The sequence below is a fragment of the Psychromarinibacter sp. S121 genome, assembly GCF_049801035.1.
In the GTDB taxonomy this organism is placed as follows: domain Bacteria; phylum Pseudomonadota; class Alphaproteobacteria; order Rhodobacterales; family Rhodobacteraceae; genus Psychromarinibacter.
Genome location: NZ_JBNAGE010000003.1, coordinates 446046 through 559461 on the forward strand (window position 1 = coordinate 446046; position 113416 = coordinate 559461).

The following is a 113416-nucleotide window of genomic DNA, read 5'->3' on the forward strand; positions in this document are numbered from 1 at the left end:
TCTCGATGGCGGACGACGTGCTGTACCAGGGCGTCAAGGGCGTGACCGACCTGATGGTCCGCCCGGGTCTCATCAACCTCGACTTTGCCGACGTTCGGGCCGTGATGGACGAAATGGGCAAGGCGATGATGGGGACCGGCGAGGCTGAGGGCGAGGATCGCGCGATCCAGGCCGCCGAGAAGGCCATCGCGAACCCGCTGCTTGACGAGATCTCGCTTCGCGGTGCCCGCGGCGTGCTGATCAACATCACCGGCGGCCACGACCTGACCCTGTTCGAGCTCGACGAAGCCGCGAACCGCATCCGCGAGGAAGTGGACGCCGAGGCCAACATCATCGTCGGCTCGACGCTGGAGGACCAGATGGAAGGCCGCATGCGCGTCTCCGTCGTCGCCACCGGCATCGACGCCTCCGAGAATGTCGCCGAGATCCCGGTTCCGCGCCGCCGTCTCTCCGAACCGCTCCATACGGCAGAGGAGGTCGAAGAAAAGTTCGAGGCCGGGTTTCCTGCGGCCCAGAAGATAGCCGCCGAGGACCAGCACGTCCCGGCTGCTGCCGCCGCGGCCAAGGTTGCGACGTTCGAGGCCGAACAGCCGACCTTTGAAGGTATGGACACCCACGGTGCCGAGGACGAGACGGGAAACCTCTTCGACGACGCTGATGATCTGCCGCCGCCGGCGTACCAGCCGCAAGCTGTGGCTGCCGCGCCGACCGCCGTTGCGGAAGATCACTACTACGAAGAACCCCAGCCGGCCGAGTTCGTGGCGCCGAAGTCGAGCGCTCCGTCGCCCGAGATGCTGACGCGTCTGCAGAACGCCGTGAAGAACAGCCCGCGTCCGCGTCCGCAAGCGGTGGCCGAGCCTCAGCCCGCTGCCGCAGAGCAGCCGGCAGAGAAGCCGCGCTTCGGGATCAACACCCTGATCGGCCGCATGACAGGGCATTCCGGAGAGGCCGCAACCGCCGCGAAACCGCAGCCGTCGGTCCGCCGGCAGCCCCCGGTGACGGCTCCGGAAGAAGAGATGGAACTGGATCCGGAACAGGAGCGGATCGAGATTCCGGCCTTCCTGCGGCGTCAGGCCAACTGATAGCGGTCACATAACTGGCCCTGAAAAGACCGGCATCGTCCGGTCTTTTCTGTTTTGAAGTCAGTCACTTGGCAGTCACTCTTTGCACTTTGCGCATATTTTCGCTTACATGCGAATCGCATATTTCAGAGCGTTGCAAAGAGTGAATTGTAGTGAAGTTTTGCGTTCCTTAACTGATGCTTGCCGGGATCCTTCTGCCCGGCTTGGTGTGAGGCATACAGTGCAAACGACAATCAAGAACGCCGTGACTTTCACAGGCGTCGGTCTTCATGGCGGCGCCCCCGCCCGCGTGACCATCCTGCCGGCATCCGCCGAGACCGGGATCTGGTTCCGTCGGGTGGATGTGACCGACAAGGACGCGCTGGTCCCCGCCCGCTGGGATGCGGTCGAGGCTGCGCCTTTGTGCACCCGTCTTTTCAACCACGAAGGCGTCTCCGTCTCGACGGTGGAACACCTGATGGCGGCTCTCGCCGGTTGCGGCGTGCACAACGCCATGATCGAGATCGACGGCCCCGAGGTTCCGATCCTCGACGGCAGCTCTGCGCCCTTCGTGCAGGGTATCCTTGCCAAGGGTATCCGCCGCCTGCGCGCGCCGCTGCGCGCCATCCGGGTGCTGAAGCCGGTCGAAGTCCGCAACGGCGACGCCATCGCCCGGCTCGAGCCTGCGGACGCGCTGGAGATCGATTTCAGCATCGACTTCGTGGACGCGGCCATCGGTCACCAGGAAAAACGCCTGCACATGGCGAATGGCGCTTTTGTGCATGAACTCTGCGACAGCCGTACCTTCTGCCGCCGCGCCGATGTCGAAATGATGCAAGCCAACGGGCTGGCCCTTGGCGGTGTGCCGGGCGAGAACGCGGTGGTGTTCGACGGTGACGACGTGCTGTCTCCGGGCGGGCTGCGCCATTCGGACGAACCGGTGCGCCACAAGATGCTGGACGCGCTTGGCGATCTGGCGCTTGCAAGCTGCCCGATCCTTGGCCGCTACACCGGCATCCGCGCCGGTCACGCGCTGACCAACCAGCTTCTGCGGGCGCTGTTCGCCGATCCGCGCGCTTATCGTGTCGTCCAGTGCGACGCGGACACGGTGGCGCGTCTTCCGGGCGCCGGCGTGAAGCGCGGCGACCTGGCCGGGTTGGCCTACGCCGCTTGAATCAAGGCTGAAACGGGCGGTTTCGCGCCGCCCGCAGCCACCCGCCGCACGCGCCCGAAAGGGCTGTTGGCTCCCTGCATTTCTGTGCTAGACCAACGCGCAACAGGGCCGTCCGGCCGCGGCGGGCCGAAAAAGAGCGGATAGGGTAAGGCAACTCCATGAAGCTGCGGGCGACGCGTAAGGGTGCAATCGTTTCGGTCCTGGCACTGGCCTTGGTGGCTTCGTGCGGCGGCCGTCGGGATCGTACCCCGATCGAAGACCAGACCGCCGAACAGATCTATCGCAACGCCGAATACCAGCTTGAGGTGAACCGCGCGGACGACGCGGCCGAGCTGTTTTCCGAGATCGAGCGTCTGTATCCCTATTCCGAGCTCGCCAAGCGCGCTCTGATCATGCAGGCCTATGCCTGGCACCAGGACAAGAAGTACGAAGAAACCCGCGCCGCCGCGCAGCGCTATATCGACTTCTACCCGGCGGACGAGGATGCGGCCTATGCGCAGTATCTTCTTGCGCTCAGCTATTATGACCAGATCGACGAAGTCGGCCGCGATCAGGGCCTGACGTTCCAGGCTTTGCAGGCGCTGCGGGTGGTGATCGAGAATTACCCGGACAGCGAATACGCAGACTCGGCGATCCTGAAGTTCGACCTTGCCTTCAACCATCTCGCGGCCAAAGAGATGGAAATCGGCCGCTACTATCACCGCCGCAAGCATTACACTGCGTCGATCAACCGGTTCCGCGCCGTGGTCGAACAGTTCCAGACCACCACGCACACGCCCGAGGCGCTGTATCGCCTTGTCGAGGCCTACGTGGCGCTTGGCCTGTTCAGCGAGGCGCAGACTGCCGGCGCCATCCTCGGCTACAACTACCAGTCGACCGCATGGTATGACGACGCCTACACCCTGCTGACCGGCAAGGGGCTGCGGCCCGAGTTGGCGGGCGACAACTGGCTGTCGCAGATCTATCGTCAGATGGTGCGGGGCGAATGGCTCTGACACGCTGCGCCGCCCACGGGCTGTCCGGTCGCGCCGCGGCGTCCTTCGGGGGGCTTCGATAGCGCCATGCTGCGCAGTCTCGACATCCGGGACATCCTGATCATCGACCGGCTGGAGCTTGATTTCCAGCCCGGGCTCAACGTGCTGACCGGCGAGACCGGGGCGGGCAAGTCGATCCTGCTGGACAGTCTTGGCTTCGTGCTGGGCTGGCGGGGCAGGGCGGAACTGGTCCGTACCGGGGCCGAGCAGGGCGAGGTCACAGCGGTCTTCGACCTGCGCGACGGGCATCCGGCGCACGAGGTGCTGGCCGAAGCCGGGTTCCCCGAAACCGACGAACTGATCCTGCGCCGCGTGAACAGCGCGGACGGCCGCAAGACGGCCTTCGTCAACGACCGCCGGACGTCGGGCGAGATCCTGCGCCGTCTGTCGGACACGCTGGTGGAACTGCATGGCCAGCAAGACGACCGGGGTCTGCTGAACACACGAGGCCATCGCCTTTTGCTGGACGACTATGCCGGTGCCGCGGCGCTGTTGTCGTCGACCCGTGCAGCGTGGCGGGCGGTTGGGGCGGCCCGCAAGGCGCTGCAAGAAGCGGAAGCCGCGCTTGCGTCGATCCGCGAGGAAGAAGACTTTTTGCGCCATGCGACCACCGAACTCGATGCGCTGGACCCACAGCCGGGCGAAGAGGCGCAACTGGACGAACGCCGCCGCCTGATGCAGGCCGCCGGGCGCATCCGCGAGGACGTCTCGCGCGCCCACGCTGCGCTCGGGTACGACGGCGCCGAAGGCATGATCTCGGATGCGATGCGCTGGCTTGACGGTGCTGCGGATCAGGCCGAGGGGCGGCTGGATGCTCCGGTTGCCGCCCTTGGCCGGGCGCTGACCGAGCTGGGTGAAGCCGAGCAGGCCGTGGCCGACGCGCTGGAGGCGATGGACATCGACCCGCGCGAGCTTGAGCGCGTGGAGGAGCGGCTGTTCGCGATCCGGGGGCTGGCGCGCAAGCATGGCGTCGCGCCGGACGAGTTGGGGGATTTCGCGGCCAAGCTGCGGACGCAGCTTGCGGCGCTGGACAGTGGCGCGGCGGATCTGAAGTCGCTTCAGGCGGCTTTGGCGGAGGCAGAGCGCGCCTATGATGCCGAGGCCGGCAAGCTGTCCGACCTGCGCCAGAAGGCGGCGGGCAAGCTGGACCGTGCGATGTCCAAGGAACTTGCGCCGCTGAAGATGGAACGCGCGGCCTTCGCCACCGAGATCACCGCCGCCGACCCCGGCCCGGAAGGCCGGGACGCGGTGGCCTTCACCGTGGCCACCAATCCGGGCGCGCCTGCCGGGCCGCTGAACAAGATCGCCTCGGGCGGCGAACTCAGCCGTTTCCTATTGGCGTTGAAAGTCTGCCTGACAGGCACCGACAGCGGCGTGACGCTGATCTTCGACGAGATCGACCGTGGCGTGGGCGGAGCGACCGCCGACGCCGTGGGGCGGCGGCTTGAGAGCCTCGCGCACAAGGGGCAGGTCCTTGTCGTCACCCACTCGCCGCAGGTTGCGGCGCGCGGGGCGCATCACTGGCAGGTGGCCAAGCGTGTCTCGAAGGGCGCGACGCTGTCGCAGGTTACGCCGCTGGAGGGCACCGGCCGCGTCGACGAGATTGCCCGGATGCTGGCCGGGGACACCATCACCGAGGAAGCGCGAGGCGCCGCGCGGGCGTTGCTGGACGGCTAGGCGCGCGAACTCAGCCCCACAGCCGCATCGCGCCGGCCCAGACCAGCCGCAACGACAGCAGGATCAGGATCGCGTTCAGCACTTTCTTGAACAGCGCCTCGTTGATCCGGGCGAGCATGTGCTTGCCCAGCCAAGTGCCGACGAAGCCAGCCAGAACGAGGGCTAGGATGAACAGCGCCCACTCCGAGAACGCGAAGCCAAGGAAGCCGAACATCAACACCTTCAGTCCGTGCTGCACCGTCATCAGCGTGGCGTGCGTGCCGACATAGGCGTGCCGTTCGTAGCCCTGCGCCCGCACATAGGCGGCGACGAAAGGCCCGGTGCCGCCGATGAACATCGACAGAAAGCTAGAGAATGCGCCCGACACCGCGCCCCAGCGGCGCAGGAAGGCGGGAGGCTTGCCGACCACGGTCCACAGGATGAACACGCCGACCGCGATCTGAAGCCAGCCGGGGTGCAGTTGCACCACAGTCATCCCGCCGATCAGCACGCCGATCACCGAGCCGATCAGGAACGGCCAGAACACCTGCCACTGGGTGTAGCGCACAAACAGCGCCGCGCGCCCGGTGTTCGATCCAAGCTGCACCACGCCATGCACCGGGATGATCGCCGCCGGCGGCAGAAGCGAGGCGAGCACGGCCAGCATGACCCCGCCACCGCCGATCCCGAAGGACGCGGTGATGAAGGACGAGAACGCACTGACGACCAGCAGAAGCGCCGCGACCAGCGGATCCAGCCCGCCCGTGAACAGATCGAGCATTCTCAACCTCCCATTTGTATACCGAAGTATACCTTTCCGCGAAGGATGGGAAGATCAGACGAGATCCATCTCGTCGGCCAGCACCATCGCGGTGATGCCGCCGTCCACCGGCAACGCCTGTCCCCGCATCCACTCGCTGTCAGGTCCGGCGAGGAAGGTGATGACAGCGGCGATTTCGTCTGCCGTTCCGGCGCGCCCGACACGGGCCAGGGAGTTCGCTGCCCGGTCGCCAAGAGCGGCTTTGAAGTCCGGCAGGATCGGCGTGTCGACCGCCGAGGGGCACACGCAATTGGCCCGAAGGCCCTTTGCCAGCAGGCGTTCGGTCTGGCGGATGGTCCAGACGATCACCGCCTCTTTCGACAGACAATAGGCGCGCAGCGGGTCGATGTGGTTGGCCGCGACGAAGTCGGGCAGGCTTTCGGGGCCGGGCAGCCCCAGCAGCGCCTTCACCTGCGGCAGGTTCTCGCGCCAGTGCTCGCCCGCCCGCGACGCGGTCGCGACGATCGAACCGCCGGGCGCCAGTTTCGGCTCCAGCGCCGTGGCGGTCGCCATCAGGCCGAACACGTTCACGGCCAGCAGTTCGGCAGCGTTTCCGTCCCGCGGCGGCATGCCCGCGTTGAGGATCAGGGCGTCGAACGGACCCTCTGCCTGCGCCGTGGCTTCGGCGATCGCGTCCATGTCGGACATGTCCACGGGAAGCCAGCGATCGACGCCTTCCGGCCTCGCGATATCGAAGGCGGTGATTCGGTTTTCGGCTTGTTTCAAGCGCCGGACCACGGCCGCCCCGATCCCCGAGGCCGCACCGGTGAGGGCTATATGCATGGGTTGATCTCCGTTTCGGCGACACTGAACCGGTTTCGGATGGTTGGCCAGTGCCAGATGACAGCGCTGTTACAGCAATTCACTTGACGCAACGGCGTCTGAAGCCCGACCATGCGCCATGACGTGCCGCATCCGCCTGTTGGGCCCCGTCCTCGCCGTGCTTGCGCTAACTCCGGTCGCTGTCCCGGCGCAGCAAGGCGGGGACGAGGGTTACGAGGCGCTTCTGGCCGCGCTGGCGGACGCCGGCACGCCGGCCGAAGCGCAGACGATTGTGCCTCTGATCTGGGATGTATGGCTTACCGCACCCGATGACGCCGCGCAGGAAGTGCTGGACGCGGCCATGGCGCGACGGTCCGCCTATGACTTCGCCGGCGCACTCAAGCACCTGAATATCCTAATCGAAACCTATCCCGACTATGCCGAGGGCTGGAACCAGCGGGCGACGGTTTTGTTTCTGGTTGGCGACTACGAAGGCTCGCTGGCCGACGTGGACGAGGTGCTGAAACGCGAGCCGCGCCATTTCGGTGCGCTGGCCGGTCGGGCGATGATCTATTTTCAGCAGGGGCGGTTGCCGCTGGCGCAATTGTCGGTCCGCAAGGCTTTGACCGTCCATCCATTCCTGGCCGAACGCGCGATTTTGGACATTCCGGCCGGCCAGGAACTGTGACGACCCGGCCCGATGCTTCACTCGATGGTGGATTTTTCGTCATCCGGGCCCAGCTTTGCGCGTTGAAGGCCGGAAAATCCATCGAAAGGACGGATATGCGGCACGGTGTGTCGCAGGCTGTGCGGCGATCCGGTTGCGCATCTTTTAGACATTTGTTTGGATGCTGAGCGAAACGGGGGCGATCAACGCCTCGGAAAAACGGGGAGAACTGGCTTGGACGGAAGCGCCGCCAACGACGCATTTGTCGAATTCGACCGAGTGCAAAAAAGCTACGATGGCGAAACGCTCGTCGTTAAAGACCTGAACCTCTCGATCGGCAGGGGCGAGTTCCTGACCATGCTCGGGCCCTCGGGGTCCGGCAAGACCACCTGCCTGATGATGCTGGCCGGTTTCGAGACCGCGACGCACGGAGAGATCCGGCTGGGCGGGCAAGAGATCAACAACATCCCGCCGCACAAGCGCGGCATCGGGATGGTGTTCCAGAACTACGCCCTGTTCCCGCACATGACCGTGGCCGAGAACCTCGCCTTCCCGCTGGAAGTCCGCAAGATGGGCAAGTCCGAGCGGGAAGAGAAGGTGAAGCGCGCGCTGGACATGGTGCAGATGGGCAGCTTCGGCGGTCGTCGCCCGGCCCAGCTTTCGGGCGGCCAGCAGCAGCGGATCGCACTGGCCCGCGCGCTGGTGTTCGAGGCCGAGCTGGTCCTGATGGACGAACCGCTTGGCGCGCTCGACAAACAGCTGCGCGAACACATGCAGTTCGAGATCAAGCACATCGCCGACAACCTCGGGATCACCGTGGTCTACGTGACCCACGACCAGACCGAGGCTTTGACGATGTCGGACCGCGTCGCGGTGTTCCAGGATGGCCGCATCCAGCAGCTCGATCCGCCCGATGTCCTGTACGAAGAACCGCAGAACAGCTTCGTCGCGCAGTTCATCGGCGAGAACAACACGCTGAACGGCACCGTCAAAAGCATGACCGCCGACAAGGCGGTGGTGGAACTCGACAATGGCGAGATGATCGACACCGTGCCGGTGAACGTGAACGCCGTCGGCGACCGCACGCTGGTCTCGATCCGGCCCGAGCGGGTCGAGTTCAACAAGGACCGTCTTGCGCCCGACGCGCACACGCTGAAGGCGGAAGTTCTGGAATTCATCTACATGGGCGATATCTATCGCACCAGGCTGCGGGTTGCGGGCAACGACGATTTCATCGTCAAAACCCGGAACGCGCCCGACCAGCGCCGGCTGAAGGCCGGTGAGATGCTGGAAATCGGCTGGCGCCCGCAGGACTGCAGGGCGCTGGACGCCTGATCAAGTTTCCCCCCTGAATAGCGCCTGCCCGGGGCCAAGGGGGGAGAGGGAGAAACGGGAAAACGACAACAGGAGAGATTTCGTATGAAACTCAAGTCACTGATGCTGATGACCGGCGCCGCCGTCGCGGCTGCGCCGATGGCGTTCGCACAGGATATGGCCGACAGCATGACGCTCGTCAGCTGGGGCGGCGCGTACCAGAACAGCCAGGTCAAGGCGTACGCGGACCCCTACAAGGAGATGCACCCCGAGGTCGAGATCGTCTGGGACGAAAGCTCGAACGAGGCCGTGGCCAAGCTGCGCGCGATGAACGAAGCCGGCAACATCACCTGGGACCTCGTCGACGTTGTGGCCTCTGACGCCATCCGTCTGTGCGACGAAGGCCTCGCGATGGAATACGACCCGGACGAACTGCTGGCGGAAGCGCCGGACGGCACCTCGGCGTCGGATGACTTCGGCGACCTGATCGTCAGCGACTGCTTCATTCCGCAGATCGTGTACTCGACTACCTTCGGTTACCGCACCGACATGGTGCCGGAAGGCGTCGAGCCGCCGTCGGAAATCTGCGACGTGTTCGACCTGGAAACCTATCCGGGCAAGCGCGCGCTGGAAAAGCGTCCGATCAACAACATGGAATGGGCGCTGCTGTGTGACGGCGTCGCCAAGGAAGACGTCTACGACGTGCTCGAGACCGAAGAAGGTCAGGCTCAGGCCCTGGCCAAGCTCGACACCATCAAGGACGAAGTGATCTGGTGGTCGGCCGGCGCCGACACGCCGCAGCTGCTGGCTGATGGCGAAGTGTTCATGGGCTCGACCTACAACGGTCGTCTGTTCTCGGTCATCGAAGAGCAGGACCAGCCGGTCGCCATGATGTGGGACGCCCAGGTGTTCGACCTTGACGGCTGGATCATCCCGGCCGGTCTTCCGGAAGATCGTCTGGCCCGCGTGATGGACTTCGTGAAGTTCGCCACCGACACCCAGCGTCTTGCCGACCAGGCCAAGTACATCTCGTACGGCCCGGCACGTGAAAGCTCGGCTCCGCTTGTCTCGACCCACGCCGACCTCGGCATCGAGATGGCGCCGCACATGCCGACCGATCCGAACAACGCCACCAACACGTTCCTGTACAACTACGAATGGTGGGCTGACTACCGCGACGACCTGGACGCCAAGTTCCAGGCGTGGCTGGCTCAGTAAGATAGCCTGACCGGCGCGTCCCATCCGGGGCGCGCCGTTTCGCTATCGCATGAACAAGGAGTGGCCCGGATCGTCGGGCCGCTTCCCAAAAAACAAAGAACGACAACGGGGATGAGAACGACGATGCCCAAGGGCTATATCATTGCGCATATCAAGGTGACCGATCCGGAACTGTACCCGGAGTACGTCCGCCTCGACACGCCGATCCTGCAGAAGATGGGGGCGAACTTCATCGTCCGCGGCGGTCGCAACGAAGTGGTCGAGGGCACCTGCGGTGACCGCCACGTCGTCATGGAATTCCCCAGCTACGAAGAGGCGCTCGCGGCGTACAACGATCCCGACTACCAGGAAGTCGCCGAGATCCGCCGCAAGTCCGCCGATAGCCTGATCCTGGTCGTCGAGGGGACCTGACATGACCGACGCCACCTCAGGTCCGGACGTCAATAGCGGACCGACACCCGACAACGCCCTGCGCGAGGCTGACGCGGCCGAGAAGAAGGGCCCGATGCTGGCCGCCGACGGCACGCCGCTGAAGAAGTCGCTGATGCGCGCGCTGCGCCGCGAGAAGTTGCGGGCGCTGATGCTGATCGCACCGCTGCTGATCTTCGTGCTGGTGACCTTCATCGCACCGATCGCCGACATGCTGTTCCGCTCAGTCGAGAACGAAATCGTCGCCGAAACTCTGCCGCGCACCGTCGTGGCGCTGGAAGACTGGGACTATGCCTCTGGCGAGGCTCCGGGCGAGGACGTCTTCGCCGCCTTCTATGTCGACATGGTCGAGGCGGAAGAGTTCAAGGTCCACACCCGGCTGGGCAGCCGCCTGAACTATGAAACCACCGGCATCTCGTCGCTGTTCCGCAAGTCGGGCAGGGGCGTCGGCCGGATGGACACGGACGAATACACCGACGCCTTCATCGACCTCGACCCCGCTTGGGAAGACCCGGCGGTCTGGATGGAACTGATGGCGGCGGACACCACGACCGAGATCCTGCCCGAGACCAACTCGGCCTGGGACTCGTGGCTGCGCATCCTCAAGGAAAACGACGACAACGTTGCCGAGGAAGAGCCGGAAGACTTCCTGTACGCGATGCTGTACCGCGACCTGACGCGGAACTCGGACGCGGTCGCCGCCTATGACGGACCGCAGGCCGCGTTGCTTCAGGCCGCAGCCGAGGCGACGGCGGATATCCCCGAGGTCTCGATCAAGGAACAGTTCCTCGACATCGACGACGACTGGGGCGACACCGAGGTCTGGGGCACGATCAAGGCGTTCTCGCCCAAGTACACCTCGGGCTATTTCCTGTCCTCGGTCGACCTGAAGCTGACGCCCGACGGGGTCGAACAGCAGCCCGACAACCAGAAGATCTACCTGCTGCTGTTCAAGCGGACGATGTTCATGTCGCTGACCATCATGGTGTCGTGCATCCTGCTTGGCTATCCGGTGGCCTACCTGCTGTCGAACCTGCCGATGCGGGTCTCGTCGCTGCTGATGATCCTTGTCCTGCTGCCGTTCTGGACCTCGCTTCTGGTGCGGACCTCGGCGTGGAAGGTGCTGCTGCAGCAGCAGGGGGTGATCAACGACATCCTCGTGTGGGTCGGCCTTGTCGCGGACAACAACCGATTGGTGATGATCAACAACCAGTTCGGCACCATCGTCGCGATGACGCACATCCTGCTGCCGTTCATGATCCTGCCGCTGTACTCGGTGATGAAAACGATCCCGCCATCCTATGTGCGCGCGGCCAAGTCGCTGGGCGCGACACCGTGGACGGCGTTCTGGCGGGTCTACTTCCCGCAGTCGGTGCCGGGTATCGGCGCGGGCTCGATCCTCGTGTTCATCCTTGCCATCGGCTACTACATCACGCCGGAACTGGTGGGCGGCACGACCGGTACCTTCATCAGTAACCGGATCGCCTATCACATCTCGTCGTCGCTCAACTGGGGCCTTGCCGCCGCACTCGGGACCATCCTGCTGGTGGTCGTGCTGCTGCTGTACTGGGTCTACGACAAGATCGTCGGCATCGACAACGTGAGCCTGGGGTAATCGACATGGCACTTATCCAACCCATCAAGACCCCGCCGCTCACTACCTTCACGGTGCCCTTCGTGGCGGCGCTGGCGGGCTTCTTCGGACTGTTCGTCGGCATCGCCAACGGCTCTGGGATCCTTGGCCTGCTGGTCGGCGCCGTGGTCGGCGCGGTGCTGGCCTATGCGCTGGTCAGCTTCGTGCCGGACAAGCGTACCGGCACGTTGATCTCGCTTGCGATCTTTGCGGTCGTGGGGCTGCTGCTGGCGGGGCTCTCGGGCCTTGTCGGTGGCGCGATCATCGGCTTCATCCTCGGCTGGTTCACCTACTGGCTGCATTCGGGCAAGTACCGGATGGGGGTGCCGATCTATTCCACCCCGCGCGAGGTTCTCTGGCACAACAGCTACAAGTTCATCTGCGGCCTGATCTTCTTCTTCCTGATCGCGCCGATCATCACGGTGATGCCGCTGTCGTTCAACGCCGAGAACTTCTTCACCTTCACGCCGGGCATGCTGGCGCTGGACCCGGAAGCCTATTCGCTGAAGCACTACCGCGACTTCTTCGGCAACCCGGACTGGCAGCAGGCGCTGCGGAACTCGGTGCAGATCGCACCCGCCGCAACGCTTCTGTCGGTGACGCTGGGCACGCTGGCGGCCATCGGCCTAAGCCAGCCGCACGTGCCGTTCCGCCGGGCGATCATGGCAATCCTGATCTCGCCGATGATCGTGCCGCTGATCATCTCGGCGGCGGGGATGTACTTCTTCTACTCGCGGATCGGCCTGCAGGGCACCTACGTCGGCGTCGTGCTGGCGCACGCGGCCCTTGGCATCCCGTTCGTCATCATCACCGTGACGGCGACGCTGGTGGGCTTCGACGACAGCCTGACGCGGGCGGCGGCGAACATGGGGGCGAACCCAGTGACCACCTTCTTCAAGGTGCAGATGCCGCTGATCCTGCCGGGCGTGATCTCGGGCGGCCTGTTCGCCTTCATCACCTCGTTCGACGAGGTCGTGGTGGTGCTGTTCGTGGGCTCGGCCGGTCAGAAGACGCTGCCGTGGCAGATGTTCACCGGCCTGCGGGAACAGATCTCGCCCACGATCCTTGCGGTGGCGACGATCCTTGTGGGGATCTCGATCCTGCTGCTGACAACGGTGGAGCTTCTGCGCCGCCGGTCCGAGCGGCTGCGGGGGATGTCGCCGGGCTGATCCAAAACGCCAGCGCCACGCAACGGCCAGAACAAAGGCCCCGGACATCGCTGTCCGGGGCCTTTCTCTATGGCAGGATCGCCAGCCAGACCCAGATCGTCACGATCGACAGCGCCGTTGCCATCAGAAGGGCCGAGGCCGCCACGCGGCGGGCGACGCCGTACATGTTGGCGAAGATATAGGTGTTCACCCCAGGTGCCATCGACGCGGTCAGCACCGCCGAGCGCAGCTGTCCGGTCGTCAGGCCCGTCATCTTGCCCAGCGTGTAGGTCACCAGCGGGTGCAGGATCAGCGAGATGCAGCAGACCATCGCAATGGTCGCCATGTCGCCCTCGGGCCGGTAGCGGTACAGGATGCCGCCAAGCGCGAACAGCGCCGCGGGAAGCGCCGCGCGGCTGACAAGGTCCAGCGCGCCGCCGACAACTTCGGGCACCGGGAAGCCGGTGAAGTTGGCGATGAAGCCCAGCACGATGCCAAGGATCAGGCCGTTGCGGAACACCGCGGTCAGGATCGCTTTGGCCTTGGCCATTGCGCCCGCCCCTTGGGCGCGGGTCAGTTCCATGATCGTCAGGCCGATGCCGTACAACATCGGCGCGTGGATCGAGATGATCGCGAAGTTCGGTTGCAGCGCATCGGCGCCATAGGCGCGTTCGGTGATCGGAACGCCCAGCAGCAACGAGTTCGAGAACATGCCGCAAAAGCCGATGGCGATACTGTCCTGCCACGGCCGCCGGAAGATCAGCCGCGCACCCAGAAGCCCTGCCGCGAAGCCTGCGAAAGCTCCTGTGTAGAAGCTCACGAACAGCGACAGCGACAGCGCGTCGTCGAGGTTCAGTTGCGAGATCGCGCGGAACAGAAGGCAGGGGAAGGCGAAGTTCTGGGCGAAGCCCATCAGCCCGTCCACCGCCGCGTCCGAGAACATCTTTCGCCACACGACGAGATACCCCGCGCCGATGACGATGAACACGGGAAGGATGACGTCTAGAAGCGCTTGCATGGGCGTGCCTTGCGAGGGGAGGAGGGCAGGGCGCCCTCCGGGGCGGAAAATGTAGGGCCGTAGAGGCAGAGACCGCTGCGCCTAAAGCGCATAGCGGATCACCATTCCGTCGTAGGCCGGGGTAATATGGTCAGCCGTTTCGGCCTCGACCGTGTCGTAGTCGAGATCCAGATGCATGTTCGTCAGAACCGCCCGCTTCGGCGCCGCCCGTTCGATCCATTCCAGCGACTGCGCAAGGTGCGAATGCGTCGGGTGCGGGTCGCGGCGCAGCGCGTCGAGGACCCAGCAATCAAGATCGGTCACGGCTTCCCATGCCTCGTCGGACATATGGGCCACGTCGGGCAGATAGGCGAGGTCGCCGATCCGGAAGCCAAGCGCGTCGATCGAGCCGTGGTTGACCTCGAACGGGGTCAGGATGATCGCGCCGCCCGCGCCGGTCACGGTGATCGGCCCCTCGATGGTGTTCATCTCGAGGATCGGCGGGTAGGGCGAGGTCTTCGGCTGGATGAAGGCGTAGGCGAAGCGCGAGTACAGGTCGTCCTGCGTCGCGCCGTCGGCCCAGACCTGCAACCGCTGGCGGGTGTTGAACACCACCTGACGCAGGTCGTCGAGCCCGTGGGTATGGTCCGCATGGCTGTGGGTGAAGACCACCGCGTCCAGCGCGCCGACCCCGGCGTCCAGCAGCTGCGCCCGCATATCGGGCGTGGTGTCGATCAGGACGCGGGTAATGCCCTCGGCCGTCTCGCGCTCGACCAGCATGGAACAGCGGCGGCGGGTGTTCTTCGGGTTCTCCGGATCGCACAGGCCCCAGTGGCCGCCCAGCCGCGGCACGCCGCCGGACGAGCCGCATCCGAGGATGGTGAACCGCAGTTCGGCACTCACGCGGCGGCCTCGTATGCGGCGACGCGCGTGAACAGGCGCTCGAAGTTGGCCTGCGTCCGCGCGGCGAAGTCGGCGTAGTCGAGGCCGTAAACCTCGGCGCCGACACGGGCGGTGTGCGCCGTGTAGGCGGGCTCGTTGCGCTTGCCGCGGTGGGGCGGCGGCGCAAGGTAGGGGCTGTCCGTCTCGACCAGAACCCGGTCGACCGGCGCGTCCGCGAAGATCTCGCGCAGTTCGGTGGACCGCGGGAAGGCCGCGATGCCGGACATCGACAGGTAGAAGCCAAGCCCCAGCGCAGCCTCGGCCAGCGCGCGGCCGGAAGAGAAACAGTGCATGACGCAGCTATAGGCCCCGGCCGCGTGTTCTTCGGACAGGATGCGGGCCATGTCCTCGTCCGCGTCGCGCGAATGGATGATCAGGGGCAGGCCGGTCCGGCGGCAGGCCTCGATATGGATGCGCAGCGACTCTTGCTGGATGTCCTTCGACTCTGCCGTGTAGTGGTAATCCAGCCCGGTCTCGCCGATGCCGACGAATTTCGGATGCTCGGCCAGCTTCACCAGTTCCTCGACGGTCGCCAGCGGCTCTTCGGCGGCGCTCATCGGGTGGGTGCCGGCGGCGTAGAAGACCGGTGCATGCGCTTCGGCCAGCGCGCGCACCTGCGGTTCCTGCCGCAGACGGGTGCAGATCGTGACCATGCGCGTCACGCCGGCCTCGGCGGCGCGCGCCAGCAAGGCTTCGTGTTCGCCCTCGAACTGCGGGAAGTCGAGGTGGCAGTGGCTGTCGGTGATCTGAGGGGTGTCGGCGGGCATGGAAAAGCGGTCTTCGGTCGAAGGATGTACGTGCAAGGCGGATGGGAGTCAGGCGGGCAGCTTGGCCGCCGTTTCGTGAACCTTGAGAACCATATCAAGGATGAGCGAGGCAGGGTCAAGGTTGACCGCCCGCCCGTGACGGGCGCGGGCGCCCAGCGACTGCGACAGGTCGGCCCATTGGCGGGATGCGTAGGGATGCGGCGACAGGCGGGCCAGCAGGCGCGCCTCGCCCTCGACCGCTTCGGGCAGCGGCGGTCCCGCGATACCGGCGCGGGCGGCGCGGGCAAGGAACAGGTCGAACAGGTCCAGCAGCAGCGCGAAGCGGTCGGCGTTGGTGCGCCCGGTGGCGCTGTCGGCCAGCGCCAGCGCGCGGGGGCGGGCGTTCGGGTCGCCCAGAACTTGGACCAGTTCGAGGTACAGCTTCAGCCCGTCCATGGTCAGCAGCCTGAGCGCGGTGCCGACCGAGCCCTCGGCCAGCGCCGCAAGCCCGTCCGCATCCTCGCCGGGCTCGACACCCGCCTGTGCCAGCGCCTGCGCGATCTCGGGCGCGTCCAGCGTGCGGCACCGCAGGCGGCGGCAACGCGACAGGATGGTGGGCAGAATGCGCGAGGGCTGGTGCGCGATCAGCAGCAGCGTGGTGTTCGCGGGCGGTTCCTCCAGCACCTTCAGCAGGGCGTTCGCGGCAGAGACGTTCATCTCGTCGGCGGCGTCCACGATCACGACCCTGCGGCCACCATCGGCGGCTGAGAGTTCAAAGAACCGCTTGAGCCGGCGGATCTCTTCGACGGTGATCTCCTGCCGCAGGCGTTCGGTCTTCTCGTCCCACGGTCGGCGCACAAGCGACAGGCCGGGATCGGACAGCGCGGCGACCCGGTGGGCAACGGGGTGGTCCTCGGAGATGTCCAGCGTCGTGGGTGGGGGAGGAGCGCCGAACAGTCCGTCATCCTGCTGCACCGGAGTGGCCAGCAGGAACCGTGCGATCCGCCAGGCCAGCGTCGCCTTGCCGACGCCGCGCGGGCCGGTGATCAGCCAGGCGTGGTGCATCCGGCCCGAGGTGAAGGCGTCGAGAAACGAGGCCTCTGCGGCCTCTTGTCCGATCAGCCGCCGCGTCTCGCGCGGGTGCGGTGCGCCGTGGGCGCGGTCGGCCTCGGGCACTGGGTCGGTCACGCCAGCGCCTCCTGTACCGCGGCGCGCACGTCCGCCGCCACGGCATCCACCGGGCGGTCACCGTCGATGATGCGGAAGCGAGAGGCGAATTCTTCGGCCAGCGCAAGGAAACCGGCGCGCATCTTGGCCTGAAGGTCGAGGCCGAAATCCTCGAACCGTTCTTCCGTGCCGTTGCGCCCTTTCGCGCGGGCGAGGCCGGTGGCGGGGTCCATGTCGATCAGGATCGTCAGGTCCGGCTCGCGGCCGATCATCAGCGAATGCAGCGCGTCCACCTTGGCGCGCAGGTTGCCGCGCGACAGGCCCTGATACATCCGCGTGGAATCCGCGAACCGGTCGCAGACCACGACCTTGCCGGCGGCAAGCGAGGGCTCGATCAGCCGTTCCAGATGGTCGCGGCGGGCCGCGGTGAACAGCAGGATCTCGGTCTCGGCGGACCAGCGGTCGGGATCGCCTTCCAGCACCAGCCGCCGGATCTCATCCGCGCCCGGAGAGCCGCCGGGTTCGCGGGTCAGCACGGTGTCGTGGCCCTCGGCCCGCAAGGCATCCGCCAGCAGCCGCGCCTGCGTCGACTTGCCAGAGCCGTCGATGCCTTCGAAGGTGATGAAACGTCCTGTCATGAAAGCGGCGTAGCGGCCCGTCCGCGCGGGGTCAACGGGCCAGCTTCGGGCTTACAGCAGGTCCGCGGCCTGACCGGCGAAGCGCGTGATCAGGATGCGTGCGGCGGTGCGGATCCGGGGCATGAACCCGCCACGCTCTACAGAACGGTCGGCGACCAGCGGAACGCGGGTTTCTGGCATGTCCGGCAGCGTGATGATCAACTCGCCCAGCTGCTGGCCTTCCTCGATGGGCGCCTGCACCGGGCCGCGATAACGGATCTCGCCCTCGATGTTGCCCTGAACCAGCGCAGGGATCAGAAGTTCCACATCTTGCTCAACGGCCAGACCGACCTGATCGATGTTGCCCAGCCAGACCGGGGCGGACGCCAGAACCTTGCCTTCTTCGACAACTGTTTTCTGGACGAACTGGCGGAAGGCCCAGTTCACGATCCGCTCGGATTCCTCAGCGCGCTCTTCCTCGGTGTTGAGACCCGCGATGACGAAGACGATGCGGCGGTTGCCCTGCACGGCAGACCCAACAAGACCATAGCCCGCTTCCTGCGTGTGGCCGGTTTTCAGGCCGTCCGCGCCGATGCCAAGCGTCAGCAGCGGGTTGCGGTTGAACCGGTTTTGCGGCGCGCGGTCGTCAAAGGGAAACTCGGTCATGCCGAAGTAGCCGTAGTACTCGGGGAATTCCGAGATCAGGCGCACGGCGAGCGTGCCCAGGTCGTGCATCGACATCCGCTGGTTCGGAGCGGGCCAGCCGCTGGCGTTGGCGAAGGTCGAATTGGACATGCCAAGCGCGCGGGCCCGGTCGTTCATCATTCGGGCGAAGGCTTCCTCGGTTCCGGCAAGGCCCTCGGCCACCACGACGCAGGCGTCGTTGCCGGACAGCACGATGATGCCCTTGATCAGCTGTTCAACGGTCGGGCGGTCGGTCTCGTTCAGGAACATGGTCGAGCCGCCCATGTTCTTGGCCTTGGTCGAGACGCGGAACTCTGTGTCCAGCGTCACGCGGCCGTCGCGCAGCGCCTCGAACAGCATGTTCAGCGTCATCAGCTTCGACATCGAGGCCGGCGGATAGGGCAGGTCGGCCTCTTTCGACATCAGGACCGTACCGGTGGTCATGTCGTAGACCCAGGCCGCGCGCGCCCGCGTGTCGAACGCGCGGGCGGGCAGGGCGGTCAGCAGGATCAGGGCGAGCGTCGCGAGCAGAGGGGCAAAACGCATGGGCCTTGAGAGTCCTTTCTATGGCAGCGCTAGTTCTTCACGAAATATGCGTCCGCATATCCGAGCTTCTTCACCTTAGCCAGCAGGGCGTCGCGTTCCGAGCCATTCGGCACCGGTCCGGCGAGAACGCGCCAATAGGTCTTGCCGCTGCTGGTCTCTTCCTTGACCGTCGGCATGATCCCGGCGTTCCGAAGCGCGATGCCGTTGCGGTTGGCGTTGTCCTCGACGCTGAACAGGCCGATCTGGATGAAGGGCTTTTCAAGCGACGAAACCGGCGCGGGGGCGGGCGCCGGCCGCGACACCGGGGCCGGGGGCGTGGCGTTGACCGGGGCCGAGGTCGGTTCGACATTGGTCAGCGTGCCGGGAAGGGGGCGTGCCGTCGGCGCAGTGTCGGCGGCGGCGCTTGCCACCATTTCGGGCGTGACGGTCGGCGCGGGCGCGGAGGAAGGCGCAGGCGTGTCCAAAGCCGACAGCGCGGCGTCGGCCAGATCCACCGGGTCGTCAAGCGTGGTCGTCTCGATGCCTTCGGGCGTCTCGAGGTTGGCCACCTGAACCTCTTCCGGCAGGCTGGCGGGACCCGCCTCGGGGACCTCTTCGCGGCGAAGCGCGGTCACGTTCAGCGCGCCGGGCGATCCGGCCAGCATGCCAAGCGCCGCGGCCGCGTCCGACGAGACCTGGAAGATCGGGCCGGGGTTCTCGCGCTCGCGCTTGAACAGGGCGCCGATCACGAACTTCCCGGTTTCGTTGTTGCGGATGATCACGCGCTCGGGCTCCGTCACATCGGGATGCGCGACCCAGACGCCACCAAGCGAGGGGCGGCCGTCCCACAGGCCGTTGTCCGAGACCTGGAAGACCTCGGGAACCTCGACATCGCGTTCCACCAGTTTCGTCGTACCGGGCGTGTCCACGCCCGATGTCACCGCGGCCTCGTCGCCGGGTGTCGTATTCTTGAACAGGTCACTGTTCTCACCGCAGCCCGCCAGAACGGCGGCGCTACACAGCATCAAGGCGATACGCCCCGTCCGCGTCCTTGCCATACCTTGCCCCTTTTCCCGCGAACTTTGCCGCGTTTGTTCTGCTCGTCCCCCATTGCGGGCATGCAATACGGGTGTCGGCAGAGTAACCCCGACCGCCGCGCTTGGGAAGTGGCAAGGTTGTGAGCGTCCCATTTGGGTCCCGCGCTGTGGCGAAGCGGCCGGTCTTGCCTTTCCCGCCTGCGCCGGGCTAGTGCTGTCCTCCACGGAGAAGTGGCAGAGCGGTCGAATGCGGCGGTCTTGAAAACCGTTGAGGTGCAAGCCTCCGGGGGTTCGAATCCCTCCTTCTCCGCCACCTCCCCCTATACGTCGCGAAACGCCCGCAACTGCCCCCCGGGCCCCGGCAAAGAAACAGGGGAGCCGAAGCTCCCCTGTTTCAGTGTTACGCGAAAGGTTCGGCTTTAGCCGCCGAAGTCGTCCAGCATGATGTCTTCGCGGTCGACACCCAGATCCAGCAGCATGTTGATCACCGACTGGTTCATGATGGGCGGGCCGCACATGTAGTACTCGCAGTCCTCGGGGGCCGGGTGGTTCTTGAGGTATTCCTCGTACAGCACGTTGTGGATGAAGCCGGTGTAGCCGGTCCACTCGTCCTCGGGCAGGGCGTCCGACAGGGCGACGTGCCATTCGAAGTTCGGGAATTCCGCCGCCAGTTCGTCGAAGTCCTCGACGAAGAACATCTCGCGCTTGGACCGCGCGCCGTACCAGAAGGTGATCTTCCGGTCCTTGTTCTTCAGCCGCTTCAACTGGTCGAAGATATGCGAGCGCATCGGCGCCATGCCGGCGCCGCCGCCGATGAACACCATCTCCTTGTCGGTGTCGCGGGCGAAGAACTCGCCGAACGGACCCGAGATGGTGACCTTGTCGCCGGGCTTCAGGTTGAAGATGTAGGACGACATCAGCCCCGGCGGGATGCCGGTAGAGCCGGGCGGGGGAGAGGCGACGCGGACGTTGAGCATGATGATGCCCTTCTCGTCCGGGTAGTTGGCCATCGAGTAAGCGCGCTCGATCGGCTCATCCACGGTGGATTCGTACTGCCAAAGATTGAACCGGTCCCAATCCGGGCGGTATTCCTCGGCCACGTCGAAATCCTTGTAGGACAGCTTGTGCGCGGGCGCTTCGATCTGGATGTAGCCACCGGCGCGGAAGTTCACGTCCTCGCCCTCGGGCAGCTCCAGAACGAGGTTCTTGATGAAGGTCGCGACGTTGTCGTTGGAGCGCACGGTGCACTCCCACTTCTTAACGCCGAAGACCTCTTCGGGAACCTCGATGTCCATGTCCTGCTTGACCGCGACCTGACAGGACAGGCGGTCGCCGCGGGCGGCTTCGCGCTTGGTGATGTGCGATTCCTCGGTCGGCAGGATCGACCCGCCGCCAGAGTGGATGCGCACGCGGCACTGGGCGCAGGTGCCACCGCCGCCGCAGGCGGAGGGAACGAACATCTTCTCGGCCGCCAGTGTCTGCAGCAGCTTGCCGCCGGACGGGACAGAGATCGTCTTTTCGCCGTTGATGGTGATGTTGACGTTGCCCGAGCTTACCAGCTTGGAGCGCGCCGCAAGGATGACCGTCACCAGCACGATGACGATCAGGGTGAACAGCAGGACGCCAAGTCCGAAAGTCGTCACGGATCGCGCTCCTTACAGTTTGACGCCGCTGAAGGACATGAAGGCCATCGCCATCAGTCCCGCGGTGATGAAGGTGATGCCCAGGCCCTGCAGGCCATCGGGAATGTCCGAGTACTTCAGCTTCTCGCGCACACCGGCCATCGCGGTGATCGCCAGCGCCCAGCCGAAGCCCGACGAGATGCCGTAGGTCGCGGCTTCGGCGAAGTCGTAGCTGCGTTCCACCATGAACAGCGAACCGCCGAGGATCGCGCAGTTCACGGTGATCAGCGGCAGGTACACGCCCAGCGCGTTGTAGAGCGGCGGGAAGTACTTATCGAGGATCATCTCGAGGATCTGCACCAGCGCTGCGATGACCCCGATGTACGAGATCAGACCAAGGAAGGTCAGGTCCACGTCCGGAAAGCCCGCCCAAGCCAGCGCGCCCGGCGCCAGAAGCTTGGTCAGCAGCAGGTTGTTGGCCGGAACGGTGATCGCCTGAACGACCATGACCGAGATACCAAGGCCCATGGCGGTCGAGATCTTCTTCGACACGGCAAGGAAGGTACACATGCCAAGGAAGAAGGACAGGGCGAGGTTCTCGACGAAGACCGCCTTGACCGCGAGAGAGACGAGACCTTCCATCAGTGCGCCTCCACCGTCTGGATCTTGTACTCGCGCTCTTCGACCTGTCCCGGCTTCCACGTGCGGACGGCCCAGATCAGCAGGCCGATCACGAAGAAGGCCGAGGGCGGCAGCAGCAGCATGCCGTTCGGGACGTACCAGCCGCCGTTGTTCACGGTGGGCAGGATGGTGATGCCGAACAGCGAGCCCGAGCCGAACAGTTCACGGAACACCGACACGACCATCAGCAGCAGGCCATAGCCCAGACCGTTGCCAACCCCGTCGATGAAGCTTGCCACCGGGGGGTTCTTCATCGCGAAGGCCTCGGCGCGGCCCATGACGATGCAGTTGGTGATGATCAGGCCGACGAAGACCGACAGGGTCTTCGAAATCTCGTAGGCGTAGGCTTTCAGGATCTGGTCCACCAGGATCACCAGCGATGCGATCACGACCATCTGCACGATGATCCGGATCGAGTTCGGGATCTGGTTGCGCAGCATCGAGATGAACATCGAGCTGAAGCCGGTAACCAGCGTCACCGCGATCGACATCACCAGCGCCACCTGCATCGACGAGGTCACGGCCAGCGCCGAACAGATCCCCAGCACCTGCAGGGTGATCGGGTTGTTGTCGATCAGCGGATCGACCAGTTGCGAACGGTAGGTCTGTGCCATCAGTCGATCTCTCCTGCCTGCAGGCGTTCCAGGAAGGTGCCGTAGCCGGCCTCGCCCATCCAGAAACGCACCAGGTTGTCCACGCCGCGCGACGTCAGCGTCGCCCCGGCGAGTGCGTCAACGTAGTATTCCTGCCCCTGCGGGGGCGGGGACTTGGCGACGGTGATCGCCAGGGTGCCATCGTCGGTGAACAGCTTCTTGCCGTTCCACAGGGCCTTCCAGCGGGGGTTGTCGACCTCGGCGCCTAGGCCGGGGGTCTCGCCGTGCTGGTAGAACTGCAGGCCGTAGATGTCGTTGCCGTTCTCTTCCAGCGCGATGAACCCGTACAGCGTCGACCACAGGCCGTAGCCTTCGATCGGAAGCACGACCTTGTCGATCGCACCGGCCTCGTCCCGCAGGAAGTAGATCATGCGGTAGGCCTGCATCGTCCCGCCAAGACCCGCCGGATCCTCGTCCAGCGCGCGGATGATTGCGGGGTCGTCGCTGGCGGCCAACTGGTCGAAGGTGTCGATCTCGAACTGGTCCGAGAATTCGCCCGTGGACAGGTCCAGCACGTGCGGTTCGAAATCCGCAAAAGCCTCGTTCACCGGGACCGTCTCGTCATAGACGCCCGCGACCTGAAGGATGTTCACCCGCTTGTCGTTAAGCTGGTTCGCCTCTTGCACCGGGCGCAGGGCCACGGCGGCGGCAGAGACGACCATGGACGCGACAAGGCACAGCCCCACGGCGACGACAACGGTTTTGGAGACGGAGTCGGGCGGCAGATCCAGAAAGCGGCGGATCGGGCCCTTCTGCTGCTGAGCGTCAGGCATTGCGCTTTGCCCTCCGTTTGATGTTGGCCTGAACGACGAAGTAGTCGATCAGCGGCGCAAAGACATTGCCGAACAGGATCGCAAGCATCATGCCCTCGGGGAAGGCCGGGTTGATGACCCGGATCATCACGACCATGAAGCCGATCAGCGCGCCATAGATATAGCGGCCCATGTTGGTGTGAGAGGCGGAAACCGGCTCGGTCACCATGAAGACAAGGCCGAAGGCATAGCCGCCGATGACAAGGTGCCAGTACCACGGCATCGCGAACATCGGGTTCGTTTCGGACCCGATCCAGTTCAGCAGGCTCGAGAAAGCGATCATCCCGCCGAGACAGCCGACGATCAGCCGCCAGTTGGCGATCTTCGTGGCCAGCAGGAACGCAAGCCCGATCAGGCAGGCGATGGTCGAGGTCTCGCCAAGGCAGCCCTGAATGGTGCCGATGAAGGCGTCCATCCACGTGATGCCATGCTCGGGCAGGGTGGCATAGCCATCCGAGGCGCCGATGGCGAGCGCGGTGGCGCCCGAGAAGCCGTCGACCGGGGTCCACACGGTGTCACCCGACATATAGGCGGGGTAGGCGAAGTACAGGAACGCCCGGCCCACCAGCGCGGGGTTCAGGAAATTCTTGCCGGTGCCGCCGAAGACTTCCTTGCCGATCACCACACCGAAGATGATCCCCAGCGCCACCTGCCACAGGGGCGTCGAGGCGGGCAGGATCAGGGTGTAGAGCATCGAGGTGACAAGGAAACCCTCGTTCACCTCGTGCTTGCGGACGACGGCGAAGATCACCTCGAAAATGCCGCCGGCGACCAGCGTCACGATGTAGATCGGCAGGAAATACAGCAGACCGTGCAGCATGTTGGCGATCGGGTTGGCCGGATTGAACCCGATCCCCACCGCGTCGATGATCGCGGCGCGCCAGCCCGAGGGACCGTATTCCGCAATCGCGAGGTTGGTCTGAAGGCCGGTGTTGTACAGACCGAAAAGGATGCATGGCACCGTGGCAAGCACCACGTAGGTCATGATCCGCTTCATATCGATGTACGACCGGGCATGGGGCGCCACGGAGGTCACCGTCTTGGGCGTATAGATGAAGCTCTCGATCATCTCGTAGACGGGGAAGTACTTCTCGTACTTGCCGCCCTTGGTGAACTGAGGCTCGATTCGGTCGAAGAATGCGCGGAGACCCATCGGCCTTACCCCTCCTTCTCGATCTTGGTGAGGCTGTCGCGCAGGGCGATGCCATATTCGTACTTGGCGGGGCAGGCGAATCCGCACAGCGCGACGTCTTCCTCGTCCAGCTCAAGCGCGCCAAGCGCCTGTGCCGTGTCGGTGTCCATCACGAGAAGCGAGCGCAGAAGCTGGGTCGGCAGAAAATCCTGCGGCATCAGCCGCTCGAACGTGCCGATCGGCACCATGGCGCGGCGGCCGCCGTTGAGGTTCGAGGTCAGCGCGTAAAGCTTCCGGCTCAGCGCCGAACCAAGCACCGGTTGCACAGCGTATTTCGACGGCATCGGACGAATCCAGCCCATCGGGATCTGCTTGTGATCCTCTTCGATCAGCGTGACCTGCCGGGCGTAGCGGCCAAGGTAAGCGGTCGGACCCTCGCCGCCACGGCCGCTGAGGATCGAGCCCGAGATGATGCGCACCGGGGTGTCGGTCGCCAGATCCTCGGCACAAAGGTCGGTCATCGACGCGCCTGCGACCGTGCGCACCAGACGCGGTCGGCGGCAAAGCGGACCGGTCAGGGCGACCGTGCGGCGGCTGTCCAGCCGGCCGGTTTGCAGCAGCCGACCGATCGAGATCACGTCATGATAGCCGATGGTCCAGACCGTCTTGGTCGCCGAGGGCGGTTCGAGGAAATGCATGTGGGTGCCGGCAAGGCCAGCCGGGTGCGGGCCGGAAAAGCCTGCGGCAACAACGCCTTCGACGTCAGCGCCGGGGATGTCGGCACCGATTTCGTGGCACAGGTAGGTGGTCCCGTCGGTCAGCTTTGCCACGGCGGCAAGCCCGTCCGCGAAAGCCGCAGGGTCCTCTCCGATGATCAGCGCGGCATCCGCCGACAGCGGCTCGCTGTCCATCGCGGTGACGTAGATCGCGGCGGGGGTGGCGTCAGGCGCGGGCACCTTGGAGTAGGGGCGCGTGCGGAACGAGGTCCAAAGACCGGCGGCACACAGTTTCTCGGCAAGGCCCCCGCGGCTGGTCGAGTCGCCGGTGCCGGAAAAGTCGACCGGTTCGGCTGCCGTGGCGTCCACTTCGATCTCGATGCTGACCAGCGCGCGGCGGGCGCCGCGGTTGATCGCCCGGACACGTCCCGAGACGGGCGCGGTCACCTGAACCTCCGGCGTGTCCTTGTGCGCGAGGATCGGGGCCCCGGCGGCGATGACGTCGCCTTCCTGAACCGAGATCCTTGGCTTCAGGCCGATATAGTCGGCCCCGAGAATGGCCACGGTGCGAATCTGCGCGCCGTCTTCGATCGTGTCGCCGGGTGCCCCCAGCACCGGCATGTCCAGACCCTTACTCAACCTGTGTTGCTGCACGTCTTCTGTCCTGTCGATTTTCCGGCTGCCTTATGCGATACCAAGACGAGGTTTGGAAGGCGCTTGGACGCACTTCTTGAAATCCATGTTGATCATCGTGCCGTTCTGCCGCAGAAGCGAGCGGAACCTGATAGAACGATCGCAGCCAAGCGGAGTAGGCCCGTGTCGAACCCTCTTCTCCTTTCTCGCCGTAGCTTCATGGTCATGCCCCTTGCGCTGGCGGCGTGCCGGAAGGGCTGGAACGTGCTCGAACTGAGCGGGCTGACGATGGGGACGGGCTATAACATCGTCGCCGTCGACCACAGCCGCGACGTCACCAAGGCCGAGCTTCAGGCGGCGGTGGATGCCGCGCTGGCGCGGGTCAACACGCAGATGTCGAACTGGGACGCCACGTCCGAGATCTCGGCGTTCAACGCGGCGAAGGCCGGCGATAGCGTTTCGGTCTCTCCGGAACTGGCCCACGTGATGCAGGCCGCCGCCGATGTCCACGACGCCAGCGAGGGCCGGTTCGACGTCACTGTCGGCGCCCTGATCGACCTTTGGGGATTCGGCGCACGCCAGACCCGTACCGATATGCCGACCGACGCCGAAGTCGCGCAGGCGATGGCCTGTTGCGGTCAGGCGCAATCGGTCGAGATCGCGGGCGGAGCGCTGCGCAAGCTGAACTCGGACGCCGAGATCTACCTGTCGTCGATCGGCAAGGGTTTCGGCGTGGACCACGTCGCACAGGCGCTGAACGGTTTCGGCATCACCGACTACATGGTGGAAATCGGCGGCGACCTGTACACCGCGGGCCGCAACCCGGATGGTCAGCCCTGGCAGATCGGGATCGAGACGCCGCAAAGCTTCGACCGTGGCATCATGCAGGTCGTGGGCGTGTCCGGCATGGGCATGGCGACCTCGGGCGACTACCGCAATTTCTTCGACTACGATGGCAAGCGCTATTCGCACATCATCGACGCGACGACCGGCCGCCCGGTGACGCATGACACCGCCTCGGTCACCGTGTTGACGGACAACGCGATGCTGGCCGACGCCTGGGCGACCGCGCTGCTGGTTCTTGGCCGCGAACGCGGTCTTGAGATCGCAAATGATCGTGACATGGCGGTGCTGTTCATTGACCGCGACGGCGCGGGCGACAAGTCTGGCTTCAAAGCCACGGCGTCGGACCGGTTCGCAGACCTGACCGCCTGACGCGACGCTGAAACCGGACACGGGGTATCCCGATGACGACCTTCATTCTTGCTTTCGGACTGCTGATGCTGGTGATGGGCGGGATGGCGCTTGGCGTCATCCTGAACGGCCGCACGATCAAGGGCAGCTGTGGCGGGCTGAACGCCGTCGAGGGCGCTGACAAGTGTCTGGTCTGCAAGCGGGAAATCGACCCGGACAGCCCGCTGCGCGAGCGGATGGAATGCCCCCGCGCGCGCAAGATGCTGGATCAGGCCGAACAGCGGGCGGGCTGAGCCTCAGACGCCGGTGATCGGCAGGAATCCCAAAACCAGCAAAGAGATCGCCGCGATCAGGCCGAACAGCCACAACTGGCTGCGCGGCCCTTCGGCCTTCCAAACCCGCCGATAGCGATAACCGGCAAGACAGGCGACCACGAACAGTGCCGTCGCCAGGGCCGGTGTAAGCGCGAGATCGGTCAAGTTTTGCCCTTCCTGTCGGAAAACATTTACGCAGCCGCGTTTTGCAATACCCTGTACCTACCCAAGGGAGAGAACGCCATGCCTGCCTCGTACACGCCGAAGACCCGCGATCTGGACACGCCGGAGAAAACCACCAGCCAGTCGCTACAGACGAACCTGTCCGCCGCACAGGCGACGGTCGCCGACGTGCTGGCCGGGAAGGGAGAGGGGCTGTTCTGGATCGCGCCCGACGATACGGTGGCGACCGCCGTGGAGAAGCTGCGCGACCATCGGATCGGCGCCCTGCCGGTCAAAAGCCCGCAAGGCGAGCTTGTTGGCATCCTGTCTGAGCGCGACATCGTGAGGCGGCTTGCGGATGCGCCCGACAGCACCATGGCGCAGCCGGTGTCCGATCTGATGTCGACCACGGTGCAGACGGCCAGCCCACAGGATTCGCTGGTGCAGGTGCTGCGCAAGATGACCGACGGCCGGTTCCGCCACCTGCCGGTGGTCGAGGCCGGGCAGATGATCGCGATGATCTCGATCGGGGACGTGGTGAACTATCGCCTGACCGCGCTGGAATACGAGGCGTTGCAACTGAAGCAGCTAATCGTCGGCTAGGCCCGGTCGGCGGCCTGCCCGAGATTCTCGCGGATCAGGATCTCGATCCGGATTTCTTCCTGCGAGGCTATGGGCTCGCGCCCGTCGCACCGCGCGCGAAGCACCCGGATCGCGCTGCGGACAAGGTGGCCGGGGTTCTGGGCGATCACCGCGTCCAGCTCGCCGCTGCGCAGCTTGTTCACGTTGAACGCCGTCCGTTCGTGCGCGATCACCTGCGTTTGGCGTAGGTCGGTCGCCGCGGCCACCGCCTCCAGCGCGACGCGGGTCTCGGAACTTAAGACATAAACACCTGCGATATCGCGGAAATTCTCGAACAGGTTGCCCACGATCCGGCGTGTTCTTGCGGGTTCGCCATGTGTTTCGACGGAAGGCAGCGCCGACAGGTCCGGGAAGTCGGCGGTCAGGATGCGGTCGAACCCTTGCCGCCGCTCGACGTTATCGCGGGCATTCATCGTGTCGGCGATGACAAGGATGCGTCCGGTCCGGCCGCCGCAGAATTTGCCCATCAGCCGCCCGGCGGTGGCGCCCGCCGCGTTGTTGTCGACCCCCACGAAATCCACTTCAGGCCCGCCAAGCTGACCGGCCACGAACTGCACCACCTTCACGCCGCGTTCGAACAGGCGATGCGTGGCGTCGCGGACCTGCGGCGCTTCGGGGGCCATGATGGCGATGCCGTCGGTGTCTTCCGGTCCAAGCCGGGCAAGGTGCGCCGCGATCTGGTGCGGATCGTCGCTGAGGATGCGGCGAAAGCCCACCTCGGTATGCTCGGCGGCAAAGGCGGCGCGCGCCTCTTCGATACGTGACACAAGCGTCTCAAGGAACTGGTCGCCCGCCGTCGGAAGCAGGAATTCGAAGCGGTAGCGACGGCTTCGGGCAAGGTTCGCGGCAGAGATATTCCGCTCGAAGCCAATCTCTTCAATCGCGGCGGTGACGGCCTCTACGGTTTCCTTCCGCACGCCGGGGCGGCGGTTCAAGACCCGGTCGACCGTGGCAAGGCTGACGCCTGCGGCTTTGGCCAAGTCTTTGGTAGTAGGGCGCATTTTATCTCCGTACCCGGCGATTTTCTGGCGGTCTCAGCCTTCTTAATCGGAAGTTTTCGGCCGGAATGCAAACTATTTGAGGCACGTACCTCAGAAAATAATTGCTCTGAGGCACGTACCTCAGTTAGCTTTGTTTCACCAAGCGAGTCGCAGCAGGGAGGCAGCGACCGAACATGGGGAGGAGATTCAGATGAAGACGCGCATTGCATTGATGTCCGCGGCGGCCGGGGCGCTTTTCGCCGGAGCCCAGACGGCCAGCGCCGACGACCTGACGCTGTGTTGGGCGGCATGGGATCCGGCCAACGCCCTGATCGAACTGTCCAAGGACTTCGAAGCGAAGTCGGGCCACACGATGTCGTTCGAATTCGTGCCGTGGCCCAACTTCGCCGACCGCATGCTGAACGAGCTGAACTCGGGCGGCCAGCTGTGCGACCTGATGATCGGCGACAGCCAGTGGATCGGCGGTTCCGCCGAAAGCGGCCACTACATCAAGCTGAACGATTTCTTCGAGGCCGAAGGGATCACGATGGACGACTTCATCCCGGCCACCGTGGCGGGATATTCCGAATGGCCGAAAGGCACCCCGAACTACTGGGCGCTGCCGGCCTTCGGTGACGTGGTCGGCTGGACCTACCGCAAGGACTGGTTCGAGATGCCAGAGCTTCAGGCCGAGTTCAGCGAGAAATACGGCCGCGAGCTTGGCGTGCCGGAAACGCTGGCCGAGCTGAAGGACATCGCGGAATTCTTCCAAGGCCGCGAGATCGACGGCAAGACCGTCTACGGCGCCGCGATCTACACCGAGCGCGGATCCGAAGGCATCACCATGGGCGTCACCAACGCGCTGTACAACTATGGCCTGACCTACGGCACCGCCGACGAGCCCTATAAGCTGGACGGCGTGGTCAACGCGCCCGAGGTGGCCGAGGGGCTGGAGTTCTACAAAGAGCTCTACGACTGCTGCACCCCGCCGGGTTCGTCGGACTGGTACATGTCCGAGAACATCGATGCCTACAAATCGGGGCAGGTGGCGCTGCAGATGAATTTCGCCTTCATCTGGCCCGGCGTCGAGGCCGACCCGAACGTCGGCGGCGGCAAGTCGGGTTACTTCCCGAACCCCGCGGGCCCGGGTGGTCACTACGCTCAGCTGGGCGGGCAGGGGATTTCTGTCGTGTCCTACTCCGACAGCCAGGATGCGGCGCTGGAGTACATCAAGTGGTTCGCACAGCCTGAAATTCAGGCGAAATGGTGGGAGCTTGGCGGCTACTCGGCGCTGAAAGCCGTGGTCGAGGACCCGGACTTCGCGACCAGCCAGCCCTATGCGCAGACCTTCCTCGACTCGATGGCCATCGTAAAGGACTTCTGGGCCGAACCGTCCTACGCCTCGCTTTTGCTGGCGATGCAGGACCGGGTGCATGACTTCGTGATCGCCGGCAACGGCACCGCGCAGGAAGCGCTAGACGGGCTGGTCGAGGACTGGACCGAAGTCTTCGAGGACGACGGCAAGATCTGAGGCGGGCGCGCGCCGGGCCAGCACCCGGCGCCCCCGCGACCCCGCGCGGAGCGGCCAGCACTCCCAGCCGCTCCGTGCACACCAAAAACTTCCCTGGCGAGGCATCATGTCCAACAGTGCAATCGAGCGTGCCGCCGCGGCCACGCCCCCTAAACTCGCCCGCAGGGTGCGGGGGTTATCGGACCGGGCCATTGCGTGGATCTTCGTCGCCCCGACGATCTTCCTGCTGCTCGCGGTCAATATCTTCCCGCTGATCTGGACGATCCGGCTGAGCTTCACCAACTACCGCGTGAACCGCCCGAACGCCGAGGTCGAATGGGTCGGGCTTCGCAACTACCAGCGCATCCTCACCGACGAGGATATCTGGCAGACGATGCAGGCCACCGCGCATTTCCTGATCTGGACCATCGTGCTGCAGGTGCTGATCGGCTTCGCGCTGGCGTGGCTGATCAACAAGAAATTCCGCGGCGACAACTTCTGGACCACGATCATCGTGCTGCCGATGATGCTGTCGCCGGCGGTGGTAGGGAACTTTTGGACCTTCCTGTACCAACCCCAGATCGGCCTGTTCAACTATGTGGTCAGCTTCTTCTCGGGCGTGGATCCGTCCAGCTTTTCCATGATCGGTGAGGTCTCGCTTGCGCCCTGGGCCATCGTGATCGTCGACACGTGGATGTGGACGCCCTTCGTGATGCTGATCTGCCTTGCCGGTCTCAGGTCGATCCCGACCTCGATCTACGAGGCGGCGGAATGCGACCGCGCGTCCCCGTGGCGGCAGTTCTGGACGATCACCGTGCCGATGGTGCTGCCCTTCCTGATGCTGGCGGTGCTGTTCCGGGGCATCGAGAACTTCAAGATGTTCGACCTCGTGGTCCAGTTGACTGGCGGCGGGCCGGGCTCGACCACCGAGCTTACGTCCATCAACCTCAAGCGCGAGGCGTTCGAGAAGTGGCGAACGGGCTATGCCTCTGCCTACGCGATCATCCTTTTCGTCACGGTGTTCGGGCTGGCCTCGATCTACGTGAAAGCGCTGAACAAGGTGAAAGAGAGATGAGCGATTTTTCCGTCATCGCAGCCTCCCGCACGCAGAAGTGGGTCGCCGGAACGCTGGTCGTGGGATACGCGGTCATCACGCTGTTGCCGCTTCTGTGGATCATCGCCACCGGCTTCAAATCGCCGTCCGACGCCATCGCCTATCCGCCGAAGATCTTCTTCGAGCCGACGCTGGAAGGCTACGTCAACCTGTTCACCACCCGGACCCGGCAAACCGCCGAGTTCCTCGCCGCGAACCCGCCGCAGACCTGGTACGAAGAGATCGTGCGCAAGTACGACATGGTGATCGCAGGTCCCTCGCGGTTCGGCGGTCGGTTCATGAACTCGGTGATCATCGGCTTCGTCTCGACCTTCCTGTCGGTCTTTCTCGGCACGCTCGCGGCCTACGCCTTCTCGCGCTTCCGCATCCCGCTGAAGGACGACCTGATGTTCTTCATCCTGTCGACCCGGATGATGCCGCCCATCGCCGTCGCGATCCCGATCTTCCTGATGTTCCGGGCGCTGGGCCTTAGCGACACCCACGCTGGCATGATCATGCTGTACACCGCGGTGAACCTTTCGCTGGCGGTGTGGCTGCTGAAGGGCTTCATCGACGAGATCCCGCGCGAGTACGAAGAGGCCGCGCTGATCGACGGCTACACGCGGTTTCAGGCCTTCTACAAGGTCGTGCTGCCGCAGGCCGCGACCGGCATCGCGTCCACCGCGATCTTCTGCCTGATCTTCGCTTGGAACGAATACGCCTTCGCGGTGCTGCTGACCTCTGGCACGGCCCAGACCGCGCCGCCCTTCATCCCGACAATCATCGGCGTCGGCGGGCAGGACTGGCCCGCGGTCGCCGCCGGCGCCACGATCTTCCTGCTGCCGGTCGTCGTCTTCACCATCCTGCTGCGCAAGCACCTGCTGCGGGGCATCACATTCGGAGCGGTCCGCAAATGAGCCTGCCTTCCCTCGATCCCGAAACGACCCCCGCCGACCGCCCCGCGCCGCGCTTATTCCGGCGAGGCCCGTGGGAAATGGCGGCCTCGATCCTGATCGGACTGGGCGTCGTCATGATGATGCAGCCCTTCGTGATGGTCGCCTTCACCTATTCCTTCATCGTCACCCTGACCGGAACCGTGATGTTCCTGATCGTCAGCCACTTCCCGGAGTAAGCCATGGCCCAGATCCGGATAGAAAGCCTTCGCAAGGCCTTCGGCGCCTTCACGGCGGTTCAGGCCTCTACCTTCACCATCGAGGACGGCGAGTTCTTCATGCTGCTGGGCCCCTCGGGCTGTGGCAAGACCACGACGCTGCGCATGATGGCGGGGCTGGAACTGCCCACCAGCGGCGAGATCTACATCGACGGCGAAGAAGTCGGCGGCCGCCGCGCCAGCCAGCGCGACATTGCCTTCGTGTTCCAGATGTTCGCGCTGTACCCGCACATGAACGTCCGCGCCAACATCGGCTATCCGCTGCGCAGTCAGGGCCTGTCGCGGGCGAAGACCCGCGAGAAAGTCGAAGAGATCGCGCGCCTGCTGGGGATCTCCGACATTCTCGACAAGCCGGTCGGCGGGCTGTCCGGTGGTGACCGCCAGCGAGTCGCGCTGGGCCGCGCCATCGTACGCGAACCGAAAGCGTTCTTCATGGATGAACCGCTTGGCGCGCTGGATGCCGAGTTCCGCGAGCACATGGCCGAGGAACTGCGCGCGCTGCACGACCGGATGGGCGCGACCACCGTTTACGTGACCCACGACCAGCTTGAGGCGATGCAGATGGGCGACAAGATCGTCGTGATGAACCACGGCGTCGTCGAGCAGTTCGGCGTGCCGCAGGATCTGTACGACTGGCCCGCGACACTGTTCGTGGCGGGCTTTCTTGGTTCGCCGCCGATGAACGTGCTGCACTTTGACGGCACGGTCGAGCAGGGGACCGAGACGCAGGTGCTGGACGGCACCAGCTTCGCCGTGCCCACCACGCGCGAGGGCGCGACGGGCCGCATCGCGCTGGGCGTCCGGCCCGAGCATGTGCATCTGGAAACCGACGCCGGGCTGCGCGCCAAGGTGGTGGCGACCGAATACCTTGGCACCACGCAGATCGTCACGCTGCGCACCGACCATGGCGAGGTGAAGGCCCGCATCCCCTCGCACCAGCGCGTGACCGAGGGCGAGACGACCGGCCTGCGCTTCGACGCCCGCAAGATCACGCTGTTCGATGCCGAAACGACCCGCGCTCTTAGGTCCGCCGGAAACGAAGGAGTGCTGGCTCATGGCTGAAGTCACCCTGCGCAACATCACCAAACGCTTCGGCGCGACACTGGCGCTGGACGATGTGTCGATGACCGTGCCGGATGGCGCTTTCGTCGTGCTTCTCGGCCCGACGGGTGCGGGCAAGACCACGACGCTGCGCCTGATCTCTGGCCTCGATGTGCCCGATGGCGGTGAGGTTTCCATCGGCGGGCGCGATGTTACCGATCTGACCCCGGCGCAGCGCAACGTGGCGATGGTGTTCCAGCAATACTCGCTGTACCCGCACATGACGGTCCGCGACAATCTTGCCTTCCCGCTGAAATCACCGCTGCTGAACACGCCAGCGGACGAAATCACCCGCAAGGTCGGTCGCGTCGCCGAGATGCTTCAGATCTCGCACAAGCTGGACAACAAGGCGACGGCGCTTTCTGGCGGCGAGATGCAACGGGTTTCGATCGGCCGCGCATTGGTGCGCGACCCGGCGGTGTTCCTGATGGATGAACCACTCAGCTCGCTTGACGCCAAGCTGCGCGCCGATCTGCGGGTCGAGTTGAAGTCGATCCAGTCCGAGTCGCGTGCGACCTTCCTTTATGTCACCCACGACCAGATCGAGGCGATGACCATGGCAACTCACGTCGGCGTGTTGGAGCAGGGGCGCCTGATCCAGTTCGGCACCCCGCGCGAGGTCTACGAGACGCCGGTCAGTATCTACGCCGCCGGTCGGCTGGGGCTGCCGCGCATCAACATCCTGCCCGCCGACATTTTCGGCGCCGCGCCTCCGGGCACCAAGTGGATCGGGCTGAGGCCAGAGCAGATCCGGCAGGGCGAGGGCCACGACAGCGAGGTCGTGCGGGTCGAGCATCTTGGCGACCAGACGCGGCTGCACCTGCGGTTCCGCAATCACGACGTGGTGACGGTCACTGACGCCCATACCGAACTGAAGGCGGGCGAGACCCTGAAGATCCGCCCCGAGAACCCCTATTACTTCGACGCCACCGGCGCGCGTGCCTTTTGAAGGAGATGACGATGACCCTATTCATGAACAGCAAGGAAGACATCGTTAACGAGGCGGTGGACGGCCTGATCGCCTGTTCCGGCGGTAGGCTGGCGCGGCTGGACGGCTACCCGCATATTCGCGCGGTGGTGCGGACCGACTGGGACCGCTCGAAAGTGGCATTGGTCTCGGGCGGCGGGTCAGGGCACGAACCGTCGCACGCGGGCTTTCTGGGGCAGGGGATGCTGACGGCTGCGATCTGCGGCGACGTCTTCGCCTCGCCCTCGGTGGACGCCGTGCTTGCGGGCATACTTGCGGTCACCGGTCCGGCGGGCTGCCTGCTGATCGTGAAGAACTACACCGGCGATCGCCTGAACTTCGGCCTCGCGGCGGAACGGGCGCGGGCCTTCGGTCTGAACGTCAGCATGGTGATCGTGGATGACGACGTGGCGCTGCCCGACTTGCCGCAGGCACGCGGTGTCGCGGGCACGTTGCTGGTGCACAAGGTCGCGGGCGCGCTGGCCGAGGGGGGCGCCGACCTTGCCACGGTCACGGCAGCGGCAGAGAAGGTGATCAGCCGCGTCCGGTCCATCGGCATGTCGCTTGACACCTGCATGGTGCCGGGCGTGCCGAAAGAAGACCGCATCCCGCCGGGCAAGGCCGAGCTGGGCCTTGGCATCCACGGCGAGGCCGGGGTGGAACAGGTCGACTACATCGACGCCCGCACGGCGGTCGGCATGGTAGCCGACAAGCTGTCGGGCCACATGCCCGCCGGCGTGCCGCATGTCGCGCTGCTGAACAACCTTGGCGGCGCGTCGGTGCTGGAAATGCAGGTGTTGGCCTACGAGCTTGCGAACTCCGCCATCGCGGACCGGCTGAAATTCATCATCGGCCCCGCCGCGATGATGACATCGCTTGAGATGCGCGGCTTCTCGGTTTCGGTCTTTCCGGCGGATGCCGACGAACTGGCAGCGCTGCAATCCGAAACGCCCGTGACCGCATGGCCCGGCGTCAGCGCCCTGTCGCCCGTCGAGATCCGCGAACTGCCTGACGGCCTGCGCCCGATCAAGCCGCTGCCGTCGGATCATCCCGCGACCCGCGCCTTCCTGACCCGGTGCTGCGAAATCCTGATCGCCTGCGAGGCCGATCTGAACACCCTTGATGCCCGGACCGGTGACGGCGACACCGGCACCACGCTGGCGACCGCCGCGCGGGCGCTGGTCCATGCGATGGACGACCTTCCGCTTGCGGATCACACCCAGCTGTACCGCGCCATCGGTCAGGAACTGAGCCAGACCATGGGCGGGTCTTCGGGCGTGTTGCTGGCGATTTTCTTCGCCGCCGCCGGTGACGCCGCGTCCAGTGGCATGCCGATCCGCGAGGCGCTGAAGGCTGGGCTGGACCGGATGCAAGAGGTCGGCGGCGCCGAACTGGGCGACCGGACGATGGTGGATGCCCTGCACCCCGCGCTGCAACACCTTGCCGACGGAGACCTTGCCGCCGCTGCGACTGCGGCGCGCGAAGGTGCGGACAGCACCGCAGAGATGCTGCGCGCCAAGGCGGGCCGGGCGGCCTATGTCAATCCGGACCAGTTACGCGGGCATGTCGATCCGGGCGCGGAAGCCGTGGCGCGCCTGTTCGAGAAACTGTCCGCCGCCGGGGTAGAGGCCTGAGGGACTACCGCGCGGTCAGGGATCGGCGCAATCCAGATAGGAGACAGGCCGCCGCGCCGCCCCGGTCTTCCTTCTCGCGGATGTGTCGCATGATCAGTTCGGAATAAAAGCCGAGGTCGGCGACCGCTTCGCCGATCCGCGACGACAGCGCGGTCAGTTTCTGCCCGTCGTCGCCCCACAGCACGGGACTGACCGAGGCGACGTTCAGGCAAGGCAGAACAACATCAAACAACGCCCGGACCGCAACGTAGTCGGAAAAATCCTCCAGCGTGCGGGGGCGGTTGGGTTCTTGCAGCAGCGAGTACCACGAGGAATAGATCCGTTCGACATGCACGGCGACCCGAAGTTCGCCCGCCGAAGACACGCGGGTCATCACCCGCAGGCCCCGCGCGACAAGGTCGTCTGACACGATCTCGATATCCGGGAAGGACACCAGCTCGCCGTGCCGCTCGCCCATATGCGCCAGCACGGATCGCACGATCTCGGGATTGACCGCTTCGGCGAAGGTGCGTTGCTTGAGCTTCGACAGGGTCAGGGTCATTTCCAAGGAACTGACGTTGATGCTGTCGACGACAAAATGCCTCTCGTCCGGACCGTCCGGCCGTGTCAGGTGAATGATCGCTCTGGCGGCAGGTGACGGGACAACATCCTTCATTTGCGACCTCTCCACGGTGTCTCGACTGTCATGCCAAGGTGGTAGAACCGCAGGGGTTTACAAACAGTTAACGGCAGCGCGATCCCCTCGCGGCGGAGTCCGGGGCGACACGAAGTGCCGCGCCGGGAGAGCGGGGCAAGTACGGGCACGGCCGGTCCACGCCGGGTCGACAGTGGGCGGGATGGCGACCGCTCCGTTGCCCTGGGTTTCCGCTATCGGTTCCATCTGCGGGCGGTGGGAGAGTTGTCACCTGTCAGCACAGACCGGGCCGCATCTGTTCGCCGATTACCCGGCTGACGTTGTCCAAATCGAACTCTTCCTTGCGCCAGATCTCGCGGACATTGGGCGACTTGGCCTTGGCGTACATGAACGGCGACGGCCAGTCGCTGACAAGGATCACGGGAATATTGCGATGCGCGGCCGCGTCGTTCAGTTCGACGGCAAGGTTCGCGCCATGTCCGTCCGGCAGCGTGTTGTCCAGAAAGATCATGCGGACGCGGCACTTCGCGACGGTCTCGCGGGCGCGCGCGACGGTGTCCACGAACAGGAATTCGTGACCCGCGGGGTGCTTTGCCAGAACACGGCGCATCATCTCGCGGTCCAGCGCGGAATCCTCGACCACAAGGATGTCTGGCGAGCGGCGGAATTGCTGCGTGCCCCCCATCCGGTCAGGCCACGTGGCTGCGCGGCACGACCGCCGCCACGGGCGGGGACGAGATCGGAACCGGAACCTGCCCCAGCAGGACGTGAAACTGGCTGCCGCCCCCGGGATCAGGCGCGCACCAGATGTGGCCGGCATGGCGCAGCGCGATCTTGCGGCAGGTGGCCAGACCAAGCCCGGTTCCCGCGGGACGGTTGGTGCCGTCGATCCGGCGGAACGGCTCGAATATGCGGGTGCGATAGCCTTCGTCGATGCCGACGCCGTTGTCCGCGACGACAAGATGGGTCACGCCGTCCTCCGCGGTGGCCGAAATCGAGATCTCGGGCCGCGCCGCGCCCGCGTATTTTATCGCGTTGCCGATCAGGTTTTGCAGCAGTTGCACGATCTGCGGGCGGATGCATCGCAGATGCAGGTCGCCGTTCTGCACCGCGACGCTGGCATCGCTTTCCGCAATCTCGCCCGTCAGCGCGGTCGTCGCTTCGGACACAAGCGTTGAAAGGCTGACATTTTCGGTGACCTGCACGCGGTCGTTTCGGATGTGATCGGCAAGGCAGTCGATCAGGTTGCGCATCTGCCGGTTCGCCCTCTGGACGAAATCGATCGCCTCGCGCGCGGCGTCGATGTCACCGTTGTTCAGGTCCTCCTCCGCCTGATCGCCGAAGAAGGCGACCGCCCGGATCGGGGCCTTCAGGTCATGCACAAGCGTGTCCGAGAACAGCTCCAGCTCGGTCCGCTGTTCTTCGATCTGCCAGCGCAGGCGCGCCGCCTGCACGCTGTTCTCTAGCATCCGCGTCACCGCGTTCGCACTTAGCGACCGCTTCGGAATGTAGTCCGTCGCGCCTTGCAGGATCGCGGACTTGGCGAGGTCCTCGTCCCCCTGACCCGTAACCAGGATCACCGCGCAGCGCGGCCACCGGTCTAGTGCCGGCGTCACCAGTTCCAGCCCGTCCGCGTCGGGCAGCCGGTAGTCCAGGAAGATCGCATCGACCACCGGCGGGCGCAAAGCCAGCATGTCCGCCCGGCAGCCGGCCTCGTGGATGGTGACGTCCAGCCCGCTTGCGTCGATCAGCCGGCGGATCATCTTGCGGTCGGCGTCGTCGTCATCGACGATAAGGATGTTCAACCGGGTCATCTTACTCTCCCGATGCGCCGCGCATGTCGGGCAGTTCGACAAGCCGCCAGAAGCGGTCGATCGCCGCGACCAGCCTGCCGAAATCCCGGCCCGCGTTCTGTTTCAGAATATAGCCGGCCGCGTGATAAGCATACGCGGCCTGCATGTCGCGGTCGTCCGCGCTGGTGGTCATCACGAAGGCCACCGCGCGCCGCAGGTCTGGGTCGTCGCGGATCGTGCGCAGCAGTTCGATCCCGCCCATCCGTGGCAGGTTCAGGTCCGCGATCAGAACATAGGTGCGGGGGGCGCGACCGCTTTCGCCGCGCAGAAGGGCAAGCGCCTCGACCCCGTCGCGAACGCGGAAGATCGAGCAGTCCTCGCCAAGTCCGGCGAAGGCGCGGGTCACCGCCTTTGCATCGCCGTCGTCATCCTCGACCAGGACGATGCACAGCGGGCGGTCCAGAACGTCGCCGCCGCCCCTCATGCCGCGAGTGTCCCGGTTTGCGGCACACGGGGCCAGATCAGGCGAAAGCGCGTGCCACGGGTTCCGTCAGAGTCCACCGTGATGCTGCCGCCTGCGACCTCGGCGTGTTTGCGAACCATGGCAAGGCCCATGCCGCTGCCTTCGACCACGTCGCGGGGGCGCAGCGTCTGGAACAGCTCGAACACTTTCTCGTGGTACTCGGGCGGGATGCCGGGGCCGTCGTCCGTCACCGTGAACTCGAACCCCTCATGGGTTTCGGTAACGTCCAGCCGCACCAGCCCAGTGTCGCGGTCGTGGTGCTTGATGGCGTTGCTGACAAGGTTCAAAAGCACCGCCTGCACCGGCATGCGGGGCAGCGAAATCCCGGCCAGCGCCTCGCCGGTCTCAAAGCGGAACCCGTCCGGCAGGTCGATCAGTTCTCGCAGGGACTGTTCCAGTTCGGCCCCGGTGACGACCTGCGACGCGACGGGCACCCGCCCGATGCGCGAATGCAGCAACAGGTCATCCAGCAGACGCTCCATCCGCGCGACGCGGTTGCGCAGCATGGTCATGCTCTCGCGAGTGTCGTCCGTCATGTGCTCTGCAAGGTCTTCTTCCAGCCAGCGCGAGGCGTTGTCGATCACGCGCAACGGCGCTTTCAGGTCGTGCGATGCGACAAAGGCGAAACGGTCGAGTTCCTCGTTCGAGCGCGACAGCGCTTCGATCAACGACTGCATCCGGCGGCTTTCCACACGTTCCGAGATGTCGTGCACGACACCGATGAAATGCGTGGCGCCGTCGTAGACGGCCCGACTGATCGTGATTTCCAGCGGGATGCGGCTTCCGTCCTTGCGCACACCACTGATGGCGCGGTTGAAGCCCATCTTGCGGCGGGTCGGCACCACGGCCTCGCGCACATAGCCGCGATGAGCGGCGCGGATCTCTTCCGGGACAAGCATCGACAGTTCCTGTCCGATCAGTTCGTCGCGGGAATAGCCGAACAGCTCCAGCGCGACGGGGTTCGCTTCTTCGATGCGACCTTTCGCATCGACCGAGAAAATGGCGTCGGCGACGCCGTGAACCATCGCTTTCGATCTGGCGCTTTCGCGGATCAAATCGTCCGCCATGCTTTGGAACGCGCGGGCGAGTTCGCCGACCTCGTCGCGTCCCGCCGGCAGATCGGGAAGGGGCGTGCCGGAAACGCGGTACGACCGGATCGCTTCGGAAAGGGTGCGCAGCGGCATCGTCAACTGGCGACCGAGGAGATAGGACAACAATCCGGCCAAAACGGTCACGATCGCCCCTGCCGCGATTTCCAGCGTAAAGACGCGCTGGGCCGGCAACCGGAGCACCGACAGCGGAAGGGCCGTCTGGATATGCAATGTGAACGGGCGGTCGGGGCGGCGTTCGAACACGGGGACGGTGACAACCGCGGCTTCGTCCGCCACTACAAGCCGTCCGGCGGGGCCATCAAGCAACGCCGCATGTGGTGGCGGTGTCCAACCGGCTTCGCTGTGGAACTGCAGGGGCGACACGCCGGTCGCGTCCCAAGTCATGTGGTCAAGCGCACTGGTCACCGCGGTGACGGTGAAGTCCGCGCCAAGGCTGGGGGCCGCGGAGCGCAGCAGCTTTTCATAGTCGGCGTTGATCACCAGGGCCCCGAACAGCGCGCCCTCGGCATCGAATACCGGTACGACGTACCGGATGGTTGCCGGGCCGACATCGCGCCCGTGTTCGCGGTTCAGCGTCACGTCAGAAAAATACCCCTCGGACATCGGGGCGCGTTGCAGCGGGGCGAGATACGGCTCGTTTCCCTTGGCCTGCATCTCTGCCAGCGGAACGACATGCACACCAGAGACGGTTCGGTCGACCCGGACCAGTTCGGTCCAGTTGTCTTCCATTCCGATATAGCGGATCTGCGTGAAATGCGTCGTGTTCCGAAGCACGGCGCGAAAGATCTGCACCAGCCGCGCCCGCCACAGGGCCGCCGAGGTGCCGTCATGGGGGTCGAGCCCGTCCGGTGCGCGCATGGCACGGATCAGGCCGGAGATCGGAGGGGTTCCAGAGAGGCTTCGTGCGTCACGCTCCATCCGGCGCAGCGAGTCCTCGATCTGTTCGGAATACAGGGCGGCGGTCGCACGAAGATAGCGCCGCGCCTCTTCGTCGCCCTGAACCCGGACATAGTGGAACGACATCAGCGCGAACAGGATGGACACGAAAACCGTTGAGATCACGCCCAACAGAATGATCTTGATGTGCAGTCTCATGCGTGGTCACCCCCCGGCGTGCCGGTCTGATTGACCCGAAAGCGAAGGGGTGCCGTCCGCGATGGACTTCAGTTCGTCGAGAAAGCGCGCGAGTTCGCCGCAAGAGCGGGTGACCACCAGCGTGTCCTTGCGCGTTTCCGGGTCTGTTCCGGCGCTGTTCCGGATGCGCCAGACACCATGCATCATCTCGGTCAGGATGGATTGCAGTTCCGGCGCGCTGGAGGTCAGAAAGCTTTGCAGCGCTGCGCCAAGTTCGCCGACCTGCTGGTTGCCCGCCAGCGCGGCCAGCAGAATGCGCCGCTCGAACGCGCCGGTGATCGCCTTGCGCAGCATCTCGGGGCCAAGTTCTTCCTTGATGATATAGTCCGAGCAGCCAGAGCGCATCGCCTCGATGATCACGTCGTGCTGGCCGACGCTGGTCACCATGATCAGGATCGCGTCGCGCTGAAGCGCATGGTCCTTCGCGATTTTCAGGCCGTCCAACCCGGTTTCCATCCCAAGGTGGTAGTCGAGAAAGATCACCTGATACGCCTGCCGGTCCAGCGCGGCGCGAAACTGTTCCAGCGTCGCGGCCTCGGAATAGTCGGGTTGAAGCCCGGCCTTGCCGCAGACCCGGCGCAGGCGAAGGCGGTCTATTTCCTGGTCGTCAAGGATCAGAACTGCCGGTGGCGCGTTGCCCGCCCCGTTGAATTCATGCAGCGCCATGGCCGCCGTATTGTCACGCAGCATCCCAATTCCTCCGGTCGTAGCCCCGCGCGGAACGTTATGCCCATGCGGGTTAAGTCCGGGTGAATCCGACACCGGCGCGCAATCTCCTCGTGTGGATCGGGAAAGGTATGCCGCTGGCACAAACATGGTTTGCGCCCTCTCGCGGGTTGCATCGGAGTGTCGGGCGCTAACTGGACCGAAGACGGGATGCGGCCGCCCTTGGCTTGGCCGGCCCGGACAAAACAGGAGAAAGATCATGGACAAGAGGACACTGGGAACCACCGGTTTCGACATCGCGCCCATCGTGTTCGGCGGCAACGTGCTGGGCTGGACCGCCGATGAAGCCGAAAGCTTCCGCGTGCTCGACGCTTTCGTCGACCACGGCTTCGACGCGATCGACACCGCCGACGTCTACTCGGCCTGGGCCGAGGGGCACACGGGCGGCGAATCCGAAGAGGTTCTCGGCAACTGGTTCAAGGCGCGCCCCGGCATGCGCGACAAGGTGAAGCTGTTCACCAAGGTCGGCAGCGACATGGGCGGCCCGGGCGAGAAGGGCCTGTCCGAGGCGTGGATCCTGAAGGCCGCCGACAAGTCGCTGGCGCGGCTCGGTGCCGATTATGTCGACCTGTATTTCTCGCACTGGCCGGATTCAGAGGTCACCCACGCCGAAACGCTGGGCGCGTACGACAAGCTGCTGAAGGCCGGCAAGATCAAGGCCATCGGCGCTTCGAACTACGACGTGGCGCTTCTGACCGCCGCGCTCGAGGCGTCAAAGGCCGAGGGGTTGCCCGCCTATCAGGTGATCCAGCCGGAATACAATCTTTACGACCGCGACGCGCTGGACGGCGGTCTGCGCGAATTGTGTATGAAGAACGATATCGGTGTTGTGACCTACTTCAGCCTCGCGGCGGGTTTCCTGTCTGGCAAGTACCGCTCGAAAGCGGATCTCGAGGGGCGTCAGCGCGGCGGTATGGTCGAGAAATACCTGAACGACCGCGGCTTGCGCATTCTGGACGTGCTGGAAGACGTGGCGGGCGCGCATGGCGCCAAGCCGGCCGAAGTCGCGCTTGCGTGGATCATTGCGCGCGAGGGCGTGACCGCGCCGATCGCCTCTGCCACCAGCGTGGCGCAGGTCGAAAGCTTCGCGAAGGCGGCAGAGCTGAAGCTGTCGGCCGAGGACCTGTCGCGGCTGACCGACGCGGGCGCCTGACGCCTCCGCGCGGGGGCGGTCACCGACCCCGCGCGACATTGTGCAAAGACCTTTCCGAATGACCGATACGATCCTGCTCTACTTCGCGGCGCTTGTCGTGGGCGCCTCGAAAGGGGGGCTGGCATCTGCCGCCGCCATCGCGGTGCCGATGCTTGCCCTTTTCATGAACCCGGTCCGCGCGGCCGCGATCCTGTTGCCGGTCTACGTTGTGACGGACTGGATCGGCGTCTGGCTGTACCGCAAGAGTTTCTCGAAGCGGAACCTTCTGATCCTGACGCCCGCCATCGTTCTGGGCGTGGGTGTCGCCACGCTGGTGACGCCTTACACCTCGGAAGCCGCGCTGCTGATCTTCACCGGTGCAATCGGTCTTTGGTACTGCTGGCGGGCTTGGGTGAAGCGGGGCAGCGACGAGAAAGCCGAGGCCCATGTGCTGCCGGGGCTGTTCTGGGGCACGATCACCGGTATCGCCAGTTTCATCACCCATTCGGGCGCGCCGCCGTCGCAGGCTTTCCTGTTGCCGCAAAAGCTGCCCAAGCTGGAATTCGCCGGAACCGTCGCGATCAGCTTCGCTATCGGCAATCTTGTGAAGCTTCCGGCCTACTGGGCCATCGGCCAGTTCGACGGGCTGAACTGGTGGCTGATCGCAGGGCTGACGGTGGCGGGCGTCGGCGGCACCTTCGTCGGCCGCTGGCTGGTACGGCTGATGCCAGAAGCGACCTACATGCGGATCATCCAGACCCTGCTGTTCGCGCTGTCCGTGATCCTTCTGGTGCGGGGCGGGGCAGAAGCGCTGGCCGGTTGAACATCCGGTCGATAGCGCTAACTTCAAACGTGGTGCCGCGTGAAATTCTCGCGACTGGCGACGGAAATTATCCGACCGGTCGTATCACGCCACACCGGCAAGCAACGCGGAGGCCGCTTCGGCCCGCTGCCAGCCAGATATCAAATCCGCGAAAGGCACAGATATGCCCATAACTACACGCCGCGTCCGGCATGAAATCCGTTTTCGCCGGGCGACCGTCGTCTCGAACACCCGCATTACGCCCGGCATGGCCCGGATCGTGGTGGAGACGCCCGATCTCAGGGGCTTTGTCTCGCTGGGGTTCGACGACCATGTGAAACTGTTCTTCCCGCGCCCGGGACAGGACCTCCCCACCCCCACGCGCGGCGAGCGCGGGCTGGAATGGCCCGGAGAGGCGCCGGAGATGCGAGACTTTACCCCGCGCGCGTTCGATGCCGAGGCGGGGCGGCTGACGCTTGACTTCGTGCTGCATGACGAGGGCACCGCCGGTCCTTGGGCCGCGCAGGCCAAGCCCGGTGACATGCTGGGCGTCGGCGGCCCGCGCGGGTCCTTCGTGGTCGAGGGAACCGCCGACTGGCACCTGCTGATCGGCGACGCCACCGCGCTTCCGGCCATCGCGCGCCGGATCGAGGAACTGCCGGACGACACCCGCATCGAAGCGATCATCGAGGTCGCGGACGCGAGCGAGATCCAGCGTTTCGACACCGACGCCGACCTTACCGTGCTGTGGCTGTGCCGCGACCGGGGCCAGACGCTGGGAGGTTACCTCGACACGCTTGAAGAACTGCCCGAAGGCGAGGGCTTCGTCTTCGTCGCGGCCGAGGCAGGTGACGTGGCGAAGGCGCGCGCCCGGATGGAAGCGCTGGATCATCCCGGCGAGAACCTGAAGGCGTCAAACTACTGGCACCGTGAGAAGGTAGAGAGCGCGGTGCACTGAAAGATGCGAGGGCCCGCCCGGAACAATGGCGCAAAGCGCCGCCGGGCAGCGCCCGACCGCACTGCGGCCCGGCGATGTCCGGATGCGCGCCGTGATCGGCGCGCTGGCGGATTAACTCACCATCCTCACGTCGCCATTGCCCGATCCGCATCCGAAAGATCATCCGGCAGATCGTCGAAGCTCGCGTAGTTCAGCGAATAGAGCTTCGAATACAGACCCTTCTGCGCCATCAGCGCCTCGTGGTTGCCTTCCTCGATCAGCGTACCCTGCTGCAATACGACGATCCTGTCCGCGTTGCGGATGGTCGCCAGCCGGTGCGCGATCACCAGCCCGGTGCGCCCCTCGAGAAGCTTCTGCAACGCCTTCTGGATCAGCATCTCGGTATAGCTGTCGATGTTGGCGGTCGCTTCGTCCAGCACAAGGATCTTGGCATCCGCCACCAGTGCGCGGGCGAAGGACAGAAGCTGCCGCTGGCCCAAGGACAGGTTCGACCCGCGCTCTTCCAGCATCGTGTCATACCCTTGGGGCAGGGCAGCCACGAAGTCATGCGCGCCCACGGCCTTGGTTGCCTCGATCACGTCGTCGTCCGATGCCCAGTGCGACGAATAGCGGATGTTGTCCATCACGGTGCCGGTGAATAGGTAAGGCTCTTGCAAGACCATCGCGATGTGGCGGCCAAGGCTTTCCTGCGTGACGTCCCGCACGTCTTTGCCGCCGACGAGCACGGCGCCGTCCTGCACATCGTAGAACCGGTGGATCAGCGACATCGACGACGACTTGCCCGACCCGGTGGGACCGACCAGCGCGACCGTCTCGCCGGATTTCACCTTGAACGACACGTCCTTCAGCACCGGGTGTTTCGGGTTATAGCCGAATGTCACGTTCCGGAACTCGACCGAGCCGTCGTCGGCCTTGGTCAGCGGCACCGCGTCGGGGGCGTCTTCCACCGACACCTCGACGTCCAGCACCTCGGTCAGGCGGTGGCCCGACGCCATGGCGCGCTGCATCACCGAGTACTGCATGGTCAGTGACCGGATCGGGTCGAAGAACCGCTGGATGTAGAACAGGAAGGCGACCATCACGCCAACCTCGATCCGGCCCGACACGACCATCAGGCCGCCCGCCACGACAACCACCGCCATCGCGATACCGGTAAGGCTGTCGACGATAGGGATCATGATCTGCGCCAGCCGCGAGGCGCGCAGGTGCGCGTTGTAGTTCGTCTGGACCAGTTCGCCGTACAGCTTGGCGTTCAGCGTGGCGCGGTCCATCGCCTGAACCGCGCGGACGCCGTGGATCGCCTCGGCCAGCGCGCCGTTGGTGACCGAGTTCGCCTCGTGCGCGGCCATGAATGCGGCACGCGCCTTGGACAGCCACAGCACGCGCACACCGAACAGGATCGGCAGCGCCAGCAGAACCATCGCCGCCAGTTGCCAGTCGAGCCACAGCATCACCACGACGATGCCCACCAGCAGCAGCAGGTCGCCCACCGACATGATCGACGTCTCAAGGAATTCCTGCATCGAGTTCACATCGCCCTGCAACCGCGACATCAGGCGGCCGACCTCGGTCTTGTCCATGAAGGACAGCGACACGCGCTGCAGGTGGGCGAACATCTTGCGCCGAATGTCGAACAGCACGTTCTCGGCCATCCGGCCCGTCACGCGTTCCTGCACCAGCGAGGCGATGAAGTTGATCACGATCGCCAGCGCGAACAGCGCCACGATCAGCGTCAGCGTGCCCGGAGCTGCGTCGGCGGCCATGCCGTGGTCGATGGCGAAGCGGATCAACAGCGGGATCGACAGCTGCGACAGGGTGAAGATGATCACCGCCGTCACCGCGATCCAGACGCGGCTGCGATAGGGCTCGACGAAAGCCCAGATCCGCCGCACGACCTTGCCGTCGAAGGCGCGGCCGAAAATCTCTTCCTCGATACGGTCCGAGCCGACCACGGCCCGCATGCGCGGGCGGCCGTCGTCGTGCGGGTCGCGGGGTTCGCCGGTGCGGGTCGGGCTCATCGGGTCGTCTCCATCTCGTCCAGCACATCGCCTTCGGGGCGCATCTGAAGATCGTGCAGGGCGGTGTACCGGCCGCCGAGGGCCAGCAGTTCCTCGTGGGTTCCCTGTTCGACGACCTTGCCGTCCTCAAGGAAGATGATCCGGTCCGCATGCATCAGCGACGCCAGCCGGTGCGCCACGATCAGCGTCACGCGGTCCTTGGCATAGTCCTTCATCGCCGCCCGGATGCGGCTTTCGGTGCCCGCGTCGATGGCGGCCGTCGAGTCGTCGAAGATCAGCACCGCGGGCTCGGTCATCAGCGTGCGCGCGATGGACAGCCGCTGCCGCTGGCCGCCCGACAGCGAGACGCCGCGCTCGCCGACGATGGTGTCGTACTTGCGGGGCAGGCCCAGCACATAGTCGTGCAGCTGCGCCGACTCGGCGACGCCCCGGATGCGGCCGTCCTGCGTATAGGGTTCGGCATAGGCGATGTTGTTCTCGATCGAGGTCGTGAACAGGAAGCTGTCCTGCTGGACCACTGCCACCGCCTGCCGGACCGAGGACAGCGTCACGTCGCGCAGGTCCTGCCCGTCGATGCGGATCGCCCCCTCGGTCGGGTCATAGAACCGTGGCAGCAGGTGCATCAGCGTCGTCTTGCCGGATCCCGGTGCGCCGACGATGCCGATGGTCTCGCCCCGTTTCGCGCTGAAGCTGATCCCCGACACCGCGCGGCGGTCACCCGAGCCGGCATAGGAGAAACCCACGTTGTCCAGCGTCAACGTACCTTCGGTGATGTCCAGCGGCTTCGCGCCGGGGGCATCGTCGACTTCCATCGGCATGTCGATCAACGCAAACAGCCGCGCGCCGCAGGTCGAGGCACGGGCGTAGGCGTTGACCATCAGGCCAAGCTGGCGAACCGGCATCTGGAGGATCGTCATGAAGGTCAGGAAGGTCGCCAGCGTGCCGACCGTGATCGACCCGTTCGCCACCTGACGACCGCCCACCAGCAGCACCAGCCCCATCGCGGTGAAGAAGGCCAGCGTCATCACCGAGGTGTTGGTCACCCGGACAGTGACCCGTTCATGGCTGAGTTCCAGCGCGGTCTTCGAGGCGCGGTCGAATTTCGCCATCTCGTGATCGGCGGCGGCAAAGGCCCGGACGACGCGGATACCGGCGAGGTTCTCTTCCATAACCTGGCTCAGGACGCCGAGCTTCTCCTGCAACACCAGCCACGTGCGGCGCAGGGTCAGTTGCATGACCGAACTGCGCCACGCCGCGAAGGGCACGAAGGACAGGGCCAGCAAACCCAGCACCACGTCGGTCGACAGCAGCATGAACGCGCCGATGCCGATCAGCAGCGCCAGCAGCACGGTCCGGACCAGCGCGGTCGAGAAATACATCCGCACCCCTTCCAGATCGAGCATCCCGACGGTGATCAGGTCGCCCGAATGGGTGCGGTCGTGAAACGAGAACGGCAGACGCTGGATCTTGTCATAGATCGCGTTGCGCAGGTCTTGCGCCAGCGCGTGACCCACGGATTCCGCCGTGTAGTTCTGCACCAGCGTGAACAGCCCGCGCAGGACCGAGGCAATCATCAGCGTCAGCGCGATCAGCACCAGCGCGCGGGTATCGGCGCCGTCGCCCGCCATCGCCTGCGTCGCGTCCACGGCGCGGCCAAGGATCATCGGGATCGACAGCTGCATGGCCACCGCCGCGACCGTCGCCAGCATCGAAAGCGCCACCCGGCGCGGATACTTCAGGCACATGCGTGTGATCCGCGCGATCGCGCCCAGCCCCTGCTTGCGGTCGACGCTGTTCGTGCGGCGGAACTGGCGCGGGTCTGCGGCGTCCCGGGCCGGGGCGGTCTGATCTGTCATCTTTGTCATCTCCCGCGGGCCGGGAAGAGGCCGCGCAATTCGGGGCGGGCCGTGACTGTCCGTCGCGTGTCGCGAATGTCGTCGAGACCGGGTCCGCGGGGCGAATGCGGGCGAGGCTGGAGGGCAAGGGGCGATGGGCTGCGGCGGGAATCCGGCGTCAGCGAGACCGTAGACCATCCCGGCAGGAAGGTCGATACGTTCGCGCTGTGCCTGTGAAACAGGCAGAAAACCTCGCTTTTTAACGGCTCGCCGCAGCTTTTTGACCTTCAGGTAAAATTTTTCTCCGGATCGCCCGCAATTCAACGGGGATTACAACGGTGGCTACAACGGTCCACCCGATCCTTGCGCGCAGGCGGCGCCGCAAGCGCCTTGCCCAGTTTCGATTTCAACCGGAAGAGGTGCGCCCCCGCGCTCCATCCGGCATGCGCAGGGGACGGAAAACATGGCAATCACGACAATCGACGGGCTTGTTGAAACGCAGCAGACCCCGAACACGGGCGACACGATCATGATCACGCAGAGCGGGGCGTTGGTCTTCGGTGGCCGCGCCGTCAACACGAGCGGGGCCGACGTCATCGTCAACAACAGCGGTGACCTGTTCGGCGGCGTCCGGTCTACCGGGCAGGGTCTGAGCATCACCAACAGCGGCGTCATGTCCGGAGACGACAACACCGTCGTAAGCGTGAGCGCCGGCGGCGACCTGCCGGCCAACATGACCCTCACGAACACCGGCGTCATCCAATCGGCGGGCGACACCGGCCCGACGATCATTGCCCAGAGCGGCGGCAACTTGATCCAGAACAGCGGCGAGATCATCGCGTTCGAGGACTCGGCGATCCTTCTGTTCGCCTCGGTCGACAGCACACCCGGCGGCCACGCGAACCGGATCGTGAACACCGGCACCATCGTGGGTGGTGCGTTCCGGGCCAGCACGGGTGCGGTGTTCCAGCAATCCTCGATCATCACCGGCGAGGACAAGGACGTCCTGATCAACTCGGGCACCCTGATCGGCGATGTCTTCATGGGGTTCAGCGACGATACGTTCGACGGGCGCGGCGGTACGGTTTTCGGGATCGTGCACGGCGGGTTCAACGACGACCTCTACATCATCGACGACGCGTCCATCGCGCTGCAGGAGGACCAGAACCAAGGCGTCGATACGGTCGAGACCTACGTGAACTACACGCTCGAGGACAACTTCGAGATCCTCGAACTCGGCGGAGCGGACGATATCGACGGCACCGGCAACGACCAGCAGAACACTCTGTCTGGCAATGCCGGCAACAACCGGCTGGCGGGCGGCGGGTCGCGCGACCTGATCGACGGCGGCGCCGGGGATGACGACATCGACGGCGGCCGCGGCAACGACGTGATCGACGGCGGCGACGGCAACGACACCATCGCGGGCCGGTCCGGCAATGACGTGATCGACGGCGGCGAGGGCGACGATTTCATCTTCGGCGGGCTCGGCGCCGACAACATGAGCGGCGGCGACGGGAACGACACGCTCAAGGGCGGGCTGGGCTCTGACACGATGGACGGCGGCGCCGGGGCGGACAGCTTCGTGTTCACGCGGGTGGCCGACAGCATCGGCGGCGTCTCGGACGTGATCGCGAACTTCGAGGTGGGCGTCGACCGGCTCGACCTCACCGGTCTCGTCAGCGGCGGCATGGACGTGAACATCCGGGGCGGTTTCACCGGCAATGGGCAGGCCTCGCTGCGCACCTTCGAGAACTCGTTCGGCGACACGATCGTTTTCGTGGACGCGGACGGTGACGGCGGCACGGACATGCGCATCGAAATCGACCTCGTGACCGGCCTGACCGGCAGCGATTTCGCCGCCTGACGCGGCGCAAGTTCACTAAGCAAAACAAAAAACTGCACACAATCGAGTACGGAATACATGGCGATCTTCAACATCAACAATCTGCGAACAACAGCGATCAACCCCATCTCAGACGACAGTATAGTCGTCTCGCAGAACGGAACTCTGAGCATTGAGGGGATCGCCATCGCTTTCGGCACGGCAGAGGATGTGCGGCTTTTGAATGCAGGTACGATCTTCGGCGGAATCGAGGGTGACGGACCGGGCTTGACGATTACCAATACCGGGACGATGTCCACCTCCGACGACGAGGTGATAGACATCGGTGTGCAAGGTGGACCGGTGAATTTCACCCTCCACAACAGCGGCAATGTCTATTCCATGGGGTACGCTGACAATGCGATCCTGCTTCAGTCCGGCGGTAACGTCTTCATCAATTCGGGCGAGATCGTCGGGCACCAGCAAAGCGCGATCCTGATATTCTCGGAAGTGGATGGTTTTAATGGGGCTGCGGGCACACGTGAGAACCTGATCGTCAACACCGGTCTCATCTCTTCCGGATTCGGTGCAAACTCGAGCGGCACTTTGATAGAGCGTCCCGCAATAAACCTGTTTGCCGACGCGGACACTGTCATCAATCAGGGCACCATTCTGGGCGGCGTCAAGCTTGGGTCCGCCGATGATATCTTCGACGGTCGCGGCGGCACGGTGGTTGGCGAGGTGTCCGGTGGCTTCGGTGACGATCTGTTCATCATCGACGACGCCTCAATCGAACTGGCCGAGTTCGAGGGCGAGGGCAGCGATACCGTGCAGGCTTACGTAAGCTATGCGCTCGAAGACAATTTCGAGATCCTCGAACTCGGCGGAGCGGGCGATATCGACGGGACCGGCAACGGTCAGCAAAACACCCTGCTTGGCAATGCCGGCAACAACCGGCTTGCGGGCGGCGGATCGAGCGACGTGATCGACGGGGGCGCCGGGGATGACGACATCGACGGCGGCCGCGGCAACGACGTGCTCTTCGGCGGCGACGGGAACGACACCATCGCGGGTCGTGCCGGCAACGAAGTGATCGACGGCGGCGATGGTGACGATTGGATCTTCGGCGGTCTCGGCGTCGACGCGATCACCAGCGGTGACGGCAACGACACGCTGATCGGCGGCGAAGGGTCCGACGAACTGACCGGCGGCGGCGGGCAGGACGTCTTTGTCTTCGCCCGGCTGTCCGACAGCCCCAACGGTGCCGGAGACATCGTGACCGACTTCGAGGTGGGCACGGATCTCATTGACCTGTCGAGCTTTTCCAACGGCATTCTGAACATCGCGATCGGCGGCTCGTTCACCGCCGCCGGCCCCAGCGCGCGGACCTTCGAGAACTCTTTCGGCAACACGGTGCTGCGGATCGATGTTGACGGCAACGGCTCGACCGACATGCGCGTCGATATCGTCGGTGCTCAGGGACTGACCGAGGCGGATTTCATCCTGTAACCGGCCACTGTCAGGCGGGAGAGCCCCAAGGGGCGGGCGACGTTTGCACGCCGCCCCTCGTTTCTCGCCTTAACTTTTAAAAACAACGCTTTCGCCCCCGCTGCCGTCCGATTTGACAACGCTGAATACAACGGCGGCAGGTGACAACGGGCACTGGCGATGGCGGGGCGCGGCGGCCTTGTCCCCTGGGTGGGAACGCGCCGCGCCGGATCGCTGACGAATTCTTGGCCCGACAACGGCGTCGGGCTGCCAATCAAGGGAACACGACAATGAAATTTCTGACCATCATGGCCGCCGCGCTGGCCCTTTCGACCTCTGCCGTCTTCGCGGCTCCGGCCGGCAAGGCCAACGGCGTTCTGGTCGATGGCAAAGGCATGACGCTTTACACCTTCGACAACGATACCTCGGGCACCTCGAATTGCTATGGCGGCTGCGCCAAAAGCTGGCCCCCGTTCATCGCAGCCTCGGGCGCCGCAGCCGAGGGAGACTTCACCCTTGTCGAGCGCAAGGACGGGGCGATGCAGTGGGCCGTGAACGGCCAGCCGCTGTACTACTGGGCCGGCGACCGCAAGCCGGGCGACATCAATGGCGATGGCGTCGGCGGCGTGCGGCACGTCCTGAAATAAAACGTCCCCGGGGGCGGCCAAGGTCGCCTCCGAACCGAAGCGCTGCCTTTTGTCCTAGGGCGGCGCTTTACCTCGTGCGGGCGGCGGCCGTGAGCGTCGTTCCGTGCGGCAAGGAGGGCGCGCCAACTCAACCCGATCCCAATCGGCGCGTCCTCCAACCTGACCCGGCCCACACCCGGTCGCGCAGTGTTCTCAGATACGGTGTTCCGCCAGAAACGCGGCCGAGGCCTCGACGCACTCCAGCCACGCCGGTTCCGTATCCATCAGGATGTGGTTGCGGCTTTCCAGTGGAACGAAATGCGCGTTCGGGATGCCTGCGGCCAGCTCTCGCCCAAGATCCAGCGGAATGCGCTGGTCGTGGCGCGAGTGCAGCACCAAGGTCGGCGCTTTTACCTGAGCCAGCCTGTCCCGCACATCGATATGCCCGAACGCGTTCTGGAACCGCGCGGCGTTGGCGGGCGAGGTCGTCTGGCGCTGGAACTCGTCGAACCACGCAAGATCGTCCTGCGTCGCCTCGGGCATGAAGGTCTGCGAAAAGATGTGCCGGTACGCGGGGTTGTCGGTGCCCCAGCCCACCTCGGTCAGTGTTAGCACCGCTTCGCGCCGGGCTTGTTCCTCGGGCGTGGCAAGGTGCCGCCAGCCCGCCGCGTAGCCACCGATCAGGATCAGGCCGCTGACCCGTTCGGGATGCCGCACAGCGTATTCGATCGAAACCGCCGCACCCTGCGAAATACCCAGCAGCGGAAAGCGCTTCAGCCCCAGCTTGTCGGCCACCGCTTCGAGATCCTCGACGAAGGCATCGAAGCTCAGGTCGTCCACGTCCCAATCCGACAGGCCGCAGCCGCGCTCGTCGTACCGAATGAAGGTGCGGGTGCGGGCGATTTCGGCAAAGCTCTTGCCCCAGATCGGGCTGCTCCAGTCGAATTCGAGGTGATTGAGCCAGTTCGCCGCCTTCAGCAGCGGAGGGCCGTCGCCGATGGTGGCATAGGCGATCTTCGTGCCGTCGTTTACTTGGCAAAAGCCGATGCGCTGGGCACGCAGCGAGCGGGCGCGGGCATTGGCGACCCGCTGCGAGGGGTCGTCGAGGGTCGGCACCGGACCCGAGGACCGGACGGGCCGGACATTGCGCGGGGCAGGAGCCTTCGGCGCCTCTCGCTCGAACCCTTCGGCGCCTTCGGGGTCCTCCTCTTGCCACAGCCGCAGCCACTTTTGCGCGGCCATGCTGTCGACGTCGGGATGACCCGCAAGCGACTTCAGCACCGTCACCCGGGCGATCCGCGCATCCTCGCGCTCGGCGGTCAGCCAACTGTCGAACGCCTCGTCGCCCGCGCCGTCCAAACCGTCAAGGAACACGTGGCCCAGCATTCCGGCCAGCCGTTCCAGCGTCTCGGCCGAAGGCGCGGCGTTTCGGTCGCGCAGACAGGCCTGCATCGCGCGCGCGTCGACTTCGACACCGCGCATGTCGAACTGTACCCGTTCCCGGTCGGCGATGATGCGCGGCTGTGTCTCGCCGTCCACGACCTTGCGCAATTTGCTAAGCGACCAGCGCAACGCGGCCTTGGGGTCGTCGGGCAGGTCCCACAGCATCTCGCACAGCCGCTCACGGCGATGCGGGCGCCCGGTGGCAACCAGGAAAGCCAGCAAGGCCCGTGCCTTGCGTGACGCGGGCAGGGGGACTTCCCGTCCGTCCGAAACGACTTTCAGCTCGCCGAACAGCGAGATTTCCATGACTTCGGGCAATTCCGGCTCCGAGAAAAACAACGTCCCCGCTCCTCCGTTAACACCCGGTCCACAACGCTGACAACAACGCTGCTACGTCAAACGGGATTTGCGGGCGGCGATTTGCGGTTCTTTCGCAAGGTCACGCGTCCGCGTTCAGTAAAAGGACGCGCCGCGAGCAATATCTGGGAGCGAAGGCGGAGATGAACGAACCGGCGGCCGAATGGTCGGAAACGATCCCCAATATTGAATTTGATGTTCTGACATCCGACCCGCATGCCGAGATTGCCCGCCTGCGCGCAGGGCATCGAGTTATACGGTATGCCGAGCGTCAATACATGGTCTTGCGTGCTTGCGACCTTCCTGACGGATTTCTTCCTGTTCGCGAATGGCGAGGATCACCGCCGCGCCGCCGGGCCGTCATGCGCTGGCGGCGGGCTCGGGGTTGCGGGCTACGGCCCGGGACCATGCTTGGGCATAGGTGCGCCATCGCGGGTCCGTGGGTGCGTCGGTCACCGTCAGCGCGGGCACCGGCGCGTCCGGTCGCGCCAGCAGGGCGGCACCGATGCTGGTCCCGGTGGCGGACGCTGCGGTAGAGACGGGTCTCCCCGTCGCCGCGCCCAGCATGTCGTGGAAGGGTTGGTTCCGGGCGAAGGGACCCTCGACGATGGTGGGGCCGTCCGCACCGATCAGGTCAAGGCAGGTCGCCGTCATCAGCGCAAGATAGAACGACAACGCCGCACCCCTCTGGCCGGGTGTCAGCGCTGGGTCGGACCAGCCGCCCCGTCGCCGCTGGAACGGGCCCGAGCCGGGTTCAAGCGAAGGCAGCAGGAACAGACCGCGCTTCAGCACCGTGTCGATGTCGTCAGCCGACGGCGGTGTCGTCTCGCCCTTCGCCAGTTCGTATTCCCGCCCGCCCATGAAACGCGCCGATGGCGTCGCCTCGCCGTGGGCGTTGACGTTCATCAGGGTGTCGCGGGTGGCGTTGAGCGGGGGCGCCACGCTGCCGACCGCCATCGAAATCACCCATGTGCCTGTCGAGGCGACGCTGAACGGGGCTTCGGTGCTGATGAGATGCGGCAGCAGGGAGGCGTTGGAATCGTGAATGCCGGAATGGACCGGCGTGCCCTCGGGCAGACCGGTACGCGCCGCGATCTCGGGCAGTAGCGTTCCGGCCACGTCCGAGGCGCGGGCAAGGGGAGCCATCCTGCCGGTCAGGCCGAGCGCCTGGACCAGCGCAGAGTACCGGCCCTCGCGCGGGAGCCACAGGTCGGTGTGACAGCCCAGCGAGGTGTACTCGCAGGCATAGTTGCCGGTCAGACGGCCCGACCAGAACTGCGGATAGGTGACGACCTGCGCGATGCGATCCCGCAACCCGGCCTGCGTTTCCAGCAGCCAGTGTACCTGCGCCCCCACGTTCAGCCCCATCGGCAAACGGGGCGAGCCGGTGTCGGCGAAGGGGGGCCGGATCGCGTCATAGGCATCGGCCAGCGTGTCCGGGCCGTCATGTTCATAGTCAAGCATCGGGCAGGCCAGCCCGCCGTCCGCGTCCAAAAGCACGATAGAGGCCCCATGCGCGGTGACGCTGATGGCGTCGATGCCGAGTTCGGAATGCAGGGTGGCAAGGCTGTCCAGCAGGAACGCCCAGTGCCCCTCGATATCGTAATGCGGATAGGGTGGGCCGGGGCGCACGGCGTTGGGCCGGGTCAGCACGCCGATCTCGCGCATTTCCACGGTGTCGACGACCGCCAGCTTGGCATTCGTCTTGCCGATGTCGATGACGGCAACGTTGCTCATCAGGGCATGTGGAACATCGGGACAAGTGGCACCGCGACGGGCTCGTTGTCCGGTTTCGTTTCCATGATGTCGGCCATATGCGCCCACCAGCGCTGCATCACCTCGTGCTGCGGCAGCGCGTCCATGCCGTGATCGTCGGTGCGCCACAGGACGCCGAACAGGTGGTTCGTTTCCTCGTCGAGGTGGATCGAATAGTCCGACACGCCCGCGTCCTTCAGCAAAGCGGACAGTTCCGGCCATATCTCGTCATGGCGGCGCTTGTACTCGTCGGCGCAACCGGGGGTCAGCGTCATGCGGAACGCGTATTTCTCCATTACGGCCTCCACTTCTGCCAGAGACGGGGCAGGGCGATGACGCCGATCAGCAGCAGACCGATGAAGATCGACATCACGATCCCCGGCACGTTCAGCAGGCCAAGGCCGAAGGTCACCAGCCCCATCACGAAGGCGGCGATGACAACGCCCGGAATGGTGCCCGAGCCGCCAAGGATCGACACCCCGCCCAGCACCACCATCGTCACCACCTCAAGCTCCCAGCCGAAGGCGATGGACGGGCGGGTCGAGCCCAGCCGCGACGTCAGGCAGATCGCCGCGATACCCGACATCAGGCCGGTCAGCAGGAACAGGATGAACTTCACCCGCGCCACCTTGATGCCCGAGAAGGCCGCGCCGGTGGCGTTGTTGCCGATGGCATAGACCATGCGGCCGAAGTTGGTCTTGTGCAGCAGCACGCCGTAGATGACGGCCAGCACCGCGAACAGGACGAACTCGAACGAGATCACCCACCAGACATAGCCCTGCCCGAAGTACGAGAACCCGGACGGGTAGCCACGATAGGCCTGATCGCCCAGCACGATGTAGCTGATGCCGCGAAACAGGCTCATCGTGCCGATGGTCACCACGATGGACGGCAGGCCAAGGCCCGTCACCAACACCCCGTTGAACGCGCCGCACAGCAGCCCGGTGACGATGCCGATCACCACCAACTCGGGCGTGCCCGCACCCATCTGCACCGCCGCGCCCATCGCGGTCGAGGCCAGCGCGATGATCGAGGCGACGGACAGGTCGATCTCTCCCGAGATGATCAGCAGCGCCATCGCGAAGGCGATCATCGCTTTCTCGGTAAAGTTGAAGGTCGCGTCGCTGAGGTTCCAGGCGTTCAGGAAGTAGGGCGAGGCAAGGCTGTTCGCGATGAAGATCGCCACGGCCACGGCCAGCAGCAGGACCTCCCAGCTTTTCAGCAGGCGCGCGGCGGGCGACTGCAGCCGGTTCGGAACGTGACGGGAAGAGGCGGCGTCGGTCATGCGTGGCCCTCGGCGCTTTTCAGGATGATGCGGCCCTTCGAGCGGCTGGAGCGCGCGTTGAAGGCGACGGCGACGATGATGGCGGTGCCCGAGATGGCCATCTGCCAGAACGGCGAGATGTTCACGACCGGCAGCGCGTTCTTGACGATGCCAAGGAACAGCGCGCCGAGGATGGTGCCAAGGATCGTTCCCGCGCCACCCGCGATCGAAATGCCGCCGATCACGCAGGCCGCGACGACCTCAAGCTCGAAGCCGCCGGCGATGTCGACATAGGCCACCGAATAGCGCGCGACCCACAGGTATCCGGTCAGCCCCGCCAGCGCGCCCGAGATCACGAAGGCCATGAACTGCGTGCGACCCACGTCGATCCCGGTGTAGACCGCCGCGCCGGGGTTGCCGCCCACAGCATAGAAGGCGCGGCCCAGCGGGGTACGGGCGATCATCACGAAGAACAGCGCGGCCACGAAGATCGCAATCCACGCCAGCATAGGCAGGCCGAGGATGTCGAAGCGCGGAAAGCCGATGAAGGCGGGGCTCATCTCGTGCGCGTTGACCCATGCGCCGTCCGAGATCACGAAGATCAGCCCGCGGTAAATGGTCATGGTGCCCAGCGTCACGACGATGGGCGGGATCGACAGTTTCCAGACCATCACGCCGTTGATCGCGCCCATCACTGCGCCCATCGCGACAGCCAGCAGCAGGATCGCGGCCACAGGAACACCCGGCATGGCCGCGTTCAGCATGGCGCAGACCATTCCGGTCAGCGCAAGGTTCGCGGCCACCGACAGGTCGATGCACCGGGTCAGGATCACGACGGTCTGCCCCAGCGCGAGGATGATCAACGGCGAGGTGTCGGTGAACACGCGGGCCAGGTTCGACGGCTCGACGAAGGCCGGGAAACGGCTGGCGATCAGGGCCAGCAGCACGGCGATAGCGCCCAGCAGGATCGCCTCGCGCGATTTGAGGAAGGCGGTCATGGGCGGGGGCCTTTCATTTGCATCATGGTATTCGGGGAAATCCGCTTTGAATGGAGGGACCGCCCGGGCATCAGCCCGGGCAGCGCCGACCCGCCCCCATTGGGCAGCGTTTTCGCGCCACCCCGCGGGCCGGCGCTGCCCTTATTCCTGTTGTCCGGTCTCACGCCCCGATCCCCGCCGCATGGCGCACCAGCGTCTCCGGCGTCAGGTCGTCGCCCGCAAGTTCCGCCGCGATCAGGCCCTCGCGCATCACGATCACCCGGTCGGACATCCCCAGCACCTCGGGGATTTCCGAGCTGACCATGATCACCGCCAGCCCCTGCGCCGCCAGTTCCGCCATGAAGGCATGCACGGCGGCCTTCGACCCGATGTCGATGCCCTTGGTCGGCTCGTCGAGAATGATCACCCTCGGCTTCGTCGCCAGCCACTTGGCGATCACCACCTTCTGCTGGTTGCCGCCCGACAGGTTGCCGACGTCCTGATCCAGCGAGGCCGCACGCAGGTCCAGCCGCTCGGTATACTCGCGGGTCAGGGCGAATTCCTCGGACAGCCGCAAGAAGCCCTTGCGCGAGGTCTGCGCCAGCGAGGGCAGGGTGACATTCTGGAAGATCGGCAGTCCGATCACCGCGCCCTGCCGCCCGCGTTCTTCGGGGACATAGACGATCCCGGCGTCGACCGCGTCCGAGGGCGACCGGATCTCGTGCGCAGTCCCGTCGATCCGGATCTCTCCGCGCGACGGCTTCGTCACGCCGAACAGCGCCTGCATCACCTCGGACCGTCCCGCGCCGACAAGGCCGTAAAACCCGAGGATCTCGCCCTTGCGCAGGTTGAACGAGACGTCCTGAAACTCTGTCGGGTGCGAATAGCCCGAAACCGACAGGACCTCGTCCCCGACGAGATGCTCGCGCGGCGGGAAAATCTGGTCGACCGACCGACCGACCATCAGGCGGACAAGTTCGCCTTCGTCGATCTCCGCGATCAGGCCCTCGCCCACGTGTTGCCCGTCCCGGAACACTGTGTAGCGGTCGGCGATGCGGAAAATCTCGTCGAACTTGTGGCTGATGAACAGGATCGCGCGGCCCTCGGCTTTCAGGCGTTCGACCAGTTCGTACAGCTCTTCGATCTCTTTATGGGACAGGGCGGCGGTCGGTTCGTCCATGATCACGACGCGGGCGTCCACCGACAGCGCGCGGGCGATGGCGACAAGGTGCTTCGACGCGATCCCCAATTCGTGCAGCGGCATATCGGGGTCGAGGTCGGCGTCGATCCGGTCAAGGATCTCGCGCGCGCGGGTCCGCATCGCGGCCCAGTCGATCAGGCCGAAGCGGGTGCGGGGCTGATGCCCAATGAAAATGTTCTCGGCGACCGTTAGTTCATCGAACAGCACGGTTTCCTGATGGATCGCGGTGATCCCGGCGTTTGTGGCGTGTTGCGCGGTGGGGAAGGTGACCGGCGCACCGTCCAAAAGGATGGTGCCCGCGTTCGGTTGCAGGATACCGGTCAGCGTCTTCACGATGGTCGACTTGCCCGCGCCGTTCTCGCCCACCAGCGCGGTGACCTGACCGGGATAAAGCGACAGCGAGACCTCGGACAGCGCCTTCACGCCGGGAAAGGTCTTGGTGATGCCGTCGAGGTGCAGCACCGGGGCGGCATCCGCCGGAGCGGGTCGCGCGTGGGACGGGTCGAGAGTGACCTGCATCGCGGTCTTCCCTTGGACTTCGGATAAAGGAGCCCCGACGCGGCAGGCGCGCCGGGGCGAAGGAGGAGCTCAGAAGATGCTCTTGAACTCTTCGATGTTGCTGGCGTCGTAGACGAACGGATCGGCCATCGCGCCTTCGCCGTTGTCGTCGAGGGTCAGCGTGCCCATGCGGCCCATGTTGATCTCGGCGCCCGGACCGGCTTCGGCCGCATCGGTGGCCAGCTCGTAGGCGAGGTAGGCGGCCGAATAGCCAAGGTCGATCGGGTTCCAGATCGCGAAGGACTTCGACGCGCCGGACTCGATGGCGCCGGCCATCTCGGACGGCAGGCCAAGGCCGGTCACGTTGACCTCGCCCACCTTGCCGGCGTCCTCGACTGCACGCGCGGCGGCGACGATACCGACCGAGGTCGGCGCGATGATCGCGTCGAGATCGGGATAGGTCTGCATCAGGCCGGTGGCCTCGCGGTAGGACTTGTCGGCAAGGTCGTCGCCATAGACGGTCGCCACCACCTCGATGCCGGGATAGTCGCCCATCACCTTGTTCATTTCCTCGATCCAGGTGTTCTGGTTGGTCGAGGTCGTGGTGGCCGACAACAGCGCCACCTGACCGCCGTCGGGCAGTTCATCGGCGGCCAGCTTGATGATCATGTTGCCGATCAGCGCGTTGGACGACGGGTTCAGGTGCAGTTCACGGCCTTCCGGCGCGACGCCCGAGTCCCACGAAATCACGGTGATGCCGCGATCCATCGCCTTTTTCAGAACCGGCACCAGCGCGTCGGTGTCGTTGGCGGACACGGCAATCGCGTCGACCTGCTGAGCGATCAGCGAGTTGATGACCTCGATCTGGCCCTCGGCGGTGGTGTCGGTCGGGCCGGTGTAGATGATCTCGACGTTGCCGAGTTCGGCAGCCGCTTCCTCGGCGCCTTTCGCGGCGGCCTCGAAGAAGCCGATCCCCAGTGCCTTCACGACCAGCGCGATGCGCACGTTGTCCTGCGCCTGCGCGGCGCCGCCACCGGCGACCATCATCGCGGCCAGCGCCGCTCCTCCGAACAGTCTTCTCGTAATGCTCATCATATCCTCCCTGACTGAGCCTTGAATCACGTCCGCGGTGTCACCCCGCGTCCGATCTGCGCGCCGCGCCGGTCTGCGCGACGATGACCCTGATCTCTGCGGCCTCGAGCATCGAGACCGTGCGATCGGTGACCCGGTCGTCGGTCACCACGATGTCGATCCGTTCCAGCGGACACAGCACGAGGCTGGACCGGTTCTCGAATTTCGAGCTGTCCACCAGCACCACAAGTTCGTCCGCCTGATCGATCAGCTTCTCCTCCGCCTGGATCAGCAGCGGGTCGTTTTCCATCAGCCCGATCGGGGCGATGCCGTAGGCTCCCATGAACATGCGCCGGGCGTAATAGTGCCGGGTCATGTCGTTCTCGAACGGGCTGAGAATAATGTTCTGTTCGCGGTACAACGCGCCGCCCGGCACCATCACCGTGTTCTTGGTGTGCTTCAGCAGGTGTTCCGCGATGGGAAAGCTGTTGGTCAGTACCTGCACCCGGCGGCTTGCCAGCGGATGCACCATCTGAAACGTCGTCGTTCCCCCGTTGATGATGATCGGCTCGCCGTCGTCGCACAGCGCCACCGCCTCGCGGGCGATGGCCTGCTTGTGGTCCATGTTCAACGTCTGGTTCACCGCGAAGGGCCGACCCGCCAGCCCCGGAAGGGCAGGAGGCGTCAAGGCCTCGGCGCCGCCGCGCACCCGGCGCAGGCGTTTCTGAGCGTGCAAAGTGGCGATGTCGCGCCGGATCGTCGCCTCGGAGGTGCCGGTCAGCGAGACAAGTTCTGCCACGGTCGCCACCGGCCGCTCCTGGACGGCCGACAAGATGACCCTGTGACGTTCTGTCTCGTGCATGCTGTTCCTCCCGTTCGCCTCAGGATGGCCGATTCTCGCGTTTCGTCAATCAGTAATTTTCAAAACCAATCATGCTGCGGTGCAGAATGATTGAAATTGATCGAAACAGATTGACTTGAAGGGGGCTATGTTTCAGCTTTCAGCCAAGCATCGGGCGGCGGAGCGGCCGCGCATTCGGGAGGATCACATGCTGACACGCGTCGGAAAACGCCTTGAAAACCTGTGGGATGCAGGAAAGGCGGCGGATATGAGCGAGCCCGAGAAGCTGCTCTATCGCTCGAACCTCCTTGGGTCCGACAAGCGAATCACGAACTACGGCGGCGGCAACACCTCGGCCAAGGTCATGGAAACCGATCCGCTCACCGGCGAGAGCGTCGAGGTGCTGTGGGTGAAGGGGTCCGGCGGCGATGTCGGCTCGATGAAACTCGACGGGTTTTCGACCCTTTACATGGACAAGCTCGAGGCGCTGAAGGGCAAGTACCGCGGTGTCGAGTTCGAGGACGAGATGGTCGGCTATCTGCCGCACTGCACCTTCAACCTGAACCCCCGCGCCGCTTCGATCGACACGCCGCTGCACGCCTACGTGCCGCGCAAGCATGTCGACCACATGCACGCCGATGCGATCATCGCCATCGCCGCCTCGACAAACTCGAAAGAACTGACGGCAGAACTGTTCGGCGACGAGATCGGCTGGCTGCCGTGGAAGCGTCCGGGCTACGAACTTGGGCTGTGGCTGGAAGACTTCTGCAAGAAAAACCCCGACGCGAAGGGCGTCGTTCTGGAAAGCCACGGGCTGTTCACGTGGGGCGACACGGCGGAAGACTGCTATGCCTGCACCATCGACATCATCAACCGCGCCATCGCGTGGCTGGACGAGAAGACCGACGGCAAGGAGGCGTTCGGTGGCGCCGTGCATCAAAGCCTAGGGGTGGACGAGCGCCGCGCGGTGGCCGCCGCTCTAATGCCGCGCATCCGTGGCATGGTGTCGGGCAACCAGCACATGGTCGGGCATTTCGACGATCAGGACGCGGTGCTTGAGTTCGTGAACTCCAAGGACCTTGGCACGCTGGCCCCGATGGGCACCTCCTGTCCGGACCACTTCCTGCGCACCAAGATCCGGCCGCTGGTGGTGGATTTCGATCCGGCGCAGAACAACCTCGACGCCGTGCTTGATGGCCTGCCGGCGCAGGTCGAAGCCTACCGCGCCGACTACGCCGCCTATTACGACCGCTGCAAGCACGACGACAGCCCGGCGCTGCGCGATCCGAACGCGGTGGTCTACCTTGTGCCCGGCGTCGGCATGATCACCTTCGCAAAGGACAAGGCGACCGCCCGGATTTCGGGCGAGTTCTACGTCAACGCGATCAACGTGATGCGCGGAGCCACCGCGATCAGCGAATATCAGGGCCTGCCCGAGCAAGAGGCGTTCGACATCGAGTACTGGCTTCTGGAAGAGGCCAAGCTTCAGCGGATGCCGAAGCCCAAGTCGCTGGCGGGCCGCATCGCTTTGGTCACCGGCGGGGCAGGCGGCATCGGCGCGGCCACGGCGGAGCGTTATCTGTCGGAAGGCGCCTGCGTGGTGCTGGCCGATATCGACGCGAGCGCCCTGGAGGCGACCGAGAAGAACCTTGCGGGTCGCTACTCGAAAGACGTGGTCCGCACCGTTGTGATGGATGTCACCGACGAGGCCGGCGTCGCCGACGCCTATGCCTTTGCCGCGGTGGAATACGGCGGGTCGGATATCCTTGTGTCCAACGCGGGCATCGCCAGTTCCGCACCGGTCGAAGACACCTCGCTGGAGTTGTGGAACAAGAACATGTCGATCCTGTCGACCGGCTATTTCCTTGTCAGCCGCGAGGCCTTCAAGCTGTTTCGCGCGCAGGGCATCGGCGGGTCGGTCGTTTTCGTGGCCTCGAAGAACGGCCTTGCCGCGTCGCCCAACGCGTCTGCCTACTGCACCGCCAAGGCGTCCGAAATCCATCTGGCCCGCTGCCTTGCACTGGAAGGCGCAGAGGCGGGCATCCGCGTCAACGTGGTGAACCCCGACGCGGTGCTGCGCGGGTCGAAGATCTGGGAGGGCGACTGGCTGGAACAGCGCGCCTCGACCTATGGCACCGACAAGGATGGGCTGGAAGAGATGTACCGCAACCGGTCCATGCTCAAGCGCTCGGTGCTGCCCGAGGATATCGCCGAAGCCGCCTATTTCCTGGCGTCCGACAAGTCGGCGAAGTCCACGGGGAACATCATCAACGTGGACGCCGGCAACGTTCAGGCATTCACGCGCTAAGGTGCAGGTAGGATGGGGTTGAACCCCATCCTACGACATTTCCGACAATCGAAGCGGGTTTGGCGGTGAAAATCGCCATGGGAGGACCAATGATCGAACAATCCGTCATCGACGCCGAGAACGAAAAGCGCTTGGCCGCGCTACGCGCCGACTATGTCGCACTGGGCGCGCATCTCGACCGTCGCGGCATCTCCATCGACGCGGTGAAAGACAAGGTGGCCGCCTATGGTGTCGCCGTTCCCTCGTGGGGCGTGGGCACCGGCGGCACCCGGTTTGCCCGCTTCCCCGGCGCGGGCGAACCGCGCGGGATCTTCGACAAGCTCGACGATTGCGGGGTGATCCAGCAACTGACCCGCGCGACCCCCAATGTCTCGCTACACATCCCGTGGGACAAGGCGCCTGCCGTCGACCTGAAGGCGAAGGCCGACGAACTGGGGCTCGGGTTCGACGCAATGAACTCGAACACCTTCCAGGATCAGCCGGACCAGCCGCTCAGCTACAAGTTCGGCTCGCTCAGCCACACCGACAAGGCGACCCGCCAGCAGGCCATCGAGCACAACCTTGAGTGCATCGAGATCGGGCAGGGGATCGGGTCGAAGGCTTTGACGATCTGGATCGGCGACGGGTCCAACTTTCCCGGCCAAACCGACCTGACGGCGCAGTTCGAACGCTACCTGGACAGCGCGAAAGCGATCTACGCGCAGCTGCCCGGCGACTGGCGGCTCTTCACCGAGCACAAGATGTACGAACCCGCCTTCTATTCGACGGTGGTGCAGGACTGGGGCACCAATTACCTGATCGCGAAGGAATTGGGGGAACAGGCGTTCTGTCTTGTCGACCTTGGCCATCACGCGCCCAATGTGAACATCGAGATGATCGTTGCGCGGCTGATCCAGTTCGGCAAGCTGGGCGGCTTCCACTTCAACGACTCGAAATACGGCGACGACGATCTGGATACGGCGGCCATCGACCCGTTCCGCCTGTTTCTGGTGTTCAACGAACTTGTGGCGGCCGAGGGCAAGCCGGGCTTCGACCCGGCGCACATGCTGGACCAAAGCCACAACGTGACCGACCCTATCGAGTCGCTGATGTCCTCTGCCAACGAGGTGCGCCGCGCCTATGCGCAGGCGCTGCTGGTGGACCGCGCGACCCTCAAAGGGTTTCAGGACGACAATGATGCGATGATGGCTGCGGCCACGCTGAAGCAGGCGTTCCGAACCGATGTCGAGCCGATCCTCGCCATGGCGCGGCTGGAAGCAGGTGGCGCCATTGACGCCGTCGCGGCCTATCGCGCGGCGGGCTACCGGGCGAAGGTCGCGGCAGAGCGGCCTGCGGTCACCGGCGCGGGCGGCGGCATCGTTTAAGACCAGTTATCGGACCAGTGGGGCCGGCAGGGCTTTCGCCGGGGCGATCCTTGTGCCATTCTGGTCCGATGAAGGACGGTGCAGAACAAGACCAGTTGGTCATCGACGCCTTGGTGGCGGGGCTCGAAACCCGCGCGCCGGGGATGTCCCGGTATCAGGCATTGACCGAGACCATTTCCGACGCGATTGCCGACGGCTCGCTGCCGCGCGGCTCTGCCCTGCCCGGAGAGCGCGTGCTGTCCGAGGGGCTGGGCGTTTCGCGCGTGACGGTCCGCCGGGCAATAGAGGATCTCGCCGGCCAGGGCGTGCTGATGCGCAAGCACGGCGCCCGCACCACCGTGGCGAAGCGGGTGGAAAAAACGCTGTCGCGGCTTTCTGGCTTTTCCGAGGATATCCGCAGCCGGGGCATGCAGCCGGGCCTGCGCTGGCTGTCCAGGCAAGCGGTTCGGCCCACGCCGAAAGAGGTCATGGCCCTTGGAATCATGCCCGATCAGATGGTGATCCGCTTGCGTCGCGTGCGGCTGGCCGATGGTCACCCCATCGCGCTGGAATGCGCCACCATCCCGCAGGACCTGCTGCCAGAGCCCGAATTCGACGGCGACTCGCTGTACGCGGCGCTGGACGCCGCTGGGGCGCGGCCCGCGCATGGCACCCAAAGGATTCGCGCCGGTGTCATGGACGAGGGCGAAGCGGCGTTGCTGGATGCCGATCCGGGCACCGCGATGCTGATCGTCGAGCGCCGCTGCACCACCGCCGAGGGGCGGCCCATCGAGTTTACCGAGACGCGATATAACGGAAATTTCTACGATTTCGTTACGGAGCTGAGCAGTTAAGCCGAACCATTTCGGCTATCTGGTAGAAACCAGTTGCATACCAGTTGGCGATCTGGTTACCTTCCTGTCACAGACAGGGGAAGCGACATGCTCGATCAGCTCAAGGGACGCCTCATCGCGTCGTGCCAGCCGGTAACCGGCGGCCCGATGGACCGGCCGGATATCGTGGCCGCGATGGCGCTGGCCGCGTTGGATGGCGGTGCGGCGGGCCTGCGGATCGAGGGGCTGGAGAACGTGCGCGCCGTGCGCGCCGCCACCCGCGCGCCGCTGATCGGCTTGCTGAAGCGCGACCTTGAAGACAGCCCGGTCCGCATCACGCCCTTCGCGACCGATGTCGCCGATCTTATCGCGGCGGGCGCGGACTTCGTCGCCGTCGACGCAACAAGCCAGACCCGTCCCGAGACGGTCGAGACGCTTTATGCCGCGATCCGGGCAGGCGGCGCTTTGGCCATGGCCGATTGCGCCACGCTGGACGACGGCCGTCGCGCCGCTGCGTTGGGCTTCGACGTGCTGGGGTCCACAATGTCCGGCTATACCGGCGAGCCGGTGCCTGCCGACCCTGACCTCGACCTTGTGCGCGGGTTGTCCGCGCTGGGCCGGGTCACGCTGGCCGAGGGGCGCTATCACCGCCCGGATCAGGCCGCCGCAGCCATCGAAGCCGGGGCGGATGCCGTGGTCGTGGGCTCGGCCCTGACGCGGCTGGAGCATGTCACCGGCTGGTTCGCCGATGCGGTCGCCGGGGCCGTTGCCGCCAAGCGGGAAACCGCATGAGCGCCGCGCTTGCCATAGATATCGGCGGCACCAAGGTGCTGTGCGCGCTGGTCGACGGCGCCGGGGTGCTGGCGCATTCCGTGGCCGAGACGGCGCGCGGGTCCGGACCGGCGGTGTGGCTCGATACGGCGGCGGAATTGGCTGCCGGCTGGGCCGGGCGCTATGACCGCGTGGGCCTTGCCGTGACCGGGCGCGTCAGCGAAGCGGGCCGCTGGTCGGCGCTGAACCCCGGCACACTGAACATTCCCGACGATACGCCGTTGACCGAACTTGCCGCCGACCGCTTTGGCGTTCCGGCGATGGCCGTGAACGACGCGCAGGCTGCGGCCTGGGGCGAATATCGCTATGGCGCGGGGCAGGGCGAGGACCTTGTTTACCTGACGATCTCTACCGGTATCGGCGGCGGCATCGTGTCCGGCGGGCAGCTTCTGCGCGGACGCGGCGGGATCGCGGGGCACTTCGGACAGATCACGTCCGGGGACCATCATGGTGCCCGGCTCGAGTCCCGCGCGGCAGGGCGATGGCTGACCGAGGCCGCCGCCGCCGCGGGTCACCCCACCGACGCGCGCGGCGTATTCGAGGCCGCGGCACGGGGCGAGCCATGGGCGCAGGACCTGCGCGAAACGGCACAGCGGCGCGTGGCCGACCTGACGGCGGACGTGCAGTTGATGCTGGACCCGGTGCGCATCGTCATGGGCGGCGGCATCGGACTGGCCGATGGTTTCCTGAACAACGTGGCGGCGCATCACGCGGCGCTAGCCCCGGCGCTTCGTCCGCAGCTTGTCGCCGCGCAACTGGGCGCGCTGGCCGGTGCGGTGGGCGCTGCGGCGCTGGCGAACGACTTCTCAAGTAACTGAGTGCAAAGAACAAACCCAACAGGAGATGCGACAATGACTTTCCGCAAGAAGATGCTGACCGCCACGGCGCTGAGCGCGCTGATGGCAACCACGGCGCAGGCCGAGGTGACCGTTCTCGGCTGGCCCGGCGGCCCCGAGGAAGAGGCGCTGCGCGCCGTGACCGAGATCTACAACGCCAAGGACGACGTGGCCGAAGAGAACAAGGTCGAACTGCTGTTCTTCAGCCGCGACGGCTTTTTCGACAAGCTGCAGGCCGACCTTGCCGCTGGGTCCGACGCGTTCGACGTGAACCTGCTGGCGACCTACTCCATCGGCCGCTACGCACCCTACATGGAGCCGATCACCCTGTCGGGCGAGGCCGAGGGCGTGTTTGGTGACACCGTCCTGTCGACGATGCAGTTCGAAGGCGCCCAGTACGGCGTGCCGACCGACCTTTCGATGCACTTCCTGTTCTTCCGGTCGGACCTGATGGAAGAACTGATGGGCGACGAGGATGCGAAAGCGACCTATGCCGCGATCTCGGAAGAATACCTTGGCACCGCGATGGAGCCCGTCGCGCCGGACGCGATGACCTGGGAAGATTTCGCGGCGACCGCGCTGTACTTCTCGCGCTCGGTCAACCCGGACAGCCCGACCCGCTATGGCACCGTGCTGCAGATGAAGAACCTGCTGTTCAACATGATGGTGTTCCAATCGCTGCCGCGCGCCTATGGCGCCGACTGGATGGACGCCGATGGCAACATCACCGTCGACAGCGAGGCGTACCGGACCGGTCTCGAGATGTACAAGATGCTGTACGATGCCGGCGCGACGCCGACGGACTCGCTGTCTTACGAGTTCCCGGAGGCGAACGCCGCCTTCACCTCGGGCCAGGTCGCGATGATGGTGCAGTGGAACGGTGCCTCGGGTGCGCTGACCGGCGCCGAAAGCGCGCCGATGACCGCCGATGTGACCGACAGTGTCGCACCGCCGACGGGTCCGAAAGGCCGCTTCACCCACATCCACGGCCTTGGTCTGGGCCTGAACAAGAACGCGCAGAACCCCGATGGGGCCAAGGCGTTCCTTGAATGGCTGTCGACCGAAGAGGCCGCCGTTGCCTATGCCACCGCAGGCGGTGCGCCGGGCCTGACCGGGACCGCCATCGAGGCGGTTGCCGAAGCGCGTCCCGACCTCGTGCCGCTGGGCGAGTTCGCCAGCAACTACGGCTATGTCATGAACGGCGCGACCGGCGCGAACGCCCTGTCGATCTACGAACTGCAGGCGCAGGAGTTCACCGGCTACTGGGGCGACACGCAAAGCCTTGACGAGGCGCTGTCGGCAGCCGAAGCCGGCATGGCCGACCTGCTGAAGTAAACCGGGCGCGGGGCCGGCTTTGTCCGGCCCCACGCTTTCCGACCTCTGACGGCGCCGCCTCACCCGAAACGAGCTGCCAGAAACGAGCTGCCATGTCCCTCTCCCAACGCTCCGAAAACGCCATCCTGACCGCACCTCTGGTGCTGTTCCTTCTGGCGTTGCTGGGCTTCCCGACCGTTCTGGACGTGATCTATTCGCTGTCCGACGTCAGCTTCGAGACACTGCGCGCGCCGACCTTTACCGGCCTCGACAATTTCCGCGCGGTGCTGGCCGATCCGGATTTCTGGAAGGCGACGTGGTTCTCGCTGAAATTCGCGGTGCTGACCTCGGTGGCCGAGTGCGTGCTGGGGCTGGCGCTGGCGATCTATTTCTCGCCCATCCTGCGCCGCGCGCCGTGGATGCTGGCGATCCTGATCATGCCGATGATCATCGCGCCCGCTATGATGGGCCTGATGTACCGGCTGGTCCTGCACGAGTTCATCGGGCCGCTGCCCAACTACCTCTATAACTGGTTCGGCGTGTCCTACGGTTTCCTGACCGCGCAGAACGTGTTCAAGACGATCTTCGTCATCGAGACGCTGCAATGGACGCCGTTCGCGCTGCTGCTGTTCCACATGGCCTATGAATCGATCCCCGAGGACATCCGCGAGGCTGCGTCGGTCGACGGTACGCGTGGCTGGCGGCTGCTGACCCGCATCGAGCTGCCGCTGATGCTGCCGACACTGGGCGTCGCGCTGTTCATCCGGTTCATCGACGGGTTCCGCGTGTTCGACAACATCTGGACGCTGACCGGCACCGGGCCGGGCGGGTCCACGACCTCGCTGTCGATCTATATCTACGTCGCCTTCTTCCGGTCCGGCGAGATCGGGCAGGCCATCGCGGCGTCGATGATCCTGTTCGCGGCGGCCTTCCTTGTGCTGTTCGTCGCCGCCCGCCGGGGCCGCGGAAAGGAGACCGCGTGATGCGTATCGCTTCGCTGATCCGCTGGATCGTTTTCGCCCTCGCGGCCTTCATCCTGAACTTCCCGGTAATCGCCACGCTGATCACCTCGTTCAAGTCGAATGCAGAGATTTCCCGCAATCCGGGCCTGTGGATCCGCGAGCCGACGCTGGCCAACTATGCCACCGTGTTCGATCCGGCGGGCCGGTTCGACGTTTGGCAGTTCCTTGGCAACTCGCTGACCGCCGCGCTGATCGGGACGATCCTTCCCATCGCACTGTGTTTCCCAGCGGCCTGGGCGATGGCGCGGCGCGGGGTGGGCATGAACGTGCTGTTCCCGGCTGCCGTGAACCTGCGCGCGCTGCCGCTGATCGTTTTCGCGATCCCGCTGTACCTGATGTACCAGACGCTTGGCCTGCTGGACACAAAGCTGGGCCTTGGCCTGATCCTTGCGGTGGTGAACATCCCCATCGCGCTGCTGATCCTGACCAACACCGTGCGCGAACTTCCCTACGAGCTGGAAGAGGCCGCCCGGATGGACGGCGCGTCGATGGCGACGCTGCTGTTCCGGATCGTGCTGCCGATGTGCCGCCCGGCCATCGTGACGGTCTTCATCTTCGGCTTCATCACAGCGTGGAACGAATTCCTGTTCGGCCTGATGCTGACCACCCGCGATGCCGTTCCGATCACCGTTGGTGCCTCTTTCTTCTTCGCTTCCGGCGGGGGCGGCGTGCAATGGGGCGTCGCGGCGGCGATCATCATGGTTTCGGCGGCTCCGCCCGTGCTACTTGGCCTCGTGATGTATCGCCACATCGGCGGCTCGATGACCGGCGGCGCGGTGAAAGGATAACGACGTGAAACTACTGATCCTTCCCGATGCCGCCGCAGCGGCGGCCCGCGTGGTCGACGAGATCCGCGACCTTGTGGACGAGAAGCCCGACGCGCGGCTGGGCCTTGCGACCGGCGGCACGATGGAGCCTGTCTATCAGGGGCTTGTCGCCTCTGACGCCGACCTGAGCCGGGTGACGACCTTCAACCTTGATGAATACGTCGGTCTCTCGCCGCAGCACCCGCAAAGCTACCGCAGCTTCATGGAGGCGCGCCTGTTCGGGCCGAAGCGAATGTCGCGCAAGCAGACGCATCTGCCGCAGGGCGACGCGCCGGACCCCGAAGCAGAGGCCGACCGCTACGAGGCGCAGATCGCCGATGGCGGGCTGGATTTGCAATTGCTGGGGATTGGCGCGAACGGGCACATCGGGTTCAACGAACCGACCTCGTCTTTGGGCTCGCGCACACGGGTCAAGACACTGACCCGCCGCACCCGCGACGACAACGCGCGGTTCTTCGACGATCCCGACGAGGTGCCGCGCTTTGCCATCACCATGGGCATCGCCACGATCCTGGACGCGCGGCACGTAGTCCTGCTGGCCACCGGCAGCGCCAAGGCAGAGGCCGTGGCCGCCATGGTCGAAGGGCCGCTGTCGGCGGTCTGCCCCGCTTCGGCGCTGCAACTGCACCGCCGCGCCACCATCGTCGTGGACGAGGCCGCCGCGTCCAGCCTCGCCCTGCGCGACTATTACGAGACCGTCCATCCGGGCGGCGCCGAGCCCGAGCTTTAGGAGACCCCCCGTGACCACGATTACCCTTGAGAATATCGGAAAACGGTTCGGCACCACCGACATCTTCCAAGACCTGTCGCTTGCCATGAACTCGGGCGAGTTCGTCGTCTTCGTCGGTCCGTCGGGCTGTGGCAAGTCCACCTTGCTGCGGCTGATCGCGGGGCTGGAGGACGTGACATCCGGCAAGATCTCGATCGACGGACGGGACGTCACCCACACCGCGCCGCACGACCGGGGCCTGTCGATGGTGTTCCAGTCCTACGCGCTGTACCCGCACATGACCGTCCGCCAGAACATCGCCTTCGCGCTGCATACCGAGAAGCTGCCGAAGGCCGAGATCGACGCACGCGTGAACGAGGCGGCGCGGGCGTTGCAGATCGAGCCTTACCTCGACCGCAAGCCCAAGGCCCTGTCCGGCGGCCAGCGCCAGCGCGTCGCCATCGGGCGCGCCATCGTGCGCAAGCCCAAGGCGTTCCTGTTCGACGAACCCTTGTCGAACCTCGACGCCGCGCTGCGGACCGAGACCCGGATCGAGATCGCCGAGCTGCACAAGAGCCTTGACGCGACGATGCTGTACGTCACCCACGATCAGGTCGAGGCGATGACGCTGGCCGACCGTATCGTCGTGCTGAGCGGCGGACGGATCATGCAGGTGGGCACCCCGCACGAGCTGTACACCGCGCCCGCGAACACCTTCGTGGCGCAGTTCATCGGTTCGCCCAAGATGAACCTGCTGCCGGTCGAGACCACCGCGCGCGGCGTCGAACTGAGCGCCGGGAAACCCGCGCTGCCGGTTCCGGTACGGCCCGCAGTGCAGCTTGGCGTGCGGCCGGAAGCGCTGCGCCTCGTCGCGCCGGAAGAGGGGCTGCTGACAGGGAATGTCGCGCTGGCCGAATATCTTGGCGCGGACCTCAGCGTCTATGTCGATACCGAGCACGCGGGGCGCGTGACGCTGCGCGGGCCGGGAACGATGAAGGTCCGCGATGGCGAGACTGTCGGCCTGACCTTCGACACCTCCGAGGCGCACCTGTTCGATGCCGACGGCGATGCGATCCGCGTTGAAATGAAGGCCGCAGCCTGATGCGGATCGGCGCGCGATATCTCTGGTCCGACGGGCGGCTGTGCGAGCAGGCGGTGCTGGACATCGCGGATGGCAGGGTCGTTTCCTGCGGCCCCCGCAACGGCGGCAAGGTGGACCGCGAGGTGCATCTCGCCATGCCAGCCTGCACCGACCTTCAGGTGAATGGCGGCGGCGGTGTCATGGTGAACGATGCCGAGGGCGCGGACGGGCTGCGCACGATTGCCGCCGCGCATCGTGCGCTGGGGACCGGTTGGATCCTGCCCACGGTGATCACCGATGCGCCCGAGGTGCTGGCGGATGCGGTAGACGCCGCCATCGAGACCGCGGGCGAACCGGGGCTGCTGGGACTGCATATCGAAGGCCCGCATCTTGCCGAGCGCCGGCGCGGCACCCACGCCGCGCGCTATATCCGCCCGCTGGACCGGACCACGGTAGACCACGCGCGGGCGCTGAAGGCGGCGGGGCTGCACGTGCTGGTGACGCTGGCGCCCGAACTGGCGGATGCGGACTTGCTGGCCGAACTGGTCGACTGCGGTGCGGTCGTTTCGGCGGGCCACAGCGGCGCGGATTTGCAGCAGGCGCGGGCGGCCTTCGCGGCGGGCGTCAGTTGCGTGACGCACCTGTTCAACGCGATGGATCAGATGACGTCGCGCGCGCCGGGGCTGCTTGGGGCGGCGATCGACTCCGAGGTCTACTGCGGGATTATCGCGGACGGCCTGCACGTCACGCCCGAGATGCTGCGCATCGCGCTTCGGGCGCGGCCTTCGCAGGGGCTGACCTTCGTGGTGTCGGATGCGATGGCGACGGTTGGCGGGCCCGACAGCTTTACCCTCTACGGGCAAGAAATCCGCGCGGTCGACGGGCACCTGATCAATGCCGAGGGCGCCTTTGCAGGGGCGCACGTGGACATGGTGACGTCGCTGGCGAACCTCGTGCGCTTCGGCATCCCTCTGTCGCAGGCGATCCCGATGGTCACCGACATTCCGCGCAAGGTGCTTGGCTTGCCGCCGCAATCGGTGTGCGACGGGTGGGCGGCGGATGATTTGCTGTTGCTGGACCCGGAACTGAAACCGGCGGCCTGAGCCGCCGGTTCTTTACTTTCGCAAGGATCAGGCCGCGCGACGGCGGCCCCGCGACCGGCGACGGCGGTTGCCGTTCGCCCCGTCCGCGTTCGCGGCCTCGGGCTTGCCGCCCTTCGCCTTCGCGCCCTGCGGCTTGCCGCCACGCTTGTGCTGACCACCGCCACCGCCGCCACCGCGACGGTTCGAGGGCTTCCGGCTGCGACCCGAAGGCGCGCCGTTTTCCAGCGGGCTGTCGCCGCTGGCCACCGGAACCTCGATCTTCATCAGCTTCTGGATCTGGTGCAGCAGGTCCGCTTCTTCCGTCGAGCAGAAGGCGATCGCCTCGCCCTCGCGGCCCGCGCGGGCGGTCCGGCCGATGCGGTGGACATAGTTGTCCGGAACCTCGGGCAGGTCGTAGTTGATCACGTAGGCCACGCCGGGAATGTCGATGCCGCGCGCGGCGACGTCGGTGGCGACCAGCGTGGTGATCGAGCCCTCGCGGAACGCTTTGATGGCGCGGTCACGCTGGCCCTGGCTTTTGTTGCCGTGGATCGAGGCGGCGTTGTAGCCGTCCGCGACAAGGCCCTTCATCAGCTTCTCGGCGCCGTGCTTCGTGCGCGAGAACACCAGCGTCAGGGCGTCGGGGTCACGCGACAGGATCTCGCGCAGCTTGCCGGGCTTGCCGGGTTTCTCGACGAAGTGCACCGACTGGGTGATCTTGTCGGCGGCCTTGCCCGGAGGGCTGACCTGCACCCGGCGCGGGTTGTTGAGATAGGCGCGCGACAGTTCCTCCATCTGCTTCGGCATGGTGGCCGAGAACAGCATGGTCTGGCGCGGCGTGCCCAGCTTGGGCGCGATCCGGCGCAGCGCGTGGATGAAGCCTAGGTCCAGCATCTGGTCGGCCTCGTCCAGCACAAGGTGCCGGGTCTGGCCAAGGTCCACGGCGCCGCGGTCCATCAGGTCGATGAGACGGCCGGGGGTCGCCACCAGCACGTCCACGCCGCGGGCGAGCACGCCGATCTGGCGGTTGATCGACTGGCCGCCGACGACCGTGGCGACGAAGATCTTCGAGCCTTCGGTCAGCGGGCGCAGGTTGTCGGCGATCTGGTTCACCAGTTCGCGGGTCGGGGCAAGGATCAGCGCCTTGACCGTCTTGGGCTTCGGCTTGCCGGGCTGCTCCAGCAGCGTGTTGATCAGAGGCAGGCCGAAGGCCAGCGTCTTGCCGGTGCCGGTCTGGGCAAGGCCCAGCACGTCGTGGCCGTCCATCGCAAGCGGGATCGCCTGGTTCTGGATCGGGGTCGGTTCGGTGAGGCCGGCGCGTGCCAGCGCGGCATTAAGGGTCGGCGCAAGGCCGAGCATGTCGAAATCGAGCAAATGTCTTCCTTCATGGCCACGCGGATGTGGCCTATGGACATGGCCGCACACACGTGCGGCCGCGTAGGGTTGGCGCTGGCCTCGGGACGTGCGGGCGTTTCCCGCACCGTCTGGCCGTCGCGTCAGGAACCCTGCGTGATGGGGAACTGAAATCTGTTGTGCGCTGATGGCCCGGTTCCGGTCACGGATGTGGGCGCGGCATGCTCACGCGGCAGCGCAGCGACGTGCCCCACATATCCACATCCCGTACAAAGTCAAGCCACGCCGTTGCGTTCCGGGGCGGGACGGGGCGCGGCGCAGGCCCCTTGTGACGGCGCATCCCGCGACGCTAGAGTGCGCGAATGAGCGAAGCGACGGCCTCCGGTCCCGCCGGCGAGGCGGATATTCTCGACGACGCCTGGGGCGACGTTCTGAACGCCGTTGACCGCACCTACGCGGAACTCGTCGAGTATCAGGAGCGTCTGGAACGGCAGAACGCAGAATTGCACGCGGCGCGGCTATTCATCGAATCCGTTCTGGGCTCTGTAAGCGATATCATGGTGGTGGTGGGCCGCGATGGGAAGATCGAAGAGATCAGCGCGTCTTTCGCGCGCGCGGTCGAGGCCGAGCCGGGCGCGCTGATTGGCCAGCCGCTGTCAGGCTTCTTCACCGGAGACGGCGCGGCGCGTCTTGCCGAGGCGATGAACGACCTGCGGCTGTCGCGCGAAAGCGCAAGCTTCGAGGCCGATCTTGTGACTGCGGAAGGTGCGTTGCCGTTCGACATCAGCCTTGCCGCCCGCCTGTCCGACCGCAGCCGTTTCGAGGGCGCGGTGCTGACCGGGCGTCCGCTGGGCGAATTGCGCCGCGCCTACGCGGAACTGGAACGCAGCCACCGGCAGTTGAAAGAGGCACAAACGCAGCTTGTCCGGAACGAGAAACTCGCCTCGCTCGGCCGCCTGTTGGCGGGGGTGGCGCACGAATTGAACAACCCGATCAGCTTCGTTTACGCCAGCGTCCACGCGCTTGAGAAATACGTGGGCCAGTTCGAGACCTATTTCGAGCGTGTCCAGCAGGGCGCGCCACGGGCGGAACTGGTCCAGCTGCGCGCGGACCTGAAGCTGGAACGCAACCTGCGCAACCTCGCCGAAGCCGTCCACGGTGCGCGGGACGGGGCCGAACGGGTGCGCGACATCGTCGCCGATCTGCGGCGTCTGTCGGCGGAAGGCAGCGGCGAACGGGTGGAGTTCGACCTTGTCGACGTCGCCAAGGTCGCGGCGCGCTGGGTCGAGCGTGGCTCGAAAAGCGGGATCACGGTGCGGTTCACCGGGGCAGAGCGATGCATGGTGCGGGGCGTATCCGGACACGTGCAGCAGATCGTGATGAACCTCGTGCAGAACGGCATGGACGCGCTGGACGGGGTCGAGACGCCGGAATTAAGCATCGACATCGCCTGCACCGAACCGGCTGCGGTGCTGACCGTGCGCGACAACGGACCCGGCGTGCCCGAGGACGTGCGGGCCGCGATTTTCGATCCCTTCTTCACCACCAAGCCCGTGGGCCGGGGCACCGGCCTTGGCCTTTCCATCAGCGCGAAGATCGCCGATGAACATGGCGGGCAGCTGAACCTCGGCGACGGGCCGGGCGGATGCTTCCGGCTGGAATTGCCTTTGGAGACGTCTGAATGAACGTGTTGTGGCTGCAATCCGCTGGATGCGGCGGCTGTACCATGTCGCTGTTGTGCGCAGAGGACCCGAACCTGTTCGACACGCTGGGCGACGCGGGCGTCTCGTTCCTGTGGCACCCGGCGCTGTCGGTCGAAACGGGGGCAGAGGTGGCCGCGATCCTGAAGGCGGTCGAGACGGGCGAGTTGCCGCTGGACGTGCTGTGCGTTGAGGGCTCGATCGTCACCGGCCCGAAAGGTACCGGCAAATATCACATGCTGTCCGGCACCGGACGCGCGATGCTGGACTGGGTGCGGGCGCTGGCGCCGATGGCCCGGCACGTGGTCGCCGTGGGCTCTTGCGCGGCGTACGGCGGGATCACCGCGGCGGGCGGCAACCCGGCCGGGGCCATCGGGTTGCAGTACGATGGCCACCACACCGGCGGCGCGCTGCCCGACGACTTTCGCAGCCGGTCCGGCCTTCCGGTGATCAACGTCGCGGGATGCCCGACCCACCCGGCCTGGGTGACGGAAACGCTGCTGCTGCTGGCGGCGGACCTGATGGGCGAGGGCGATCTCGACCGCTACCGGCGGCCGCGCTTCTACGCGGACCACCTTGTCCACCACGGCTGCACCAAGAACGAGTATTACGAGTACAAGGCCAGCGCCCGCGAGTTGTCGGAACTGGGCTGCATGATGGAGCACCTGGGATGCGTCGGCACGCAGGCGGTGGGCGACTGCAACATCCGGCCCTGGAACGGCGAAGGCTCTTGCACCCGCGGCGGCTATCCCTGCATTGCCTGCACCTCGCCTGAGTTCGAGGAACCCGGCCACAGCTATACCGAGACGCCGACCATCGCGGGCATTCCCGTGGGCCTTCCCTCGGACATGCCGAAAGCGTGGTTCATGGCGCTGGCGTCGCTGTCGAAAGCGGCCACGCCGAAACGGATCGACGTGAACGCACATTCCGACCGCATCCGCGTCGCCCCGGCCCCGAAGCGCGAGAAATGAGCGAACGTCAGCTTCTGGTCGGGCCGTTCAACCGGGTCGAGGGCGATCTGGAGATCAGGCTGGAGGTCGCGGACGGGCGGGTCTCGGCGGCCTATGCCAACTCGCCGCTGTTCCGGGGCTTCGAGATGATGCTGACGGGCCGCGATCCGCGCGACGCACTGACGATCACGCCACGGATCTGCGGGATTTGCTCGATCAGCCAGTCGGCGGCGGCCGCGCTGGCGCTGGCCGACGCCTCGGGCGCCGAGATGCCGGAACAGGGCGCGCTGGCGGCGTCGCTGCTGCACGGGGTCGAGAACCTTGCCGACCACGTCACCCACTTCGCGCTGTTCTTTATGCCCGACATGGCCCGCCCGGCCTATGCGGGCCGCCCGTGGCACGCCCGCGCGGTGGCGGAGTTCACGGCGCAGCAGGGCTCGGTCGCGCGGGCGCTGGTCGAGGCGCGGGCGCGGCTGTTTCACATCGTCGGGCTTCTGGGCGGCAAGTGGCCTCACACGCTTGCGATCCAGCCGGCGGGCGTCACGCGGACACCGGACGCGCGCGACAAGGTGCGCATCCAGACCACCCTGCGGGCATTCCGCCGGGTACTGGAACAACAGATGTTCGGCGCGCCGCTGGAAGACTTCGTGGCGCTGGAGACCGTCGCGGCGCTGGACGGCTGGGACCGGGGCGCGGCGGGGCTGTTCCTTGAGATCGCGGCGGACCTCGGGCTGGCCGCGATGGGGCGCGGCACCGGGCGCTACCTGTCGGCGGGGGCCTATCCTATGCCCGAGGGCCGTGCGACGCGCGCCGGGGTGTGGGACGCGGGCGAGGTGCGGCCCTTCGATCCGTCCGGGGTGGTCGAGGACCTGAGCCACGCCTGGATGCTGGGCGGCGCGGCGCACCCGTCGCAAGGCGTGACCGAATCGGACGAGGACATGCGCGACGGCGCCTATTCGTGGTGCAAGGCGCCCCGGCTGGAAGGTCGCACCGTCGAGGTCGGTGCGCTGGCGCGGCAGGTGGTCGATGGCCATCCGCTCGCGCTGGCGCTGGCGGCGGAAGCCGGCGTGCGGGCGCGGATCGCGGGGCGGCTGCTGGAAATCGCCCGGACGCAGATCTGGCTGGAGGACTGGGCGGCGCGGCTCGACCCATCGGCGCGGTTCATGGGAACGTGGGAGGTGCCGAAGGACGGCGCGGGCGTCGGTCTGGTAGAGGCCGCGCGCGGCACGCTGGGGCATTGGCTGAGCATCGGCAAGGGAACCATCGCGGGCTACCAGATCGTCGCGCCGACAACGTGGAACTTCTCGCCCCGCGACGCGGGCGGGGTGCCGGGGCCGGTCGAGGCGGCGCTGGTCGGCGCGCCTGTGGGCGCGGAGGAGACCACGCCGCTGTCGGTGCAACATATCGTGCGGAGCTTCGACCCCTGCATGGTTTGTACGGTCCACTGATGCCGGTCTGCGCGGAGGGCCGGGTGGTGGGGGCTCTGCCCCCGTCCTGCGGACTCCCCCGAGGTATTTTGAAAGAGAAGAAGAAGCGGTGAACGGGCTGCGGATCCGGGTGCGGGGACAGGTGCAGGGCGTGGGGTTCCGGCCCTTCGTATGGCAGCTTGCCCGCCGGATGGGCGTGACCGGTGAGGTGTTGAACGACGCCGAGGGGGTGCTGATCTTCGCGGCGGGCGCGGATCTGGACGGGTTCGTGGCGGCGCTGTCGGACGAGGCGCCGCCCTTGTCGCGGGTGGATGCGGTGGAGTGCGCTTCGTGCGAGGTGGGTGTTGCGGACGCGTTCGTGATCGCGGCCTCGGGTGGACCGGGGGCCGAGACGCGGGTGACGCCGGACGCGGCGACCTGTGCGGATTGCGCGGACGAGATCCGGGGCGACGGGCGGCGCCGCGGCTATGCCTTCACCAACTGCACCAACTGCGGGCCACGGTTCACGATCCTGACCGGGCTGCCCTATGACCGGGCGCAGACCACGATGGCGCCCTTCGCCATGTGTCCGGACTGCCGTGCCGAATACGAAGACCCGGCGGATCGCCGCTTTCATGCCCAGCCCGTCGCCTGTCCGGCCTGCGGGCCACGGGTGTGGTTCGAGCGGGACGCGGGCGAGGGTCAGGGGGACGCCGTGGCGTTGGCGGCTGCGGCGATCCTTGGCGGCGAGATCGTTGCGGTCAAGGGTCTGGGCGGGTTCCATCTGTGCTGCGACGCGACAAACGGGGCGGCCATGGCGGCTTTGCGGACCCGGAAGCGGCGGCCGGGCAAGCCCTTTGCGCTGATGGCTCCGCTGGCGCTGGTCCGGCAGTATGCCATGGTCTCGGCGGCGGAGGAGGCGTTGCTGTGCGACCCTGCCGCGCCGGTTGTATTGCTGGAGAAGTCCGGGGCGGCGTTGCCCGATGCGGTCGCGCCGGGGCAGGGAACGCTGGGGTGGATGCTGCCCTATACGCCACTGCATCATCTGCTGCTGGATGCGATGGCGCGGCCTTTGGTGATGACCAGCGGCAACCTGTCGGGCGAGCCACAGGTGATCGGCAACCACGAGGCGCGGGAGAAACTCGGGGCCTTCGCGGATGCCTTCGTCATGCACGACCGCGACATCGCGCGGCGGCTGGATGACGGGGTGGAGCGGATCGGACCCGCCGGGCCGATGACCCTGCGCCGGGCGCGGGGGCGGGTGCCGGGGACGCTGCCTTTGCCTCCCGGGTTTCCCGACCGTCAGGTGGTGGCCTATGGCGGGCAGATGAAGGCGGCGATCTGCCTTGTGAAAAACGGGCAGGCGTTGCTGGGCCATCATCTTGGCGAGCTGGACGAGGCCCTGACATGGGAGGCGTTTCTTCAGGCCGACGCGGATTATGCGGCGCTGTTCGACCATGCGCCCGACGCGGTGGCGACGGATCTGCATCCGGATTTTCGTGCCACGCGCCATGGCGTCGAGCGGGCGGAGGCCGAGGGATTGCGGCATGTTTCCGTGCAGCATCACCACGCGCATATGGCCGCCTGCATGGCAGAGAACGCGTGGCCGCTGGACGGCGGGCCGGTCGTGGGGATCGTGCTGGATGGGACCGGGCTTGGGTCGGACGGAACCGTATGGGGCGGCGAGGTGCTGCTGGGCGGCTACCGGTCGGTCGAGCGGCGCGCCTGGCTGCGGCCGGCGCCGTTGGTGGGTGGCGATCTGGCCGCGCGAGAGCCGTGGCGCAACGCGCTGGTGCGGCTGGATCAGGCGGGGCTGTCGGACTGGGCGGATGCGCTGTTCGCCGACAAGCCACTGGTGCTGGCGCGGCAGGCTGCGGCAAGCGGGCTGAACACGCCGGCAAGCTCTTCGGTGGGGCGGTTGTTCGATGCCGTTGCCGCCTGCCTGGGGGTCTGTCCGGACGTACAGACCTACGAAGGCGAGGCGGCCATGCGGCTGGAGGCGCTGCCTCCGTACGCGGGGCTGGTACGCTTTGCGTCGCGGGGCCACGAGATCGATCCGGCACCGTTCTTCGCAGAGTTGCGAGAAAGCCTTTCACTGGGGGCGTCGGCGGCCTACGGGGCCGCCCTGTTCCACAACTCCCTGGCGGCCGCGTTCGCGCGCGAGGCACGAAGGCTCGTCGAAACGGGTGAGGCCGCGGCGGTGGCGCTGTCGGGCGGCTGCTTCCAGAACGCGCGACTGCTTGCCGAGACGCTGCGGTGTCTTGAGGGCGTGCCGGTTCTGGTCCACCGCGCGACGCCGGCCAATGACGGAGGGCTTGCCTTCGGTCAGGCGATGGTCGCGCTGGCGCAGATGGAAAGCGACTGATCACCCGGTCTTCCGCGCGGCAAGTTGCATTCCGATCCGCGCTGTCCTTTTGGATCGAAATATCCGCGCAACCGACTGACCTGCCGGGCTTTTCCGGTGCGCGCGGATTTTCCGGAACCGCCCCCTTCGCACACCGTCGCATACCGTCATGATGACCGAACCCGCGCGGGCGCTCTGTCGCCCTGCGCATGGCAAACGGAAAGAGGGAGGGTCGCGTTTTGAGTCAGATCGAGACGTTCTACGAGGTCATGCGGAGCCAGGGCATCACCCGGCGCAGTTTCATGAAATACTGCTCGCTGACCGCCGCCGCGCTGGGGCTGGGTCCGGCCTTCGTGCCCAAGATCGCGCATGCGATGGAAACCAAGCCGCGCACGCCGGTGATCTGGGTGCATGGGCTGGAATGCACCTGTTGCTCGGAAAGCTTCATCCGCTCGGCGCACCCGCTGGCAAAGGATGTCGTGCTGTCGATGATCTCTCTCGACTACGACGACACGCTGATGGCGGCTGCCGGGCATCAGGCAGAGGCGGCGCTGGAAGACACCATCCAGAAGTACAAGGGCAACTACATCCTCGCGGTCGAGGGCAACCCGCCGCTGAACGAGGACGGCATGTTCTGCATCGTGGGCGGCAAGCCGTTCGTGGAACAGCTGCGCCATGCGGCCAAGGACGCAAAGGCGATCATCAGCTGGGGTGCCTGTGCGTCCTATGGCTGTGTGCAGGCGGCCAAGCCGAACCCGACGCAGGCGACGCCGGTCCACAAGGTCATCACCGACAAGCCGATCATCAAGGTGCCGGGCTGCCCGCCCATCGCCGAGGTGATGACCGGCGTGATCACCTACATGCTGACCTTCGACCGGCTGCCAGAGCTTGACCGGCAGGGGCGGCCGAAAATGTTCTACAGCCAGCGCATCCACGACAAGTGCTATCGCCGCCCGCATTTCGACGCCGGCCAGTTCGTCGAGGCGTGGGACGACGAGAACGCGAAGAAGGGCTACTGCCTGTACAAGATGGGCTGCAAGGGTCCGACCACCTACAACGCCTGTTCGACCGTGCGCTGGAACGAGGGCGTCAGCTTCCCGATCCAGTCGGGCCATGGCTGCATTGGCTGTTCCGAAGACGGCTTCTGGGATCAGGGGGCGTTCTACGACCGTGTGACCGACCTGACCCAGTTCGGGGTCGAGGCGAATGCAGACCAGATCGGCATGGCCGCCGCGGGCGTCGTCGGCGGCGGCATCGCGCTGCACGCGGCGGTCTCGGCTTTGAAATCCGCACAGAAAAAGACGCAGGACAAGCCTGCCAGCGAGGAGGTCTAATAGATGGTCATCCAAACACCCAACGGCTTCACGCTGGACAACTCCGGCAAGCGCGTCGTGGTCGATCCGGTGACCCGGATCGAGGGCCACATGCGCTGCGAGGTGAACGTCGACGACGACAACATGATCACCAACGCGGTCAGCACCGGCACCATGTGGCGGGGGCTTGAGGTCATTCTGAAGGGCCGTGACCCGCGTGACGCCTGGGCCTTCACCGAGCGGATCTGCGGCGTCTGCACCGGCACCCACGCGCTGACCAGCGTGCGGGCGGTCGAGGATGCGCTGGGCATCACGATCCCGGACAACGCGAACTCGATCCGCAACATCATGCAGCTGAACCTGCAGATCCACGACCACGTCGTTCACTTCTATCACCTGCACGCGCTGGACTGGGTGAACCCGATCAACGCGCTGAAGGCAGACCCGAAGGCGACGTCCGAGTTGCAGCAGACCGTCGGTCCGAACCACCCGCTGTCGTCGCCGGGCTATTTCCGCGACGTGCAGAACCGGCTGAAGAAGTTCGTGGAGTCCGGCCAGCTTGGCCTGTTCAAGAACGGCTACTGGGACAACCCGGCCTACCTTCTTCCGCCCGAGGCGGACCTGATGGCCACGACCCACTATCTCGAGGCGCTGGACCTGCAGAAAGAGATCGTGAAGGTTCACACGATCTTCGGCGGCAAGAACCCGCATCCGAACTGGCTGGTGGGCGGCGTTCCGTGCCCGATCAACATCGACGGCACCGGTGCCGTGGGCGCGATCAACATGGAAAGGCTGAACATGGTGTCGTCGATCATCGACAAGTGCATCGAGTTCAACAAGAACGTCTATCTGCCCGACGTGAAGGCGATCGGCGGTTTCTACAAGAACTGGCTGTACGGCGGCGGGCTGTCGTCGAAGGCTTGCCTTGCCTATGGGGACATCCCCGAGAACGCGAACGACTTCTCGCCCGAGCAGCTTCACCTGCCGCGCGGCGCGATCATCGACGGCGATCTGTCGACGGTGCATGACGTGGATCAGCGCGATCCCGAGCAGATCCAGGAGTACGTGGATCACTCGTGGTACACCTACGGCGAGCCCGGAAAGGGCCTGCATCCCTGGGACGGCGTGACCGAGGCGCAGTACGAGCTTGGCCCCAACGCCAAGGGTACCCGCACCAACATCGAGGAGCTGGACGAGGCCGCGAAATACTCGTGGATCAAGGCGCCCCGGTGGAAGGGGCACGCGATGGAGGTCGGGCCGCTGGCGCGTTACATCGTGGGTTACGCCAAGGGTCACGAAGAGATCAAGGATCAGGTCGACGGCCTTCTGCGCGACATGGACCTGCCGCTGGACGCGGTGTTCTCGACTCTGGGCCGCACCGCGGCGCGGGCGCTGGAATCCGAGTACTGCGGACGGCTGCAGAAGCACTTCTTCGACAAGCTGGTAAGGAACTGCATCAACGGCGACACCGCCACCGCGAACGTCGAGAAATGGGACCCGTCCACCTGGCCGAAAGAGGCCAAGGGCGTGGGCGCCACCGAGGCGCCGCGCGGCGCGCTGGGGCACTGGGTGCGGATCAAGGACGGCCGTATCGAGAACTATCAGTGCGTGGTCCCGACGACGTGGAACGGGTCTCCGCGCGACACCGCAGGCAACATCGGCGCCTTCGAGGCTTCGCTGATGTACACCAAGGTCGAGCGTCCGGAAGAGCCGGTAGAGATCCTGCGGACTCTGCACAGCTTCGACCCGTGCCTTGCCTGCTCGACCCACGTGATGTCGCCGGACGGCGACGAACTGGCCAACGTCAAGGTGCGCTGAGGGAGGACACCATGAAACACGCAATCGCAGTCTACATGGCCACCGCCGGTGCGGCGCTGGCGCATCCGGGGCACGGCGCGCTGGAGGGCGCCGCGCACTGGGTCCTGTCGCCGCTGCATGGTCTGGGCCTTGTCGTTCTGGCTGGCGTTCTGTGGGCGCTTCAGGCGCGCCGCAAGGAGTGACGCCATGCCGGAGGACACGATCCACAAAACGAACGTCCACGTCGACCCGCTGGTCAGCTCACAGCTGACCGGCGACGCGACCAAGGCAGACATCGAGTCGATCCGCCGGCGCACCAGCGTCTTCGTCTACGAGTGGCCGGTGCGGCTTTGGCACTGGGTCAACGCGGCGCTGATCATGATCCTGATCGGGTCCGGCTGGCTGATCGCCACGCCATTGCCGACAATGAACTTCGCCGAGGCGACGCATCAGTTCGTCATGGGCTATATCCGGTTCGCGCATTTCGTGGCCGGGCAGCTTCTGACGGTCGCGTTCCTTGGGCGGATCTACTGGGCCTTCGTCGGCAACCACCACGCCAAGCAGCTGTTCTACGTGCCCGTTTGGCGCAAGGCATGGTGGCGCGAGATGTTCCACGAACTGAAGTGGTACGCTTTCATCGCCAAGACGCCGAAGAAGTATGTCGGTCACAACCCGCTGGCGCAGGTCGCGATGTTCTTCTTCATGACGATCGGCATCACCTTCATGCTGCTGACCGGCTGGGCGTTGTATGCCGAGGGCGCAGGGCAGGGGTCTTTGCCCGACCTCGCGATGGGATGGCTTATCGCGTTGGTGGGGAACACGCAGATCCTGCACTCGATCCATCACCTCGGGATGTGGTTCATCGTCATCTTCATGATGATCCATATTTACGCAGCGATCCGCGAGGACATCATGAGCCGTCAGTCGATGGTCTCGACGATGATCTCGGGCACCCGCACCTTCAAGGACGACCTCCCCGACTGATCCGCTTCCGACACGGGGCGGATCTGGAACGGACCCTTCGGGGTCCGTTCTTCGTTGTGGTTAGGTAGTTTTCATAATGGTATAGAATTGGAAGGTAAGATGCCGGTAGGTCTGCGGTGATTAGGGTGTGGTAAGCGGAAAGGTTATGTAAATTCAGTGCGTTGACCTGATTTCGCCGGGTGCGGCAGAATCGCTGCCAGCACCGGTTCTAAACCGTAGGATGGGTTTCCACAGGACGCGAGCGGAGGGGCTCGTGGAAGACGCGAGGGAGGGAGCGATGACGCGCAGGGCGCTGATCCTGGGTATCGGAAACGTACTTTGGGCCGACGAAGGCTTTGGCGTGCGCTGCGTCGAGCGGCTGGCCGAGACCCTTTCATACGGACCAGAAGTCACGGTGCTGGATGGCGGTACGCAAGGTCTTTACCTGCTGCCCTTCCTCGAAGAAGCCGACGTGATGGTGGTGTTCGATGCCGTCGACTATGGCCTTGAACCCGGCACGATGAAGGTCGTCGAAGGCGACGAGGTTCCGGCCTTCATGGGCGCCAAGAAGATGTCGCTGCACCAGACCGGCTTTCAGGACGTGATCGCGACGGCGCAGTTGATGGGCTACTGCCCGGCGGAACTGGTGCTGATCGGCTGCCAGCCGGAAGAACTGGAAGACTACGGCGGGGGATTGCGGGCCATAACCGCCGCCCGCATCCCCGAAGCCGTGACCATCGCCCGCGACTGGCTGGCGGCGCGCGGCTTCGAGGCGACCGAGGGCCGGACCGAAACCCCCGACCTCGCCGATGCCTCGATCCGGCAAGACGCCTACGAAACTGGCCGCCCCAGCGAGGACGAGGCCTGCCGCACCGGCGACGACCGCTTCTTCCCGGAGCGCGCCTGATGTGCGTCGGCATTCCGGTGCAGATCCTGTCGGTGGACGGGATCGCGGGCACCACGGCTTATGGCGAGATGGTGGACCTGTCGCTGACCGGGCCGGTCGCGCCGGGGACATGGGTGCTGACCCATCTGGGCAGCGCGCGCGAGGTCATCTCGGCCGAGGAGGCGCGGTTGATCTCGGCGGCGCTGGACGGGCTGAAAGCGGTGATGGGCGGCGGCGATGCCGGTGCGGCCTTCGCCGATCTGGACAACAGAACGCCACAACTGCCGCCGCATCTGGAAGCGGCGCGCGCGGCTGGCAAGACCGAAGCTTAGGGAGGCAGGCAAATGGGACATCCCCTGATCGACAGACTGACGGACGAGCTGGGCTGGCCCCGGCTGACCACCCGCGAGGAACTCGCGGCATTCACCGAGACCGGCGTGACCGCGCTTTTCCTGCCGGGCGATCCGCGCCGGAACCTTGAAAGCGCGGATGTGGCTGTGATCCTGCCCGAGCTGCGCATCGCCTTCCAGCGCGCCTTTGACTGCGCGGTCGTGGACGACGCCATCGAAGCGCAGTTGCGCGAAGAGACCCGCGTGTTGAAGACGCCCAGCGTGATCTTCTACCGCGACGGCCAGTTCCTTGGCGGTATCCCCAAGGTGCGCGACTGGGACGACTACATCGCGCGCATCCCGCAGATCCTGTCCGCCGAACCGGCCAACGCCGCCTAAGGAGCATTCGCATGGTACAGAACTTCCACATGCCCCCGATGGGCTTCGGCCCCGGCTCTCAGCCCGAAGAGGAAGAGACGCTGGAATATATGTCGCTGCCGCAGGACATGCGCACCTTCAGCGCGCCGTTCCCCGAGGTCGACGACCGCACCGCGCTGGCTCCGGCGCTGCAACTGATGGGCCTTGTGGCGGACGCCGCCGACCGGGTGGCGCAAGGCGGCGCGCCCGAGCGGTTCGATCTGTCGCAGCTCGACGCCGCCAACCGCCGGCTGGTGGCCGAAACGATGGGCGAGGGCGAAGTCGCGATGAAGATCCGCGGCATCCCCGCGGTCCGCGTGCAGGAAAGCGTCTTCGCGGGTGTCTGGGGTCTTCAGGGCGCGGGCGTTGACGCCATCGAGGTCGCCACTGTCCCGCAGCAATCCCGCGACCGCGCGTTCGAGCCGGTTCGTCCGATGTCCGATCAGAAGGCCGGGGCAGGGGTGGTCAACGCGCCCTCGCTGTTGGCCGAACTGGTGGACAAGTCGGCGGCGTTTGACGGCGAGTTGCACGTCGTGAACCTGACGCTGCTGCCGCATACCGAGGAAGACCTTGCTTGGCTGGATGCGCGGATGGGCGAGGGGTCGGTCGATATCCTTTCGCGCGGCTATGGCAACTGCCGCGTCCGCTCGACCGCGATGCGCCATGTGTGGAGGGTGCAGTTCTACAACTCGATGGACACGCTGATCCTCGACACCTTCGAGGTCACCGGCATGCCCGAGGTCGCGCTGGCCGCGCCCGAGGATCTGTCCGACAGCGCGGAACGCCTGCGCGAAGTGCTGGAGGCGGTGCGATGAGCTTCGAAGGCAGCTATCTGGGCGCCAACGACCGCATCAGCGCCGCCGCGGTGATGGAGTGCAAGATCTGCTGGACGCCCTACGATCCGGCGGAAGGCGACGACTATCGGCAGGTCGAGGCGGGGACGCCCTTCACGGACCTGCCCGAAGACTGGTCCTGCCCGAACTGTGATGCGCCGAAAGAGCAGTTCATGGTGCTGGAAGATCCCGGTGCGGACGCGCTGATCGAGGCGGCGCGCGTTGCAGAGGCGACCGACCGGCTGGTTGCGGATTTCCGCGAGGTCTACCACGCCAAGATGCGCGACGTGCCCATCGTCAACAAGGCGCTGCATGTCGAGGCCGTGGGCTTTCGCAAGCAGGGCGACACCATCCTTGGCGTGTTGGTCAGCCCGTGGTTCATGAACCTCGTGATGATGCCGGACGGGCAGGACTGGTCCGGGCTGAGGGCGGGCGAGAAAGAGGTGATCGCGTTCCCCTCGGGCGACTACGAGTTCATCCACAACACGCGCGAACTGACCGGCGGCTACAAGGCTTGCTCGCTGTTCTCGCCGATGGCGGACTTCACCACCCAAAAGCAGGCGACAGACGTGGCCCGCGCGGTGATGGTGGCCTTGTTCGACGAGGCCAACCGCGACGACACCGACCGTGCCGCCGACATCCGCGCGACGCGCGAGGCAGAGCTTGCGGCGGTCGAGGCGGCGGAAGAGGCCGAGACGCAGCCGGTGCTGCCCGAGGAACCCAGCCGCCGGGCGGTCATTACCGCCGGCATGTCGGGCGCCGGAGAGGGCTGATGCGGCACGAGGGCGGCATCGCTTCCCGGCTGACCGCCGTCGCCGCCCCGGCTTTGCCGGTCGCGCGGCACGTGGCCGGGCGCAGCGCCGACGAGGTTCTGACGCTGCTGCCGCGTCTGTTCAACCTGTGCCGCGCGGCGCAGGGCGCGGGGATCGCCGCCGCATTGGGGCGTCCGTTCGACGCGGGCGGTATCGCGCGGGAATGCCTGCGCGACCACCTGATGAAATTCCACGTGACCTGGCCGGGCTACTTCGGCCATCCGCCCGTGGCTTTGCCCGCCGACTGGCAACTGGGTGGCGCCGGTCTGATGCGGGCGCTGTTTGGCGCGGCGCAGGCTCCGGCGACGATGGACGCGTTCGAGGCGTTCCTGTCGTCTGCCTCGCCGCTGGTGCAGCCGTTGCGCCTGATCCGCGACAGCTTCGCCCCGCACGAGGCGGTGGCCGAGGGCCTGCCGCAGGTCACGTTCCGGTCGATCTGGCAAACTGCACCGTTCGAGAACTCGGTCGCGGGCCGCCATGCGGGGCACCCGGTCATGGTGGCGCTGGGCAACAGCTACGGTCGCGGACCCCTGTGGCGCGCGGCGGCGCGGCTTTACGATATCGAGGCGGCGGCGCTGGGCCGGCTGCCCGAGGTGGACTGCCAGCACGGTGCCGCGATGGTCCCGGCTGCACGCGGTGCCTATGGCATCCGTATCGAACTGGACGGCGACGTGGTCACGGACATTGCCCGTGTCACGCCCACCGACGCGCTGCTGGCAGAGGGCGGTATCCTCGACCGCACGCTTGCCTCGCTTCCGGCGATCCGGCAGGGATTGGCTCCGCTGGTGCTGGATATCCTCGACCCGTGCAGCCCGGTGCGGCTGCGGGAGGCAAGCGATGCATGAGATGTCCCTGTGCGAAGGTATCCGCCGCGTGGTGGATCAGGCCGCCGCGTCGGACGAGATTGCGCGGGTGACGCGCGTGCGGCTGGAGATCGGCCGGTTCGCGGGCGTCGAAAAGCACGCGCTGACCTTCGCATGGGACATCGTGATGAAGGGGTCCAAGGCCGAGGGCGCGGCGCTGGAGATGATCGATCTGCCGGGCGTGGCGCTGTGCTACGACTGCATGAAGCAGGTCGAGATCGCCGACCGGCTGGACCCGTGCCCCGACTGCGGCGGCGGCAAGCTGATGCCGGAGGGAGGAGACGAAATGCGGATCAAGGATATGGAGGTGATCTGATGTGCACTGTTTGCGGATGCGGGGACGGCAAGGTCGAGGGGCACCATCACCACGGTGACGGCCATGCGCATCACCACCACCATCATGATCACGGGCATCACCACCACGGCCACGACATTCATTTCGGCCACGGCGCCGCCGGGGTCGAGGTGCCGGGCATAAGCCAGGAACGCCTGATCGAGATCGAGACGGGCATCCTGTCCGAGAACGACCGCCATGCGCAGGTCAACCGCCGTCGTCTGGCCGATCTGGGAGCTTACGCGGTCAACCTCGTCTCGTCGCCGGGTTCGGGCAAGACCACGCTTCTGTGCGCCACCATCCGCGCGATGACCGGCCCGGTTGCCGTGATCGAAGGCGACCAGCAGACCACCAACGACGCCGACCGCATCCGCGAGACGGGCGCCCCCGCCTGTCAGGTCAACACCGGCAAGGGATGCCATCTTGACGGGCACATGGTCGGACACGCGCTGGATCACCTTGGCATCGGGCAAGACACCACGCTGTTCATCGAGAATGTCGGCAACCTCGTTTGCCCCGCCGCCTTTGATCTGGGCGAGGATGCGAAGGTCGCGATCCTGTCGGTGACCGAGGGCGAGGACAAGCCGCTGAAATACCCCGATATGTTCACCGCCGCGCGGCTGGCGCTGCTGAACAAGGTCGATCTCGCGCCGCATTGCGACGTCGATCTTGACCTGTACGAAGCCAACCTTCGCCGGGTGAACCCCGGCATCGAGATCATACGCACCTCGGCCCGCACCGGCGAGGGGCTGGACGCATGGATCGGCTGGCTGGCCTCGGAAGCCGCTGCCAAGCGCCGTAAGACGGCGGCCGAGTAGATGCCCGATCCGATTCAAACCGTCCTTGTCGTCGATGACGAGCCGCATTCCGTGGCCGCCATGCGGATGGCTTTGGAGGACGACTTCAACGTGCTGGAAGCCGCGAACGCCGAAGAGGCGTGGCGGCTGATGGAAGACCACTGGGTGCAGGTGCTGATCTCGGACCAGCGTATGCCGGACAAGACCGGGATAGAGCTGTTGACCGAGGTGCGGGACCGCTGGCCCGAGACCGTGCGGATCATCGTTACCGGCTATACCGAGACGAACGACATGATTCAGGCGATCAACGACGCCGGGATCTACCAGTTCATCACCAAGCCGTGGCACCCGGACCAGTTGCTGATGGCCGTGCGAAACGCCACCCGGCTTTTTTCGCTGGCCCGTGATCACGAGCGCATCACGCTGGAGATGCGCTATCTCGGGAACACCGCGAGCCGCAAGCTGGAGGAACGCCGCCGCATCGCGCAGGCGGGCCTTGGCTTTGACCACGTGCTGCGCGGGCCGAACTCTCCGCTGAACGCCACCATCGGGCTGGCGCGGCAGTATGCGAGCTTCGACGTTCCGGTGCTGATCACGGGCGAGCCGGGTACCGGCAAGACCGACATGGCGCGGGCGATGCACTATGGCAGCCTGCGCGCCGACCGGCCGTTCTTTGAACTGAACTGCGCGGGTCTTTCAGACGAGGTGCTGGCCGCCGAGCTGTTTGGCATGAAGCGCGGCGCGGTGCCGGGGATGGCGCAGACCAAGGTGGGTCTGTTCCAGAAGGCGGACCGGGGAACGCTGTTCCTGAACGGGATCGACACGCTGTCGGACGCGATGCAGATCGCGCTGCTGCGGATCGCACAGGAAGGCGCGTTCCAGCCCGTCGGCGGGCACGAGACGCTGACGACCGGCGTGCGGCTACTGACCGGTTCGCATTGCGACCTGCGCGAGAAGGCGGATGACGGCGTGTTCCGGCAGGATCTGTATCACGCGCTGGCCGTGGTCGAGTTGCAGGTGCCACCCTTGAGGGCGCGCGGCGATGACGTGGCGATCCTTGCGGAACGGTTCCTGCACGATATCGCGCAGGAGCACGGCAAGCCGGTGCGCGGGATGGCGAAGCCTGCCCTGGACTTCCTCGCGGGCTATGACTGGCCCGGCAACATGCCCGAGCTTCGCAACGAGGTGACGCGGATGCTGATCCTTGCGCAGGACATGACGCTGGGGCCCGAACTGATCTCGCGCCACATCCTGCAATCGGGGCCGAAGGGCGCCACGCCAGTTGCGGGCGACGTGTGCAGGCTGGAAGGCACGTTGAAAGAGCGGGTCGAGCTGATGGAGATGCGCATCCTTGGCGAGACGCTGACCCGGCTCAAGTGGAACAAGTCCAAAGCGGCGACCGAACTGGGTCTGTCGCGGGTGGGTCTGCGGGCAAAGCTCGACCGCTACGGAATCGAGCCGCACGCAGCGGTGTCGGAGGAGGACTGACCATGTGTCTGGGAATACCGGGACAGATCGTCGAGATCACGGACGAGGCCCGCCAGATGGCGATGGCCGACGTGTCCGGCGTCCGGCGCGAGGTGAACGTGACCTGCGTGGCGGGGGCTGACCTGTCGGAACTTGTGGGCGCGTGGGTGCTGATCCACGTGGGCTTCGCGATGGCGGTGATCGACGAGCACGAGGCGGCCGAGACGCTTGAGGCGCTGCGCGGACTGGGAGAGGCGCAGGAGACGCTTGAACAGATGGCGGAGGGCGCGAAAGCGCTGGAGGAGCAATGAGATACGTCGAAGAGTTCCGCGACCCGAAGGCCGCGCGCGGCGTGCTGGCGGCGATCGCGAGGGTGACCGGAGAAATCGGCGCCACCGCCGAGAAACCGGTACACATCATGGAAATCTGCGGCGGCCACACCCACGCGATTTTCCGCTATGGCCTCGACAAGCTGACGCCGGAGGGCATCGAGTTCATCCACGGCCCCGGCTGCCCGGTCTGCGTCCTGCCGATGGCGCGGGTCGACGAATGCGTCGAAATCGCCGAGCGGCCCGGCGTCATCTTCTGCACCTTCGGCGACGCCATGCGCGTGCCGGGAACAGTGAAGTCGCTGATGCAGGCCAAGGCTGACGGCGCCGACATCCGCATGGTCTATTCGCCGCTCGACGCCGTCGAACTGGCGCGGCGCAATCCTGGCCGAGAGGTCGTGTTCTTCGGGCTGGGCTTCGAGACGACGACGCCATCCACCGCGCTGTCGATCCAGCAGGCGGCGCGCGAGGGGCTGGAGAACTTCAGTGTCTTCTGTAACCACATCACCGTGCCGCCGCCGATCAAGGCGCTGCTGGACGACCCGCATATGGTGCTTGATGGTTTCGTCGGTCCGGGGCACGTGTCGATGGTGATCGGCGTGCACCCTTACGACTTCATCGCCGACGACTACGGCAAGCCCATCGTCGTCGCCGGGTTCGAGCCGCTGGACCTGCTGCAATCGGTTCTGATGGTGCTGGAACAGATCCGCGACGGTCGCGCCGAGGTCGAGAACCAGTATGCCCGCGTGGTGCCCGAGCATGGCAACCCGGCAAGTCTTGCCGCCATCGCCGATGTCTACGAACCGCGCCCGAGTTTCGAGTGGCGCGGGCTGGGCGAGATCGACGCCAGCGGGCTGCGCATCCGCGATGCCTACAAGGCATTCGACGCCGAAGAGAAATTTGGCATCGGCTATGCCGCCGGTCCCCGCGTGGTGGCAGAGCCCGAGGGATGCGCCTGCGGTGCGGTGATGACCGGGCGGCTCAAGCCCACCGGCTGCCCGCAGTTCGGGCGGGGCTGCACCCCCGACACGCCGCTGGGCGCGTTGATGGTGTCCTCGGAAGGGGCCTGCGCGGCCTACTGGACCTATGGCGGCGCTCGCGCCGTGGAGGAGGCAGTATGAAGATGGACCGGAGCATTTCCCGCCTGCGCGGTGACCGCGTGACGCTGGCCCATGGCGGCGGCGGCCGTGCGATGCGCGACCTGATCGAAGAGATCTTCACCGGCGTGTTCCAGCCTCCGGGCAACGAGGATCAGGCGCGGCTGACGTCTGCCGCGCTGCAGGAACCCGGCGCGCAACTGGCGTTCACAACCGACGGCTATGTCGTGACCCCGGTGGAGTTTCCGGGCGGCGACATCGGCAAGATCGCGGTCTGCGGCACGGTGAACGACCTTGCGGTCGGCGGCGCGCGGCCCTTGTGGCTGTCGGCCTCGTTCATCATCGAGGAAGGCTGCGAGTTCGACCTTCTGCGCCGTATCGTCGCCTCGATGGCGCGCGAGGCCGAGGCGGCGGGGGTGGCGATCGTGACCGGTGACACCAAGGTTGTCGAGAAGGGCAGTTGCGACACGGTGTTCGTGACGACCTCGGGCGTCGGAGTGATCCCCCCGGGCCGGGACATCGGTGCGGCAAAGATCCGCCCCGGCGACGTGGCCATCGTCAACGGCGTACTGGGCGACCACGGCGCAGCAATCCTCGCCGCGCGGGGCGATCTGGCGCTGTCGACACCGGTGCAGAGCGACTGTGCGGCGCTGGGCCATCTGATGGAGGCGGTGCTGGAGGCCGCACCCGACGTTCGGGCCGCCCGGGACGCGACGCGGGGCGGTATCGCCTCGGCGCTGAACGAGATGGCGGCGGAGGCGGGCGTGACGGTCGAACTGCGCGACGAGGACGTGCCGGTGCGAGCCGAAGTGCGCGGCATGTGCGAGATACTCGGTCTTGACCCGCTGTACCTTGCCAACGAGGGGCGGCTGGTTCTGTTCGTGCCCGAAGCGCAGGCCGAGGCGGCGCTTGCGGTTATGCGGCGCCTGCCGGAAGGCGAGGGGTCGACGGTCATCGGTCGCGCTGTGGAGGCGGGCCGCATCCCGGTGCTGACTCGCACCGCATTCGGCGGAACCCGGATCGTGGACATGCTTGTGGGCGAGCAACTGCCGCGCATCTGCTGAACTCTTGAGCATTTTTCGGGCGCTGACCATGGTTTCGCGCCCCGCACCCGCGCGCAGGGCCGCATCGCGCTTGCGGACAGGCCACCGCGTGATCTAGCACGAACGCAGGTGGCAACGGCGCTGCCTGTTTCCCGAAGATTGGGCTTCTTGAGCAAGGCTGCTCGACCACGCATGGCAACTGGCCATGGGCGTGTCGGCGGCCTTTTGGCGTTTGAAAGGGGCAAGTGATGAAGAACTTCCCGATGTTTCTCCGGATGACGGGGCGGCGCGTGGTGATCTGTGGCGGCGGGGAAGAAGCGGCGCGGAAATGCCGGCTGATCCTGAAAACCGACGCGGAAATCGTGATCGTGGCCGATGGCCTTGATCCTGAATTGGAAGGCGTCGTCGCGTCCGGCCGCGCCCGGCAGGCGCACGAGGCAGGGCCGGACACCTTCGCGAACGCGGTTCTGGTGTTCATCGCGACCGGAGACGAGGAACAGGACCGCCAGCTTGCATCGCATGCACGGGCGGCGGGCGCGGTCGTGAACGTGATCGACCGGCCGGAACTGTGCGACGCCTTCACCCCCTCGATCGTCGACCGTGATCCTGTCGTGGTCGCCATCGGCACGGAAGGCGCGGCGCCAGTGCTGGGGCGGGCGATCAAGACCGAGGTCGAAACGATGCTGGCGCCCCGGCTTGGGTCCTTCGTAGCGTTGGCCGGACGGCTGCGCGACGCGGTGGCCGAACGATTTGCGCCATCGGCACGGCGCGGGTTCTGGGAATGGGCCTTTTCAGGCGAAGCGTTCCGCGCGCACCTTGCCGGTCGCGAACGGGACGCCGCGCGACTGCTGAAGGACGCCATCGCCCTGGGCAAGGCCCCGGACCGGCAGGGCCACATCGCGCTGGTGGGGGCGGGCCCCGGAGCCCGCGACCTGCTGACGCTTCGCGCGGTGCAGCGGCTGCAGTCGGCGGACGTGATCTTCTACGACCGGCTTGTCGATCCAGAGGTGCTGGAACTCGCCCGCCGCGACGCCGACCGGGTGTTCGTCGGCAAGGACGTCGGCGCTTGTGCTTGGCCGCAGGACCGCATCGACCGGCTTATCGTGGCAGAGGCCGCGAAGGGCCGCCGCGTGGTCCGCCTGAAGTCGGGCGATCCGTCGGTGTTCGGCCGCGCCGGGGAAGAGATCGCCGCAGCCCTCGCCGCCGGTATCGAGGTCGAGATCGTCCCCGGCATCACCGCCGCCTCGGCTGCCGCCGCAAGCCTGACCCGCCCGCTGACCGAGCGGGGAGAGACCGACACTTTCGTCATCACCACCGGCACTTGCCGCCCCGGAGACGCGACGCCCACCCGCGCGCATATCGCGCAGCCCGGCACGTCGATGGCGTTCTACATGGCGGTGGAGAAAGCAGCCGAGGTCCAGCGAGACCTTCTGGCAAGCGGCGCCCCCTCGGACTGCCCGGTCGATATCGTGTCCTGCGCCAGCACCGACCGCGAACGCCACGCGGCCACGACGCTTTCCCGGCTTGCCGAGACGATCACCGCCGAAGGCCTGCCAAGCCCGGCCATCCTGTTCGTCCGATATCCCAAGTCGCTGCGGGCCGAGGTATCGGAAAAGGGCACGGTCGCGGCATAAGGCAATGGCGCGGCTGGCAGGTTGTATCGGCGGAATTGACCGGAATGGTGCCGTCGGAAACTGAAGCGGTTCTGGCATAGCGCACGGCTACGTGCCGGTCGGGCGATCTGTTTCTAGGGATCCTTTTGCGAGGCGCGATAGTCTGCCGGAGACATGCCGGTCCACGTTCTGAACGCGCGCCGAAAGCTTTTTGGCTCGTCATATCCCAAGGTCTTGGCGATCATCGTCACGCCAAGGTCCGAACCGGTCAGCAGCGCACGGGCGCGTTCCGCGATCGCTTGGGCGCGGACTTCGCGGAACGTCGTGCCCTCCGATTTCAATGCGCGTTGCAGCGAGCGGCGGCTGATGGCGAGGTATCTCGCCACGGCCTCTTCGGATACGTCCAGCGTTGGACGATGCACCCGCAGGATCTGACGGACAGAGGACTCCATCGTCTGGGACGTCTCTACACCCATGAGGTCAGGCAGTTCCTGAAGCTTCACGCCGTTCCGCGTCGAGGCCCAGACCGGGTTCTTGGCCGCGAGATCGCCGATTCCTATCGCGATGGACGGCATGGCCGCGCCCGTTCGGACAGGCGCCTCGATCAAGGCGCTCAGGGTCTCGGCATCGCCTGACCGCATTTCGGGGACCTCCACCCAATCCGGACACCAGTCCGGGCCGGCGAAGTGGCGGACCGACTTGAGGATTACGAAAAGCGCGCCTTCGTCGAGGTGTCGATGGCCCACCACGGAAAGGCCAGCCGTGCTGCGTCCGACGACAAGGTGCCCCTCTTCCTGCCGCATCTCGATGCTGGATCCCGGATGGGTCACCACAAGGGCACGCCGCCCGCGATGCATCGCAGACGCCAGATCCCGCGCGCCCAGAACATAGCTCGCGAAGGCGCCGTAGGTGGCGTAATCGAAGTCGCGCCCAAGGCGCGCCCCAAGGTGGCGGTCACCGATCGAACGGGCGACGGTTTCGACCATAACTGCCTCGGCGGCATAGGGAATGAACCCCGGCAGGCCCGACAGAATCCGGCGATCGAGACCAGCCGCGCAAAGTGCGCGATCGATCACCCTTTTCGGCGCGTAACGCTCGAGCAGTTTTGCCGCGTGGGCGGTTTCAAACAGATGAACCATGTGTCGTTGCATGCTCGGAACTTGTCGCAAAATGACCGGTAATGGAATGCTAATAGTTTTCCCGGTGGAAGCCGAATCGAGATTTTAAGCGGTTTGTGGGTCTGAGTTCTCGTGGCTTAGTTCAAAGGGGGATCCATGAGAAAACGTCACATTTGGCTTTTTTCATTTATGACAATTGCCGCGTCTTCGATGAATCTTTTTGAAGGTGCTGTGGCTCAGAGTAAATCTGACTCGGCTAACCTGTCTGGGGATTCCAAAATTCTACCGGTTACGGTCGATAGCTTCATCCGTGCGGCGACAGACATCGAGTTCGGAAAATACGTTGCCCTCGCCGGAGGGGTGAACAAGTTCTACCACTTCCGCGATATGATGCCCGTCGACAATCAGACGACCATCAGCGCGAACCGGGACACGCTCTATAGCGCCGCGATCATCGATATCAGCCGGGGCGCCACCTTCACTCTTCCCGATGTCGGTGACCGCTACATGTCGGCAATGGTCATCAACCAGGATCACTACCTCAACAAGGTGTTCCACGGCGGCGGCACCTATACGCTCGACATGGACACGTTCGACACGCCCTACGTCGCCGTTTACTTGCGCGTTCTGCTGGATGCGACCGACCCCGCGGACGTGGCTGCCGTGCACGCGATCCAAGACCAGATGTCGATCGACGCCGCTTCGTCCGAGCCTTTCATAGTACCGCCCTATGACGAGGAAAGCTTCGCGGGTCTCGTGAAGGCGACTGTCGGTATCGGCGCCTATCTGCCGGACAGTTTCCATATGTTCGGCAAGAAGGAAGATGTTGATCCGGTGCGCCATTTCATCGGCACGGCCGGGGGCTGGGGCGGGCTGCCCGAGGACGAGGCGCTTTATCTCGGGATCTCGCCGAACCTGCCGATCGGGGAATACAAGATCGAGGTGCCTGCCGAGGTCCCGGTCAAGGATTTCTGGTCGGTCAGTCTCTATGATGCAAACCGCTATTTCGCGCCGAACGCACTCGACGCCTACGTCGTCAATTCCGTCAGCGGGACGCGAAACGAGGACGGCAGCATGACCGTGCATTTGGGCGGTTGCGAGGACGGGCGCGTGAATTGCCTGCCGCTCGTCGAGGGATGGCAATACACCGTGCGGCTTTATCGCGCGGCGCCCGAGGTTCTCGACGGATCGTGGACCTTTCCCGAAGTCCAGCCGGTGAACTGACACAAAGGACAAAGACCATGCGGTATATTTTTCTGGCCATTGCGCTTTGCGCACCTGCGCCGGTCCTTTCTGAGGACATCACGATCCAGAACCTCATGCGCGCCGAGAGCGATACGATGTTCCGGCTCACCATGAAGACCAACGGAACCGGTGTCGGCGAAATCGCCCATGAGCGCGAAGTAACCTCCGCGGACAAGCCGCAACCGGTCATCCGGCCCAATCAGGACACATTGTATTCAGCGGCCATCATTGACCTGTCCGAACCGGTGACGGTTACGCTGCCCGAGGGCGACGGCCGGTTCCAGTCCGTGCTGGTGATCAGCCAGGACCACTACAACTTCGCCTATGCCGAACCCGGTGCCTATGAGCTGACCGAGGACGAGGTCGGGACACGCTTCGCGATGCTCCTGTTCCGCACCTTCATCGACGCGGGCGATCCCGAAGATGCCGCCCGCGCCCATGCCGTGCAGGACGGAATACGCCTTGAAGGCGGTGGAAGCGGCCCCTTCGAAGCACCGGACTGGGACCTTGAAAACCTTGAAGCCGCGCGGAAGGCGATCAGCGATCTCGCTGCTGTCGTCGGCCTTGACGCCAGCACCGCCTTTGGCCGTCGCGACGAAGTGGACCCGCTCGGCCATCTGATCGGGATGGCGGGATGGGCGGGGCAACCGGCTACGACAGCCAGCGCATTTCTCGGCGCCGCCGACAAGAATGACGGCGAGACCCCCTACGAAGTGACGCTGCGCGACGTCCCGGTGGACGCCTTCTGGTCGATCACCGTCTACGACGTGGATGGCTATCTTGCGCCCAACGCGCTTGGCCGGAACAGCTACAACCAGACCTCGGCTACACCGAACGATGATGGGTCCTACACGATCCACTTCGGCGGCTGCGATGACGGGCGGATCAATTGCATCCCGATCACGGCCGGCTGGAACTATACCGTCCGGCTTTACGAGCCGCGGCAGGAAATCCTGGACGGAAGCTGGACCTTCCCGAAACCAAAGCCGTCGGCATGACGATTTGACGAGCGGCTTCGGGGAGGGCGGCAGATGTCTGGAAGGTGGATCTGGGTACTAGGCGTGCTGTCTTGCGCGGGCGCCGGAACTTCGCATGCGCAAGACACATCCGATCTGGCGCAGCAGCTCGCCAACCCGATTTCCGCGGTGATCTCTGTTCCTTACCAGTTGAACTTCGATGGCAATATCGGGCCGGACGACGAAGGCAGCCGAACCACGCTGAACCTTCAGCCGGTGATACCCTTCACACTCGATAACGGAGCGAACGTCGTCACGCGGACAGTCGTTCCATATGTCTGGCAGACTGACGTCATCCCGGACACCTCGCAAAGCGGGTTTGGGGATGTTCTATTGAACGCGTGGTACACGCCGCCCACACAAGGCGGCCTGACATGGGGCGTCGGGCCGGTGGTCCGCGTGCCGACGTGGTCGGACGTCTCAAGCGAAACCTGGGCTGCCGGGATCACCGGAATTGTGCTCAAGCAGTCCGGTCCCTGGACCTTCGGCGCGCTTTCCAACCACATCTGGGATCTGGAACGCGGTCCGAAAACGCCCACCAACGCCACCTTCATTCAGCCGTTCGTGAGCTACACCACCGACACCTCGTGGACCCTCTCGGTGCAAAGCGAAAGCACCTACGACTGGGCAAACGATCAATGGTCCGTACCGGTGAACTTCGCCGTCTCCAAACTCGCCGTCATCGGTCAGCGCCCGGTCAGTTTCCAAATGGGCGCGGGATACTGGGTCGAGTCTCCGGCCAACGGCCCGGAGGGCTGGCGATACCGTTTCCAGGTGCAGTTTGTGTTTCCAAGAGGGTGATGTCCCACCAAGAAAGGCCGCCTCTGGGTCTTGCGCACCCAAAACGGCTGTAGCGAAAGGAGTAGCTACTCGTGATTAGGAAATACGTGGCCGCCGTTCTGACGATCGCGGCCAGTCAGATCCTTCCGGCGCCCGGGTGGGCACAGGGAGGGTGGGAGTTCACCGTCAGCCCTTATGGCTGGATGTCCGGGCTCGAGGGCGACGTCGGGACCCTTCCGGGCTATCCGTCACAGCCTGTCGATTTGTCCTTCGGCGACGTCCTCAACGATCTGGACTATGCCTTTTTCCTGACAGGCAGCGCGCGAAATGACCCGTGGGTCCTCTATTTCGACGGCTCCCTGGTGCAGACCACCTCTTCCGAAACGCTGGGCGGTCCGGTCTTGCAAGGGTACGAGATCAAAAGCAAAACAGCGAACTTCGCCCTGGCCTTCGGCACGACGATCAGGCGATCTGACCGGCACTACGTCGACGCCTATGCGGGCTTTCGGCACTGGTCCCTCAACAACACCTATTCCGTGACAACGATTGGCGGATCATATTCCCAGGACGCCGACGCCAGCTGGACCGACCCCATCGTGGGGGTCGCGGGGAACTACCGGCTTGGCGAAAGATGGGTGGCCTTCGGCGCCGCGGATATCGGCGGCTTCGGCGTCGGTTCTGACTTCCAGTGGTCGGTCATGGTCGGTGTGAATTACCTGGTCACCGACAGCGTCTCTGTCGGCGTCGGCTGGCGGCACATGGACGTGGATTACGACAAGGACGGCGTCGTCTACAACGCCTCGCAATCAGGGCCGGTCATGGGAGTGACCGTGAGGTTTTAGAGGATCGGCCAGCACTCGGATCGGTGCCGGGCAATCGGCCGTCACGGCCTGAACGCGACACCTTGGCGCGGTCGAAACCACCCCGCAGCATGGCGTTGGCGGAGGATGGCCGTCATCAAGCTGGCCCGACGTCCTCCGCCCAGATGGAAACCTGCGCATCGGCGGATGTGAGGATTTCTATCAGGTTCCCGGCGACGGCTGACGCAGGGACGCCGCGAGTTGGTCACCACATTGGGGCGCGTTCGGGAGGACGCGCTCTTGTGCCGCGCAGGCGTCGTACCGGCTACGAACGCATGGGCATGTGTGGGTGGCGGAGACGAAGGGATTCGAACCCTCGAGACGGTTTCCCGCCTACTCCCTTAGCAGGGGAGCGCCTTCGACCACTCGGCCACGTCTCCGCCGACGCGTATATCCAAGCAAACGCAGGGAGTACAAGGCGAAACTGGGCGGGGTCTGAAAAAGGCGCACGGCGTGCTTTCGGCGGCCGCCGGGGCGCTGCCGAAAGCATGGGGTGCTAGCTTGCGAGGACGTTGCGGAATTGCCAGGGGTCCGTTTCGTCGATGTCTTCCGGGAATTGCGCCCAGCGGTCCTGAAGCGGTGTCCAGTCCGTATAATGCGCTTCGACGGGCCCAAGGTAGGGGCGCTGGACCTCGAGGCAGCGGGCGAAGTCCATCTCGTCGGTTTCCACGATGCCGGCGTTCGGGTTTTCCAGCGCCCAGACCATCCCGGCCAGAACCGCCGAGGTCACCTGAAGCCCGGTGGCGTTCTGATAGGGCGCGAGGTCGCGCGCCTCGTCGTTGCTAAGCCGCGACCCGTACCAAAGCGCGTTCTTCTCGTGGCCGTACAGCAGGACACCCAGTTCATCGATGCCCTCGACGATCTCGTCTTCGGTCAGGATGTGATGCCGGGTCTGCTGGCGGCCCGATCCGAACATCTCGTGCAGGCTTAGGATCGCGTCGTCACAGGGGTGATAGGCATAGTGGCAGGTCGGGCGATACACCGGGTCGGCGCCTTCGCCGACGGTGTAGTAATCCGAGATCGAGATCGCCTCGTTGTGGGTGACGATGAAACCGAACTGCGGGCCGGGGGTCGGGCACCATGTGTGGACACGGGTGATCGCGCCGGGCCGTTCCAGCCAGATCGCGGCCTGGCATCCGGTTTCATGCCGGTGCGCGTTTTCGGGGAACCACGTCTCGTGCGTGCCCCAGCCAAGCTCGGCGGGCTGGAAGCCTTCGGCGATGAAGCCTTCGACCGACCATGTGTTGACGAACATCCCGCGGGGGCGGGGGACGCGCCGGGCCTGCGTGTCGCGCTCGGCGATGTGGACGCCCTTGACGCCGAGGCTTTGCATCAGCCGGGCCCAGCCGTCACGGTCATCGGGGACGCTTGTTTCGCGCCCGAGGTCGCGGGCGAGGGTAAGAAGTGCTTCCTTGACGAACCAGCTGACCATGCCGGGGTTGGCACCGCAGCAGCTGACCGCGGTGGTGCCGCCCGGCGAGCGGGCCTTTTCGTCCCTAACGGCCTGCCGCAGCGCATAGTTCGTGCGGGCGGCGTTGTCGGTCGTACCGAAATAGTAACCTTCCCAGGGTTCCGCGACCGTATCGATGTAAAGGACGCCGAGTTCGCGCATGAACTTCATGATGTCCAGCGACGACGTGTCGACGGAAAGGTTCACGCAGAAGCCCTTACCGTCGGGAAACAGGTCTTTCAGCACCGTGCGGTAATTCTCGGGCGTCAGCTTTGTCTGCAAGTGGCGAACCTGATGCTGGCGTAGGAAGACGGCCTTGGACGGGTCGGGTTCGATGACCGTCAGCTTGGACGCATCATAGTCGAAATGGCGCTCGATCAGGGGCAGGGTGCCCTTCCCGATGGAGCCGAAGCCGATGATGACGATCGGGCCGTCGATGCGGCCGTAGGTGGGATAAGCTTCGGCCATCTGGTTTTCCTTGCCGGCGGGGTGTCACTTGTCGCGGCAATAGCCGGTTTGCGAGTCGAAGTCGACGGGAGGCGGCGCGAGGGCCGCGCATCTTTCAGTGCAATTCGGCCCTGCCGGCGTTGTGGGCGACGCAAGTCCCGAGGCGCGTCCAAGCCCCCGGTCCGGTCAGGCGGCGCCGCGCATTTCCTCTGTGTCCGGTGGCAGGCTGAAGCGGCCGACGGCTTGGCCCAGCGTCTCGCATTCTGCGACCAGAAGGCGGGTTGCCGCCGTCGTTTCCTCGAACATGGCGGCGTTTTTCTGGGTCAGTTGATCCAGTTGCGCGACGGCGGAATTGATGCCGCCAAGCGTCTCGGACTGACCGCTCATTTCGACGGTGATGCCCGAGACCCGTTCGGCGACCGCGCCGACAGTGGTGACGATGCCGCCAAGCGCGGTCTGCACCTCGTCGACAAAACCGGTGCCAGCGCGAACCTGTTCGTCGCTGCGGGCGATCAAAGCGTTGATGTCCTGCGCCGCCTCCGAGGCGCGCTGGGCGAGGGCCCGGACCTCGGACGCCACCACGGCAAAGCCGCGACCGGCCTCTCCGGCGCGGGCCGCCTCGACCCCGGCGTTCAACGCCAGAAGGTTGGTCTGGAACGCGATATCGTCGATCAGGTTCACGATGCGTCCGGTCTCCTGCGACGAGCGGCTAATGCCCTCCATCGCGCCGACCATGCGCGTTACGGCGTCCTTGCTGTTCTCCGCAGTATCCCGCGCCTCTCGCACAAAGCTGTCCACCTCGGCCGAGCTGGTGACGGCGGACTGAACCGCCGCGGTCAGAACCTCGAGCGCGGCAGAGGTTTCCTGAAGCGAGGCGGCCTGGCTTTCGGTGCGCTGCGCCAGCGAGTCCGATGCGCCAGAGATCTGGTCGACCTCGTTGCGGATCGTCTCGGTCGACAACAGGATGTGGCCCATCGTGTCGGTCAACTGGGCGACGGCGGCGTTGAAGTCGACACGCAGCTTGTCGTAGCCCTCGGCCAGTTCCTGATCGATCCCGCGTGACAGGTCGCCGGCGGCAAGGCGGCCCAGGGCGTCGGCAAGTTCGGTAACCACGCGGCCCTGTTCGGCAAGCCGCGCCTGACGTTCGTCTTCCGCGATGCGGCGCGCGGCTTCACGTTCCTGCTGTTCCTGTCTCTCGCGTTCGGCCTCGGCTTCTTCGCGCTGGCGTTCGCGTTCTCGCCGCGCATCTTCCGCTTCTTGCCGTTCGCGTTCGGCCTGTTCGGCGGCTGCCTGTGCGCGGCGCTCTTCTTCCTCCAGCCGCGACTTCTCGATCGCGTTCTCGCGGAACACTTCGACCGAGCGGGCCATAGCGCCAAGCTCGTCGCGGCGCGTGGTGTCGGGCAGGGCGGTATCGAGTTCGCCGCCTGCTATCGCAAGCATCTGACCGTTCAGGCGTTTCAGCGGGCGCAGGATGGACCTGCGCACCGACACGACAGCGCCGCCGGTGGCCGCGAGGGCGATGGCAGCCAAGAGGGCAAAGGCGATCAACCGTCCACGCGCTTCGGTGGCCCGGTCTTCCGCCGCCGCACCTCGGCTGGCCGCGCCAAGCAGCGCGCCGGTCGTTTCGGTCACTTCGGTGAATTTCAGGCTGGCGGATTGCAGGCTGTGCCGGATCGCGGCGATGCGGTTCTGTTCCTCGAAGCGGAAGTTGTTGAGCGCGCTGTCGAAATTGCCATCCCGCGACAGCCGTAAGGTTCGGCTGTTCGAGACGACGTACAGCGACATGATGCGTTCCATCTCTCCGGCCTTGCGGGTCAGGAAGTTCAGCGCGCGGTCGAGTTCGGGGGTAGAGACCTCGGCCTGATCCAAAGCCGAAGACAGCCGCATCACCGCTCCGAAATAGGCGCGGATCGCGGCGTGCAGCCGGTCGCGGATCGCAACCTCGGCCACCGGATCGAACCGTTTGGCCGCAAGGTTGGCCGCGCGCAGGTCGAGGAGCGTCGCGAGGCTGGAGTTGATGTCGAGCAGCGCTGCCGTCATCTGCGAACTGATTTGCGACACCGTTTCCGACGTGCGCATCGTGGCGTCCTGCCTTTCAAAAGATGCGTCGGCGCGGCGCGAGGACAGGTCGATGGTGACGGCGTTCAGCACAGCAAGAAAGACGATCGGGCCGATGACCCAGGCCATGATCCGGGTGCCGAGGCCCCAGACCGTTGTGCGCGAGTCGGGTTGAGGGGTGATATCCATGGTCATATCCGAGACTCCCGCCGCCCGATCAGAACAGGCTTCCGCCGTTGCCCGAAAGGGCCGCGACGACCGCGCGGGCCTGCTTCACCGCGAAATACACGTCCGATGGGGTCTTGCCGCCGAGGTAGGGCGCGCTTGCCGCGGGTTCTTCGACGCCCGCCGCCGCGCGGATCGCCTGCACGTCCGCCATGGCACGCGACAGGATCTTCATCACGTCCGCGGGCGTGATGTCGCCCGACAGTTGGCCGGGGTCGACGATGCCGTCCACGGCAAAGCGTGGGTCCGCCTCGGACAGTGTCTTGAGATCGGCGATCAACTGGTGAACCGCCTGGTAGACATTCGCCGGTGTGCGCCCCGTCTCGGGCCATAGCGAGCCGGTGTTGAACTCGGTCCCGGTGTGACGCGCGATGTCCTCAAGCGCCATGAGAACGGTCGATGCAAGCTGGAAGACGTCGTTCGGCACCGTTGCGGGCACCCCCAGCGCATCAAGCTGCGCACCGATGCGCAAGAGGTTGGCATTCACGTCGGTGGGCGTCTTGCCCTCGGGCAGGGCGGGCGTCGCAACCTCGTCCTCGACCCCGTAGGCGCCGCGCAGGTCGACCACTCCGGACAGGATGCGGTCCATGACCTCTTTCACGTCGGATGGTGTGACTTCCCGGGATGGGACGGGATCAAGCGATGCGGTTGGCAGGCCGTTCATGTAGCGAAGCAGTTGCAGCTTTCGCCAGACATCGCGCGCCGTTTGCAGGACATGGCGCGGCCGCGTCGGGTCGTCTGGCACCTCGATCTCGGCCGTTTCGGAGAAATTGGCCGCATTCAGCAGGTCGAGATGCAGCAACACCTCTTCCGTCCGCTGGAAAACGTGGTTCGGGGTCGCCTCTTGCGCCTGCGTGCCAAGCGGCGCGAGGACGGTGGCGAACAGGCAGACCAACAGAATACGGCGCATAGGAACCCTCCACCCCGGTGGGCGGCGGCCGGAATGGCCGTGCCGGAACCGGGTGAAGGGGGCCTAAACGCTTCGGGTTGATACCGCGTAAACGCGCACGGGCGCTCTTAGCCGAGGATCTCCGCCGCGATGCCGAAGGATTTCACCCGCGCGGCGTGATCGTGGATCTGGCCGGTCAGGATCACCTCGTCGGGCCGGTAGGTGCCGATCAGGTCTTCCAGCTTCGCACGTACGGTGTCCTTGCTGCCGACCGCGCTGATCCGCAACGCCTCGTTCACGCCCGCCAGTTCGTCCGGCGTGGCGTCCAGCGTGTCGACGGGCGCGGCCAGCGGGCCGGGGCGGCCACGGCGAAGGTTCAGGAACGTCTGCTGCATCGAAGTCCGAAGCCGGTGCGCCTCGGCGTCGGTGTCAGCGGCGAAGACGTTGATCGCCAACATGAAATGCGGCTCGGGCCACGTTTCGGACGGGCGATAGGTGGCGCGATAGGTTTCCAGCGCAGTCTCAAGGTAGCCGGGCGCGAAGTGCGAGGCGAAGGCGTAGGGCAGGCCAAGATGCGCGGCCAGTTGCGCGCCATAGAGGCTGGAGCCAAGCATCCAGACGGGCACCTCGGTCCCGGTTCCCGGCACCGCGCGCACGCGGGCATCGGGGCGCTCGGGGCCAAGGTAGGCCATCAGTTCGACCACGTCGTTCGGGAAGTCGTCGTTGTTGCCCATGCCCCGGCGCAGGGCGCGGGCCGTGCCCATGTCGGTCCCGGGTGCGCGCCCAAGGCCAAGGTCGATGCGGCCGGGGTACAGCGTCGCCAGCGTGCCGAACTGCTCGGCGATCACCAGCGGCGCGTGGTTCGGCAGCATGATGCCGCCAGCGCCAACGCGGATGGTCGTCGTGTGGGCCGCGACGTGACCGATCACCAACGAGGTCGCGGCAGAGGCGATGCCGGGCATGTTGTGGTGCTCGGCCAGCCAGTAGCGGTTGAAGCCCCAGCGCTCGGCGTGCTGGGCAAGGTCGACGGTGTTCGCCAACGCGTCCGCCGGGGTTTTGCCTGCGGGCACGGGCGAAAGATCGAGCACGGAATAGGGAACCATCGGTCACTCCTGACTGGGCGGACCGCCCTGATCTAGTGCCTTGGCTTCCGGCTTTCCACCGGGGCGCCGCGCCTGCCGCGACGGCAGACGCGGGTCCGGTGTCAGGTACGTACGCCGGAGAAGCGCGACTGCCAGTCCTCGCGTTCGTCGTCCGAGATCTTGCGGAACAGGTTCTCGGGCACGGTGAAGGCTTGCCCGGCGGGCAGGGCGGCCAGCGCGCCGGCGATGTCCTTGGGCCACGCCGCGTCTTCCGCCCCCATCGCCTTCAGCATCTCGGCGGACGCATCGGGGATGAACGGCGCCGACAGCACGCCGTACAGCCGGATCAGGTTCAGCGACAGCCGGATGATCGCGGCCGCAGCGGCCTCGTCTTCCTTGAACACCGACCACGGAGCGGCTTCCTGCAGGTACTCGTTCCCGGCGGCCCACATCGCGCGCAACTCGGACGAGGCTTTGCGGACGTCGATCGCCTCCATATGCGCCTGGTAGGCGTCGAGCCGTTTCGACAGGTCCGCGATCAGCGCCGCTTCGCGCGGGCCGGTCTCGCCGCCCTCGGGGACGGTTTCGCCGAACTTCGAGCGGCAGAACTTGGTGACGCGGCTGACGAAATTGCCCAGCACGTCGGCAAGGTCCTTGTTCACCGAGGCCTGGAAGTTCTCCCACGTGAACTCGCTGTCCGAGTTCTCGGGCGCGTGGCTCAACAGCCACCAGCGCCAGTAGTCGGCGGGCAGGATGTCCAGAGCCTGATCCATGAACACGCCACGTCCCTGCGAGGTCGAGAACTGGCCACCGTCGTAGTTCAGGTAGTTGAACGACTTGATATAGTCGACCAGCTTCCACGGGTCGCCCGAGCCGATGATCGTGGCCGGGAAGGACAGGGTGTGGAAGGGCACGTTATCCTTGCCCATGAACTGTACATAGCGCACGTCTTCGGCACCCTTGTCGGTGCGCCACCAGCGCTGCCACGCACCGTCGTCCAGACCCTTCTCGTCGGACCATTCCTTGGTCGCGGCGATGTATTCGATCGGCGCGTCGAACCAGACGTAGAAGACCTTGCCTTCCATCCCCGGCCAGTCCGCGTCGCCTTTCTTCACCGGCACGCCCCAGTCGAGGTCGCGGGTGATGCCACGGTCTTGCAGCCCGTCGCCGTCGTGCAGCCATTTCTTGGCAATCGACGTGGTCAGCACCGGCCAGTCGGTCTTTTCGTCGATCCACGCGTCCAGCCGGTCCTTCAGCGCCGACTGGCGCAGGTACAGGTGCTTGGTCTCGCGCACTTCAAGGTCCGTCGACCCCGAGATCGCGCTGCGCGGGTCGATCAGGTCGGTCGGGTCCAGCTGCTTGGTGCAGTTCTCGCACTGGTCGCCACGCGCCTTGTCGTAGCCGCAGTTGGGGCAGGTGCCTTCGATGTAGCGGTCGGGCAGGAAGCGGCCGTCGGCATTGGAATAGACCTGTTTTTCCGTGACTTCCTCGATGTAGCCGTTGTCGGCGAGACGGCCCGCGAAATACTGCGTCAGCGCATGGTTCTGCGGGCTCGACGACCGCCCGAACTTGTCGAACGACAGCCGGAACCCCTCGCTGAGGCCCTTTTGAACCTCGTGCATCTCGGCGCAGTACTCGGCCACCGGCTTGCCTGCCTTCGCGGCGGCAAGCTCGGCGGGCGTGCCGTGTTCGTCCGTGGCGCAGATGAACATGACCTCGTCCCCACGCGCGCGGCAGAACCGGGCGTACAGGTCGGCGGGCAACTGAGAGCCGACGAGGTTGCCCAGGTGCTTGATCCCGTTGATGTAGGGAATGGCGGAGGTGATGAGAATCCGGGCCATGTTCGCGTCCTTTTCGAGTCCCGCGCGCCTTAGCCTATTCGGGGGCGATGGGCCAGAGGGGCGCAGCGGGGCCTTCCGCCCCATGGTGGCCCGTGTCGGGTGTCAGGCGCCCGGACCATCCCTGTCGCCGCGGTCCCTGAGCCTGCCGATCAGCCGGCCGATCAGGAACGACGTGCGGGGCGCGTAGACATAGGCGGTGCGCGTTTCGGTGGCCGGGCGGACGCGCATCCGCAAAAGGCCGTAGACCACCAGCGCAAGGTGGCCCAGCGACACGAGTACGAACAGTGTGCCGGGTCCGAATGCGCCCACGAGACTGGAGGCGACCAGCGGCGAGGCGATGGCGCCGAGGGCGTAGAAGAACAACAGCGCGGCGGAAAGCTCGACGCGCTTGTCCGGTTCGGCGAAGTCGTGCGCGTGGGCGGCTGCGACGGAATAGACCGGATAGGTGACGATGCCGAAAACGATGGCGGCGATCAGCACCACGGCGGTTCCGCCCGCTGGCGCCGCGACGGTGGCACACCCGGCGACCGCGGCCAGAAGCGACAGCGTGATCAGTACCTTGCGGCGGTCGAAGTTGTCGGCGAACCAGCCCGCAGGCCACTGTGCGATGGCGCCCCCAAGGATATAGGCGCCGAGGAACCACGCGATCTCGCGGGCGTCCAGCCCGATCTCGCGGCCATACAACGGGCCGACCATCCGAAAGGCCGAGCCGGTGAGACCTGCCACCATCACCCCCGCCACCGACAGGGGCGAGATCCGCCATGCCAGTCCGGGGCGCAGGCGCGGCGCGGCGTCGATGACGGGCTCTTGCGAGCGGGTCAGCGCAAGCGGCAACAGCGAGGCGCAGCAGATCAGGGCCAGCACGTTGTACGAGATGTAGCTGGCGGGCTCGAGCACGGCGATCATCAGCTGCGCCACCAGCGCCGCGCCAAGGTCGACGCCGCGATAGCCGCCCATTACCCGGCCTCGGCTGGTGTTGGTGACCTTGGCCTGCAGCCAGCTTTCCACCACCGTGTAGCAGCCCGCTACGCTGACGCCCGACGCGACCCGCATCAGCGCCCACGCGTAGGGGTCTGTGATCAAAACATGCGCCAGAAGGCCGATGGCGCCCGTTGCGGTGAAGGCGGCGAAGGCGCGCGAGTGGCCAACGGCACCCATGATGCGCGGGGCCTGCCAGCAGCCGACGAAGAAGCCCACGAAATGCGCCGAGCCCAGAAGACCGATCTGCGCCGGGGTGAAGCCCAGCACCAGCCCCGACAGCGCGTCGAGCGGTCCGACGCCGCCGGAGCTGAGTTGCAGCAAAGCGATAGAGGCCAGCAGGGCGGCAAAGGAGATCAGGGTCCGCATGCGCCCTGCGAAGCATCGGGGGGCGGATCACGCTTGCCCGTTCGCGACATGGGCAGGGCGGTTTTGGCTTCGGCGCGGACCGCGCTCGCGTGCTTCAGGCTGCCGCGGCCAGCGGTTCCGTCCGGAAGCCCTGCGGCCCGGTGGTCATCTGCCATCCCTGCACCGGGGCGGTGCGGGCGCGCAGGCGGTGCAGGTGCCAGCCTTGCCGGGGCTTGCCCGCCGGGTCCGTCTGCATTCCGTGGGCGGACCGCAGCCGCCAGCGCGACTCGATCCCCGGAGCGCCGCCGTCACCGGGGGTCAGGATCAGGCCCAGCGGCGCCACTTCCCCCTCTGCCGCGCCGGTCTCGGCGGCAAGGTGCAGCCGCCGCACCGCCGTCATCCCCGGAGGGCCGGGCAGGTCGGCCACCGCCAGCGGCACCACGCCCGCGCGCAGCACCTCTTCAAGACACCACAGCAGGTCCTCGGCGCGCTGCGGCTCAAGAAACACAACGCGGCCCGGGTCGAACAGATGCGCCGCCGCCTCGGGGTTCAGCCGCTCGGGCAGCCACGAGGGCGAGATCCAGAACACCGGCCCCTCGGTCCGCGCCGCGACCAGCGCCGCCAGCGTGCGCCGGGCGTCGCCGCAGAACTCGTGCGCCCGCGCAAGCGGCAGCGCCATCCCGTCCAGAAAGGACAGGGCGGGGCGGTCACGGTCGCGCGACGGGCTTCGGGACAGGAGATGTGCGGTCATCGTTTTAGTATGCATGTTCTTATTTTGTTCTCAAGGCATATCCGCAGGGAAACCCGCTTGCCACCACGGCACCAGCGGCTAGCCTGCGCGCAACACGCGAACAGGAGAACCGACATGGACAGGATCAAGCTTGGCCGCAGCGACCTTGAGGTCTCGCGCCTGTGCCTTGGCACGATGGGATGGGGCAGCCGGAATACAGAGGACGAAGGCCACGCCCAGATGGACGCAGCCATCGCCGGCGGCATCAATTTCGTCGACACGGCAGAGGTTTACCCGACCTACCCGGTCAAGGCCGAGACCGTGGGCCGCACCGAAGAGATCGTGGGAAGCTGGCTTGCGAAGACCGGTCGCCGCAACGAGATCGTGCTGGCCACCAAGGTGGCGGCTCCGAACCAGGGTGCCGTGCGTGACGGCGAGGGCTATTCCGGCGAGATCGTGCAGCGCACCGTCGACGGCTCGCTGAAGCGGCTGCAGACCGATGTGATCGACCTGTACCAGACGCACTTCCCGCTGCGCCCGCAGTACCACATGCGCGCCCAGTGGTCCTATAACCCCGGCCCGATCGACCGCGCCGCCATCGAGGCGCATATGATCGACCTGATGCAGGGCATGCAGAAGCTGATCGAAGCCGGCAAGATCCGGCATTGGGGCCTGTCGAACGAGACCGCATGGGGCCTGACCACCTGGGTCCGCGTGGCCGAAGAGAACGGTCTGCCGCGTCCGCTGACGATCCAGAACGAATACTCGATCCTGCACCGCATCGCCGACATGGATCTGGCAGAGGCCTGCATGGCCGAGGAGGTCCCGCAAATCCCGTTCTCGCCGCTGGGCATGG

General features: G+C 65.7%; 105 protein-coding genes and 2 tRNA genes (2 of these 107 only partly in view). 64 read left to right on the plus strand and 43 right to left on the minus strand.

What is annotated here, in order from left to right; translation table 11 throughout:
* The 4 genes from ftsZ to recN all read left to right on the plus strand — a co-directional run.
* Positions 1 to 1082, plus strand: partial view of a cell division protein FtsZ gene (ftsZ, locus tag ACP156_RS15905; protein ID WP_425052337.1) — the 3' portion only. Its footprint begins 556 nt before the window's first position; 1082 of the gene's 1638 nt are visible here — the last part of the coding sequence; its start codon lies beyond the left edge, outside the window; the stop codon is at positions 1080 to 1082.
* A 220-nt stretch (positions 1083 to 1302) separates the two neighbouring features.
* Positions 1303 to 2235 (plus strand): UDP-3-O-acyl-N-acetylglucosamine deacetylase, encoded by a 933-nt coding sequence (lpxC, locus tag ACP156_RS15910; RefSeq protein ID WP_425052338.1) that lies wholly within the window; start codon positions 1303 to 1305, stop codon positions 2233 to 2235.
* A 158-nt stretch (positions 2236 to 2393) separates the two neighbouring features.
* The gene (locus tag ACP156_RS15915; protein ID WP_425052339.1) at positions 2394 to 3230 is read left to right on the plus strand and encodes an outer membrane protein assembly factor BamD; all 837 of its coding nucleotides are present in this window, start codon (positions 2394 to 2396) and stop codon (positions 3228 to 3230) included.
* Positions 3231 to 3296: 66 nt separating this feature from the next.
* On the plus strand, positions 3297 to 4946 hold the full coding sequence (recN, locus tag ACP156_RS15920) for a DNA repair protein RecN (RefSeq protein ID WP_425052340.1): 1650 nt from the start codon (positions 3297 to 3299) through the stop codon (positions 4944 to 4946).
* 10 nt (positions 4947 to 4956) lie between these two features.
* On the opposite strand, the gene ACP156_RS15925 is transcribed toward recN, so the two are convergent.
* Together ACP156_RS15925 and ACP156_RS15930 are read right to left on the minus strand one after the other, a co-directional pair.
* Positions 4957 to 5706: a sulfite exporter TauE/SafE family protein gene (locus ACP156_RS15925; RefSeq protein WP_425052341.1), complete on the minus strand. Its 750-nt coding sequence runs from the start codon at positions 5704 to 5706 to the stop codon at positions 4957 to 4959.
* A gap of 54 nt (positions 5707 to 5760) precedes the next feature.
* Positions 5761 to 6528 carry an SDR family oxidoreductase gene (locus ACP156_RS15930; RefSeq protein ID WP_425052342.1) on the minus strand — a complete coding sequence of 256 codons (768 nt, stop codon included), beginning with the start codon at positions 6526 to 6528 and terminating at the stop codon, positions 5761 to 5763.
* 118 nt (positions 6529 to 6646) lie between these two features.
* On the opposite strand from ACP156_RS15930, the gene ACP156_RS15935 reads away from it, so the two are divergent.
* The 6 genes from ACP156_RS15935 (at position 6647) to ACP156_RS15960 (ending at position 12937) form a co-directional block, all read left to right on the plus strand.
* Positions 6647 to 7195: a tetratricopeptide repeat protein gene (locus tag ACP156_RS15935; protein ID WP_425052343.1), complete on the plus strand. Its 549-nt coding sequence runs from the start codon at positions 6647 to 6649 to the stop codon at positions 7193 to 7195.
* A gap of 213 nt (positions 7196 to 7408) precedes the next feature.
* Positions 7409 to 8509, plus strand: a complete 1101-nt coding sequence (locus ACP156_RS15940) for an ABC transporter ATP-binding protein (RefSeq protein WP_425052344.1) — start codon at positions 7409 to 7411, stop codon at positions 8507 to 8509.
* A gap of 84 nt (positions 8510 to 8593) precedes the next feature.
* On the plus strand, positions 8594 to 9706 hold the full coding sequence (locus ACP156_RS15945; RefSeq protein WP_425052345.1) for an extracellular solute-binding protein: 1113 nt from the start codon (positions 8594 to 8596) through the stop codon (positions 9704 to 9706).
* A gap of 111 nt (positions 9707 to 9817) precedes the next feature.
* The gene (locus tag ACP156_RS15950) at positions 9818 to 10117 is read left to right on the plus strand and encodes a DUF1330 domain-containing protein (protein ID WP_425052346.1); all 300 of its coding nucleotides are present in this window, start codon (positions 9818 to 9820) and stop codon (positions 10115 to 10117) included.
* A gap of 1 nt (position 10118) precedes the next feature.
* A complete protein-coding gene (locus ACP156_RS15955; RefSeq protein ID WP_425052347.1) occupies positions 10119 to 11750 on the plus strand; it encodes an ABC transporter permease in 1632 nt (543 codons plus the stop codon).
* Between the two features lie 5 nt (positions 11751 to 11755).
* On the plus strand, positions 11756 to 12937 hold the full coding sequence (locus ACP156_RS15960; RefSeq protein WP_425052348.1) for an ABC transporter permease: 1182 nt from the start codon (positions 11756 to 11758) through the stop codon (positions 12935 to 12937).
* Between the two features lie 67 nt (positions 12938 to 13004).
* Here ACP156_RS15960 and ACP156_RS15965 read toward each other — a convergent pair whose 3' ends face one another.
* The 7 genes from ACP156_RS15965 to ACP156_RS15995 all read right to left on the minus strand — a co-directional run bounded on the left by ACP156_RS15965 (position 13005) and on the right by ACP156_RS15995 (position 19652).
* Positions 13005 to 13934, minus strand: a complete 930-nt coding sequence (locus ACP156_RS15965; RefSeq protein WP_425052349.1) for an AEC family transporter — start codon at positions 13932 to 13934, stop codon at positions 13005 to 13007.
* Between the two features lie 81 nt (positions 13935 to 14015).
* Entirely contained in the window at positions 14016 to 14816 is an 801-nt protein-coding gene (locus ACP156_RS15970) for an MBL fold metallo-hydrolase (protein WP_425052350.1), read from the minus strand.
* Positions 14813 to 15622, minus strand: a complete 810-nt coding sequence (locus ACP156_RS15975; protein WP_425052351.1) for a TatD family hydrolase — start codon at positions 15620 to 15622, stop codon at positions 14813 to 14815. The genes ACP156_RS15970 and ACP156_RS15975 overlap by 4 nt, the downstream gene beginning before the upstream one ends.
* Before the next feature lie 48 nt (positions 15623 to 15670).
* Positions 15671 to 16789: a DNA polymerase III subunit delta' gene (locus ACP156_RS15980; RefSeq protein WP_425052352.1), complete on the minus strand. Its 1119-nt coding sequence runs from the start codon at positions 16787 to 16789 to the stop codon at positions 15671 to 15673.
* Complete coding sequence (gene tmk, locus ACP156_RS15985) at positions 16786 to 17406, minus strand: dTMP kinase (protein ID WP_425052353.1); 621 nt, start codon at positions 17404 to 17406, stop codon at positions 16786 to 16788. The genes ACP156_RS15980 and tmk overlap by 4 nt, the downstream gene beginning before the upstream one ends.
* Before the next feature lie 51 nt (positions 17407 to 17457).
* The gene (locus ACP156_RS15990; RefSeq protein ID WP_425052354.1) at positions 17458 to 18615 is read right to left on the minus strand and encodes a D-alanyl-D-alanine carboxypeptidase family protein; all 1158 of its coding nucleotides are present in this window, start codon (positions 18613 to 18615) and stop codon (positions 17458 to 17460) included.
* 29 nt (positions 18616 to 18644) lie between these two features.
* Positions 18645 to 19652, minus strand: coding sequence for an SPOR domain-containing protein (locus ACP156_RS15995; protein ID WP_425052355.1), 1008 nt, complete (start codon positions 19650 to 19652; stop codon positions 18645 to 18647).
* 204 nt (positions 19653 to 19856) lie between these two features.
* Here ACP156_RS15995 and ACP156_RS16000 point away from each other — a divergent pair.
* Positions 19857 to 19944, plus strand: a tRNA-Ser gene (locus ACP156_RS16000).
* Positions 19945 to 20050: 106 nt separating this feature from the next.
* Here ACP156_RS16000 and nqrF read toward each other — a convergent pair.
* From nqrF to ACP156_RS16030, 6 genes are read right to left on the minus strand one after another with little or no spacing between them, the layout of a single operon-like run.
* Complete coding sequence (gene nqrF / locus ACP156_RS16005) at positions 20051 to 21274, minus strand: NADH:ubiquinone reductase (Na(+)-transporting) subunit F (RefSeq protein WP_425052356.1); 1224 nt, start codon at positions 21272 to 21274, stop codon at positions 20051 to 20053.
* A 12-nt stretch (positions 21275 to 21286) separates the two neighbouring features.
* Positions 21287 to 21895: an NADH:ubiquinone reductase (Na(+)-transporting) subunit E gene (gene nqrE / locus ACP156_RS16010; RefSeq protein WP_425052357.1), complete on the minus strand. Its 609-nt coding sequence runs from the start codon at positions 21893 to 21895 to the stop codon at positions 21287 to 21289.
* A complete protein-coding gene (locus ACP156_RS16015; protein WP_425052358.1) occupies positions 21895 to 22548 on the minus strand; it encodes an NADH:ubiquinone reductase (Na(+)-transporting) subunit D in 654 nt (217 codons plus the stop codon). Before ACP156_RS16015 ends, nqrE begins: the two co-directional genes overlap by 1 nt.
* Entirely contained in the window at positions 22548 to 23360 is an 813-nt protein-coding gene (locus ACP156_RS16020) for a Na(+)-translocating NADH-quinone reductase subunit C (protein ID WP_425052359.1), read from the minus strand. The genes ACP156_RS16015 and ACP156_RS16020 overlap by 1 nt, the downstream gene beginning before the upstream one ends.
* Positions 23353 to 24552: an NADH:ubiquinone reductase (Na(+)-transporting) subunit B gene (locus ACP156_RS16025; protein ID WP_425052360.1), complete on the minus strand. Its 1200-nt coding sequence runs from the start codon at positions 24550 to 24552 to the stop codon at positions 23353 to 23355. Before ACP156_RS16025 ends, ACP156_RS16020 begins: the two co-directional genes overlap by 8 nt.
* 5 nt (positions 24553 to 24557) lie before the next feature.
* Positions 24558 to 25901 (minus strand): Na(+)-translocating NADH-quinone reductase subunit A, encoded by a 1344-nt coding sequence (locus ACP156_RS16030; RefSeq protein ID WP_425052361.1) that lies wholly within the window; start codon positions 25899 to 25901, stop codon positions 24558 to 24560.
* 204 nt (positions 25902 to 26105) lie between these two features.
* Between ACP156_RS16030 and ACP156_RS16035 the strand changes: the two genes are divergently transcribed.
* Together ACP156_RS16035 and nqrM are read left to right on the plus strand one after the other, a co-directional pair.
* On the plus strand, positions 26106 to 27095 hold the full coding sequence (locus tag ACP156_RS16035) for an FAD:protein FMN transferase (RefSeq protein WP_425052850.1): 990 nt from the start codon (positions 26106 to 26108) through the stop codon (positions 27093 to 27095).
* 32 nt (positions 27096 to 27127) lie between these two features.
* Positions 27128 to 27367, plus strand: coding sequence for a (Na+)-NQR maturation NqrM (nqrM, locus tag ACP156_RS16040; protein WP_425052362.1), 240 nt, complete (start codon positions 27128 to 27130; stop codon positions 27365 to 27367).
* Positions 27368 to 27370: 3 nt separating this feature from the next.
* Here the strand turns inward: nqrM and ACP156_RS16045 are convergent, their stop codons facing one another.
* Positions 27371 to 27553, minus strand: coding sequence for a hypothetical protein (locus ACP156_RS16045; RefSeq protein ID WP_425052363.1), 183 nt, complete (start codon positions 27551 to 27553; stop codon positions 27371 to 27373).
* 78 nt (positions 27554 to 27631) lie between these two features.
* On the opposite strand from ACP156_RS16045, the gene ACP156_RS16050 reads away from it, so the two are divergent.
* Complete coding sequence (locus tag ACP156_RS16050) at positions 27632 to 28153, plus strand: CBS domain-containing protein (RefSeq protein WP_425052364.1); 522 nt, start codon at positions 27632 to 27634, stop codon at positions 28151 to 28153.
* Here ACP156_RS16050 and ACP156_RS16055 read toward each other — a convergent pair.
* Positions 28150 to 29193 carry a LacI family DNA-binding transcriptional regulator gene (locus ACP156_RS16055; RefSeq protein WP_425052365.1) on the minus strand — a complete coding sequence of 348 codons (1044 nt, stop codon included), beginning with the start codon at positions 29191 to 29193 and terminating at the stop codon, positions 28150 to 28152. The genes ACP156_RS16050 and ACP156_RS16055 overlap by 4 nt on opposite strands.
* A gap of 190 nt (positions 29194 to 29383) precedes the next feature.
* On the opposite strand from ACP156_RS16055, the gene ACP156_RS16060 reads away from it, so the two are divergent.
* The 7 genes from ACP156_RS16060 (at position 29384) to ACP156_RS16090 (ending at position 36648) form a co-directional block, all read left to right on the plus strand.
* Positions 29384 to 30703 carry an ABC transporter substrate-binding protein gene (locus ACP156_RS16060; RefSeq protein WP_425052366.1) on the plus strand — a complete coding sequence of 440 codons (1320 nt, stop codon included), beginning with the start codon at positions 29384 to 29386 and terminating at the stop codon, positions 30701 to 30703.
* Positions 30704 to 30809: 106 nt separating this feature from the next.
* A complete protein-coding gene (locus ACP156_RS16065) occupies positions 30810 to 31757 on the plus strand; it encodes a carbohydrate ABC transporter permease (protein ID WP_425052367.1) in 948 nt (315 codons plus the stop codon).
* Entirely contained in the window at positions 31754 to 32692 is a 939-nt protein-coding gene (locus tag ACP156_RS16070; protein ID WP_425052368.1) for a carbohydrate ABC transporter permease, read from the plus strand. Before ACP156_RS16065 ends, ACP156_RS16070 begins: the two co-directional genes overlap by 4 nt.
* Positions 32689 to 32907, plus strand: a complete 219-nt coding sequence (locus ACP156_RS16075; protein ID WP_425052369.1) for a hypothetical protein — start codon at positions 32689 to 32691, stop codon at positions 32905 to 32907. The genes ACP156_RS16070 and ACP156_RS16075 overlap by 4 nt, the downstream gene beginning before the upstream one ends.
* A 3-nt stretch (positions 32908 to 32910) precedes the next feature.
* A complete protein-coding gene (locus ACP156_RS16080) occupies positions 32911 to 34008 on the plus strand; it encodes an ABC transporter ATP-binding protein (protein ID WP_425052370.1) in 1098 nt (365 codons plus the stop codon).
* Entirely contained in the window at positions 34001 to 34996 is a 996-nt protein-coding gene (locus ACP156_RS16085) for an ABC transporter ATP-binding protein (protein ID WP_425052371.1), read from the plus strand. Before ACP156_RS16080 ends, ACP156_RS16085 begins: the two co-directional genes overlap by 8 nt.
* 11 nt (positions 34997 to 35007) lie before the next feature.
* On the plus strand, positions 35008 to 36648 hold the full coding sequence (locus tag ACP156_RS16090) for a dihydroxyacetone kinase subunit DhaK (protein ID WP_425052372.1): 1641 nt from the start codon (positions 35008 to 35010) through the stop codon (positions 36646 to 36648).
* Between the two features lie 4 nt (positions 36649 to 36652).
* Here the strand turns inward: ACP156_RS16090 and ACP156_RS16095 are convergent, their stop codons facing one another.
* The 6 genes from ACP156_RS16095 to ACP156_RS16120 all read right to left on the minus strand — a co-directional run bounded on the left by ACP156_RS16095 (position 36653) and on the right by ACP156_RS16120 (position 42534).
* Complete coding sequence (locus ACP156_RS16095) at positions 36653 to 37303, minus strand: hypothetical protein (RefSeq protein WP_425052373.1); 651 nt, start codon at positions 37301 to 37303, stop codon at positions 36653 to 36655.
* Positions 37304 to 37556: 253 nt separating this feature from the next.
* Positions 37557 to 37967: a response regulator gene (locus tag ACP156_RS16100; protein ID WP_425052374.1), complete on the minus strand. Its 411-nt coding sequence runs from the start codon at positions 37965 to 37967 to the stop codon at positions 37557 to 37559.
* Positions 37968 to 37971: 4 nt separating this feature from the next.
* Positions 37972 to 39096, minus strand: coding sequence for a sensor histidine kinase (locus ACP156_RS16105; RefSeq protein ID WP_425052375.1), 1125 nt, complete (start codon positions 39094 to 39096; stop codon positions 37972 to 37974).
* A 1-nt stretch (position 39097) separates the two neighbouring features.
* Positions 39098 to 39559 (minus strand): response regulator, encoded by a 462-nt coding sequence (locus tag ACP156_RS16110; protein WP_425052376.1) that lies wholly within the window; start codon positions 39557 to 39559, stop codon positions 39098 to 39100.
* The gene (locus ACP156_RS16115; protein ID WP_425052377.1) at positions 39556 to 41805 is read right to left on the minus strand and encodes a sensor histidine kinase; all 2250 of its coding nucleotides are present in this window, start codon (positions 41803 to 41805) and stop codon (positions 39556 to 39558) included. Before ACP156_RS16115 ends, ACP156_RS16110 begins: the two co-directional genes overlap by 4 nt.
* A gap of 6 nt (positions 41806 to 41811) precedes the next feature.
* Positions 41812 to 42534 carry a response regulator gene (locus ACP156_RS16120; protein ID WP_425052378.1) on the minus strand — a complete coding sequence of 241 codons (723 nt, stop codon included), beginning with the start codon at positions 42532 to 42534 and terminating at the stop codon, positions 41812 to 41814.
* 235 nt (positions 42535 to 42769) lie between these two features.
* Between ACP156_RS16120 and ACP156_RS16125 the strand changes: the two genes are divergently transcribed.
* The 3 genes from ACP156_RS16125 to ACP156_RS16135 all read left to right on the plus strand — a co-directional run bounded on the left by ACP156_RS16125 (position 42770) and on the right by ACP156_RS16135 (position 45462).
* Positions 42770 to 43723 carry an aldo/keto reductase gene (locus tag ACP156_RS16125; protein ID WP_425052379.1) on the plus strand — a complete coding sequence of 318 codons (954 nt, stop codon included), beginning with the start codon at positions 42770 to 42772 and terminating at the stop codon, positions 43721 to 43723.
* A 58-nt stretch (positions 43724 to 43781) separates the two neighbouring features.
* Positions 43782 to 44525: a sulfite exporter TauE/SafE family protein gene (locus ACP156_RS16130; protein WP_425052380.1), complete on the plus strand. Its 744-nt coding sequence runs from the start codon at positions 43782 to 43784 to the stop codon at positions 44523 to 44525.
* Between the two features lie 163 nt (positions 44526 to 44688).
* The gene (locus ACP156_RS16135) at positions 44689 to 45462 is read left to right on the plus strand and encodes a siderophore-interacting protein (protein ID WP_425052381.1); all 774 of its coding nucleotides are present in this window, start codon (positions 44689 to 44691) and stop codon (positions 45460 to 45462) included.
* Between the two features lie 125 nt (positions 45463 to 45587).
* Here ACP156_RS16135 and ACP156_RS16140 read toward each other — a convergent pair whose 3' ends face one another.
* The gene (locus tag ACP156_RS16140) at positions 45588 to 47480 is read right to left on the minus strand and encodes an ABC transporter ATP-binding protein (protein WP_425052382.1); all 1893 of its coding nucleotides are present in this window, start codon (positions 47478 to 47480) and stop codon (positions 45588 to 45590) included.
* Positions 47477 to 49336, minus strand: a complete 1860-nt coding sequence (locus ACP156_RS16145) for an ABC transporter ATP-binding protein (protein ID WP_425052383.1) — start codon at positions 49334 to 49336, stop codon at positions 47477 to 47479. The genes ACP156_RS16140 and ACP156_RS16145 overlap by 4 nt, the downstream gene beginning before the upstream one ends.
* A gap of 442 nt (positions 49337 to 49778) precedes the next feature.
* Here ACP156_RS16145 and ACP156_RS16150 point away from each other — a divergent pair, with 442 nt between their 5' ends.
* From ACP156_RS16150 to ACP156_RS16160, 3 genes are all read left to right on the plus strand, one after another.
* Positions 49779 to 51182, plus strand: a complete 1404-nt coding sequence (locus ACP156_RS16150; protein WP_425052384.1) for a calcium-binding protein — start codon at positions 49779 to 49781, stop codon at positions 51180 to 51182.
* 57 nt (positions 51183 to 51239) lie between these two features.
* Positions 51240 to 52649, plus strand: coding sequence for a calcium-binding protein (locus ACP156_RS16155; RefSeq protein ID WP_425052385.1), 1410 nt, complete (start codon positions 51240 to 51242; stop codon positions 52647 to 52649).
* Between the two features lie 269 nt (positions 52650 to 52918).
* On the plus strand, positions 52919 to 53275 hold the full coding sequence (locus ACP156_RS16160) for a hypothetical protein (protein WP_425052386.1): 357 nt from the start codon (positions 52919 to 52921) through the stop codon (positions 53273 to 53275).
* A 192-nt stretch (positions 53276 to 53467) separates the two neighbouring features.
* Here the strand turns inward: ACP156_RS16160 and ACP156_RS16165 are convergent, their stop codons facing one another.
* The 8 genes from ACP156_RS16165 to ACP156_RS16200 form a co-directional block, all read right to left on the minus strand.
* Positions 53468 to 55036, minus strand: a complete 1569-nt coding sequence (locus tag ACP156_RS16165) for an alpha/beta fold hydrolase (protein ID WP_425052387.1) — start codon at positions 55034 to 55036, stop codon at positions 53468 to 53470.
* 378 nt (positions 55037 to 55414) lie between these two features.
* Positions 55415 to 56791, minus strand: coding sequence for an FGGY-family carbohydrate kinase (locus tag ACP156_RS16170; RefSeq protein ID WP_425052389.1), 1377 nt, complete (start codon positions 56789 to 56791; stop codon positions 55415 to 55417).
* On the minus strand, positions 56791 to 57105 hold the full coding sequence (gene rhaM, locus ACP156_RS16175) for an L-rhamnose mutarotase (protein ID WP_425052390.1): 315 nt from the start codon (positions 57103 to 57105) through the stop codon (positions 56791 to 56793). Before rhaM ends, ACP156_RS16170 begins: the two co-directional genes overlap by 1 nt.
* Positions 57105 to 58094 carry an ABC transporter permease gene (locus ACP156_RS16180; protein WP_425052391.1) on the minus strand — a complete coding sequence of 330 codons (990 nt, stop codon included), beginning with the start codon at positions 58092 to 58094 and terminating at the stop codon, positions 57105 to 57107. Before ACP156_RS16180 ends, rhaM begins: the two co-directional genes overlap by 1 nt.
* Positions 58091 to 59071 carry an ABC transporter permease gene (locus tag ACP156_RS16185; RefSeq protein WP_425052392.1) on the minus strand — a complete coding sequence of 327 codons (981 nt, stop codon included), beginning with the start codon at positions 59069 to 59071 and terminating at the stop codon, positions 58091 to 58093. Before ACP156_RS16185 ends, ACP156_RS16180 begins: the two co-directional genes overlap by 4 nt.
* 160 nt (positions 59072 to 59231) lie before the next feature.
* Complete coding sequence (locus ACP156_RS16190) at positions 59232 to 60770, minus strand: sugar ABC transporter ATP-binding protein (protein WP_425052393.1); 1539 nt, start codon at positions 60768 to 60770, stop codon at positions 59232 to 59234.
* Positions 60771 to 60839: 69 nt separating this feature from the next.
* Complete coding sequence (rhaS, locus tag ACP156_RS16195; protein ID WP_425052394.1) at positions 60840 to 61841, minus strand: rhamnose ABC transporter substrate-binding protein; 1002 nt, start codon at positions 61839 to 61841, stop codon at positions 60840 to 60842.
* Between the two features lie 40 nt (positions 61842 to 61881).
* Positions 61882 to 62682 (minus strand): DeoR/GlpR family DNA-binding transcription regulator, encoded by an 801-nt coding sequence (locus ACP156_RS16200; RefSeq protein WP_425052395.1) that lies wholly within the window; start codon positions 62680 to 62682, stop codon positions 61882 to 61884.
* A 187-nt stretch (positions 62683 to 62869) separates the two neighbouring features.
* Between ACP156_RS16200 and ACP156_RS16205 the strand changes: the two genes are divergently transcribed.
* The 11 genes from ACP156_RS16205 (at position 62870) to ACP156_RS16255 (ending at position 74868) form a co-directional block, all read left to right on the plus strand.
* Positions 62870 to 64969, plus strand: a complete 2100-nt coding sequence (locus ACP156_RS16205; RefSeq protein ID WP_425052396.1) for a bifunctional rhamnulose-1-phosphate aldolase/short-chain dehydrogenase — start codon at positions 62870 to 62872, stop codon at positions 64967 to 64969.
* A gap of 89 nt (positions 64970 to 65058) precedes the next feature.
* Positions 65059 to 66333 carry an L-rhamnose catabolism isomerase gene (gene rhaI / locus ACP156_RS16210; protein ID WP_425052397.1) on the plus strand — a complete coding sequence of 425 codons (1275 nt, stop codon included), beginning with the start codon at positions 65059 to 65061 and terminating at the stop codon, positions 66331 to 66333.
* A 68-nt stretch (positions 66334 to 66401) separates the two neighbouring features.
* The gene (locus ACP156_RS16215) at positions 66402 to 67166 is read left to right on the plus strand and encodes a GntR family transcriptional regulator (protein WP_425052398.1); all 765 of its coding nucleotides are present in this window, start codon (positions 66402 to 66404) and stop codon (positions 67164 to 67166) included.
* 87 nt (positions 67167 to 67253) lie between these two features.
* The gene (locus tag ACP156_RS16220; RefSeq protein WP_425052399.1) at positions 67254 to 67937 is read left to right on the plus strand and encodes an N-acetylmannosamine-6-phosphate 2-epimerase; all 684 of its coding nucleotides are present in this window, start codon (positions 67254 to 67256) and stop codon (positions 67935 to 67937) included.
* A complete protein-coding gene (locus ACP156_RS16225) occupies positions 67934 to 68794 on the plus strand; it encodes an ROK family protein (protein WP_425052400.1) in 861 nt (286 codons plus the stop codon). Before ACP156_RS16220 ends, ACP156_RS16225 begins: the two co-directional genes overlap by 4 nt.
* 33 nt (positions 68795 to 68827) lie before the next feature.
* Positions 68828 to 70147, plus strand: coding sequence for an extracellular solute-binding protein (locus tag ACP156_RS16230; protein ID WP_425052401.1), 1320 nt, complete (start codon positions 68828 to 68830; stop codon positions 70145 to 70147).
* A 92-nt stretch (positions 70148 to 70239) separates the two neighbouring features.
* Positions 70240 to 71109, plus strand: coding sequence for a carbohydrate ABC transporter permease (locus ACP156_RS16235; RefSeq protein WP_425052402.1), 870 nt, complete (start codon positions 70240 to 70242; stop codon positions 71107 to 71109).
* The gene (locus ACP156_RS16240; RefSeq protein ID WP_425052403.1) at positions 71109 to 71936 is read left to right on the plus strand and encodes a carbohydrate ABC transporter permease; all 828 of its coding nucleotides are present in this window, start codon (positions 71109 to 71111) and stop codon (positions 71934 to 71936) included. Before ACP156_RS16235 ends, ACP156_RS16240 begins: the two co-directional genes overlap by 1 nt.
* A 4-nt stretch (positions 71937 to 71940) precedes the next feature.
* The gene (gene nagB, locus ACP156_RS16245) at positions 71941 to 72705 is read left to right on the plus strand and encodes a glucosamine-6-phosphate deaminase (protein WP_425052404.1); all 765 of its coding nucleotides are present in this window, start codon (positions 71941 to 71943) and stop codon (positions 72703 to 72705) included.
* 10 nt (positions 72706 to 72715) lie between these two features.
* Complete coding sequence (locus tag ACP156_RS16250; RefSeq protein ID WP_425052405.1) at positions 72716 to 73786, plus strand: ABC transporter ATP-binding protein; 1071 nt, start codon at positions 72716 to 72718, stop codon at positions 73784 to 73786.
* Positions 73786 to 74868, plus strand: a complete 1083-nt coding sequence (locus tag ACP156_RS16255) for an N-acetylglucosamine-6-phosphate deacetylase (protein ID WP_425052406.1) — start codon at positions 73786 to 73788, stop codon at positions 74866 to 74868. The genes ACP156_RS16250 and ACP156_RS16255 overlap by 1 nt, the downstream gene beginning before the upstream one ends.
* Before the next feature lie 27 nt (positions 74869 to 74895).
* Here ACP156_RS16255 and ACP156_RS16260 read toward each other — a convergent pair whose 3' ends face one another.
* Positions 74896 to 76221, minus strand: a complete 1326-nt coding sequence (locus tag ACP156_RS16260) for a DEAD/DEAH box helicase (protein WP_425052407.1) — start codon at positions 76219 to 76221, stop codon at positions 74896 to 74898.
* Between the two features lie 341 nt (positions 76222 to 76562).
* Here ACP156_RS16260 and ACP156_RS16265 point away from each other — a divergent pair, with 341 nt between their 5' ends.
* The 21 genes from ACP156_RS16265 to cysG all read left to right on the plus strand — a co-directional run bounded on the left by ACP156_RS16265 (position 76563) and on the right by cysG (position 97514).
* On the plus strand, positions 76563 to 77885 hold the full coding sequence (locus ACP156_RS16265) for a sensor histidine kinase (protein WP_425052408.1): 1323 nt from the start codon (positions 76563 to 76565) through the stop codon (positions 77883 to 77885).
* Positions 77882 to 78871 carry a HupU protein gene (locus ACP156_RS16270; protein WP_425052409.1) on the plus strand — a complete coding sequence of 330 codons (990 nt, stop codon included), beginning with the start codon at positions 77882 to 77884 and terminating at the stop codon, positions 78869 to 78871. Before ACP156_RS16265 ends, ACP156_RS16270 begins: the two co-directional genes overlap by 4 nt.
* Positions 78868 to 80298, plus strand: a complete 1431-nt coding sequence (locus ACP156_RS16275; protein WP_425052410.1) for a nickel-dependent hydrogenase large subunit — start codon at positions 78868 to 78870, stop codon at positions 80296 to 80298. Before ACP156_RS16270 ends, ACP156_RS16275 begins: the two co-directional genes overlap by 4 nt.
* An 88-nt stretch (positions 80299 to 80386) precedes the next feature.
* Positions 80387 to 82621 (plus strand): carbamoyltransferase HypF, encoded by a 2235-nt coding sequence (gene hypF / locus ACP156_RS16280; protein WP_425052411.1) that lies wholly within the window; start codon positions 80387 to 80389, stop codon positions 82619 to 82621.
* A 218-nt stretch (positions 82622 to 82839) separates the two neighbouring features.
* On the plus strand, positions 82840 to 83934 hold the full coding sequence (locus ACP156_RS16285; protein ID WP_425052412.1) for a hydrogenase small subunit: 1095 nt from the start codon (positions 82840 to 82842) through the stop codon (positions 83932 to 83934).
* 3 nt (positions 83935 to 83937) lie between these two features.
* A complete protein-coding gene (locus ACP156_RS16290) occupies positions 83938 to 85731 on the plus strand; it encodes a nickel-dependent hydrogenase large subunit (protein ID WP_425052413.1) in 1794 nt (597 codons plus the stop codon).
* A gap of 11 nt (positions 85732 to 85742) precedes the next feature.
* A complete protein-coding gene (locus tag ACP156_RS16295; RefSeq protein WP_425052414.1) occupies positions 85743 to 85913 on the plus strand; it encodes a hypothetical protein in 171 nt (56 codons plus the stop codon).
* A 4-nt stretch (positions 85914 to 85917) separates the two neighbouring features.
* Complete coding sequence (cybH, locus tag ACP156_RS16300; protein WP_425052415.1) at positions 85918 to 86694, plus strand: Ni/Fe-hydrogenase, b-type cytochrome subunit; 777 nt, start codon at positions 85918 to 85920, stop codon at positions 86692 to 86694.
* 277 nt (positions 86695 to 86971) lie between these two features.
* Positions 86972 to 87580 (plus strand): HyaD/HybD family hydrogenase maturation endopeptidase, encoded by a 609-nt coding sequence (locus ACP156_RS16305; RefSeq protein WP_425052416.1) that lies wholly within the window; start codon positions 86972 to 86974, stop codon positions 87578 to 87580.
* Positions 87580 to 87891: a HypC/HybG/HupF family hydrogenase formation chaperone gene (locus ACP156_RS16310; RefSeq protein WP_425052417.1), complete on the plus strand. Its 312-nt coding sequence runs from the start codon at positions 87580 to 87582 to the stop codon at positions 87889 to 87891. Before ACP156_RS16305 ends, ACP156_RS16310 begins: the two co-directional genes overlap by 1 nt.
* A gap of 12 nt (positions 87892 to 87903) precedes the next feature.
* Positions 87904 to 88287, plus strand: coding sequence for a hydrogenase accessory protein (locus tag ACP156_RS16315; protein ID WP_425052418.1), 384 nt, complete (start codon positions 87904 to 87906; stop codon positions 88285 to 88287).
* An 11-nt stretch (positions 88288 to 88298) separates the two neighbouring features.
* Positions 88299 to 89120 (plus strand): hydrogenase expression/formation protein, encoded by an 822-nt coding sequence (locus tag ACP156_RS16320; RefSeq protein ID WP_425052419.1) that lies wholly within the window; start codon positions 88299 to 88301, stop codon positions 89118 to 89120.
* A complete protein-coding gene (gene hybE / locus ACP156_RS16325; RefSeq protein WP_425052420.1) occupies positions 89117 to 89911 on the plus strand; it encodes a [NiFe]-hydrogenase assembly chaperone HybE in 795 nt (264 codons plus the stop codon). Before ACP156_RS16320 ends, hybE begins: the two co-directional genes overlap by 4 nt.
* Positions 89911 to 90795 carry a hydrogenase expression/formation protein HupK gene (locus ACP156_RS16330; protein ID WP_425052421.1) on the plus strand — a complete coding sequence of 295 codons (885 nt, stop codon included), beginning with the start codon at positions 89911 to 89913 and terminating at the stop codon, positions 90793 to 90795. The genes hybE and ACP156_RS16330 overlap by 1 nt, the downstream gene beginning before the upstream one ends.
* Positions 90788 to 91129: a hydrogenase maturation nickel metallochaperone HypA gene (gene hypA, locus ACP156_RS16335; RefSeq protein ID WP_425052422.1), complete on the plus strand. Its 342-nt coding sequence runs from the start codon at positions 90788 to 90790 to the stop codon at positions 91127 to 91129. The genes ACP156_RS16330 and hypA overlap by 8 nt, the downstream gene beginning before the upstream one ends.
* Positions 91129 to 91965 carry a hydrogenase nickel incorporation protein HypB gene (gene hypB / locus ACP156_RS16340; protein WP_425052423.1) on the plus strand — a complete coding sequence of 279 codons (837 nt, stop codon included), beginning with the start codon at positions 91129 to 91131 and terminating at the stop codon, positions 91963 to 91965. Before hypA ends, hypB begins: the two co-directional genes overlap by 1 nt.
* Entirely contained in the window at positions 91966 to 93432 is a 1467-nt protein-coding gene (locus ACP156_RS16345) for a sigma-54-dependent transcriptional regulator (RefSeq protein WP_425052424.1), read from the plus strand.
* 2 nt (positions 93433 to 93434) lie between these two features.
* Positions 93435 to 93722, plus strand: a complete 288-nt coding sequence (hypC, locus tag ACP156_RS16350) for a HypC/HybG/HupF family hydrogenase formation chaperone (RefSeq protein ID WP_425052425.1) — start codon at positions 93435 to 93437, stop codon at positions 93720 to 93722.
* Positions 93719 to 94861: a hydrogenase formation protein HypD gene (hypD, locus tag ACP156_RS16355; RefSeq protein WP_425052426.1), complete on the plus strand. Its 1143-nt coding sequence runs from the start codon at positions 93719 to 93721 to the stop codon at positions 94859 to 94861. Before hypC ends, hypD begins: the two co-directional genes overlap by 4 nt.
* The gene (gene hypE, locus ACP156_RS16360) at positions 94858 to 95901 is read left to right on the plus strand and encodes a hydrogenase expression/formation protein HypE (protein ID WP_425052427.1); all 1044 of its coding nucleotides are present in this window, start codon (positions 94858 to 94860) and stop codon (positions 95899 to 95901) included. The genes hypD and hypE overlap by 4 nt, the downstream gene beginning before the upstream one ends.
* Positions 95902 to 96128: 227 nt before the next feature.
* Positions 96129 to 97514 carry a siroheme synthase CysG gene (cysG, locus tag ACP156_RS16365; RefSeq protein WP_425052428.1) on the plus strand — a complete coding sequence of 462 codons (1386 nt, stop codon included), beginning with the start codon at positions 96129 to 96131 and terminating at the stop codon, positions 97512 to 97514.
* 113 nt (positions 97515 to 97627) lie between these two features.
* Here cysG and ACP156_RS16370 read toward each other — a convergent pair whose 3' ends face one another.
* Entirely contained in the window at positions 97628 to 98632 is a 1005-nt protein-coding gene (locus tag ACP156_RS16370; RefSeq protein ID WP_425052429.1) for a helix-turn-helix domain-containing protein, read from the minus strand.
* Between the two features lie 135 nt (positions 98633 to 98767).
* Here ACP156_RS16370 and ACP156_RS16375 point away from each other — a divergent pair, with 135 nt between their 5' ends.
* From ACP156_RS16375 to ACP156_RS16390, 4 genes are all read left to right on the plus strand, one after another.
* Entirely contained in the window at positions 98768 to 99835 is a 1068-nt protein-coding gene (locus tag ACP156_RS16375; RefSeq protein WP_425052430.1) for a DUF1214 domain-containing protein, read from the plus strand.
* 17 nt (positions 99836 to 99852) lie between these two features.
* A complete protein-coding gene (locus ACP156_RS16380) occupies positions 99853 to 100854 on the plus strand; it encodes a DUF1214 domain-containing protein (protein ID WP_425052431.1) in 1002 nt (333 codons plus the stop codon).
* A 33-nt stretch (positions 100855 to 100887) separates the two neighbouring features.
* Positions 100888 to 101673 (plus strand): transporter, encoded by a 786-nt coding sequence (locus ACP156_RS16385; protein ID WP_425052432.1) that lies wholly within the window; start codon positions 100888 to 100890, stop codon positions 101671 to 101673.
* A gap of 86 nt (positions 101674 to 101759) precedes the next feature.
* Positions 101760 to 102494 (plus strand): hypothetical protein, encoded by a 735-nt coding sequence (locus ACP156_RS16390; RefSeq protein WP_425052433.1) that lies wholly within the window; start codon positions 101760 to 101762, stop codon positions 102492 to 102494.
* 308 nt (positions 102495 to 102802) lie between these two features.
* Here the strand turns inward: ACP156_RS16390 and ACP156_RS16395 are convergent.
* The 8 genes from ACP156_RS16395 to ACP156_RS16430 all read right to left on the minus strand — a co-directional run bounded on the left by ACP156_RS16395 (position 102803) and on the right by ACP156_RS16430 (position 112581).
* Positions 102803 to 102892 (minus strand) — tRNA-Ser (locus ACP156_RS16395).
* 116 nt (positions 102893 to 103008) lie between these two features.
* The gene (locus ACP156_RS16400) at positions 103009 to 104430 is read right to left on the minus strand and encodes a homospermidine synthase (RefSeq protein WP_425052434.1); all 1422 of its coding nucleotides are present in this window, start codon (positions 104428 to 104430) and stop codon (positions 103009 to 103011) included.
* A gap of 165 nt (positions 104431 to 104595) precedes the next feature.
* Positions 104596 to 106662: a methyl-accepting chemotaxis protein gene (locus ACP156_RS16405; RefSeq protein ID WP_425052435.1), complete on the minus strand. Its 2067-nt coding sequence runs from the start codon at positions 106660 to 106662 to the stop codon at positions 104596 to 104598.
* A 22-nt stretch (positions 106663 to 106684) separates the two neighbouring features.
* Positions 106685 to 107602, minus strand: coding sequence for a hypothetical protein (locus ACP156_RS16410; protein ID WP_425052436.1), 918 nt, complete (start codon positions 107600 to 107602; stop codon positions 106685 to 106687).
* 107 nt (positions 107603 to 107709) lie between these two features.
* Positions 107710 to 108684 carry an LLM class flavin-dependent oxidoreductase gene (locus tag ACP156_RS16415; RefSeq protein WP_425052437.1) on the minus strand — a complete coding sequence of 325 codons (975 nt, stop codon included), beginning with the start codon at positions 108682 to 108684 and terminating at the stop codon, positions 107710 to 107712.
* 101 nt (positions 108685 to 108785) lie between these two features.
* Complete coding sequence (gene metG / locus ACP156_RS16420) at positions 108786 to 110504, minus strand: methionine--tRNA ligase (RefSeq protein ID WP_425052438.1); 1719 nt, start codon at positions 110502 to 110504, stop codon at positions 108786 to 108788.
* 102 nt (positions 110505 to 110606) lie between these two features.
* Positions 110607 to 111851 (minus strand): MFS transporter, encoded by a 1245-nt coding sequence (locus ACP156_RS16425; protein WP_425052439.1) that lies wholly within the window; start codon positions 111849 to 111851, stop codon positions 110607 to 110609.
* A gap of 94 nt (positions 111852 to 111945) precedes the next feature.
* Positions 111946 to 112581 carry an ImuA family protein gene (locus ACP156_RS16430; protein WP_425052440.1) on the minus strand — a complete coding sequence of 212 codons (636 nt, stop codon included), beginning with the start codon at positions 112579 to 112581 and terminating at the stop codon, positions 111946 to 111948.
* 114 nt (positions 112582 to 112695) lie between these two features.
* Here ACP156_RS16430 and ACP156_RS16435 point away from each other — a divergent pair, with 114 nt between their 5' ends.
* Positions 112696 to 113416 carry the 5' portion of an aldo/keto reductase gene (locus tag ACP156_RS16435; protein ID WP_425052441.1) on the plus strand. The gene runs 323 nt beyond the window's last position, so 721 of the gene's 1044 nt are visible here — the first part of the coding sequence; the start codon lies at positions 112696 to 112698; its stop codon lies off the right edge, out of view.

What these genes read in the sequence shown, in the direction of transcription:
- ACP156_RS15915 (WP_425052339.1), top strand. Translation starts at nt 2,394, where the DNA reads ATGAAGCTGCGGGCGACGCGTAAGGGTGCAATCGTTTCGGTCCTGGCA.
- recN (WP_425052340.1), top strand. Translation starts at nt 3,297, where the DNA reads ATGCTGCGCAGTCTCGACATCCGGGACATCCTGATCATCGACCGGCTG.
- ACP156_RS15925 (WP_425052341.1), bottom strand. Translation starts at nt 5,706, where the DNA reads ATGCTCGATCTGTTCACGGGCGGGCTGGATCCGCTGGTCGCGGCGCTT.
- ACP156_RS15930 (WP_425052342.1), bottom strand. Translation starts at nt 6,528, where the DNA reads ATGCATATAGCCCTCACCGGTGCGGCCTCGGGGATCGGGGCGGCCGTG.
- ACP156_RS15935 (WP_425052343.1), top strand. Translation starts at nt 6,647, where the DNA reads ATGACGTGCCGCATCCGCCTGTTGGGCCCCGTCCTCGCCGTGCTTGCG.
- ACP156_RS15945 (WP_425052345.1), top strand. Translation starts at nt 8,594, where the DNA reads ATGAAACTCAAGTCACTGATGCTGATGACCGGCGCCGCCGTCGCGGCT.
- ACP156_RS15950 (WP_425052346.1), top strand. Translation starts at nt 9,818, where the DNA reads ATGAGAACGACGATGCCCAAGGGCTATATCATTGCGCATATCAAGGTG.
- ACP156_RS15955 (WP_425052347.1), top strand. Translation starts at nt 10,119, where the DNA reads ATGACCGACGCCACCTCAGGTCCGGACGTCAATAGCGGACCGACACCC.
- ACP156_RS15960 (WP_425052348.1), top strand. Translation starts at nt 11,756, where the DNA reads ATGGCACTTATCCAACCCATCAAGACCCCGCCGCTCACTACCTTCACG.
- ACP156_RS15965 (WP_425052349.1), bottom strand. Translation starts at nt 13,934, where the DNA reads ATGCAAGCGCTTCTAGACGTCATCCTTCCCGTGTTCATCGTCATCGGC.
- ACP156_RS15975 (WP_425052351.1), bottom strand. Translation starts at nt 15,622, where the DNA reads ATGCCCGCCGACACCCCTCAGATCACCGACAGCCACTGCCACCTCGAC.
- tmk (WP_425052353.1), bottom strand. Translation starts at nt 17,406, where the DNA reads ATGACAGGACGTTTCATCACCTTCGAAGGCATCGACGGCTCTGGCAAG.
- ACP156_RS15990 (WP_425052354.1), bottom strand. Translation starts at nt 18,615, where the DNA reads ATGCGTTTTGCCCCTCTGCTCGCGACGCTCGCCCTGATCCTGCTGACC.
- ACP156_RS15995 (WP_425052355.1), bottom strand. Translation starts at nt 19,652, where the DNA reads ATGGCAAGGACGCGGACGGGGCGTATCGCCTTGATGCTGTGTAGCGCC.
- nqrE (WP_425052357.1), bottom strand. Translation starts at nt 21,895, where the DNA reads ATGGAAGGTCTCGTCTCTCTCGCGGTCAAGGCGGTCTTCGTCGAGAAC.
- ACP156_RS16015 (WP_425052358.1), bottom strand. Translation starts at nt 22,548, where the DNA reads ATGGCACAGACCTACCGTTCGCAACTGGTCGATCCGCTGATCGACAAC.
- ACP156_RS16020 (WP_425052359.1), bottom strand. Translation starts at nt 23,360, where the DNA reads ATGCCTGACGCTCAGCAGCAGAAGGGCCCGATCCGCCGCTTTCTGGAT.
- ACP156_RS16025 (WP_425052360.1), bottom strand. Translation starts at nt 24,552, where the DNA reads ATGGGTCTCCGCGCATTCTTCGACCGAATCGAGCCTCAGTTCACCAAG.
- ACP156_RS16035 (WP_425052850.1), top strand. Translation starts at nt 26,106, where the DNA reads ATGCCCCTTGCGCTGGCGGCGTGCCGGAAGGGCTGGAACGTGCTCGAA.
- nqrM (WP_425052362.1), top strand. Translation starts at nt 27,128, where the DNA reads ATGACGACCTTCATTCTTGCTTTCGGACTGCTGATGCTGGTGATGGGC.
- ACP156_RS16050 (WP_425052364.1), top strand. Translation starts at nt 27,632, where the DNA reads ATGCCTGCCTCGTACACGCCGAAGACCCGCGATCTGGACACGCCGGAG.
- ACP156_RS16055 (WP_425052365.1), bottom strand. Translation starts at nt 29,193, where the DNA reads ATGCGCCCTACTACCAAAGACTTGGCCAAAGCCGCAGGCGTCAGCCTT.
- ACP156_RS16060 (WP_425052366.1), top strand. Translation starts at nt 29,384, where the DNA reads ATGAAGACGCGCATTGCATTGATGTCCGCGGCGGCCGGGGCGCTTTTC.
- ACP156_RS16065 (WP_425052367.1), top strand. Translation starts at nt 30,810, where the DNA reads ATGTCCAACAGTGCAATCGAGCGTGCCGCCGCGGCCACGCCCCCTAAA.
- ACP156_RS16070 (WP_425052368.1), top strand. Translation starts at nt 31,754, where the DNA reads ATGAGCGATTTTTCCGTCATCGCAGCCTCCCGCACGCAGAAGTGGGTC.
- ACP156_RS16075 (WP_425052369.1), top strand. Translation starts at nt 32,689, where the DNA reads ATGAGCCTGCCTTCCCTCGATCCCGAAACGACCCCCGCCGACCGCCCC.
- ACP156_RS16080 (WP_425052370.1), top strand. Translation starts at nt 32,911, where the DNA reads ATGGCCCAGATCCGGATAGAAAGCCTTCGCAAGGCCTTCGGCGCCTTC.
- ACP156_RS16085 (WP_425052371.1), top strand. Translation starts at nt 34,001, where the DNA reads ATGGCTGAAGTCACCCTGCGCAACATCACCAAACGCTTCGGCGCGACA.
- ACP156_RS16090 (WP_425052372.1), top strand. Translation starts at nt 35,008, where the DNA reads ATGACCCTATTCATGAACAGCAAGGAAGACATCGTTAACGAGGCGGTG.
- ACP156_RS16095 (WP_425052373.1), bottom strand. Translation starts at nt 37,303, where the DNA reads ATGAAGGATGTTGTCCCGTCACCTGCCGCCAGAGCGATCATTCACCTG.
- ACP156_RS16100 (WP_425052374.1), bottom strand. Translation starts at nt 37,967, where the DNA reads ATGGGGGGCACGCAGCAATTCCGCCGCTCGCCAGACATCCTTGTGGTC.
- ACP156_RS16105 (WP_425052375.1), bottom strand. Translation starts at nt 39,096, where the DNA reads ATGACCCGGTTGAACATCCTTATCGTCGATGACGACGACGCCGACCGC.
- ACP156_RS16110 (WP_425052376.1), bottom strand. Translation starts at nt 39,559, where the DNA reads ATGAGGGGCGGCGGCGACGTTCTGGACCGCCCGCTGTGCATCGTCCTG.
- ACP156_RS16115 (WP_425052377.1), bottom strand. Translation starts at nt 41,805, where the DNA reads ATGAGACTGCACATCAAGATCATTCTGTTGGGCGTGATCTCAACGGTT.
- ACP156_RS16120 (WP_425052378.1), bottom strand. Translation starts at nt 42,534, where the DNA reads ATGCTGCGTGACAATACGGCGGCCATGGCGCTGCATGAATTCAACGGG.
- ACP156_RS16125 (WP_425052379.1), top strand. Translation starts at nt 42,770, where the DNA reads ATGGACAAGAGGACACTGGGAACCACCGGTTTCGACATCGCGCCCATC.
- ACP156_RS16130 (WP_425052380.1), top strand. Translation starts at nt 43,782, where the DNA reads ATGACCGATACGATCCTGCTCTACTTCGCGGCGCTTGTCGTGGGCGCC.
- ACP156_RS16135 (WP_425052381.1), top strand. Translation starts at nt 44,689, where the DNA reads ATGCCCATAACTACACGCCGCGTCCGGCATGAAATCCGTTTTCGCCGG.
- ACP156_RS16140 (WP_425052382.1), bottom strand. Translation starts at nt 47,480, where the DNA reads ATGAGCCCGACCCGCACCGGCGAACCCCGCGACCCGCACGACGACGGC.
- ACP156_RS16145 (WP_425052383.1), bottom strand. Translation starts at nt 49,336, where the DNA reads ATGACAGATCAGACCGCCCCGGCCCGGGACGCCGCAGACCCGCGCCAG.
- ACP156_RS16150 (WP_425052384.1), top strand. Translation starts at nt 49,779, where the DNA reads ATGGCAATCACGACAATCGACGGGCTTGTTGAAACGCAGCAGACCCCG.
- ACP156_RS16155 (WP_425052385.1), top strand. Translation starts at nt 51,240, where the DNA reads ATGGCGATCTTCAACATCAACAATCTGCGAACAACAGCGATCAACCCC.
- ACP156_RS16160 (WP_425052386.1), top strand. Translation starts at nt 52,919, where the DNA reads ATGAAATTTCTGACCATCATGGCCGCCGCGCTGGCCCTTTCGACCTCT.
- ACP156_RS16170 (WP_425052389.1), bottom strand. Translation starts at nt 56,791, where the DNA reads ATGAGCAACGTTGCCGTCATCGACATCGGCAAGACGAATGCCAAGCTG.
- rhaM (WP_425052390.1), bottom strand. Translation starts at nt 57,105, where the DNA reads ATGGAGAAATACGCGTTCCGCATGACGCTGACCCCCGGTTGCGCCGAC.
- ACP156_RS16180 (WP_425052391.1), bottom strand. Translation starts at nt 58,094, where the DNA reads ATGACCGACGCCGCCTCTTCCCGTCACGTTCCGAACCGGCTGCAGTCG.
- ACP156_RS16185 (WP_425052392.1), bottom strand. Translation starts at nt 59,071, where the DNA reads ATGACCGCCTTCCTCAAATCGCGCGAGGCGATCCTGCTGGGCGCTATC.
- ACP156_RS16190 (WP_425052393.1), bottom strand. Translation starts at nt 60,770, where the DNA reads ATGCAGGTCACTCTCGACCCGTCCCACGCGCGACCCGCTCCGGCGGAT.
- rhaS (WP_425052394.1), bottom strand. Translation starts at nt 61,841, where the DNA reads ATGAGCATTACGAGAAGACTGTTCGGAGGAGCGGCGCTGGCCGCGATG.
- ACP156_RS16200 (WP_425052395.1), bottom strand. Translation starts at nt 62,682, where the DNA reads ATGCACGAGACAGAACGTCACAGGGTCATCTTGTCGGCCGTCCAGGAG.
- ACP156_RS16205 (WP_425052396.1), top strand. Translation starts at nt 62,870, where the DNA reads ATGCTGACACGCGTCGGAAAACGCCTTGAAAACCTGTGGGATGCAGGA.
- rhaI (WP_425052397.1), top strand. Translation starts at nt 65,059, where the DNA reads ATGATCGAACAATCCGTCATCGACGCCGAGAACGAAAAGCGCTTGGCC.
- ACP156_RS16215 (WP_425052398.1), top strand. Translation starts at nt 66,402, where the DNA reads ATGAAGGACGGTGCAGAACAAGACCAGTTGGTCATCGACGCCTTGGTG.
- ACP156_RS16220 (WP_425052399.1), top strand. Translation starts at nt 67,254, where the DNA reads ATGCTCGATCAGCTCAAGGGACGCCTCATCGCGTCGTGCCAGCCGGTA.
- ACP156_RS16225 (WP_425052400.1), top strand. Translation starts at nt 67,934, where the DNA reads ATGAGCGCCGCGCTTGCCATAGATATCGGCGGCACCAAGGTGCTGTGC.
- ACP156_RS16230 (WP_425052401.1), top strand. Translation starts at nt 68,828, where the DNA reads ATGACTTTCCGCAAGAAGATGCTGACCGCCACGGCGCTGAGCGCGCTG.
- ACP156_RS16235 (WP_425052402.1), top strand. Translation starts at nt 70,240, where the DNA reads ATGTCCCTCTCCCAACGCTCCGAAAACGCCATCCTGACCGCACCTCTG.
- ACP156_RS16240 (WP_425052403.1), top strand. Translation starts at nt 71,109, where the DNA reads ATGCGTATCGCTTCGCTGATCCGCTGGATCGTTTTCGCCCTCGCGGCC.
- ACP156_RS16255 (WP_425052406.1), top strand. Translation starts at nt 73,786, where the DNA reads ATGCGGATCGGCGCGCGATATCTCTGGTCCGACGGGCGGCTGTGCGAG.
- ACP156_RS16265 (WP_425052408.1), top strand. Translation starts at nt 76,563, where the DNA reads ATGAGCGAAGCGACGGCCTCCGGTCCCGCCGGCGAGGCGGATATTCTC.
- ACP156_RS16270 (WP_425052409.1), top strand. Translation starts at nt 77,882, where the DNA reads ATGAACGTGTTGTGGCTGCAATCCGCTGGATGCGGCGGCTGTACCATG.
- ACP156_RS16275 (WP_425052410.1), top strand. Translation starts at nt 78,868, where the DNA reads ATGAGCGAACGTCAGCTTCTGGTCGGGCCGTTCAACCGGGTCGAGGGC.
- ACP156_RS16290 (WP_425052413.1), top strand. Translation starts at nt 83,938, where the DNA reads ATGGTCATCCAAACACCCAACGGCTTCACGCTGGACAACTCCGGCAAG.
- ACP156_RS16295 (WP_425052414.1), top strand. Translation starts at nt 85,743, where the DNA reads ATGAAACACGCAATCGCAGTCTACATGGCCACCGCCGGTGCGGCGCTG.
- cybH (WP_425052415.1), top strand. Translation starts at nt 85,918, where the DNA reads ATGCCGGAGGACACGATCCACAAAACGAACGTCCACGTCGACCCGCTG.
- ACP156_RS16305 (WP_425052416.1), top strand. Translation starts at nt 86,972, where the DNA reads ATGACGCGCAGGGCGCTGATCCTGGGTATCGGAAACGTACTTTGGGCC.
- ACP156_RS16310 (WP_425052417.1), top strand. Translation starts at nt 87,580, where the DNA reads ATGTGCGTCGGCATTCCGGTGCAGATCCTGTCGGTGGACGGGATCGCG.
- ACP156_RS16315 (WP_425052418.1), top strand. Translation starts at nt 87,904, where the DNA reads ATGGGACATCCCCTGATCGACAGACTGACGGACGAGCTGGGCTGGCCC.
- ACP156_RS16320 (WP_425052419.1), top strand. Translation starts at nt 88,299, where the DNA reads ATGGTACAGAACTTCCACATGCCCCCGATGGGCTTCGGCCCCGGCTCT.
- hybE (WP_425052420.1), top strand. Translation starts at nt 89,117, where the DNA reads ATGAGCTTCGAAGGCAGCTATCTGGGCGCCAACGACCGCATCAGCGCC.
- ACP156_RS16330 (WP_425052421.1), top strand. Translation starts at nt 89,911, where the DNA reads ATGCGGCACGAGGGCGGCATCGCTTCCCGGCTGACCGCCGTCGCCGCC.
- hypA (WP_425052422.1), top strand. Translation starts at nt 90,788, where the DNA reads ATGCATGAGATGTCCCTGTGCGAAGGTATCCGCCGCGTGGTGGATCAG.
- hypB (WP_425052423.1), top strand. Translation starts at nt 91,129, where the DNA reads ATGTGCACTGTTTGCGGATGCGGGGACGGCAAGGTCGAGGGGCACCAT.
- ACP156_RS16345 (WP_425052424.1), top strand. Translation starts at nt 91,966, where the DNA reads ATGCCCGATCCGATTCAAACCGTCCTTGTCGTCGATGACGAGCCGCAT.
- hypC (WP_425052425.1), top strand. Translation starts at nt 93,435, where the DNA reads ATGTGTCTGGGAATACCGGGACAGATCGTCGAGATCACGGACGAGGCC.
- hypD (WP_425052426.1), top strand. Translation starts at nt 93,719, where the DNA reads ATGAGATACGTCGAAGAGTTCCGCGACCCGAAGGCCGCGCGCGGCGTG.
- hypE (WP_425052427.1), top strand. Translation starts at nt 94,858, where the DNA reads ATGAAGATGGACCGGAGCATTTCCCGCCTGCGCGGTGACCGCGTGACG.
- cysG (WP_425052428.1), top strand. Translation starts at nt 96,129, where the DNA reads ATGAAGAACTTCCCGATGTTTCTCCGGATGACGGGGCGGCGCGTGGTG.
- ACP156_RS16370 (WP_425052429.1), bottom strand. Translation starts at nt 98,632, where the DNA reads ATGGTTCATCTGTTTGAAACCGCCCACGCGGCAAAACTGCTCGAGCGT.
- ACP156_RS16375 (WP_425052430.1), top strand. Translation starts at nt 98,768, where the DNA reads ATGAGAAAACGTCACATTTGGCTTTTTTCATTTATGACAATTGCCGCG.
- ACP156_RS16380 (WP_425052431.1), top strand. Translation starts at nt 99,853, where the DNA reads ATGCGGTATATTTTTCTGGCCATTGCGCTTTGCGCACCTGCGCCGGTC.
- ACP156_RS16385 (WP_425052432.1), top strand. Translation starts at nt 100,888, where the DNA reads ATGTCTGGAAGGTGGATCTGGGTACTAGGCGTGCTGTCTTGCGCGGGC.
- ACP156_RS16400 (WP_425052434.1), bottom strand. Translation starts at nt 104,430, where the DNA reads ATGGCCGAAGCTTATCCCACCTACGGCCGCATCGACGGCCCGATCGTC.
- ACP156_RS16405 (WP_425052435.1), bottom strand. Translation starts at nt 106,662, where the DNA reads ATGACCATGGATATCACCCCTCAACCCGACTCGCGCACAACGGTCTGG.
- ACP156_RS16410 (WP_425052436.1), bottom strand. Translation starts at nt 107,602, where the DNA reads ATGCGCCGTATTCTGTTGGTCTGCCTGTTCGCCACCGTCCTCGCGCCG.
- ACP156_RS16415 (WP_425052437.1), bottom strand. Translation starts at nt 108,684, where the DNA reads ATGGTTCCCTATTCCGTGCTCGATCTTTCGCCCGTGCCCGCAGGCAAA.
- metG (WP_425052438.1), bottom strand. Translation starts at nt 110,504, where the DNA reads ATGGCCCGGATTCTCATCACCTCCGCCATTCCCTACATCAACGGGATC.
- ACP156_RS16425 (WP_425052439.1), bottom strand. Translation starts at nt 111,851, where the DNA reads ATGCGGACCCTGATCTCCTTTGCCGCCCTGCTGGCCTCTATCGCTTTG.
- ACP156_RS16430 (WP_425052440.1), bottom strand. Translation starts at nt 112,581, where the DNA reads ATGACCGCACATCTCCTGTCCCGAAGCCCGTCGCGCGACCGTGACCGC.